The sequence below is a fragment of the Cellulomonas triticagri genome (genome assembly GCF_003696205.1).
Lineage (GTDB): Bacteria > Actinomycetota > Actinomycetes > Actinomycetales > Cellulomonadaceae > Cellulomonas > Cellulomonas triticagri.
On the sequence record NZ_RFFI01000002.1, the window covers coordinates 1 to 112,047 of the forward strand.

Below are 112,047 nucleotides of genomic sequence, written 5' to 3' on the forward strand. Positions count from 1 at the left end.
CGCGGGGTCGCCGCCGGCGAGCGCGTGGGTGATCGCGGCGGCGGGGTCGCGGCGCCGCAGGTGCTCGGCGGTGACCCGGTGGGCGCGCTGGGCGGCGGCGGGGTCGCGGCGCTGCAGCAGGGTGCGGGCGTGCGCGGCCACGAGGGAGTGCCACCGGTAGACGGGCAGGCCGCCCTGTCCACCCTGTCCACCCGCGCGGGTCAGGAACACGCCCCGGTCGGCGCACTGCTCCAGCGCCGCGGAGCCGCCCGGCACCAGGGCCTCCGCCAGGTCGGCGTCGAGCGCGTCGGCGGTGCTCGCGAGCAGCACGAACGACGCGAGGTCGGGGGGCAGCGTGCCGATGACCTCCTCCACGAGGTAGCCGGTGATCGGGACGTCGGTGCCCGCCAGCGGCTGCACGGTCGCGAGGTCGCGGTCGAGCAGACCGGCGGCGACGGCGAGCCGCACGGCGACGGGCCAGCCCTGGGTCAGGTCCCACAGCGTGGCGACACCGGCCGCGTCGGCGGCCGTGCCGTTGAGCCGGGCGAACGCGGCGACCTCGTCGCGCGTGAACGCGAGCGCCCCCGCCCGCAGCTCGCCGAGGTCGCCGCTGATCCGCATCCGGTTCACCGGGAGCGTGGTGTCGTGCCGCCCGGCGACGACGACGCGCGGCATCGCGGGGTAGCGCAGCAGGGGAGCGAGGACGGTGCGCGCGGTCGCGGACGACAGGGTGTGCACGTCGTCCAGCACGACGGTGAGGTCCGCGCCCGCCGCCTCGACGTCGGCGAGCAGCGCGTCGACCCGGCGGCTGGTCGCGGCGTCGGCAGCGGCGGTCCACCGGGCGGTGAGGGTGCCGGGGCGGGCGCGCTCGACGGCGTCGGCGAGCACGCGGGCCAGCCGCCCGGGGTCGTCGTCCAGGCCGTCGACCGACACCCACGCGACCGGCGTGGTCCGGTGGGACACCCACGAGGCCAGCAGGCAGCTCTTGCCGAACCCCGCGGGTGCGGCGACGAGCACGGTCCGGTGCGCCGCCAGCGCGTCGTCCAGGGCGCCCAGCAGCCGCGGGCGCTCCAGGTGCCCCGCCGGTGCCACCGGCGGGCTGATCTTGCCGGCCGGCGTCGTCGCGGACCGGGCCGTCGGACGTCCCCCCACGTCCACCACGCCCCTCTGCTCGAGGACGGGACCACCGTAGCGGGACGGGTCGCGGCCCGTCGCCCCGGCGGCGCGGTCCCCCCCCCGTCCCGCGCCGCCGGGGCCAGCGTCCCGGGGCCCGGCGCGCGGGCGCCTCATCCGTCGCGGATGATCGTCGGGCGCTCAGGTGGCGTCCTGCACCACGCGCAGCTCGGTGATCTCGAGCCGCAGGTCGGTCAGCAGCGCGACGACCCCGGCGAGCCCGGCGGCGTCGGGGACCTGGCAGGACAGCATCGCCCCGTCCCCGGTGGGGGCCGCGACGATGTCCGCGTACTCCCGCAGGGCGGCGTAGTCGCTCAGCGGTCCGCGCACGCGGATGTGGTAGAGCATCGCCCCTCCCGGCGGTCGTGCCGGCTGGTGCGTCCACCGTCGTGCCGGGGCCGGTCCGCGGCATCACCCCGCGGGGGTGATGCCCGGCACCGCCGCCCCGGCGAGGCTCGGGGGCCAGGAGGTGCGCGGTGGGCGAGGCGATCGGGCAGTCGCTGCCGGTGGCGGTGGGCGTGCTGCTCAGCCCCATGCCGGTGGTCGCGGTGGTGCTGATGCTGGTGACCCCGCGCGCCCGCGCGGACGCGACGGCGTTCCTGGCCGGGTGGGTCCTCGGCATCGCGGCGTTGGGGACCGTGGTCGTGCTCGTGGCGGGCGCCGCGGCGGGGTCGGGGGAGCCGCCGACCTGGGTCGCCGTGCTGAAGATCGTCCTGGGCGTGCTGGCGCTGCTGGTCGCCGTCGCGCAGTGGCGCGGGCGCCCTCGGGGGGACGCCGAGCCGCCCGTGCCGGGGTGGATGCGCGCGGTCGACGGGTTCACCCCGGTGCGCGCCTTCGGCCTGGCCGTGCTGCTCGGCGCCGTGAACCCCAAGAACCTGCTGCTGGTGGCCTCCGGCGCGGTGGCCATCGCGACCGCGACCGACGAGACCGGCGCGCGGGCGGTGGCGCTCGCGGTGTTCGTGGTCGTCGCGTCGGTCGGGGTCGCCGCGCCGCTCGTCGTCTACCTGACCGCCGGTGCGCGCGCCGCCGCCGTCCTGGGGGGCCTGCGGACCTGGCTGGTCCGGGAGAACGCCGTCGTCGTGGCGACGCTGATGCTGGTCATCGGCACCAAGCTCCTCGGGGACGGGATCGGCGCGCTCTGACTCAGGCGTGCAGCGAGAACTCGGTGGGGAAGCGCGGGTCGGTGATCGCGGGGCGGTCCAGGGAGAACAGGTCGATGTCGTGGGTGGTCGTCCCCGCGGTGAGCAGGTCCGCGAGGACGCTGCCGAGCAGGCTCGCGAACTTCCCGGCGTGCCCGGCCCCGTTCGCGACCGCGACGTGCGGGTGCCCCGGGACGGTGTCGAGGACGAACTCCCGGTCGGCCGGCATGTCGTAGACGCACGTGCGGGCGACGAGCGGCGCCCCGGCGGCGTCGGGCAGGTGCTCGGCGAGGAACCGCAGCGAGCGGGCGGTCTCCTCCGGGTCGGGCTGGTGGGTGCGCCCGTCGACGGTGACGAACCGTCCGCGCATGTCCCGGGCGATCTTCACGGCGGCCTCGCCGTAGACCGGGAACCCGTAGTGCACGTCCGCGCCGTGGTAGACCCAGATCGGGAACCGGTCCGGGGTGAACGAGGGCAGGTGCCGCGCCGCGACGTAGTCCACCTGCTCCTCGGACAGCGTGAGCCGGAAGTCCAGGCCGAGGTCCCCCATGAGCTCGGGCAGCCAGGACGCGGTGGCGACGACGAGCGCCCCGGCCTCGACGTCGCCCCCGGTGGTGCGGACCGTGACCGACGAGTCGCGGACGTCGAGCCCGGTGACGCGGGTGCGGGTGCGCAGCTCGACCCCGGCAGCCAGGGCGAGCGCGGTGTGGGCGGACACGGACCGGCGGATGTCGATGATCCCGGCGTCGGCCTGGAACAGCGCGGCCGTCCCGTCGGGGACGCGCCACTGCGGATACCGGGCACGCAGGTCGTCGGTCGTGAGGTCCTGGTAGGTGTGCCCGGCGGCGTCCATCGCGGCGCGGAACACGTCCAGGCGGGCGTCGCCGCCGTGCTCCGGCGGGGCGAGGTCGAGGCCGCCGGTGCGGGTGTACACCGGCAGGCCGGAGGCGCGCTCGACCTGCTCCCACGCCTCGAACATGGCGTCGGTGAGGCGCGCGTACTCCGCGCGGTGGTACGACCGCCGGATGATGCGCGAGTGGTCGCCCGACGACCCGAGGGCGTGGCCGAGGTCGTGCTGCTCCAGCAGCAGGACGCGCTCGGCGCCGCGCCGGGTCAGCCAGTACGAGGCGGCCGAGCCGATGGCGCCGGCGCCGATGACGACGTGCGAGTACGTGCCGGACACAGTGACCTCCTGGGGGTGCGACGGGGCCGCGACCCCCGCGGGCCCAGTGTCGCGGACCGGCGCCAGGTGCGGGGAGCGCGTCTCGCGGACCGGCCGGGCGTTGCGCGCGGGCTCGACCGTGCTCAGTCGTCCAGGAGCGCCCGCACCCGCTCGGTGTCGGCGTCCGTCCACCCGTCGGGCGGGGCGACGGCGACCCAGCCGTCCAGGGTGAGCCCGTCGTAGTTGTGCCCGTGCCCGTCGGGGACGCCCTTGGAGTTCACCAGGTCGAACGTCAGCTGCCAGAACGTGACGACCGGGTACCAGGTCATCGTGAGCCCGCCCTCGCCGGCGGGGTTGCCCTGCAACCAGTCCGGCTCGCTGAACAGCAGGTCCGGGCCCCACCACACGATCGGGTCGGAGGCGTGCTGCAGGTACAGCACCCGCGGCTCCTCCCAGGCGGTCGGCGGCTCGGCGATCTGCTCGGTGTCACCCGCGAACCGGACCAGCAGCCCGCTCGCGTACACCGGGGCGAGCGACGTGGTGCCGGGGTCGCGGCGGTCGACCAGGGCGTGCCAGATCGGGTTGGAGTTGGGCGGGCCGACCCACAGCACCCCGTCGGTGCGGGCACGGATGTCGGCGAGCGAGTCGTACGCGGTCTCGGAGCCGTAGGACCCCAGGCTCTCCCCGTACGCGAGCACCTGCGGGCGGTCCGCCTCGGGCATCTGCGCGACGCGGGCCTCCACGGCGGCGGCGAGCGCCTGCGCCTCGTCGGCGGCGCGGGACCGGTCGACGAGGAACGACAGCCAGCTCGGCAGGTACGAGTACTGCGTCGCGACCGCCGCGGTGTCCCCGGCGTGCAGCAGCTCGAGCGACGCCACCGCCGACCCGTTCACCCAGCCGCTGCCGGTCGTGGTGGCGATCAGCAGCACCGCGCGGTCGAACCCGCCCGCGCGCTCCAGGTCCGCCACGGCCAGCGCCGCGCGCTCCTCGGCGGTCGGTGCGGAGTCCAGGCCCGCGTACACCCGCACCGGCTCCGTGACCGTCCCGGTGCGGGACGCCGCCGACAGCACGTCGGGGCCGGGCCCCTCGCTGACGAACCGCCGGCCCTCGCGCCCGAGCGTGTCCCACGGCACGAGCGAGTCGGGGGAGCCGGAGCGCTCGGGGGCGGTCGGCTGCACGACCCCGGCGTGGTCGCGGGTGTTCGCCGACGCGAACGCGGTGTCCGCCCAGGACAGCGCCCGCGACAGCAGCACGTCGTTGACCAGCACCACGACGAGCACCGCCACCAGGCCCGCGGCGACGCCGCTCGCGAGGATCCGCGGGAACCGCAGGCGCCGCCGCAGCACCCGCTCCACCCGCAGGCTCGTCCACCGCAGCCCGCGCACCGCGAACACCAGCGCCGCCGCGACGACCAGCAGCAGCGGGCCCGTGCGCAGCCAGTCCCCGGTGGACGGCCCCGGCATGCCCATGGCCTCGGACATCTCCCGCTGCCAGCGGGAGCCGTGCACGAGCATGACCACCAGCAGCGCCACCGCCGCCGCGCCCAGCAGGCTGCCCAGCAGCGGCCGCAGCCACGCGCGCACCCGCGGCGGCACCCGGTGGGTCGCCCAGGCGAGCAGGCGCCGCCACGCGGGGACGTGGCGCAGCGCCCAGGCGAGCAGCACGCCGATCCCGTACCCGAGGGCGCCGGAGATGCCCGACACCCCGGCCTGGAAGAACCAGTCCCGGGGCAGCAGCGAGGGCGTCATCGCCAGGGCGGCGAACACCGTGCCCAGGGCGATGCCGGGGGCGCTCGGCGGCCGGGGCCGACGCCGCCGGTGCGCGGCCGGTGCCTCGGGGGCGGGATCGGTGCCCGCGGCGTCGGTGCCTGCGGGCTCGAGGACGTCCGGGTGCGCCTCCGGGGTGGTCATCCGTGCCTCTTCCTGCCCGCCGGGCCCCGGCGCCCGGCGGTGTCCGGGGCGCCGTCGTCGGTCCGATGGATGGTGCCAGACCGCGGGGCGCATCTCATCTCGGTCGGGTGACGTGTCGTCCCGCCGTCCCGCCCGACACTGGCGGGACGGGCGATCCAGGGAGGGCACCATGCCGGACGGCAAGCCGAACATCCTCGTCATCTGGGGCGACGACATCGGCATCACCAACCTCAGCTGCTACAGCGACGGGCTCATGGGGTACCGCACGCCGCACATCGACCGGATCGCCGACGAGGGCATGCGGTTCACCGACTCCTACGGCGAGCAGAGCTGCACCGCCGGGCGCGCGTCGTTCATCACCGGCCAGTCGGTGTACCGCACGGGGATGAGCAAGGTCGGCGTCCCCGGGGCCGACGTCGGGCTGTCCGGCGAGGACCCGACGATCGCCGAGCTGCTCAAGCCGCTCGGGTACGCGACCGGGCAGTTCGGCAAGAACCACCTCGGCGACCGCAACCCCTACCTGCCGACGGTGCACGGCTTCGACGAGTTCTTCGGGAACCTCTACCACCTCAACGCGGAGGAGGACCCCGAGCAGGACGACTTCCCGGACGCCGAGGAGTTCCCGCGCCTGCACGCCGTCTACCAGCCGCGCGGCGTGCTGCACTGCTGGGCGACCGACGAGCACGACCCCACGGAGGACCCGAAGTACGGGGTGGTCGGCAAGCAGCGGATCGTGGACACCGGGCCGCTGAACCGCAAGCGGATGGAGACGGTCGACGACGAGACGACCGCCGCGGCGGTGGACTTCATCCGCCGGCAGGCGGGCGAGGGGACGCCGTTCTTCGTGTGGATGAACACCACCCACATGCACCTGCGCACCCACACCAAGCCGGAGAGCCGCGGGCAGGCGGGCCGCTGGCAGTCGGCGTACCACGACACGATGGTCGACCACGACGCCCACGTGGGCGTGCTGCTCGACGCCCTGGACGAGCTCGGCATCGCCGACGACACGATCGTGGTCTACAGCACCGACAACGGACCGCACGCCAACACCTGGCCCGACGGCGCGACCACGCCGTTCCGCAGCGAGAAGGACACCAACTGGGAGGGCGCGTTCCGGGTCCCGGAGGTGGTCCGGTGGCCCGGGCACATCCCCGCCGGGGTGGTGTCCAACGAGATCGTCCAGCACCACGACTGGTTGCCGACCTTCCTCGCGGCGGCGGGCGAGCCGGACGTCGTGGAGAAGCTGAAGGAGGGCCACCAGGCGGGCAGCAAGGCGTTCCGGGTGCACATCGACGGGTACGACCTGCTGCCCTACCTCACGGGCCAGGTCCCGTCGAGCCCCCGGCAGGGGCTCATCTACTTCTCCGACGACTGCGACGTGCTCGGCATCCGGTTCGACAACTGGAAGATCGTGTTCATGGAGCAGCGCGCCGCCGGCACCATGCGCATCTGGGGCGAGCCGTTCGTCCCGCTGCGGGTCCCCAAGCTGTTCAACCTGCGCACCGACCCGTTCGAGCGCGCCGACATCACGTCCAACACCTACTGGGACTGGTTCCTCGACCACGACTTCTTCGCGCTCTACGGCACCGCGATCACCACCGAGTTCCTGCAGACCTTCCGGGAGTTCCCGCCCCGCCACGAGCCCGCGACGTTCACCATCGACCAGGCGGTGGCGCGCCTGCACGCCGCGCTGGCCCGGGACTGACCGTGGCCGACGACCTGCCCGGGTGGCGGGACGGCCCCGCACGCCGCGCCGTGCTCGACTTCGTCGCCCGGACCACCGACCCGGGCGGCGCGGACCACGTCGAGCCCGCCGCCCGGGTCGCGGTGCTCGACAACGACGGCACCCTGTGGTGCGAGCGGCCCGTGCCGGTGCAGGTCGACTTCCTGCTGCGGCGGTTCGTCGAGATGGCGGAGGCCGACCCCGCGCTGCGGGACCGGCAGCCGTGGCTCGAGGCGCGCACCGGGGACCTCGCGTGGCTCGGCGACGCGATGGACCGCCACTACCGGGGGGACGACTCCGCCCTCCGGCTGCTCGTGCACGCCGTCACGACCGCCTTCGCAGACGTCGACGTGGACGCGTACGACGCCCGGGTGCGGGAGTTCTTCGCCACCGCCGAGCACCCGGTGCTGCGCCGGCCCTACCGGGAGTGCGTCTACGCCCCGATGATCGCCCTGCTCCGGTACCTGGAGGCGCACGGCTACGTCGTCTACCTCGCCACCGGCGGCGACCGGGACTTCGTGCGCCCCGTCGCGCAGGACCTGTACGGGGTGCCGCCGGAGCGGGTGATCGGCAGCGCGGTCGGCCTGGCGTACGTGCCCGGCGACGTCGACGGGGCGCCGGGGACGCTGCGCTACACCGCCGCCATGGAGTTCTTCGACGACGGGCCCGTCAAACCCGTGCGGATCTGGAGCCGCACGGGGCGCCGCCCCGTGGTGGCCGCGGGCAACGCGAACGGCGACGTCCCGATGCTCGGCTTCGCCGGGAGCGGGGACGGGCCCGCGCTGCGGCTGCTGCTGCGCCACGACGACGCCGAGCGCGAGTTCGCCACCGACGCGGGCGCTGAGCAGGCGCTCGCGGTCGCGGCGGACCGCGGCTGGACCGTCGTCAGCATGCGCGACGACTGGTCGACGGTGTTCGCGGGGGACGACCGGTGACCGCCACCGGGGTCCGTGCGCGGCCCGACCTCGCCCCGCTGCGGCCCGTGCCCGCGCAGGAGTTCCTCATGGGCTCCGCCGACCACGAGCCGGAGGAGGCGCCGCCGCACCGGGTGCGGGTCGGCGCGTTCGCCATCGAGGACGTCCCCGTCACCACTGCCGCCTTCGCGGCGTTCGTCCGGGACACCGGGTACGTCACCGTGGCCGAGCGCCCGCTCGACCCGGCCGACTACCCGGGTGCCCCGGCGGAGAACCTCGTGCCCGGGTCGCTCGTGTTCACCGGCACGCCCGGCCCGGTCGACCTGCGGCACCTCAGCCAGTGGTGGGCGTGGGTCCCGGGGGCGTGCTGGTCGCGCCCGCTCGGTCCCGGGTCGTCCACGGCCGGGCGGGAGCGGCACCCCGTGGTGCACGTCGCCGTCGAGGACGCCGAGGCGTACGCCGCGTGGGCCGGGCGCTCCCTGCCCACCGAGGCGGAGTGGGAGGCCGCCGCCCGGGGCGGCCTGCCCGGGCTGCCGTACACCTGGGGCCCGGCACCGGAAGCGCCGGGGGAGCGGCTGGCGAACTACTGGCACGGCGACTTCCCGTGGCGCGCGGACCCCGGCTACGGGTCGACGTCGCCCGTGGGCGCCTTCCCCGCGAACGCCTACGGCCTGCACGACATGGCCGGCAACGTCTGGGAGCTCACCGCGGACTGGTACGCCCCGCGGCACCCCGACGACGCCGAGCACGCGTGCTGCGTCCCCGTCGACCCGCGCGGCCCCGCACCGGAGGACAGCCTCGACCCGGCGCAGCCGCAGTTCCCCGTCCCGCGTCGGGTCGTCAAGGGCGGGTCGTTCCTGTGCGCGGACACCTACTGCCGTCGGTACCGGCCCGCCGCCCGCCGTCCCCAGGCCGTCGACACCGGCACCAGCCACGTCGGCTTCCGGTGCGTCGTCCGGCTCACGCTCCCGCTGGTGTGAGGTCCACCGCCGCGAGCCGCTCGTCCAGCCAGTCGAGCACGCGCTCGTCGGTCAGGGTCCGGGCGAGCGGCTGGCAGTGCCCGCCCGCGCCCTCCGCCGCCGTGAACGGCACCACCTCCGCGATCCCCGGGGCGGTCAGCGACGCCAGCCGCTCCGACTGGCCGGGCCAGAACTGCTCGCCCTCCGGCGAGGTGATCAGCAGCGGCGTGGTGATCTGCCCGGCGACGTCGCGCAGGTCGTACGCCCGCACCGCCCGCAGGGTCGCCGCGTAGCCCTCCGCGCCGTACGGCCGGGCGCGGAACCGCCACGTGCGCGCGGTGGCGGGGGACAGCCGCATGCCGAGCGCCATGTCCCGGTCGAACGCGTGGTCGTCGCCCTTGGCCAGCAGCGTCAGCAGGCTGTGCGGCACCTCGCGCTCCCAGGAGGTCGCGACCTCCACCACGCCCGGGTCCAGCACCGCCGCGGCGGGGCGGTGCTCCGACGCCAGTGCCCGGGCCACCCAGTAGCCGCCCTGGCTCATCCCGAACAGGACGACGCGCCGCGCGTCCACGCCCGGCTGCTCGAGCAGCGTGTCGAGCACCGGCGTCAGCACGCGCTCGAAGTCCGGCCGGAACGGGATGCCCTGCTCCAGCAGCACCGACTGCTGCCCCGGCCCGTCGAACGCGAGCGCGTGGTACCCGCGCTCCAGCGCCCCGTGCAGGATCCCGGACCACAGCGACGTCAGCGCCCCGTCGCTGCCGTTCACCGCGACCAGCGTCGGGCGCGGTCCCGGGCCGGGGGAGCGGAACAGGTACCCCGGCAAGGTCGTGCCCTCGTACGGCAGGTCCAGCCGCTCCACGTCCCGCCCGCTCGTCGCGACCCACCGGTCCCACGCGGCGCGGTGCGCCCGGAACGTCGGCAGCAGGTCCGCGTCCGACTCCAGCGCCGCCGCCGCGTCCACCGCGGCCGCGAGGTACGCCGCCGCCCGCAGGTACGCCCCGGCCGCGCTCACCCGGTGCCCGCGCACCGCCGACGCGTCCGCCCGCTCCGCCACGCGGGTGCCCAGGTCGCGCCACGCGGCGAACCAGCCCTCGTGGTCGTGGTCCTTCACCCCGCCGACGGCGGCGAGCACCTCCCCGACGTCCGCGGCGCCGCTGGGCGCCCGGCCGAGCACGGTGCGGACCGCCTGGTCGCGGTCGGGGACGGCGGAGAACGTCAGCGCGTGGTGTCCGGGCACGGTGGGTCCCTCCTCGTCGGCACGGGTGCCGCGGGCGCGGCCCCTGCTGCCACCGAAGCGGACGCCACCGTCCGCGGCCTCATCCGCGCCGGACGGTTCGGAGGGCTCAGCCCAGGTGCCGCGCGTAGCACCGGGACATCGGCAGCGCGTCGGCGTACGGGGCGTACGCGGGGATCGGCGTCCAGCCCACCGCGACGTACAGCGCCTCCGCCTCGGGCTGCCGGTCCCCGGTCTGCAGGATCATCCGTGTCGCCCCGCCCGCGCGCGCCAGCCGCTCCAGCTCGGCCATGACGGCGCGGCCGACGCCCCGGCCGCGGGCCGCCGCCGCGACGACGACGCGCTTGACCTCCCACTCGCCGCGCAGGTCGCGCAGGGCGGCGTGCCCGATCGGGGTGCCGTCCGCGTCCACGGCGAGCACCGTGTGCCGGATGGTGGCGGGGTCGACGGTCAGCGCCGCCACTCCGGCGGCCGACAGGCCGGGACCGTCGGCGTAGCGGGCGCCCATCTCCTCGTCCATCGCCGCGCGGAGCGCCGCCGCGCGCGGGTCGGTGTAGTCGACCGCCTGGAGCGTGAACGACGGGGACGGGACTGCGGGCATGCGGGCTCCTCGGACGACCGGCGGCGCCGGCGTTCGACGCGCGCCGGGCGGGAACGTAGCACGCGCCGGTGACGGTCACGCGAGCGGGTCGGCGCCGGCCGGTCAGCGCTGGCTGGTCCGCGCGGGGACGTCGGCGCCCGCGGCGGCCGCGGTCCGGCGGCAGGTCTCCTCCCACGGCGTGTGGTCGAGGCCGAACCGCGCCCGGGCTGCCGTGTCGTCCAGGACGTACGGGCGCGTGAACTGGTACGCCATCTGCCCGACCTCCCGCAGCCCCGGCGCGACGAGCCCGACCGTCCGCAGCGTCCGAGTCCCGAGCGCGCGCACGGAGACCGGTGGGCGGCCCGCGGCGGCGAGCACGTCCGCGAGGGCCTGGGCCTGGGTGCGCGCGGGGGCGCTGGGCACGTGCCAGGCGCGGCCGTGCGCCCCCGGGTCGTCCACGGCGGCGACCAGGGTGCGGGCGACGTCGAGCACGTCGGTGAAGGTGTGCGGCTGGTCGACCGCCCCGACCATACGCACGGGCCGGCCGCGCAGGGCGGCGGGCAGCACGCGGCTGACGTGACCCTGGCCGCCCCCGACGTAGTCGGAGCCGCGGACCTCGACCGCGCGCACCCGTCCGGCGCGGTGCGCGGCCAGCGCGTCGGCCCACAGCCGGGCGCGCAGCACCCCCTTGTGGTCGGTGGCGGCGTCGGGCAGGTCCTCGCGCATCGGGCCGTCGACGGGACCCAGGGGGTAGAGGTTCCCGACGACCGCGTACACGGCACCGGTGCGCTCGGCGGCGGTGAGCAGCGCGGCGGCCAGCGGCGGCCACACCCGCTCCCACTGCGTGTAGGCGCCGGGGTTCGCGGCGTTGACGAGGGTGACGGCCCCCTGCGCCGCCCGGGTCAGGGCGTCGGCGTCGCTGGCGTCGAGCGCCAGGTGCTCGGCGCCGGGCAGGTCGGTGCGGCGGCCGGAGCGGGTGGCGAGGGTGACCCGGTCGCCCCGGGCGAGCAGCAGGGCGGCGACGTGCCGGCCGGCGGGACCGGCGCCGACGACGAGGTGGTGCGCGGACATGGTGGCTCCTCCGGACGACGGACAGGCGGTGCGAGAGCAGTGCTCTCGCGATGATCCTGGACCCGGGTGCCCAGTTTGCGCAAGAGCAGTGCTCTCGGTTGTGGGCACCGCTCTCGTCGCGCAGGATGGCGGGATGAGCCCGCGCACCCCGACCGCCCGCGACCTGGCCCGCGAGACCGTCCGCGCCCGGATCCTCGACGCCGCCCGCGCCCGGCTCGCCCAGGACGGCGCCGCCGGGCTCAGCCTGCGGGCCGTCGCCCGCGACGTCGGCATGGTGTCGTCGGCCGTCTACCGGTACGTGCCCAGCCGCGACGACCTGCTGACCGCCCTGCTGGTCGAGTCCTACGACGCCCTCGGCGCGGTGGTCGAGGCCGCCGACGCCACCGCCGGGTCCGCACCGGTGGACCGCTGGACCGCCGCCTGCCGCGCCGTGCGGGACTGGTCGATCGCGCACCCCGCCGAGTTCGCGCTCCTCTACGGCACCCCCGTCCCCGGCTACCGGGCTCCGCGCGACACCGTCGGACCCGCCACCCGCGTGATCGGGGTGCTGCTCGGCATCGTCCTCGACGCCGTCGCCGCCGGTGCCGCGCCCGCTCCGCCGCCGCCGGCACCGCCCGGGCTGCCCGACGCGCTGGCCTCCGCGCTCGCGGTCGCGCAGGCCCGCGGTGGCGTCCCTGCGGCGGACCCCGACCAGGCCGCCGAGGTCGCCCTCCGCACGCTGATGGCGTGGACCACCCTGTTCGGGGCGGTGTCGTTCGAGCTGTTCGGGCACTACGACGGGTCCGTGGACGACCGCGCCGCCTACCTCGACCACGTCGCGCTGCGCCTCGCCGCCGACCTCGGTCTGCGCCCCTGAGTCCGCCCGGGTGCGCGATGCTGGGCACCCGCAGGTTGACCACGACGCAGGGAGCACCCGTGCCGCACCGCCCGACCCGCCCGACCCAGCCGGAGCCCGCGGATGGGTGGACGCCCGACCGGTACCGGGCCGCCATCACCGCCGAGCGCGCCCGGCTCGTCGCGGACCTGGAGGCGCTGCCCGCGCCGGCCTGGTCGGCGCCGACGCTGTGCGGCGCGTGGACCGTCGAGGACGTCGTCGCCCACCTCACCGCGGGGGCGAGCACCGGCCGGTGGGCCTGGCTGCGCAGCATCGTCGCCGCCGGGTTCGACGCCGACCGGCACAACGAGCGACGGCTCGCGGAGCACCGCGGCCCGACGCCCGCGGACACGCTCGCGCGCTTCCGGGCGGTCGTCGGGTCCCGGGTCGCGCCGACCGGGGACCACTGGGCCTGGCTGGGCGAGGTGGTCGTGCACGGCGCCGACGTCCGCGAGCCGCTGGGGCTGCCCGGCGCCGGTGACCCCGAGGTGGCGCGCGCGGTCGCGGTCGGCTTCGTCCGCCGGGACTTCGCCGTGCCGTCGCGCACCCGGGCGCGCGGCGTCCGCCTGGTGGCGACCGACAGCGCCTTCCGTGCGGGCGAGGGGCCGGAGGTCGAGGGCACCACGCTCGACCTGGTGCTCGCGCTCGCCGGGCGCCCGACGGCGGCGGCACGGCTCGGCGGCGCGGGCGCGGACACGCTGCGCGCCGCGGTGGCGGGTCGCGGGGCCTGAGACCGCCCCGAGCGGCGTCGGGGCTCGTCCGGCAGCCGGGCCGGTACCCGCGTCGCACCGGTCGGTGGTGACGGTCGGCCCGCGGGGGCGCCCTCGCGGTGCGGCGTCAGGCCGAGGGGTCGGCGTCCTCGACGGGCGGGGCCACCTCGGTGCCGTCCGGGCCGAGCGCCCCGACGAGCTCGACGTGGTCCACCTCGGGGTCGACGACGACCTGCCGCCCGGGTCCGGTCGCGGCGGTCTCGAACCGGATCGCCACCCGGCCGTCGTCCCGGGCCCGCACCACCCAGCCGCGGCCGTGCTCCGGGTGCGTCACGTCGAGGCCCGGCACCGCGTCGTCGTGCCGCAGTCGGCCGCGGCGGCGGCGCGCCACCGGGCGGACCTCGGCGGTGTCCTCGCCGTCCGGCGTGGTCGGGGCCGTCCACGGGGCGTCGGCCGCGGGGCCGTCGGGCGCGGCGTCCGCGCGACCCGCCCCCAGGGCCCCGGCGGGCAGGTCCAGCATCAGCTGCGCGTGCTCCGACAGCCCGTGGAACGACACCCCGAGCAGCCGCACCGGCTCGGTGAGGTCGACCAGGTCCAGCGCCCGTCCCGCGGCCTCCACCAGCGCGGCCGCGTCCGCCGTCGGGGACGGCAGCGTCACCGACCGGGACACGGTGCTGAACCCCGCGAACCGCACCTTCACCGTCACGGTCCGCGCCGCGCCGCCGTGCCGCTCCAGCCGCGCGAGGGCCTGCTCCGCGACGGCGGGGACCTGCGCCGCGACCTGCGCGCGGCCGTGCAGGTCGCTCTCGAACGTGTGCTCCGCGCCCGCCGACTTCCGCTCCCGGGTCTCGGCGACCGGCCGGTCGTCCCACCCGCGCGCGACGCGGAACAGCCCCGTCCCGGCGGCCTCGCCGAGCACCATCGTCAGCGTGTCCAGCGGCTGCGCGCGCAGGTCCGCGACGGTGCGCACGCCGATGCGCTCCAGCCGCTCCGCGGACACCGGGCCGACACCCCACAGCGACCGGACCCGCATCGGCAGCAGGAACGCGTCCTCCTCGGCGGGGTCCACGACGACGACCCCGGCGGGCTTCGCGGCGGCCGACGCGAGCTTCGCGACCAGCTTCGACCGGCCCATCCCGACCGACACCGGCACGCCCGCCAGGTCCACCGCGCGCTCGCGCAGCGCCCGCGCGACCCCCGGCCACCCGTCGGGCCCCGGGGTGAGCGCGCGCAGGTCGGCGAACGCCTCGTCGATGCTCAGCGGCTCCACCGCGTCGGTGACCTCGCGCAGGGCGGCCATGATCCGCGCGGAGAACGCCGAGTAGGCGTCGAACCGCGGCACCACCACCGTCGCCTGCGGGCACAGGCGCCGGGCGGTCGCCATCGACATCGCGGAGCGCACCCCCGCGGAGCGGGCCTCGTACGAGGCCGCGGCGACCACGCCGCGCGGCCCCGTCCCGCCCACCAGGACCGGCCGTCCGCGCAGCGACGGCCGCTGCGCCTGCTCGACCGAGGCGAAGAAGGCGTCCGCGTCCAGGTGCGCGATGCTCGGCTCGTCCCGCATCCGGGGGGCCCGCACCTCGCTGCTCACCGGGACACTCTGCACCACCCATCCGACACCGGCGCGCGGCCGAGCCTCCGTGCGCCGGCCGCCCTCAGCGGCGGGACGTGACGATCGGGAAGTCCGGGTCGGGCTCCTGGAGCACGGCCAGCAGCCGGGGGAGCGCGGTCGCGTCGCCGTCGGTGGTGATCCCGGCGGCGGCGAAGTCGTCGGGTCCGAGCGCACCCAGCACGACCTGGGTCAGCAGCGCCCGGGTGAGGTGCAGGGTCGCGTCCGCCGGGCGGTCCGCGGGGCCGCCGTGCACGAGGACGCCGTGGTGCAGGCTCAGCCGGGTCGCGCCCTCGGGGCCGAGGTCGAGGTCGATCTCGATGCGGTCGTCCCAGCAGCGCGGCGCGTCCACCCGGATGGCCAGGCTGTCGAGCAGCTGGTCGACGCTCAGCGCCGCCAGCAGGTCGGGTGAGGTCGTCTCGGTGGGCGTGCCGAACGGCCCCTGGCGCAGCTCGGTGGCCGCGCCGAGGTACGCCGAGCGCCACGTGCCGTTCTCCGCGCCGAACCCGAGCTGCTCGTGCGCGTCGGCCAGCAGCGCCCGGGCGCCCGCGTGGTCGGGCTCCGCCTGGACGACGTGGTCCAGCACCTCCGCCACCCAGCGCAGGTCGCCGTCGGCGAACGCCGCGCGGGCCCGCTCCACCACCGCGTCCGCACCGCCCATCCAGGCGACGTACCGGCGGCTCGACTCCGGGGCGGGCAGCGACCACAGGTGCGCCGGGTTGCCGTCGTACCAGCCCATGTACCGCTGGTAGACCGCCTTCACGTTGTGGCTGGTGGACCCGTAGTACCCGTGCGCGTGCCACGCCCGCTCCAGCGCGGGCGGCAGCGTGATCTCCTCGGCGATCTGCACGCCGGTCAGCCCGCGGTTCAGCAGGCGCAGCGTCTGGTCGTGCAGGTACGCGTACAGGTCGCGCTGCAGGCCGATGAACGCGAACGCCTCCTCGCGGCCCCACGTCGGCCAGTGGTGCGACGCGAACACCACGTCGGTGCGCTCGCCGAACAGCGTGATCGCCTCGGTCAGGTAGTGCGCCCACATCCGCGGGTCGCGCACCAGCGCACCGCGCAGGGTCAGCAGGTTGTGCATGGTGTGGGTCGCGTTCTCCGCCGCGCACAGCGCCCGGTGCTGGGGGAAGTAGACGTGCATCTCCGCCGGCGCCTCCGTCCCGGGCGCCATCTGCAGCTCCAGGTCGATGCCGTCGACCGTGTGCCGCTCGCCGGTGCGGGTCACGGTCAGGGTCGGGACGATCATCGACACGGTGCCGGTGGACGTCGCCTGCCCGAGACCCGCGCCGACGCCGCCCTCCGGGCCTCGTTCCAGGGGCGTGCCGTACATGTAGCCCGCGCGCCGCCCCATCGCCGTGCCGGCGTACACGTTCTCCGCGACCGCGTGCTCCACGAACCCCTCCGGGGCCAGCACCACCACCTCGCCCGCGTCCACCGCCTCCTGCGTCGTCACGCCCTTGGCGCCGCCGAAGTGGTCGACGTGGCTGTGCGTGTACAGCAGGCCCGTCACCGGGCGGTCGCCCCGGTGCGCGCGGTACAGCGCCAGCGCCGCCGCCGCGCACTCCGTGGAGATCAGCGGGTCGATGACCAGCACGCCCCGGTCGCCCTCCACGAACGTGATGTTCGACAGGTCCAGCCCGCGCACCTGGTAGATGCCGGGCACCACCTCGAACAGCCCGTGCCGCCGGACCAGGCCGCTCTGCCGCCACAGGCTCGGGTTCACCGACAGGGGAGCGGGCCCGGTCACGAAGTCGTACGACGCGGCATCCCACACCACCCGTCCGTCGGCGTCCCGCACCTGCGGCGGGTCGATCGTCCCGAGGAACCCGCGCTCGACGGCGGCGAGATCCGCCTCGTCCGCCAGCGGCAGGCCCGCCAGCAGGGCGGCGTGCTGGGCGGCGACGGCGGGGTGCACGGACGCGGACATGGCGGCCTCCTGGTCGGCGAGAGCCCCAGCGTCGCCGCCGACCCGGGGCGCTGCCATCACCTCGCGGGGGTGAGCGTGCGGTCAGCCGAGCAGCGCGTCCACGGCCTTCTGCACCTGGAGTACGCCGATCACCAGCAGCAGGGCGGCGTTCAGGACGCTGGTGTGGCCCGCGATCCACACGCGCGTGCGGGACAGGAACGGGTCGGCGCGCTCGCCCAGCACCAGCGTCGCCGCGACCGGCACCGCGATCGGCGCGACCCCCACGGCGGAGAACACCACGAGCACCGCGACCGACGTCGCCGTCCCCAGCCCCGCGAGCTGCACGTCCATCGCCGCGAGGAACGCGCACGACGCGTCCACGGGGTTCAGCACGAAGATCCCCACCCCGAGCGCCAGCGTCCGCGCCGGGTCGAACGTCGAGACCCGCTGCAACCAGCCGGGCAGCTGTGGGGCGGCCGCCGCCACCTCCCGCGGGCTCGTCGCCGCCGCCATCTCCCGCACCCGCTGCCGCCCGTGCTGGTAGACCCGCACCGCCCAGACCACCAGGCTCAGCCCGAGCACGAGCCGCACGACCGGCACCCACAGCGGCGGCTCGCGCTGCTGGTGCAGCTCCAGGAACTGCAGCAGCACCAGGCTGAGCACCAGCACCAGGACGAGCCCCAGCGCCCACCCGACCAGGAACGCCACCCCGTTGGTGCGCGCCCGCGGGGACAGCAGCACCGCCACCAGCGCCATGATCGCCAGCGGGCTCATCACGATGCCCAGCGCGAGCGGCACCAACGACCCGATCAGCGCGCCCATCACCGACCCCCGCGTCCGCCGCTCCCGCGTCCACCAGGCTCCCGCCGCACGGCGGGACTGGCGTCACCCCGGCCGGGTGATCAGCCCGCGGCGAGCGGCGACGCGAGACGCACCGACCGGTAGCCGCCCGTGCGGGTCGGCACCCACCGGCGCCAGTGCTTCGCCGACAGCCGGAACGGCAGGTGCTCCTGCACGTGCCGCGCACCCGGGACCAGGCGGTCGTCGGCGGGCAGGTTCAGCCACAGCGAGAGCGACGAGGCCGACGTCCCGACCGTCGCCCGCACCCCCGACGCGCCGAGCAGCCGCCCGTACCCGTCGACCGCGAACCCGCCGCAGTCCTCGGACGTCACCCCGGCGTACGGGGCACCCGTCGCGGGGACGAGCAGCCGGACCGGCACCGTGCAGGTCAGCGCGGCGAGCGGGTGGCCGTAGCGGGTACGGGCGTCCGGGCCCGCCCCCGCGACCAGGTCCAGCGCCCGCGGCACCGCGTCCGCGGCGACGCGCCAGGTGCTGACCGTGCGGGCACGCTCCCGGGGGCCGCCGAGCGCCGCACCCACCGTCTCGGCCAGGTCGGCGGACCCGTCGCCGTCCGCCGACACCACCAGCGACCACACCGGGTCCCGGTCGGCGACGGTGCACGCGTCCAGGAACGCACGCACCTGGGCGAGCGCGGCCTCCGGGCGCCGGGCACGCAGGCCGTGCGCGCCGCCCGAGGCGGCTGGCAGCCCGTCGTACGTGACGACCTCGGGCAGGGCGGGGGTCGCGGGCACGGGGGTCCTCTTGGCCGGGGTGACGGGGCTGCGCCGCAGCCTACGTGCGGCCGCGCCACCGCGGGTCCTGCGCCAGACTGGTCGCGCACCCGATTCAGCCCCTGGAGGTCCTCCGTGCCCACGACGCCCCTGCCTGCCGACGCCGTCGCCCTGCTGCGCCGCCCCAACCCCGCCGTCATGGCCACGCTGCGCGCCGACGGCTCGCCGGTGTCCGCCGCGACCTGGTACCTGTGGGAGGACGACGGCCGGGTGCTGCTCAACCTCGACGCCACCCGGGTCCGCCTCGGCCACCTGCGCCGCGACCCGCGCGTGACGCTCACGGTCCTCGACGGGGACGACTGGTACACCCACCTGACGCTGCTCGGCCGGGTGGTGGACCTCCACGCCGACCCCGACCTCGCCGACATCGACCGGCTGTCCCGGCACTACACCGGCCACGCCTACGGGGACCGGACGGGGGAGCGGTGGACGGCGCTGGTCGAGGTCGACCGCTGGACGGGGTGGGGCGCGCAGCGCGGCTGACGCCAGACTGGGCTGCCGGAGCCGGGAGAAGAGGAGCAGTGTGGACGTCGCCCTGGGGGTGCTCGGTCCGGTCACCGCCGCCGACGCCGACGGCCGGGCGCTGGACCTGCGCGGTCCCCGGCACCGGGCCGTGCTCGCCCGTCTGCTCGTCGCGCGCGGGCGGGTCGTCCCGCTGGCCGACCTCGTGGACGACCTCTGGGAGGACCCGCCGCCGCGCGCCGCCGGGGCCGTGCAGACGTTCGTCGGTGCGCTGCGACGCGGCCTCGAGCCCGACCGCGTCCCGCGCACCCCGCCCCGGCTGATCGTCACCACCGGCGGCGGGTACGCCGTGCGGACCGGACCGGGCGACGTCGTCGACGCGTGGTCGTTCGAGGCGGAGGTGGCCGGGGCGTCCAGGGCGACCCCCGACCGGGCGGTCCCCGCGCTCGCGGACGCGCTGGTCCGGTGGCGCGGGACCGCGCTGGCGGACCTGCCGGACGCCGCGTGGGTGCTCGCCGAGCGACGCCGGCTCGAGGCCCTGCGCGTCGTCGCGGTCGAGGACCTGGCGGCGGCCCGGCTCGCCACCGGCGCGGCCCGGCAGGCGATCGCGGACCTCGAGCACCACGTCGAGGTCCACCCGTGGCGCGAGTCGGGCTGGCGGCTGCTCGCCACCGCCCTGTACCGCGACGAGCGCGCCGCCGACGGGCTCGCCGTGCTGCGCCGGGCCCGGCACCTGCTCGCCGACGAGCTCGGGCTCGACCCCGGCCCCGAGCTCGCAGCCCTGGAACGCGACCTGCTGCTGCGTGCCCCGCAACCGGTGTCCGCTCCGGCGGCGGAGGTGTGGGGCGGCGTCGCCACCGCCTACCAGCGGGTCGCCGCGGCGCGTCCGTCCACCCGGCTGCGGTCGGCGATGCACCTGGTCGGTGAGCTCGCCGTGACCGGCGGGCAGGGACTGGAGGCATCGCGCGTCCACCGGATCGAGGCCATCGAGGCCGCCGAGGCCCTGGGTGACCCGGAGGTCGTCGCCGCCGTCGTCGGGGGGCTCGACGTCCCCGGCGTCTGGGCCCGGTCGGACGATCCGGCGCAGGCCGCGCAGGTGGTCGTCGCCGCGCGCCGGGCGCTCGGGCGCCTGCCCGCCGGGACCGACCGCCTGCGGGCCCGGCTCCTCGCCACGGTCGCCCTGGAGTCCCGCGGCACCGCTGACGCCGCCGCCGAGGCCGACGAGGCGGTGGCGATCGCCCGTGCCCTCGGGGACCCCCAGGTGCTCGCCCTCGCACTCACCGGCGCCGCCATGCAGTCCTTCGGGCGCGCGGGCCTCGCCGCCCGGCGATCCGACCTCGGCGCCGAGGTCGCCACGCTGTCCGCCCGGCACGGCCTCACCGACACCCGGATCGCGGGCGAGATCCTCGCGATGCAGGCGGCGGGCGCTCTCGGCCGGTTCGCCGACGGCGAGGAGCGGGCGCGCGCGCTCGACCGGCTCGGGGAGCGCGAGGACCGACCGGCCGTGAGCGCCTTCACCGCCTGGTTCCGTGCCGTGCGGCTCGACGTCGATGGTGGGACGCTCGACGCCGTGGACCGGGCCTACCGGCGCGCCGACGCCCTGCTGGCCGGCATGCCCGGCGTCCAGCACGGGGCGCTGGCCCTCGCGCTCCTGGCCGCGCGGCTCACCCGAGGGGTGCCCGTCACCGACGGACGCGTGCCCGGCGTGCCTGGGGAGGGTGACCCGCGGTGGGGGCCGTACCTGCCGTGGGTCCGCCCGCACCTGCTCCTGGCACGCGGCCGGACCGCCGCCGCGGAGTCGGCGTTGCGGGCCGCGCCGACACCGCCCGCCGACCACCTGCTCGAGGCGACGTGGTCGCTGCTCGCCGACGCCGCCCTCGCGCTCGACGACACGGACCGCGCCCGGCAGGCCCTCGCCGCGCTCGCACCCGCGTCCGGCGAGGTCGCGGGTGCGGGCAGCGGCATGCTCGCGCTGTGGCCCGTGGACGCGACCCTCGCCCGGCTGCGGGCCGCGACCGGCTGAGCCCGCGTCACAGGACCGTCGTCAGCACCCCGCCGTCCACCCGCACGGCAGCGCCGTTCACCGCCGACGACCGCGGGCTCGCGAGGAACGCGATCACGTCCGCGATCTCGCGCGGCTCGATGAACCGCTCCAGCAGCGAGGTCCGGTTCGCGCCGATGATCGCGCCCTTCACGTCGTCGACGGGCAGACCCTGGGCGGCGGCGAGCGACTCCACCGTCGCGGCGACGCCGTCGGAGTACGTCGGCCCGCCCAGGACGGAGGTCACCGTCACCGCCGTCCCGCGGGTGAGCTTCGCCAACCCGTTGGCCACCGCGAGCACCGCCGTCTTCGTCGTCCCGTAGTGGACCATGTCCGCCGGCACGTCCACGCCGGACTCGCTGCTGACGAACACCACCCGGCCCCGGCCGCGCTCCAGCATCCCCGGCAGCAGCCGCCGGGCGAGCTTCACACCGCTCAGCACGTTCACCTCGAAGTAGTGCCGCCAGTCCGCGTCGGAGATCTGCTCGAAGTCCTGCAACCCGAAGATGCCCACGCTGTTGACCAGGACGTCCACGGGCGCGGCCCGATCGTGCAGACGGTCGGCCAACCGGTCGACGTCGCCCGGGTCCGCGAAGTCCACGCGCTCGCCGGACACCGTCACCGCCGGGGCCAGCGCCCGCAGGGCTCCGACCGCTTCGGCCAGCCGCCCCTCGTCGCGGCCGCTGAGCACCACGTCGGCGCCCTCCACGGCCAGGGCGCGGGCGGTGGCGAAGCCGATGCCGCGGGTCGAGCCGCTGACGAAGGCGGTCGTGCCGGTGAGGTGCAGGTCCACGGGGTCCTCCTGGGGTCGCGCCCGGGGACCTCAGGCCCCCGGCGTCCGGGCCGCACCCTGGGCGGCGCGGCGTGCACCACCACCGTCGGGCAGCCCGATCAGCGGCCGATCAGCGGGCCTGCGTCGGGCGACCACCCCCACCACAGCCGCGCACGCCACCAGGGCGAGCAGGTCCCTCGCATCCGGGACGACCACGACGTCCACCGGCGCCCGCGCCCCGGACAGCAGGGCGTCGGCCGGGAACCGCAGCATCCCGACGACGGCGGCGTACGCCGCCCGCGCCCCGTCGACGACCTTGATCGCCGTGAACACCCCGGCCGTCAGGGCCGCCGCGACCACCGCCGACCGGACCGTGGGGGCGCGGCGGGTCAGCACCTCGCGCGCGGCCAGCAGCAGGAACGGGAAGAATGCGAGCCCGGCGACGTCCGAGAGCTTGCCCGTCACCCAGCCCGGGGCGGCGGCCTTCAGCACGTGGTCGTTCAGCAGCAGCACCGCCAGCCCGACCAGGGCGACGGGGTGCAGCACCAGGTCGCCGCGGACGCGGCGTGGTGGCGTGGTGGGCCCTGGTGGAGTCACGGGGTCGGGTCCTCCGTGTCCCAGACCAGCACCTCGGTCGGGGTCGTCCCGGCGAGGTCGCCGAGGTGCAGCGTCACCGGCGGTCGGATCTTCACGGGCAGCGTGAACACCACGTCCGCGGACGCGCCGTAGGCGCCCCAGCCGTCGGCGTCGGGCGCCCGCCCCGGGTTCGTGTGCGCGTCGACCGGTGCCCACGTGCCCCCGCGGCCGTCCCGCACCCGGAACGTGCTGAGCACGTCCTCAGGGATCGGTGTGAGGTCGTCCGGGGCGGCGCGCAGCGTGAGCCGGATCTCGGCGGTCGTGGCGTCTGCGTCGATGCAGCCGACGGGCCGCACGTACGCGTCCACGACCTCGGACCCGCCGACCGTGAACGCGGACGGCTCGACCTCGCGGGTGTCGCTGTCTTTCGTCGTCTGCTGGCCGTAGAGCTCGCTGACCTCCCCCTCGGCGGGCGGGTCGGGGCAGCGCTCCGGGGGCGGGGTCGTCGCCAGCGAGGCGCCGACGCCGACGACGGGGACGGCCGCCACGGCGGCGGCGCGCAGGCGGGTGCGCCAGGGGAGCGGGTGCGTCGACATGGCGGCACGGTAGGGCGCCGCGGGGTGCGCAGGTGCGGCCGTTGCGGTCCCGTGACCGGGTCGTCGCCGGACCGGTGCCGGGCCTCACCCGGTCGGCCCAGCCCGGTCACCCGTCCGGGTAGGGCGTCCCCGGAGACGCCACGAGGGGCGCCTCCCTGACGGGAGACGCCCCTCGCTGCGTGCTGATCGGGAGCAGCCGATCAGACGTCGTAGTAGAGCCTGATCCTGCGACGGCGCCGCGGCATCAGCGCCGGTCAGCTCGTCCCTGACCAGCCGGTTCATTCGAGGATCTGCGTCCGATGTGCACAGTACATGCGTCATCGCGACCCCTCCTGTGGCACGCGTTGTGGCAAATGGTCCCTCTGGTTGAATGTCATCACAAGGTCCCCACGGTCATCGTGTGAGCCTTGACGTCGAGCGTGGAGACCGCGATGACCAGTGCTATGCACCCGAGGTGCTGGTCGTCGCACGACCGCTTGTCGGGTGCGAGAGCCCGGGACGGCCGTCCGCCGCGCTGCCACGCCGTTCTCAGAGTCTGTCCGGCTCGCTGGCGTGACAAGCTCGAGCGGCGTCCCCGGCGCTGGTGGAAGTGTCCACGGCTCTGGTCGAGGCCACCCGATCCGGAGTCGTCGTCGTGGCCCCCGAGGTACTGGCCGCCGCTGGCGCGAACTCCGCCGCGCAGTCGCGCGCCGAGCGCCAGTGATGCCGTCCGCGCAGCCGCCGACATCGAAGCCTGGGAGAGCTGCAGGTCGAGTGCCGCGGCGCCTGGCCAGAGGGCTTCACCAACCTCGGTGCGGACGCCTTCCGTGGCCTGGTCACCGAGTGCGTCGACCTCCAGCGAGTGCGGGAGCGTCACCCAGAACGGGTGGTTGTCATCTGCGGCTTCAGCGTTCCGGCGGCGTGAGGTCAATCGCCAGTCGGCTTCTGGCCGTGCCGGCGTACCGGAGAAGGTCGTCCTGGCGCGGCTGGCCGATCACCAGCCGGTACGCACCGACGGCGCGGAGGAGCCGGTCGCGCTGCTGCTCTTCGCGGCTCAGCGGCATCGCCGCGATGTACCGCTCGATCTGCGCGCCGTCCGGAGCAGTGGCGACCCAGAACGGTTCGATGTCGCTGGCTCCTGGACGTCGAGCCTCGCGGGCGGCGGCGAACACCGCGGCCCAGGGGTCGTCGTGGTGGGCGAGCGCCGCGTCACGGTGGCAAGCGGCCACGTTCTTGCGTACGGCGTGGCCCTTGTACCGGTGCACGCGCCCTTCGCGCTGCTCGAGATCGACCGGGTTGCCGGGGAGGTTCCAGTGCACGACGGCGTGGGAGTAGGTGTGGAAGTCAAGCCCCTCCTGGCCGACCGACGTCGAGGAGAGCACGAACGGGCGGAACGGCGAGTTGTAGGCCATGCGGATCGTCGACTCGCGCGTGGCCGCCTTGTCGCTGGTCTCAGCCCGACCGAATCTGGCGGCGAAGTGGCTGCTCATGTGGCGGTCGACGAGTCGAATCTGTCCGTCGGACACGTGCACGTCGTCCACGGCGTTCGTCACGGTGCGGGTGGACAGTGCCTCGACCATCGCTTCGGCAATGGATCGGGACCGCGTGAGCGGCGCCGCGTCCACGAGTCCTTCCGACTCGAGCAGCAAGTGCGCGTACTCGTCCAGGACCGCCTGCAGACATCCGTCCAGCGCATGCTCGAGCACCGCCCGCCAGTACGACTCGTCGTCCTGCGCGCGGACGAGCGCGATGATCTCCGGCTTGTTGAACAGCGATCGCAGACCCTGTGCGACGTCGAACGCGTGACGTCGCAGTTCCGGCTCGGCCCACCGCTCGGGTCCTCCCGCCACGCGGCCGAGCGCTCGGAGCGCGCACGTGCCGGGGGCCGCGATGGCCATGGTCGTGAGGACGTCGACGAGATCGTCGGGGCGTCGGCCCAGTTCCAACGAGGTGACGGCCTGAGCGGTGCGCAGGTGCGCGATGAGTCGGGACTCGTGTTCGTCGTCTTGTTGGGACCAGCGCGACAAGGATTTCCGAACCGGCTTCTGCTCGTCGGGGGAGATCACCTCGTCCAGCAGGAACGGGGCTGCCCAGTACCAGCTCTGGTCCACGCGTTCGGACGTCGTGTCGCCCGTCGGTAGGTGGTCGACGAGGGCACTGACCCGTGATCGGACGGCGTCGGCGAGTCGGGCGCGGTTCAGCGGGATCTCGGCCGTGGCGCGAGCGACGTCGAGCGGGTCGCCCGCGCGCGCAAGTGTCAGGCTGGGGTACAGGAGGGCGAGTGTGGACATCCCGGCGACCCGGTCACCTGCCATCCGGAACTGGAGCGGCGGAGCCAGCGGCCTGTCGTCGTAGGTTCGGGCGAGTCCCGCGGCTTCGAGCGTGCGGCGTTCGGCCTCGTAGCTCATCACGACAGAGATCGCCTTGGGGACGACGGACCATGCGGAGAAGACCAGGCGCTTCGTGAACGACTGGAGGTCGGGCTGGGCGTATGCGCCGCCGAGGTCGTAGTACGGGAGGGACGGCGGCAGCCACGCGAGGCGCCATGTCTGCCGGTCGAGCACGTCGGCGCACAGCCCACGCATCTTTGCGTTGCCGGGGTCAACAGCGCGGTAGTGGTGGATGTCGTCCCAGTCCAGGAGTCCGGCGCCAGACCGCAGGGCGGTCGCGACGCCGGCATCCTGGCGTTCCGCGGCCGCGTGGAAGCGAGTCCTCACCTGGTAGGCTCCGCGCTCCATCAGGTTGAGCGGGTAGGGCGATGATCGCCAGTACTCGAACACGTCGTGGGTGTCGACAAGTCGTGCCACGTCGTCGAGGACCCGCCACGAACGCACGTCCTCCGGCGAGAGCATGAGGCCTGGCAGTGGCTTCTCGGTCAGCATGCCGTCTCGGTCCGGGGTCGACGCGAGGCGTTCGGTGCGGCACATCACACGACGCAGCTCGCGCTGGACGCGGTCGCGCGCTGCCACGGCGAGCCCGTCGTCGCCGCCTGAGACGAGAGACTCGCGCATCGTGCGCAGTGACTTCTCGACGACCTGGGCGCGGTCGCCACCGGCGAGGAAGCGGGTCGTCCTGACGAAGTCGCTGTAGTGATCATCCCCGGCGGGCTCGTCGGGGAGCGTGTACATCTTGTACGGCGTCGCCGAGAGCAGCAGCACTCTGGCGGACGGGTGGTCGAGGATCGCGTTCGCGAGCCGGGACCCTTCGTCGTCGGCCCCGTCGACGACGTTCTTGAAGCGCTGGAACTCGTCGAGGATGATGAGGTCCGGCTCCAGGTGGTCGACGGCCGCCCGTGCGACGAGTCCGCGGAGGGTTCCGATGAGCCTGTACCGGCGGTCGCTCAGGCAAGACTTCGGCTTGCCACGCAGGTAGTTGAAGTCCTGCACGCACTCGTCGATCTCGAGGCGCAACGGCTGTCCGCCAGGACCGGTCGTGCAGTCGATCGCCGCGCCGAAGGCCTGGCACAGCGCATCGTCGAGCGACGATCGGTCGAACCAGGCGAGGGCGGCCTCGAAGTTCTCTCGGTTCATGCCTCCCTCGAAGAAGCGCTTCCACCTCGTGGCGCGGACCGCATCCGCCCCCCATGCTTCGGCGAGCATCCAGTAGAGGAGCACCCGCTCCTCGTACTTGCCGCCCGAGTAGCCGACGTTGAACGAGGTGCCCGGGGTGAAGGAGACGAAGTTGACCCGCCCGTGCCGCAGATCGCGGATCGCTTTGGGCAGGAGTGTCAGCCGGTCGGCGTGCTTGAGCTCGGTGCCGCCGACGACGTTCAGCCGACTGAGGTTCTGGCGAGCGATCTGGCTGTTCGAGCAGATGTAGACGATGTCGATCCGCTCTTCCGACTCCCAGAGATGCTCGACGGTCCGGGCGATCACGCCCTTGGCGACCATCGTCTTGCCGAGGCCCACCTCGTCCGCGACGAGGAAGCGTTTGACCCCGTCCTTGTCTGTCCACAGGCGTTCGAACGCGTAGTCGACCGTCCGTCGCTGGAAGTCCTTGAGGCTGGCGAGCGTGCGCTCGACGTCGGGTCGCTTCATGGCCGGGCTTCCCGGTGGACCTGCCACACGACGTCCCACAGTGCGTCGAACCCGTCGGGCACGAGGGAGGCACCGTCCAGCGAGTTCCGCAGATCCTCCATCAGGCTCGCCACCCTGGCGAGCGCATCCTCGTCGCGGCCGACGGCTCGGACCATCGGCTCGAACAGCGCGGCCCGGGCGCTGAAGCCTGCGTCGGCGGAGGCGAACCGCTCGCCCGCCGCGCCGGACGCCTGGGCGAAGTGCGAGTCGTAGGCCGGATCGCCCAGCAGAAAGAGGAGGTAGCGCAGCACGTCGTCCTTGCTGCTGAGCACGTCGAGAACGGCGTCGAGTCGTCGGGAATCGACGTCGCCGTCGAGGACCGCCTTCAGGACGCAGCGGCGGGTGACGCGAGCGGGGCGCTCGCCGGCGGTCGTCTCGACGACGACGAAGGCCGTGACGTGCTTCGGAGCGACTGTCCACGCCAGCTCGGCCGTGAGGGGCTGCGCGTGGGTCTCGGACACCGACGCCAGCCAGACACGGGTCGAGCCTGGCGGCTGTGCCGGGACGGGCAGCGAGAGGACCGCCTCCGCCCGGTCGTCGTCGAGGGCTCGGATGCGGAGGACGGGCGCGTGCGCAGCGAGGTCGCGGTGGAAGCGCTCGAGCACGTACGACGTCTCGATGGCCGGGTCGGGAACACTGTCCTGCGACGAGGCGCAGTGTGGGGCGAGCAGGTTCACGAGACCGGGCACCTCCGCGGAACCGTCCAGCACGGCCGCCACACCGCAGGTCGAGGTGGGGCCCGTGAGCACCGCGTCGAACTCGACGTTGCCGTCCCAGGCCGTGCTGGTGAGGTTGGCGCTGCCGGTCACGGTCGTCGACGTCCGGTCGTCCAGGTCGAGGATGAAGGTCTTCGCGTGCAGCCCGTCGCTCTCGTTCTGGAACTCTGTCGGCGCGCTCTCGCCCGCCGGCGTGGCGTCGTGATCGGTCTCGGCCGTGCGCTGCAGGACGTTGACGTCCCAGCCTTCCAGTGCGTGTGCGCCGACGAGGTCGAGCGACTCGGCGCGTGACACCAGCGTGCGGGCCGTGCTCATCCGAGCCAGTGAGTCCAAGCGGCCGCGCGTGAGGAACGGGCTGATCGCGAGCATGCGCCGAGCACGTGTGGGGAACGGCCAGGCGTCGCCGCCGAGCCCGACGGGAAGCAGTTCCCCTCCGGTGAACGGGCTCGGTGGAGCGAGCCGGACGCTCGCGAGCGTGGCAGCAAGGTCGTCGACGTCGCTGGTTCGCCGAGCCGAGACTGCTTGGGTCGTAAGCGAGGGAAGCCACCGGATGAAGTCCGCTGCGGGCGCGGCGTCGATCAGCCCGTCGGATGCCTCGTCGAGCACGAGCGCCGTGTCCCACGACCGGTCGAGGGTCATGTTGCGGCTCAGCACGACAACGCGGTGCGTATGGCTACCCGTAGCGTCGACGAATCGCAGTGCCCAGATCTTGGGGTGGAAGATGCCGTCCTCGCGTGGCGCGGTGACTTCGTGGACCGCGTCCTCGACGAACGTCAGGATGCTGCGATAGGCCGATGGCACGTGGATGCCGCCCGCTTGGCAGAAGACAGTCGTGTGCTCCGCGTGGCGCCGGACGGCCTCGAGGAGCCGGATGGGGTCGACGCGCTCTGCGCCACCGTCCGTCTGATCGGACACGGCGAACGAGAGCGGTGCGAGCAGGAGCGCGGTGAGGTCGAGCGCATACGTCGTGCCGACGACGACGTCGACCTTGTGGCCGGGTGGCGGTCGCAGTGCGTCCGTGAGCAGGACCCGCGACTCGGGCGTGAGCGTCATGCGGTCACCCGCGCCGCGTACAGGTCCCGGAGGTGCCGACGCGCGATCGACCACGTGAAGTCGAGGCGTCCCGTGCCGCTGGCGCCCGACCACCGATCGAGCGCCGCCTGGTTCGCGAGCCGAGCGCGGCTGCCCTTGATCTGGCGTTCGCGCATGGCAACCAGCGATGCGGCGTCGCTTCGCCTTTCGACGACTGCGTCAACGGAGGCGATGGTGATCCAGGAGTCGACGAACGCGCGGGTGGGCGGCCGGATCCCGGCGCTGTACCTCGCGATCGTCGCCCACCAGGCGGCCCGGTCCCAGCCGTCCAGCGCGCCGGATTCGTCCACTTCGACCCGCCACGCGACGAGCTCGGCCTCGTAGTGGTCGACGAGCTCGTCGTTCGCACGCATGCGCGCCAGCAGCAGGTTGTACAGCAGCGCGGCGCCGTGGATCGCCGTGTGGAAGCGCCGTGCGTGGTCGACCGTCTCTGCGAGCCGCGCCGGAGCATCGCTCAGGCCCGGCAGCTCCCACACCAGGTCACTGAGCGTGACCGGCTGGTGCAGGATGAGCCAGGCGAGCATCGAGCCGTCGGTCTCTCGGGCGATCACGTGGGAGAGGTACTCCTCCTCGGCGGCGCTCAGCGCGAAGGTCGCCTTGGTGAGCAGGTCGCCGGGGGCCGCGGGGAGGTGCGGGTCGAGGCCGGACCGGGGGCGGCGTTCTTGCGCTTCTGGGTCGTCTGCGGTGGCGGTCCGACGCGCCAGGCGATGTGCGTCGTGCCGGCGTCGGAAGTAGCCGTCAGCGGACAGGTCGGCCTCCTTGATGCCCCAGGCGCCGAGGGCGGACCAGTACGTGGCGCTCGGCAGCCGCTTGAGTCTGTCCCGGGCGCGGCTGCCGATCACGCCGACCTGTTCGCCCCCCGCGAGCAGGCTGCCGATGAGCTTGTACTCGAGCATGCGGAACTCGGTGCCCATCTCTGCGGGGCTCTGCTTGTGCGCCGCGTGCTGCATCAGCCACGGGACGAAAAGCACGTAGCGCAGGCGGGTGTGCAACGTCGAGGTACCGGGGAAGAGGGCGCCGGAGAGGGCGTCGCGGATCGCGCCGATGCCGAGCTCGTCCACCGTGCCCTCGTCCTTGAAGAGGTCGACGATCTCCAGCATGCGGCGGCGCTGGCTCGCGTCGGCGTCGAGCCACCCGAATGACGACGTCATGCGTGGGCGGCAACGTCGCGGGCGGCCAGGAAGTCCTCGGACGCGGCGAGTCGGGTGACCTGCGTCGCCAGGTCGTGCACCTGGTCGAGCAGGACAGCAGGGTCGGCGTCGAGGTCGAGTGCGTGCTGGTGGATCTCGACGCCCGCGCCGACGACGCGGTGCCGGGCCTCCGGCTCGTTGCCCTTGGCGTAGACGAGGTGCCCGCGAAGCATGCCGCGTACCGTGCAGTACGCGAGCATCTGGTACAGGTCGGCGTTGGGGTAGCCGCTCGGCTTCTCGGCCTTGTACTTCGCGTCGACGACGGCCGTCGGCGTCGTCGATCCCGGGCCGTACCAGACGAGGTCAGGCTTCATCGGCACGGTCGACGCCTCGTCGAGATGCCACCGGTCCTGCACACGCACGCGTCCGCCGCCGGCCACCAGCGCCGCGCCGAGGGCCTCGGTGAGGAAGTCCTCGAAGAGCTTCGCCATGTCGAGCATGAACCCGTCGATGCGCACCGTCCCGGCGGCTTGCTCGACGGAGCTGCCGCGCAGGACGAGTTCGCTGAGCCCGAGCGCGACGTGGTACCTCGCATTGAGGCGCGAGCGCGTCCACGTCGGCAGCACCCACCCGCGCGGGAGCGGGGTCACGTCGGCGAGCTCGCGGGAGAGGCGTCGCAGCGTCCGACGAGTGTCGTCCGGCACGCGCTCGAGCCGCAGGAGGCGGTCGGTGGCAGCGCGAAGGATCTGGTTCTCGGGGATGTCGACGTCGTACTCGTCGAACCGGATCTCGAGCGGCAGTGCCATCCCGTGGCGTCGGGTGACCTGGTCGGTCGTGCGGATGCGGCCGCGCAGGACGGGAGAGGCCAGCTCCTCGACGCGGTACCCCTGGAGGAGACCGTGGGAGGTCGCCTTCGCGGCCTGGCGGGCGAACGCGGAGGCGATCACGGTGAGCAGGTCGGTGTCCTCTTCGACGTCCACTTCCTCGTCGCGCCAGAACGAACCATCGCGGGCGTAGCCGACGAGGAACATGAGCCGTCGGATGTCGACCTTGGGTCGGATCGTCAGGTCGACGCCTGCGACGCGGGCGACACCGACCCTCGTGCGGGGGCCGATGATCCACCAGCCGGGCTGGACGGACGGCACGGCGGTGACGAGATCGCTCGAGCGCAGAGCGAGACCGGTCCGGTCGTCGAGGGCGACCTCGACGGGCGCTCCGTTCTCGACGAGCTCGATCGTCGTCATGGCGTGAGGTCGCCCGTCGGGGCGTCGATGTCGGCGGCGTCGTCCGCCGTGGCTGTCGCTGGAGTCTGCTGCGCGAGCCGGGTGCGGATCGCGCGGAGCGAGTACCGCGCGAGGACGTCGATGCCCTCGCCGTAGTGGTGCTCCTCCAGCAGGGGCAGGATCGACGTCTCCCATGCGGTCTCCAGCCCGCCGTCGCGGTACACGTCGGCGCGCATGAAGTACGACGGGCCGATGCGGAAGTCCTCGTCCTGGATGAGAGCGTTGAGATGGTCGAGCACGTCGGCAGTGGTGCCGGGCAAGTCGCGCTCGGCCAACCAGCGGCGCAGCATGCTCCGGGTCGGCTCGACGCTCGGGTGCAGCGCCTTGAACGCGAACCTTCGTCGCATCGCGGCGTCGACGAGCGCGATCGACCGGTCAGCGGTGTTCATCGTGCCGATGATGAACACGTTCGACGGCATCGTGAACCCGGCCTCGTCACCGGTGCTGTAGAGCAGGTCGATCGCCCGGTCGCGGTACTCGAGCAGGAAGTACAGCTCACCGAACACCTTGGCGAGGTTGGCGCGGTTGATCTCGTCGACGATCAGCACGTACGGCGTCGACGGGTTCTCGCGCGCGGCGTCGACGAGGCGGCGGAAGGGGCCAGGGGTGAGCGCGAACCCGACGGCCGCCGACCCGTCCTTCGGCGCGACAGGCCGGTAGCCCTCGAAGAAGTCCTCGTACGAGTACGCAGGGTGGAACTGGACGAGCTTGACCGCCGACTCGTCGGTCAGGTGCTGGGCGATCGCCTGTGCCAGGTAGGTCTTACCGGTGCCGGGCGGGCCGTAGAACACGATCTGGCGGCGGTCGCGCAGGAGGTCGACGCAGGACTGGACCCAGGCGCGGTCGACGAGGAGCACGTCGGCCAGCTCGTCGGTGGCGTCACGCAGGACGAGTGCGACGGGCGCGGCCTTCGCGGCCTTCTTCGCCTCGGCGGCGTCGGGCGCGACGAGAGCCGCGAGGGCGGCGAGCTCGCTGGTGAGGTCGACGACCGTGTGCTGGCTGGACAGCTTCGGCTTGAGGCCCGCAGGCAGATCCGTGAGGTCGACGGGCCGGGCGGGGTTGCGCCACTGCACCGTGCGGCGCAGGTTCGAGCGGTCGTCCGACGATTGCACCGAGGCGACCTCGCCGGTGATGTCGCCGATGTGGAAGCTGCCGCCGTCGTTGGCGATGACGAGGTCACCGACCTGGATGCGGTTGACGAACAGGTCGAGCTCGGTGACCTTCTCGTTGCGGGTGTTGTACGACTTCTGGGCGTAGTCCTCCTCGACGACGGCGACGATCTCGGTTCGGCCGAGAGGGAGCGTGAGCGCGCGAATCTGGCTGGCGGCGACCGACACCGACCCCCGCGCGATCCACGTCGGCACGAGGTTCTTCCCGTTGACGTTGTTGCCGCGCACGAGCCAGGCGCGGCGCGTGGCGGGTTCCGTGGACTCTGAGAGCAGCTCCCGCAGGTCGTAGCTGGTCAGCCGTGCGGACTGGCTGGCGCGGCCCGCGTCGTCGAACTCGAGGCCCTCAGCGACGAGCAGCTCGCGCGGGTCGTCGCTGCGGTGCGGGTCGCTCCAGCGGAAGCCGTCCGACACTGTGCCGTCCGACGTCAGCACACGGAACACGGCCGGGTGGTCGGTCTCCGACATCCACGTGCCGACGTTCTGGTTCGCGAGCCCGGTGAGCTGGGCGAGGTCGCCGTACGACGTCCACAGACCCGGCTCGAGCAGGTCGAGCGCCGTGCGCAGGGTGTCGAACTTCGTATCAGCCGCTTGGCTCGCTCGGGTCTGTCGACGCGCACGCTGTCGAGCGCCGTGTTGACGGTTGAGTGCAGTCATCAGTTCCGCGTCCGACGAAGCACGGGCAAGTGCGTCCCGTCCGGCGTCGGTCAGTGCCCACCCGCCGGTCCTCTCGATCCACCCGATTGCACGGGCATGGGAGATCTCAAAGCGGACCCCCGTCTCGAATCGACGGATGCCGCTGTCATTGGCGCTCAACTCGAACTCAGTCAGCGGCAACGTCTCGGACAGGGTCTGGATGGCCGAGGCGGACTGGAGGGGATACGGAGCGTCGCGCAGGATACGGAGCATTGTGCCGACGAGCAGCGGACGTCGGATGGCATCACGGGCGGGTGCTTCGGACATGAGGCGGCCTCCGTCAGTGGTCGTGGCGCGCGCCGTGGCCGGCGGGCGGGTCGAGGGGGCTGACATACACCGTTCCGGCGGCCGCGGCGGCCTTCATCGCGTCGTAGGTCTCGAGGATGAGGCGCTTGGTGCGGAACTCGCCATGGTCGCGTTCGTCGTACTTGCGCACGACGAAGAACGAGTCCATGACGTACTCCACCTCACCGCGGTCGAGTTCGTAGAGCAGGAACATTGCAGCATCGAGCTCGGCGCGGAGCTGCTCGCGACGAGCGACATCCCAGCGGAACGGTGCACCCTCCACACCGTTCTCTCGTGCGTAGCCAATGAGATGGCGTGAGGTGTAGTTGAGCTCCACGACGCGCGCGCCGAGCCACGACCGAAGTTCTCCGCCGATCACTCCGGCCAGCGATCCGGCGAACGTGCTCGGCGCCGGCACGGCGAGCTGCGTGACGACGCCATACGTCATGTGGGTGCCACTGAGCTTCTGGCGCGCGACGTAGTCGTGGATGTACGTGCTGGTCACGGCCTGCCACGTCGTGGCATCTGACGGATCCGCCAGGAACGCAACTGGGAAGACGTGACCGACGGCGGAGCGGGGCAGGACGCTCGGGACGAAGGTGCGGGCGTCGCTGGAGCGGGCGATGTCGCGCCAGCCGAGGAACCAGTCGCGGTCCCAGCGGTCGGCGATGGCGGTCTCGACGTCCTTTTCGGCGACCCAGTAGCGGGCGAGGGGTTCGAGGTCGGGGTCGTCGTGCTGCTCGTCGGTGAGGCGGGGGAGGGTGCCCATGTTGAGCTGTGCCTCGGTCGCGTGGGCGTACGTCGAGTAGCGGTGGTCGTAGTGCGAGAGCATCTTCGCCTCGTACAGCGGCAGCCAGCGCTGTGCGCCGAGCGTCCACGCCCACCCGTCGGGCTCGGCGCCGCGCTCGAGCAGGTCGTCGGCCGTCTCGAACAGGCCGGAGTCGTTGGACATGTGGAAGAGAGTGCCGAATCGCAGGCCCCAGGGGTTCTCGCCTGTGGAGTCGTTCACTAAGACGGGAAATCGTCGGTAGATACCGAGCGTGATCTCGGCGTCTCGGCGAGAGCGGAACATCGGCAGCGTCCCCGTGTTTGGATTCAGTGCGAGAATCTCGGACGGTTCGAGTCCGAATCGGGTGGTCACCGCATCCGCGACGTGACGGGTCAGGAACGAAAGTCGTGCCTGTGTGACGCGCGTGCCGCCAGTCAGGCACGAAACCGAGAACCGAAAAGCGTGGTGGACGTTCTCGAAGATCTTCGCCTCGTTCTCGAAGTCGTAGAACGCAGTGAGGCGTCCGGTTGAGACGGTGTCGGAGAAGAAGGCGGAGGTCGTCGCGTCGGTCGCAAGACCGGTCGGCGTGACGATCCCCATCCGGCCCGCATGGGCGATCGACGAGCGGAACAACTCGGCGAAGACGCTGTAGGTGTTGACGTCGCCGACGCCGCACAGCGGGTAGCGCCCGGACTTGCGCAGGTAGTGGCTCATGCCCTCCGCGCCGCGGCTGGCGGCACCCCACTCGTCGGCTAGGCCTGGGTTGCTCGCCGTCAGCGCTGCGATCGCCTTCTTGCGGGCGGACGCGTTGGCGGCCCCGGCGATCTCGGCGTCGCGCTGGGCGAAGAACTCCTGCTCCTGCAGCTTGATGCGTTCCCACGGCGGGTTGCCGACCATGGCGGTGAAGCCGCCGGTCCAGCCGTGCTCCCCGATCGGGGCGGTGGTGTCGAAGACGTCGGGGAACTCGAGGTGCCAGTGGAAGAACTGGTACTGGGCGGCGAGGCGCTGGACGGCACGGACGAGGGCGTCGGGCGCGGTGCCGGCGTGCAGGGAGTCCAGCACGCCGGTGGTGATTGCGGTGGCGCCCGGGGTCTTGGTCTGGACGAAGGCGGCGCACCAGGCGTCGGCGTGCAGGCGCTCCCGGTTCAGCTCGGGGGAGGCCTGGTACTGCGCGTAGGCGAGTTGCGCGGCGTGGACCTCGCGTAGGCGTGGGGCGCCGGTGGCGGGTGCGACGGCTTTCGACAGACGCCCGCGCAGGTCGATGGTGGACTCGCCGACGTCGACCAGGTCGAACAGCGACCCGGTATCGCTGGTGGTCTCGCGTTCGGCCTTATTGCGCTTCTTCAGAGCCGTGGTGAAGGGCTTGTCGTCGCCGGCGAGGGCCGTGAACGCGGCGTCGGGAATGCCGCCGGCAAGCAGGGCTGGGGTGGTGCCGAGCAGGGCGTTGCCGACCTTGATGTGCGCGTCGAGGAACGACAGCGGGCGACCGGCTTGCATGGACTCCAACCACAGGGAGACCTTGGCGAGCTCGGCGGCCAGCGGGTTGAGGTCGACGCCGTAGATGCACGAGCCGACCACGTCGTAGAGCGCGTCCTGCAGGTGGGTGGGAGTGGGGTCGGTCTCGCCGGACCGGACGATCGCGAGGCGTTCGGCGATGCGGCGGGCGGCGGCGACCAGGAAGTGCCCGGACCCGCACGCGGGGTCGCACACGCTCATCGCGAGCAGGGCGGCCTGCGGGTCGGCGGCGCGCTCGGCCTCGTCGAGCAGCGGGGTCAGGGTCTCGTCGAGCACCAGGTCGATCAGAGAGGACGGGGTGTAGTACGAGCCGGTGGTCTTGCGGTCGTTGCCGGCCAGGTTCTCCAGGGTGAACCGCTGCTCGGTGCGGTGGTAGCGCGGCACGAGCTCGAGCAGCGACTCGTAGATCGAGCCGAGCTCCTCGGCACCGAGGTTCTTGTAGTCGACGGTGCGCAGCGGTTGGCCCTTGGGCCGGACCGTCGACAGGTGCCGGATCGCGGACAGCAGCGCGTCGTTGGGCAGGTCGGCGTCGGTGAACAGCTCGGCGCCGTCGTCGTCGAACAGGCCGCCCAGACCGGGAAGCGCGAGCTCGGGGCAGCCGTCATCCTGCCCGAGGCGGCTGATCAGCAGCCGCTGCGCCTGCCACAGGTCGCCGTGCCGGGTGCCGCGGCGCTTGAGCGCGAGACGCCGCAGCCGGGCGGTCGAGAAGTAGTCCCGGTAGCGGGCCAGCGCCGTCGGGTCGGCGTCGTCGGGGTGCAGGGCCTGGCGGTCCTCCGCGACGAACAGGAACAGCATCCGGTAGACCAGTCGCAGCAGCGCCTGGTGGTAGTCGGCCAGGTGCAGCGACTCGTCCTCCATGCGCTCCCGCAGCGACGGCGTCGCACGCAGGAACCCGGTACCCAGGTCCGTGATCGCGGCCTGCACGCCGTCGGACAGCAGCGACAACGCACGTGCGCCGGTCGCGATCGCAGTCGCGCGCCACCGCTCGAGCCAGCACTCGGACGGGCCGCCGCCGTCGGGGAGGACCTCGACACGGGACTGGTGCAGCAGGAGGAACAGCACGACGAAGTCGGCGAACAGCTCGCCGGAGAAGATCGCTTCCAGGTCGAACTCGACGAACGACTGCGCCGAGAAGGAGGTCGAGTCGCGCAGCACGCGCACGACCCGGCCGTTCGACACGACCGCCCACAGGTGCTGGTCGGACCGGTTGAGCAGCTCCTGCACCATCGCGTGCGGGGCGCGCTCGGCGGCGCCCGGCACACCCTTGGTGCGGCGATCGAGGTCGACGCCCCACCCCAGCAGGTGGATCGGGAGGGCGCCCCACTGGTGCGACACCGGGAACGCCTTGCCCGACGCGGTGATCCCACCGACCGGCGTCGCCTGGAGCCGCCCGTAGCCGAGCTCGCGGAACAGCACCTGCAACCAGCGCTCACGTGTCACTCCGACGGCAGGGTCGCCCTCGGGCAGCCGCGACAGCGCGTCCTGGAACGACGGCCACACACCGACGAGGTACGCCCACGCCCGGTTCGCGGCCTCGCGCGGGGTCTCACCCGCGGCCAGGTGGTAGTCCCGGCCGGAGAACCCGCCGAGCTCGCCGTCACCGGCAGCGACGCGCGCGAGCAGATCGGCGGGCAGCAACGCCCCGACGGACCGCACCGCGGTCAAGTCCCCGGCCATCAACGGCTCCCCACCACGGGCAGGTACAGGTACACGCCGAGGACGTCCACCGGCGTCTGGGCGCGCACGCGCAGCCCCTGGCGGGTCGCCCCTGCGCCCGCCCGCACGCGGCGATGGCTCTCCAGCAGCCGGTCGGCACGCTCGCCCGCTCGGGAGTCGAGCAGCGGTCCGAGGGCGCTCACACGCTCGAGAGCAGCGGCGATGTGATCGCGCGCCTGATCGGCCGGCACGTTCGCGTCCGCCTGCGCCGCGAGCAGCGACGTGACCTCGTCCGTCGGCAACAGGTCCGGTGCGTCGGGCTGGCCGCGGAACGCGACGACCTCGCAGTCCTCGGCGATGAGGGTCCGCGGCCCGTCGGCCGCAGGGAGGTCCAGGTGGAACCGGTAGCGCAGCAGCAGGGCCGTGGTACGGGCGGCGACGTGGCGGGTGCGGACGACCCCCGCCCGCCGCGCCGGAGCCCTGTGGAGCGTGGTGGCGGAGTCGAGGGCGGTGTCGAGCACGTACCGGGCGACGGCCTCGACGCTCGGGTCGGTCCGCACGAGCAAGGCGTGCCGCCGTGGCACGGGCATCTGGCGGTGGAACGGCAGAGGGTTGACGAAGCCCAGTGGCAGGGCGTCGCGCAGCCCGGGCGTCAGCGTGTCGGTGATGGCCTCGAACCCGTCGCCGGTCGACGTCACGGACGCGCCGAGCGCCCGCAAGGACTCCTCGACGAACGGCTCGATCTGCCCGTGCGCGCCGAGCGCGGAACGCACCTCGGCGACTTCCAGCGCGACGTCGTCGGGGTGGATCGCGCCCTGCGCGTACTTGGTGCGCGACGCCCGCTCGGTCTCGGCGACCGAGCGCCACTCGACCTCGAGGCGCCGGTCGGCCTCCTTGAGGCCCAGGTCGAGCTCGAGCTGCTCGTGGTCCACGCCGCGCAGCAGCAGCCCCTCCAAGAGCGCCTCGAGCAGCGAGTCGGACTCGCTCGGGACGGGCACGGACACGCCCGTCGCCTTGCTGATCGCCTGGTGGCGGCGGATCAGCACATCCAGCACGAGGCCGTCGATGCTGTTGTCCTTGCCGTAGATCGTCACCGCCCGCACGGTCGGTGCCGTCTGGCCGAAGCGGTCGACGCGTCCCTCGCGCTGCTCGTGACGGGTCGGGTTCCACGCCAGGTCGTAGTGCACGACCGCCTGGAACGCGTCCTGCAGGTTGACCCCCTCGGACAGGCAGTCGGTCGCGACGAGCACGTGCCGGGCGTCCGTGGCGGTCAGCGCTCGGATCCGCTCCTGCCGCTCGGCCGGCGGCAGCGTGCCGGTGACGACAGCGACCTCGGCTGTCTTCTTCAGCTCGTCGGCGAGGTGCTTGCCGACGTACTCCGCCGTGTCGATGAACCGGCAGAACACGATCGGGTCGAACCCGTCGGCGAGAAGCCCCTTGACCTCCTTGACGAGAGTCGACAGCTTCGCGTCCGCGGCGGGGCCGAGCAGGGACTCGGCCGTCTGGGCCAGCGCGCGCAACCGGGATCGCTCGGACGGGGTCGTGGTCTCGGCGTCCTCCGTGAGGGCGCCGGGGGTGACGTCCGCCGCCTCGACTGCCTCGTCGTCCGCAGTGTCCAGCACGCTCGCGCGGCCGAGCGCGTCGGCCTCGGCGAGGTCGGCCGCCTCGGCCGCAGCCGCGCGCATCCGCAGCGTCGCGGCGGCCGCCGCCGGAGACGACGCGAGCGTGCGCAGGAGCGCGAGCACGGACCACCAGCGCACTCGCTGGCGCACCGTGCCGTCACCCGCGTCGCGGACCTGCTCGCGCGCGTAGTCGAGCACCTTGGTGAACAGGGCTCGGTACTCGGGCTTGAGCGCGTACGCGACCTCGCGCAGCTCGCGGTCCGACGGGAACTGCGTGTCCTCGTCGAGGTAGCGGCGGATGTCGCCGCGGCGTCGCTGCACGAAGTGCCGGGCCAACCGCTCCCGTCCGTGCGGCCGGTCGAGGTCGATCGTCGCGAGCTCGGGGTCGAGCAGCCCGACGAGGGAGCGGAAGCCCTCGTCCTTGCCGGAGTGCGGCGTCGCGGTGACCAGGATGAGGTGTCGCTTCGGGTCACGGGCGAGGTCCTCGAGGAGCTCGTGCCGGCGGTGCCGCTGGCGTCCGCCGCCGACCGTGTCCGAGACGGCGGTGTGCGCCTCGTCGACGATCACCAGGTCCGGGCAGTGGTTGAGGAACTCGGCGCGGTGTCGGTCCGACTTGATGAAGTCGGTGGACACGACCACGTGCGGGTACCGGTCGAACAGCGACTCGTTCATCATCAGATCGCGCTCCAGGCGGCGAACCGTGGACGTCAGCACGAGCTCCGCCTGGATGTGGAACTTGCTCGCCAGCTCGGCCTGCCACTGCTCGGCGAGCGCCGGGCTGCACAGGACAGCGAGGCGCTTGGCATCTCCTTGGGCGAGCAGCTCGGCGGCGATCAGCCCGGCCTCGACCGTCTTGCCGATGCCGACGTCGTCCGCAACGAGCATCCGCACCGTGTCCTGCCGCAGCGCCATCAGCAGCGGGACGAGCTGGTACGCCCGAGGCTCGACGGCGATTCCGGCGAGCGACCGGAACGGCCCGGCCGACGACCGGAAGCCGAGCTGAAGCGCGGTGCGTAGCAGGCCGGCACTGGTCGCGTCGCCGAGGTCGTCGGGACTCGGCAGCGGATAAGTCGCGTCTTCGACCGGCTCGAGCGCCGTGTGCAGGCCGGCCACGTCGTCGTTCCCGCCGCCGAGAGGCCGTAGCAGCAGGAACTCCGGCCGGCTGTCGGGCAGCACGACCCACTCGCGTCCGCGGGCGCGCACCAGGGAACCGGGCGCATAGGTGGCTGTCGTCATCGGTGGTGCTCCAGATCAGCTACGGGCGGTGCCGAACACGGACGGGTAGCGGGCGACGACCGCCTCCCAGGCGTCGTCGTGGCGGACGCGGATGACCATCCACCCCAGGTCCTCCAGGCGCTCCTGGGAATCGTGGTCGCGCGTGCGCTGGGTGTCGTCGTCGTGCACCGGGCCGTCGACGAACACGGCGACCGGCCCGGTCGCGAGATCGAAAACCAGGTCGGGACGGGCGTGCGCCTCCTCGACCGGAGACTGCGCGCGGTCGGGCAGGCGGTAGCCGTGCTCGTCGAGCCAGGTGACGAACATGCGCTCCAGGCCCGAGTCCGCGAGCGACGACAGCGAGTCGCGCTGCTCCGAGCGACTGCGTCCGCCTGCACCTGTGCGCACGTCGGCGCCGGCCAGCTCGAGCAGGAGATCGCGCACCACGTGCCGGTTGATGAACGCGTGCTCGTGCTGGTTGCCGTACGCCAGCAGGCACTCGTAGCAGGCGAGCTCGCACCGCTCGGCGCCGGGCGCCGCGTTCGGCGAGTGCCCCAGGTCGGCTCCTGAGTCAGGGTCGAAGTGTGCGATCTCGAGGGCCTTGCGCGCCACGCTCGCCAGCGCCCCACGCTCGCTGACGAGGCGGCGGAGTGCTCCGGCGCCCCCTTCGGCTGCCTCGGTCAGGAGCATGCGGCCGCGGCCGTCGAGGTCGGGCAGCCGCTGCGACTCGAGCTCGGAGTCCTCGAGCTGGAACACCGCCTCCGCACCGCGCTCGAGCGCGTAGCGCAGCGTCGTCGCCGCCGAGTCGTCGAGCGGCCGAGTCAGACGCAGCAGCAGGATGTTGCGGCGGTCCTCGACGTACGGGATGACCTTCAGCACCTTCTTCGCGTCCTCGAACGAGAGCAACGCCTCTGCGTCGACGGTCGCGTCCTCGGCGTCCTTCTTCTGCGCCCAGCGGCCCGTCGTCACGTCGAGGAAGAAGCCGCGGTCGTTCGGGTCCTTGCGGCGGCGGCGCCCGACGTTCGCGACGCGGATCGTCGCGCTGTCGCCGTACGTCAACGTCGCCGTCGTCTGCCCGTCGCCGATCGCGTCGGCGTCGACCCGACCGGGCCGGTCGCCGTGGTCGTGGAACCGGTACGACACCTCCAGCTCGAAGCCCGCGCGACGACGCTCCTCCTCGTCGGAGCTGATCCGCTCACGACGTCGCGTGAAGACGGTCTGCAGCCGCAGCAGGTTGTACGTCTTGAGTCCGAGCTGGGCGCCGCACGAGTCGCAGACGTCGGCGCCCTCGCCGCTCGGGTGGTGGTAGCCGCAGGCCTCGCAGCGCCGCGCCTCCTCGGTGTCCGCCACGCCTGCCTGCTCGGAGGAGCGCGGGAGCTGCACCCGCTCCACCTCGTACCTGGCGCCTTCGTGGTAGATCAGCGACCCCGGACCGAACTCGCTGATCGCCAGGAACCTCGGACGCTGCAGGTAGTCCCCGTCCCGCTTGCCCCGGCCGCCGGGGATGTACGCGGCGAGCGGCAGGCGGGGGAACGAGTACCCGGGAAGGAAGCCCTCGGAGGCGAAGTAGCGGTAGGAGTAGAAGTCGGTCTGACCGTGCTCCGAGTCCTCGTTGCGCAGCAGCGCGAGCTGGTTCTTCGACTCCCATGCCCGGCGCGACGCGGCTTCTTTCTCGAACCGGGGTGCGCGAGGGTCGACCGCCAGCTTCGACTGCGCGTGGTACTCCGAGAGGGCCGTGCGGTACAGCAGGCGCCACCGCTCCAGTGCGTGGTCGAACGCGGTCGGCGCCGAACGCACCTGGTCGGCGACCCAGCCGTCGTACCACCAGATCACCTGGTCGACGGCGTCCCACGCGCCGCGCAGCTCCTCGATGACCGCCCCGGCACGGACCACCGCGCGGCGCTGCACCTCGGGCTCGGTCAGCGCGCGCCAGACCTCGGGGATCACGTCGAGCGTCGGCTGCTCACCCGAGGCATCCACGATGTCGGTGATCCGCGACTTCAACGACTGGCCCGTCTCCGAGAGCCAGACGGCGTGCACGTGCGACCGCACGAGGTCCTCGTTCGCGAGGTCGAGCCGCGGCGCGGCCACGGACCCCGCGACCATGTCCCGCGAGTTGCGGAAGTAGTAGGTGTCGTGGGCGTTGCCCGTCGCGCAGTAGGTCACGACGAGAGCCGGCTGGCCGCTGCGGCCCGCGCGGCCTGACCGCTGCGCGTAGTTGGCCGGGGTCGGCGGCACGTTGCGCAGCCCGACGGCGTTGAGGCTCGCGATGTCGACGCCGAGCTCCATCGTCGGCGAGCAGAACAACAGCGGCAGCCGCCCGTCGCGGAAATCGTGCTCGCGCACCTCGCGCTGAGGTCCGGGCACCTGGGCGGTGTGCTCCATCGCGTGCAGGCCACGCAGCCCTTCGGCGACCTCCCGGTACAGGTCGGCGAAGAACGGGTTGACCCGGATGACCGCCTCGCTGTCGGTGCTCTTGCGCAGCGGGTCCTCCGCGCCCTTCAGCCCGTCGCCCGCCCGCCAGCGGATCGCTGAAGCCTTGAGCCGGTACCCCGGCACGCCCTCGACCGGGTCGGCCTCCGCCAGCAGTCCGCCCTCGTCGCAGAGCACACGGAACATGTCCCGTATCACGAGCTCCGCGTCGTCGGTGCTGATGTCGCGTCCGAGCGCTGCGTCCCGGCGCAGGTACCTGCCGAACGCGGAGCGCCCCGAGACGAACAGGTCGTTCCAGCCCTTCCTCTTCGTCGTCCCACGCGGGTACACGACACCCGCCGCCGCGACCTTCTCGTCGTCGGGCAGCGCCCACTGACCGGTGAGGTGCTGGCGCGAGTCGCGCTGGATCTGCTCGAAGCCAAGCTGTGTCAGGCAGTCCACGTCCACCGCGAGCACTCGCCGCATCTCGTGCAGCAGGATGCTGCACAGCTCCTCACGCAGCGCCGCGGGGGCATCGCGCAGCTGGGGGTGCGTGCCCTCCCAGATCTCCTGGGTCGCGGCGATCTCGGGCAGGTCGACGTAGGAGACCTTCAGCAGCCCCGTCTGCTCGAGGTTGGGCATCGTGATGCGCCAGCCGCGCTGGAGGTCGGCATAGACGCGGTACTCGATCACCGCGCGCAGCGCCCGCAGCGCCGACTCCTTCGCCGAGAACCGGACCTCCGGGTTCGCAGCGAAGTCGGCCATCTCCAGCCGCAGCGCGTCTGCCACCCGCTGCGCCACGACCTCGTGCGTCAGCCCCTCGGGCGCGTCCGCCAACGCACGGTACAACGCACCGCGCAGCTGGGAGATCTGCACGAAGTCGTTGAAGTGCCCCGCTTGCAGCGAGGCGTCCTGCCGGTTGTCCACGAACGTCAGCAGCTTGCGCGCGTCCGCCGCCAGATCGGACGGGCCGAGCTGCTTCAGCGACCGCACGACGCTCGCGGCGACGACCGTGACCGCCGAGGATCGCCCCTCCCGGTCCAGAGTCGCGAGCTTGGCGTAGTCGTTGCCACGCACCTGCTCGTAGGAGACCCGGCAGCGCATGCAGAACGCGAACGGAGTCGACACGAACCACGCACGCAGGCCGGCGCCCGGCGCCGTGACCGTACCGTCCGGGGCGATCCACACCTCCGTGGGAAGGTACTTTGCCTTGGTCTCGAGGACGACCGTCGCCCCGGACTGATCGGACTCGAGCCAGTGGTCGGGGAGACGGTTCTCCAGCACAGGGTCCGCGGGCCACGGCAGGTCCTCGGAGACGTACAGGTAGCCCGTGACGGCGTCACCGCCCGAGGCGTCGGCGTCTTGACGAGGGACGAACGACTCACGCCCGCTGCTCGTCTTCGCGACGACTAGGTACTCCTGTCCGCACTCGCGGCAGAACCCGAGCGGCAGCAGCGCCTTGCTCGCGTCGCCAGGGACTCGGAGCTGGTAGGTGCTCGTGATGTAGCGGGTGCCCTCGGGCTCCAGCGAGACGTACACCGTGTCGCCCTTGGACAGGAACTGGTGCAGCCGGAAGGCGAAGAGCGGTCGGCCGGTCACCGGGTGGCGTGCGTTCGACCCGACGAGCAGGACGGCACGGATGGCCTCGGACGCCAGCTCCTCATCGACTCCGGTTCGCTCCGCCAGGAGCGTCGCTGCAGCGCTGACCGTCGTGGGCTTACGGCGGACGAGGCGTCCGCTCTGGGTCTCACTGTCGAGGCCGAACGTCGTCTCCACCCAGCACGCCAACGGGTTGCGGGCGAGCTCGGCATACGTGAGACCGGCAAGCGCCTGCGGGGCACGGACCGAACTCGTGAGCGCCGGTCCGTCGACGAGATCGTGCGCCGTCGCCCTGGTGAGCGACTCCCCGATCACGCGCTCGGGTGTCACCTCGGACCCGAACAGGCGCGTCGCGACGTCGGCCACCGTCGCCTGCTGGTCGGCGACCGACCCGCCGGACGCCATGGTCGCGGACGTGCCGATCACCTGCAGCGACCGCGACGCGCACGTGTCACGCAGACGTCGCACCAGGAGGGCCACATCGGCGCCCTGCCGCCCGCGGTACGTGTGCAGCTCGTCCAGCACGAGGAAGCGCAGATCACGCGCGGCGCGGATCAGATGCAGACGTTCGTCCGGACGCGTCAGGACGAGCTCCAGCATGACGTAGTTCGTCAGCAAGATGTCCGGCGGGTTCGCGAGAATCTCCCGGCGGCGCTCGTCGGACTCCTGTCCGGTGTATCGGGCGAACGTCACTGGCTCCTGGCCAGCCGGGTAGCCGTACTTCAGGAACTTCTCGAGCTCCAGCGTCTGAGAGTTCGCCAGCGCGTTCATCGGGTACACGACGATCGCCTTGACCCCGGGGACCCGCGAGCCACCTGCGGCCTCTTGCTCACGGAGCACTGCGTCGACGATCGGCACGATGTACGCGAGCGACTTGCCCGAGCCCGTGCCGGTCGTCAGCGCGTACGACTTGCCGCTGCGCGCGGCCTCGATGGCATCTCGCTGGTGGCGATGCAGCGTCAGCGTGGACGTACCGGCGTCGTCCGCGTGCTTCTTCACGCGGAAGATGCGCTCGTTCTCGGGGTGGAGCAGTCCCTCGGCGACGAGGTCGCTGACGGCGCCCCCGGTCTCGAAGCTCGGGTTGAGGCTCAGCCACGGATCCGGCCACTGCGCGCCGCCGTCGAGCAGGTCAACCACGTGCGCGGAGACTCGTGGGTCGCGAACCTCGATGGTCCCAGATGTGAACCCGCGGTAGTCAGCGATCAATCGGTCGCGGATGGCGAACACGTCCACGCCGTTGTGACCCCCTCGATTCGATGCCTCTTTCCCTCGAGTGTGCCATCGGCCGGAACGGATAGACGGCAGACGCGCACGTCACGGAAGAAATACACACGACTGCCTCTTCTTCGGTCTCGCTGATGGTCGCGCCGACGCGGGCGGGAGCGAGCGGAGGTGAGCAGGGCACCGCCGCCCTTGGGCGCGCCCAGCTGCCCGCCTCATGATGGGCCGCCTCGGAGTTCCGATGAGCTCCCCAAGTAGGCCGAGTCCGCGCTGTCGCAGCCAGCGCCGGGGTACGAGCTTCCGCAGTTCGTACCCCGGCGCCTGTCAGGACCGTGCGGTCAGATCGATCATCGGCAGCGAGAGCGTGGCAACGGCGTCGCGTTGCTTGGCCGCGGGCCGGCGGTCGTACTGAGCGGTCGTGCTCGGCCGCTTGTGCCCGACGACCCGAGCCAACAGCGTGACATCCACCGTCTCGAGGAGGTTGGAGATGAGGAACCGACGCATGTCGTGCGGCGTGACCCGCCCGAGACCGGCCTGCCGGGCGCGCTCAGTGAGGACCTTCCACATCTGGTGGTCGCTCAACGCGCCGCGGTCGAACAGGGGCCGCGACCGGGACAGCGGGACGAAAAGCGGGCCGGGCTCCGGCCCGCGCGCCGTGATCCACCGGGTGAGCGCGTCGACTGCGGTCGGGTGTAGGTAGGCGTCCCGAGGCCGACCGCCCTTGGTGTGACCGAGCCAGAGCCGCGCATCGGACAGGTGCGCGTCTTGCAGGCGGACACCGCCGATCTCCAGGCGCCGCGCTCCGCAGCCGGCCATGGTCAACACCAGGGCGGCGTCCCGGATCCGGGTGAGCTCCGTGCCCGGCCCCTGGAGGCACGCTCGCACGATCCGCACGACATCGTCGGGGGTCAGGAAGGTCCCCGCCGGTTCACGCACCTTGCCGACCCCGCGGGTATCGAACGACCGGGCGTGCCGGTACTCCTCGTAGGTGAGCAGACCGACGCGTTCGCAGCACTCCAGCATCACCCGCAGGGCCGAGGCGTCCCGAACAGCGGTATTCCGGGAGTAGCTCCGCTCGGCGGTGCCCCAGACCTCCTCGGTGAGCGCCTCGTCGGCTAGGAGTTCCCACGCAAAGGTGCGCGCGTCTTGGCGGCCGCCGGTGAACGTCTGAGCCACTCGGTCGAGCGCCCCGCGCATGGTGCGGCGGCTTTCGGGGTTGTGCCGGTATCGCGCCTCGAACCGGGCCAGCGCCGCAGCTCGGAGCGCTGCGGTCTCGTTCTCCTCTGGGGTGACCACGTGCAGGCCGTGCCGGTCGCTCATGGCGTGCACGCCTTGACGGCGGCTTCGGTGCCGTCCTCCGGCGGCACGATCGTCGGCTCAGGGCCGAGCAGCGGCACGGCCGGTAGCGCCAGCGAGGCCACTGCAGTGCGCTTGAGTTCGTCACCGCGCACGTCGTACAGCATGGTGCTGTCGAGCTTGCGGTGGTTCAAGAGCTTGGACACCAGCGCCGGATCGAACCGGCCGAGCAGGTCGCTAGCAAAGGTGCGCCGGAAGTCGTGCACGCCGAACGGTGCGACCTCCGCCTCCACCCTCCGGCGGTGCACCATGTCGCGGACCGTGGAGACGTTCAACGGGGTGAGGTCGTGGCGGTTCAATGCGGAGAACAGCGCGCCGGGCTGAGGTCCCCGATGGGCAAGCCACAGCTGCAGGTACTCCTCCGCCTGCGGGTGCAGGAAGATCACGTGAGGTCGACCGTTCTTCGTCTCCCGCAACAGCAGGCTGTGCTGCGCCGGGTCGAAGTCGGCGATCTTCGTGCGCACCAACTCGCAGCCTCTTATCCCGGAGGTGCGGAACAACGCGATGATCGCGGCGTCCCGCGCCGCTGCCCGCTGATCCCGGTTCGAGGCGCAGGCGCGAAGCAGCGCCGCGATCTCGTCCGAGCTGAGCCGACGGCGGCGGGTCGAGTCCTGGTCGACCGCGAGTGTGTACAGCGTCTCCTTCAGCAGGTCGAGCCTCCGGGCGGAGATCAAGCCGCGCTTGTAGCACTCGTCCAGCACGCGCCGGAGCGCGCAGACCTTGTCGTTGCGCGTGCCCTGGACCTCGTACCGCCGGTAGACCGCTCGACGGAAGTCCGCTGCCCCGTCGAGGTCCACCTGGTGCCAGGGAAATGCCTGCAAGTGCTCGAGGGTCACGGCCTGACGATCGACACCGGTGAGCATCGCGTACACCACACGGAGTTCGAGGAGGAAGTTCGTGCGTGACTTACCCTCCTTGGAGCGGAGCAGCGCCCGGTCGACCGGACGGTGCCCAATCGGCAGCGCCAGGTGGGCCCCTCGGTCCGGGTGTGCCCAGTCCTGCGGGCGACCGCCGGCGGTCTCCGCCGCGGTGGTCCGGTGCCGGGCGCGGGCGTCCTTGGCGCGGGTGAGGAAGTCGGCGAGCGGGTCCGTGGCCGGGTCGGTCCCGGCTCGCGGCGTGTCGCCGTGGGCGGTGGGGTGCCCGGGTGCGGGCGGGCCCGCGGGGTGCATGGCGTTCACTGTAGGTGCCCTCCGGCCGGGCCGAGCCCGGCGAGTTCGAAGGGAACGGGAATAGCTCTTCCCGTGCCCTTCACGGCTCACCTTGAGCCGCCACGCGGCACCGTCCGCGCGCTCAGAGCAGCCGCAAGGGTCTCGACGTCCCAGGTCCGCGCGCCGACGGGGACGTTCGCGATGCGCTTCGGCATCGCGTCTCGTCCTCCCGCAGGCGTGGCGTCAGCCACCGGGGAGTTCGCTCGCACCCCGGAAGGGCGCTTCTGGCCGATCGCTTCCGATCGGCTCGGGGACGATCCGCTCGGCCGGGGATCGAGGTCAGTCGTGATTGGGCGACCTGTGATCGCCGATCCGGGTCGAGTGATCGCCGATCGCTGATCATGGGCACTCGGTGATCGAGGATCGCTCAGCACGGATCTGCGATCACGATGCGCTCTCGGCGGTTCGGGGTGATGAGTCTGAACGCCCGCGGATCGTAGTGGGGAATCCATGCGATCGAGCGGCGGCGGACTGCAGGCGGACAACGCCGGGCAGCACGGATCCCCCGCCCACGTCAGCGATGGAAGTACTCGGCGCGGCCCCGGACGTCACGCGACTTTCGCGAGCCGGAGTTTGCTGGTCGTGGGATTGACGCGCCAGGGGGTGGGTGCAGCCAACTGATCTTCGTCATACGGCGAAGGTCACATCGCCGTGCGGCGAAGTCCACCGTGCCAGGAACCGCCTGATCACCAGGATGTGGCGCAGCCGCTTCTTGGGTCTGCCCCCCCTGTCCGTCGCCGTGCTGGATGTGCACGGTGGTCCGTGCCGTGTCTCCACGGTCCCGTGCGGTGACTGCGCCCCTCGTGGTTCCCGTGACGGTTCGCACGGTGATCAGGTCCACGCGAGAGGGGAGCAAGTTGATGTTGGCGTCGGAGGATCGGGCTCGTGTCCGTCATCGGCAGCACGAGTTCGTGATGGTGAGCTCGCAGTTCTTGAGCGATCTGAGCAGATCGGACGCGACGCCGTCGGAGCTGTCGCTCCTATTTTACCTGTTGGCGCGGATCCGCTTGGGTTCGAACGTCGTGCCGCACTTCGCGGGCGTGGAGGCCGCCGAGGCGACCGGGCTGCACCCCTCGTCGGTGTCCACCGCCTTGACACGGCTGACGAAGCGGCAGGTCGTGCGTCGGACCAGATCCCTCGGGCACCCGGCGATCGTGATCAACCCGCATCTGGCTTCGCGCGCCGATCAGAAGACGCGCGAGGAGCTCTGCCGATCCTCGCGAATGCCTGTCAAGGCGATCACCCGTTTGAATGATGCCGGCGATCGCCGTTGACCGGGCCGCGCTCGGGAGCTCGTCTCCGGGGGCGCACGGCTCAGCGCCTGGTCGCGAGGCTGGCGGCTTCTCGAAGGACTCCGCCGGCACTCGGGCTGCATTTGGCGAGACCGGCGAGTGCGGCCTCACGGGTCGAGGTGTCCCTCGCCCGGCGGATACTGGCCGCGAGCTCGGGGCGTCCTGCATCGGCCAGCAGCACCCGTAGGCGCTCGCGGGCCGATGCAGGCTCATCGACGGCGCCCGCCGCAAGATGGCGCGCGTCGATGACACCGCGGGTGATGGCCGAGGAAAGCAGGCTCATCGCTTGGTGAGGTGGCACGTCGATGACGTCTGTCCAGGCGTCCAGCACCTCCAGTGCTGCGACCTCGATCGCCGAGAGACCGTGCTGCCGGCGTGCGAGCCGGCCCCGGCGTCCGGCGAGTCGGATGGTCGCAAAGTCGCGCGGGCGAGGCCCAGCCACTGCGTAGGTCTCCACCGCGGGGATCTGCGTCGAGAGGCCGAGCACGTTCGCTGCCAGCAGGACTGACGGGCCGACGCCCTTGCGGCCGGCGATCCTGGTGACGATCTGCTCGTTGCTCGGCCGGGTCATGCCCCATTGCTGCTGTCGACCGCGGTAATACAAGCCCCGGCGCACCGCGACCAGCTCGTTCCGGCGGACCAGCCGCTGCAGCTCACGCGCGACGGCGGTTCGGGGCTCGCCACGGAACTCGTCGATGGTGACAAACGCGTCACGCTGCCCGCGGACTCGCTCACGCACGGTGCGCGCAGTACTCATGTCGCCCTCTCGCCGAGGTCAGCTCCAGCAAGATCGCCGCGGCGTCCGACCCGGTAAGTCGGCGGCGGGAACGGGCGCGGACGCTCCTCGGCGGGTGTCGACCTTGTCCGAGGTCGGTCAGTCGGGCATGGGCTCGCCTTCGGCGGTGCTTCGTCGCTCGCCTTCCTCGCCGGCGGCGAACTGGGCACGAAGTGCTGCGGCGTCCTCGCGAGTGATCCTGCAGATCGAGGTCACGACGCGCTGCCAGCGCCACTCCTCGTCCGGCCACGTCGGGTGCGGGTCGAAGGTGTAGCGGGGCCGACACCCGACTCGGACGATGTCAGGCTCCGGGACGCCCGAGCCGAGGTCCCACGAGCTCACCTCGAGCAGGTGGCTCCACTGACCGTCGAAAGGGAAGCGCCCTGAGCCGACGCCGCGGACCCGGACCACGGCGACACGGTCCAGGTCCAGGAGGTAGTACGTGGAACCGGCCGAACCGATCCGCCACATCCCCTCGCTCGCGCCCACGCGGAGCACCGTGACGGTGCTTCGTGCTTCCGGCTCGATCGGGTTCATACCACCCAGCCTCGCACCGGCCCCCGACACGCCACGCACGACGCCAGGCACCCGCTGCGGGTTCGTCGCCGCCCCCGCGTTTCCGGAGCGCTTGCGGGGAGCTTCGCGGCAAGGCCCCACCCGCCCAAGAGCTGGTGCGACGGAGGAACGCGGTTCCGGCCGGGGTCTAGCGCTCCCTCCGGAGCCGCGGGGCCCAAATGCGACTTGCGCGGCGCGGCGCTCCGTAGGCCCGCGCGGCCAGCTCGGTCTCGATCTCCTCGCGGAGCGCCGCGAACTTGGCGGCCTGCTCGGGCGTGAGCGTGCGCTGGGGGAGTCGCACAGGACGGAACTCGATGGGCATGATCGCTCCTGCTGGACTTGCCTCCGTGACGTCGTCCTCGAAGGCCGCGTGGACATCGGCGCCCACGACCGTCTTGTCGGCGACGATAGCGCCCCGCAGCGCATGCGGACGATCGCTGGCCGCACCGGCTTGTCGGTGCGCGGCGATAGCGTGCGACTGCACCGACGACGCCAGGGGAGCGCTGATGAACCAGATGGACGAGACGTTCGACCCGATCGGCCCCCACTTCCTGTCCTACCGGCAGCAGGACGGCACACAGGTCACAGACGAGATCATGTGGCGGCTACGAGCGGCCGGCGTGCTGGTGTGGCGGGATGCTGCCGACCTCTCGCCCGGTGACACCGAGACACGGCTCGAGGAAGCGCTGGCCGACGGCCTCGCCGGCGGGATCCTCGTGATCACGGAGGACGTCGCCAACTCCCGGATCGTGCGCGAGCTCGAGGCACCTCGGCTGATCGAGCTGGCAGCCCACAGCTCGTTCGGGCTCGCGATCGCGAACGACGTCGTGGCGTGGGGCGAGCCGGACTACGGTGCACCGGACCGGCTGCTGGGCCGAGACGACGGGAAGCTGGCGGGGTTCGTCCAGGACTCGGTCGCGAGCCCGGACGGCATGCGTCAGCTCGTCGAACGGGTGCGGCGCCTCCGCGTGCGGAATCTCCGGGAGCGGGTGGCTGCCTGCGACGGCTGGTTGCGGTTGAGCGTCCAGACGAGGAACTCCGGCGCCAGCGTGGACCGGACGGGTGCCGCGCTCGACCTGCGAGTCAGGCCAGCCCGGTCCGGCCGTCTCCCCGACGCCACAGGCCTGCGGTACTTCGCGGACAGCGCCCCCGGGATCGCGGATGCGGTGATCGATGCAGGGGCGTCCAAGGTCCGGTTGAGCGGGGGTGCGCACCTCAGCGTCGCGCTCGCACTCGGTGTCCTGCTGCCGACGACGCGGATCGGACGGATCGAGGTTCTCGACCAGTACGACCAGACCTGGTCCGCGGGTGCACCTGCCTTCGGCGCTGAACCGGACCTGCTGCACGTCGCCGAGGAGCACATCACGGGGGCGGACGATGCGCGGGCGGTCGCCGTCTACCTCGATTTGATGCCGATGCCCAACGACGGAGCCTGGCTGGCCTTGCTGGACCAGGTGCCGACACCGTTCGCCGCCGCTGTGCACGTGCGCCCTGCCGCCGATGGCATGCTCGACCCCGGCCGAGGAGCCGCACTTGCAGGAACGGCCGCGGCGGTGGTGCGCGAGCTGACCTACCGGCACGCTGGCGCGGAGGCGCACATCGTCTACCGCGGACCGTTCGGGTTGGCGCCGCTCATCGGCAGGCTGCTGAACACCGTCCGGGGGGTGCTGTACGAGTGGGACGACACCGGGGAGTCCGCCCGCTACGTGCCCACCTTGCGTACGTCCCCGGCCGACCAGAGCCGCCCCGTCGAGACTCTCCTGCACGACTAGGGACGTTCGAGACGTGCGGCCGCCCGTTCGCTCGTGTCCTGCGCTTCGAGCTCCAGCGCTCCGGCCTCGATGTCGGTAAGCAGGAGCCCGACGTCGTGGATCCTGACCCGGCGGCGGCTGCGCGCGCGCCCGGGCCGCGACACGACCACGGCGGCGAACCGGGCGTACGTCGGGCCGGGCCTCGCACCGGTGTACGGCAGCACCAGCAGAGCGACGTGGTCGGTTGTGTCCCCAGCGGACCGCGTGAGGCTATCGAGGTCGAGCATGCTGGGTGGCGCGTCCCGCGGATGCGTGTGCCAGTCGCCGACAAACCCGACCACGGGCGGCGCATCCGCCCGCAGGCCATCCAACGCCGCCTTCGCGCGCGCCTGATCGAGCTCGTAGGTGACGTGCGTGCTCGCGGGGTCGGCGACGAGCAGCGCCCGCGTCACGACGATCGTCTCGCCACTGCGGAACCCTGCCAGGATGCCACCGGTCTCTCGTGGCAGTGCCGCCTCTCCCGCGCGGTGCATGGCGGCGAGCGCCTCGGCGGCGATCACGATGCTCGGTCCATTCATTGTGACGGTCGCGGGTGCAGACGACGCTCCTCGCCAGCTGTGTGCGGGATGGACAGCAGTTCGTCGATCGCGTGCCTAGCCGCGACGGCTGCTGCCTCCCAGACCGCTGCCGGGGGAGTGGTGCTCACCGGGCTGCTGCAGCCCGCTTCGTACACCCCGGGCGCCGTCGGCGGCAGGTCTGGCTCCGGCAGCGCGCCCGTGCCGGGAGCCGGCCAGTGATCGACCCGGACGGCGACGCCATCGGCCAGGACCGCGACGCTCACCGCACGGCCCGCGCCGGCGCTGGCCGCCGCCGCGAGCAGGGTCGACGCCGTCGCGTCCGCGGTCGCATCGACGACCAGATCCACGGACTCCAGCAGGGTGCGGGCATCCGCGAGCGTCGTGACCGTGTCCTCGCGTGCATCGATCCGGCAGCCGGTTCCTGGCCTGGTGCGCATCAGCACGCTCTTCACGGCCGCGACCTTCGCTCGACCGACGTGCTCGTGGCCCGCCAGGTGACGTATCACGTTCCCCGGCAGCAACCGATCGGGGTCGACCAGCTCGAGGTGGCCGACCCCCGAGCGGTGCAGCAGGTCGGCGACGGCCGAGCCCACCGCACCGACACCGAGCACCGAGACCGACAGGGACCCGAGCTCGGCGTGCCGGGGGTGCGACCGGCGCTGCAGCGAGGCGCGATCCAGCGGTGCCGTCACGTGCGCGCGAAGCGCGACGCCGTCCCCCTGGGGTCGCGCTTCGAGCGCGAGCGCCCCCACGCTCTCACCCCGCCGGTACCGCAGGACGAGCTCGCGGATCCCGCCGTGCACGGAGGAGACCAGCTTCTCGGCATCGGGGCCGGCCGAGGCCACCAGGGACGACCAGTCGCGGATCGGGGACGTCAGCTCACCGAGATCCAGGACCAGGGCGCTCGAGCGCGGCCACGGAAGTAGGCGCCCACGCTTGCCGCGGCGCGGGCGAGCGGGCTCGCCCACGATGCGACAGCCGTAGCGTGCCGGACGGAGCTGAACGACCCGGCCTGCTACCGGCGCGAGGTCGCCGAACAGCACGGTCAGCCCGGAGCCGCGGAAGTACCGGTCCATGTCCAGGGCGGGTTCGTCATCCGGCCAGCCGTCGAGGTCCTGGTCGAGCCACGCCTCGATCTGCTCGAACAGTGTGCCGGGGTCGGCCCAGGGCAGCCGGGTGGGGTCGCCGCGCTCGAAGAGGCACAGGTGGCCCTTGCGTTCCCGGTGCCAGGACCATGACGCCTCGTGATACTCCTCGATTTCCTGGCCGGCCCACACGTTCGCGGCGGCGCGCGTGAGCGGCTTGACGACCGGCACCGTGAACGGGAAGTCCGGGGGCAGCGCGATGTCGAGCACGGTGACAGCACCACCGCGGTGCGTTAGCACGCCGCGCCAGGTGTCCTTCAGGTGGCCCTGCCGCTCGAACGCGCGTCGCGCCAGCGCGTCGGCGAGGACCTCCCGCGCCTGCACCCCGGCCAGACGCAGCTGCTCCGCGGGTGCCGAAGACGAGCTCATCCGAATCGGCGGGTGCCGCCGGCGACCTGGGAATCACCCGCGCGCACCTCAGTGAACATCTTGCGGGTCCCGTTGAGGTTGCAGTCGTCCGGCATCGGGAAGACGTAGTCCTGCTCACCCTGATCATCGACCGCCTTGCCCAGGATGTCGCGGAACGTCTTCGCGGCGGAGCACTTGTCGTCGTCATCGGCGTCGAGCGCCTCCTGCGCGCGCTCGCCGGCCTCGACGAACGAGTTAGCCAGCGCCTGCTTGTCGGCGTCCTCACCACGGACGTACAGCTTCTCGCCCTGCAGCGTCGGGTCGTCGAGGCCCCAGCCCAGCACGAACGCGTTGTACAGCTGCTGACCCGTCTCGCGGAGCGCCGAGACGTACACCTCGGGCAGTGTGCCGTGCACGACCGCACCGGAGGAGAACGCGGCGACGGCGGCCATCTCGACGGTGAGGCCGCCCGGCTTCTTCTTGCCGTGCAGCGAGCGGCGGGTCTGCCGGAGCAGCTTCACGACGGGCACGTACAGCTTGTCGTACTCGTCGTTGAGCTGGGTCTTGAGGGCGGTGAGGCGCTCGGGATTGGTCGCCTGCCACCCGTCCTCGCCGCGCTTCGGGAGCTGCCAGACCTCCTCGCCGTACGGGCTGGTCCAGGGCCGAGCCGGGACGGCGTCGACGTACAGGCCGTCGAGGTCGGGGAACGAGATCTGGATGCTGCGCGCCTGCCGCTTCATCCGTTCGGAGCCGAACGCGGCCTTCAGCACCCGCTCGAACTCCTTGAGCAGCGTCGCCGGGTCGACGTCGTCGGGCAGATCGGGCAGCCGACCGAACAGGTCCACGTCCTTCATCCGGCGGATGGACACGTCGCGCTTGTAGCTGCCGATCAGGATCGGCGAGAAGCCCCAGGCGGCGATGACCGGGTCGGCCGCCAGGACGTCGCGTACCTCCTGGTGTGCCACAGGGGCGTTGGCCTTGTCTGCCTCGGTGGGTTCGATGTTGCTGCGAGCTTCGGAGAACTGCGTGAACAGCAGCGGCATGTCGGTTCCCTTGATCGCGTCCTGGACCTGTGAGGGGACTGTAGAGCCTGCCGCCGACACCGCCGGGCCCTCGGGTGCTCTCGGGTCGACCGGCTGGGGTTGTCGCACGGGCTGTGCGACGACCCCGCGGATGTGTCCTGAGCGTTCCGGTGGTGCGCATCCCGGGTGCACCGGCCGGCCCGAAGATGTCCACGGGACCCCAACTGCGTCTGAGGTCGGTGCCAGGCTCGTGGCTCGTGGCTCGTGGACGGGGCCTGGGCTGCTCGGGCCGCACCACGCGGCGCTGGCTCCGCGCGTGGGGTCGGTTCGAGGCGCGGCGGCGCAGCACACACGTCGCGGGCCGTGGGAGCCCGGTACGAGAGGAGGCCACCCGTGCGGATCATTGCCAGGGTAGACGGTGCGGAGCCGTCCGATCTCGATGTCGTGCGCGCCGCCCTGCAACTGCTCGACGAGCGGTCGGAGGCGCGGTCCGTGCTCGCTGACGTGGTCGACGCTCTGGCCCGCGGTGCGGGCGTCATGCTGATCTCCGGCGCAGCGACCGGGCGCGTCGAACGACCGCGATGAGGCGCGCCGACCTCCGGTCTGCCCTCACGCGGTCGCCGAGGTCACGAGCGGAGCTCCTCGCGGCCGGCGCCAACCTCGTACGCTGACGGCTCGCGCGATCAGGTCCCGGCTGTGCACGACACTCTCGTGTACGACCGGCAGATTCTTGACGTGAAGATGCCAGCCTGCCGTCGAGGAGCGGTGCGTCCGAGAGTGCGGCGGGCACGTCGTCGTCGGCTGGGTGGAGAGACGGCGCGATGCGCCCCTCCCTGCGGGCCTCAGGAGTGCGGTGCGTGCCTGCGGCCCGCCACCCTGACCGAGTGCGCGGGCGTTCTCGGTCCGTCTGTGCGCCGGCCTGTGGAGCGCACGCCGGCGTGCCGCGATGGCACAGCACCGGTGTCGTGGACGGCCACCGCGACCATCTCCCAGGGCGCCTGCGCCGCGGGGCCGTCGGCACCGTGCACGGCGTTGGTGGCCGCACCCCAGTGTTCGCTGCCGGAGCGGTAGTACCGGGAGCTGAGCACCTCCAGGCTGGCCCAGCCTCCGATCGCCATCAGCTGGGCCGGGGTGAGCCGCAACCAGTCGATCATGTCCCGAGCGAACCGGTGCCGCAGCGAGTGCCACGGGTGTTGCATCTGGGTCACCCTGATGTCCCTAGTCGCGCCGTTGCGGAGCTTGCGCCGCTCGGTGACCATCTCGAACCTCCATCCAGCGGCCTTCTGGGCCCTGATCAGGAGCTCGTTGAGGTTGGACGACCACCACATGCCGCCCTCGGGCGCGGGGAACAGCAGCGCTTCCGGGTTGGTGCCGGCCGCCTGCTCGGCCCGCGCGGCGCGGACCCGGTCCAGAAGCATCTGCTCGAGGCCGATGCCGCTTCGGTTGATCGGCGGCACCGGCACCCGGCGGCGCTTGCCGGTCTTGGGTCGCGCTCGCCGGGTGCGGCCGGCGGACCACTGCCAGTCGACCCGAACGACGAGGTGGCCCTCGCGCTCGACGATGTCATCGGCGCGCAGCTGGAACTGTTCGCCGACGCGAAGTCCGGTGGCGGCTGCGAAGTGCACAGCGAGCGCACCCCAACGCATCCGCAGTTGCAGCTCGTCGGCGAACGCGCGTACCGCCTCGTGCTGCGGGCAGTCCTCCGGCCCCACGTAGTCCTCAGCCTGCCCGACCAGGGGCGCGGTCCGGTGCCGCGACGGTCGTGCCTCCGGCTGCGGGAACCGGGGCTCGAGTAGGGGAGCGTGCTGCGAGGGGAGCAGAGCCGCCTGGGTGTCGGTCAGCGCTCCTTGCCGGCACGCCCAGTTCAGGAAGCCGCGCACGTGCCGGGTCATCTGCCCGACCATCCCGGGTGTCCCGCAGGCCGTGCGCATCCGGTCGACCACGGCGCGGTCCAGCGCGTGCGCTGGCAGGGTCGCGACCTCGCCGACGGCCCGGGTGAGGTCCTGGGTGACGGTCGTGTGGTGGGTGTCCGTCCAGCTCGTCCCGAGCGGCCGCCCGTGCTTGTCGCACTTGCGTCCGAGCGGGGTGCTGACGTACTCGGCGACCAGGTCTCCGAGGGTGCGGGACTTCGGGTCGACACGACCGGACTGCTCGGCGTCCAGCTCCTGGGCCCGGTTCCAGGCCATCTGGGGAGACCGGCCCCCGGACCGGTCTCGCCGAACACCCTGGTCGTCGACAACAGTGATCCGGTAGGTAGGCCGCGAGGCCGTGGGCTCGTACAGGGTGACCCGACCGCTGGTGCCGACCGGGAGGCCGGCGCCCCGGGCGGTCACGACGCCACCGCCTGCGCGGCGCGCAGCGCGGCGATCGCGGCCAGGGCGTCGTGGTCGGTCTCGGCGTACCGCGGGAGGTCGGGCCCGGCGGCCGCGGTGGCGGGTGCCGGCTCGCCCGTGGTGGCCGCCCGTCGGGGTGCCACGGGCGCCGGGGTCGCCTGCTCCGGGGTGGCCGTGGCGGCGGCGTCGACGAAGTCGAGCACACGCTCCCGGCGCCAGTACTGCCGCGCCGTGCGGGCCTCCGAGAGCCGGGACGCGGCCGGGAAGTCCGGGCGTGCGATCAGCGAGCGGGCGGCTCGGATCCCGACCCGGAACGCCAGGGCGACGTGCTCGACCGTCCAGATCGGGTCGGCCAGGTCGACCGGGGGCAGGGGCGTGGTGCGCGTGTGCATGCCGGGCACGGTTGGGAGCCGCGGCATCGCGGCAATCGCCGCACGCGGTTGTGGCAGAGAAAGTGGCAGCCCCGCCACCACGAGGGTGACGGGGCTGCCGTTCGTGCAGGTCAGGCGCTCAAGGGAGCAGCCTCGAACCCTGACGCTTACACGTCGTAGTAGAGCTCGAACTCGTGCGGGTGCGGGCGCAGCCGGATCGGGTCGACCTCCGCGGACCGCTTGTAGTCGATCCAGGTCTGGATGAGGTCCGGGGTGAACACGTTGCCGGCGGTCAGCCAGTCGTGGTCGGCCTCGAGGTTGTCGAGCACCTCGGACAGCGAGCCCGGGACCTGCGCGATGGCGGCGTGCTCCTCGGGGGGCAGCTCGTACAGGTCCTTGTCGACCGGCTCCGGCGGCTCGATGCGGTTCTGGATGCCGTCGAGGCCCGCCATCAGCATGGCCGCGAAGGCCAGGTACGGGTTGGACGACGGGTCCGGCACGCGGAACTCGATGCGCTTGGCCTTCGGGTTCGAGCCGGTCACGGGCACGCGGATGCACGCGGAGCGGTTGCGGGCCGAGTAGACCAGGTTGACCGGGGCCTCGAAGCCGGGGACCAGGCGGTGGTAGGAGTTCACCGTCGGGTTGGTGAACGCCAGCAGCGACGGCGCGTGCTTGAGCAGGCCGCCGATGTACCAGCGGGCCAGGTCGGACAGGCCGCCGTAGCCCTTCTCGTCGAAGAACAGCGGCTTGCCGTCCTTCCACAGGGACTGGTGGACGTGCATGCCCGAGCCGTTGTCGCCGAACAGCGGCTTCGGCATGAAGGTCGCGGTGCGGCCGTCGGCGTGCGCGACGTTCTTCACGACGTACTTGAACAGCTGCACCTTGTCCGCGGACTTGGCGAGCGTGTCGAAGCGGTAGTTGATCTCGGCCTGGCCGGCGGTGCCGACCTCGTGGTGGGCGCGCTCGACCTCGAGGCCGAGGGCGTCCAGCTGCAGCGAGATCTTGTCGCGCAGGTCGGCGAAGTGGTCGACCGGCGGGACGGGGAAGTAGCCGCCCTTGTAGGGCGTCTTGTGGCCGAGGTTGCCACCCTCCTCGACGCGGCCCGTGTTCCAGGCGGCCTCGATGGAGTCGATGGAGTAGAACGACGAGTTCTGCTTCGTCTCGAAGCGCACGTCGTCGAAGATGTAGAACTCGGCCTCGGGGGCGAAGAACGCCGTGTCCGCGATGCCGGTCGAGCGCAGGTACGCCTCGGCCTTGGCGGCGACCTGGCGGGGGTCGCGGCTGTAGGGCTCGTCGGTGTACGGGTCGACGATGTGGAAGTTCAGCACGAGGGTCTTCTCGGCACGGAACGGGTCCACGAACGCCGTCGTGACGTCCGGCAGCAGCTTCATGTCGGACTCGTTGATGGCCTGGAAGCCGCGGATCGAGGACCCGTCGAACATCTGGCCCTCGACGAAGAAGTTCTCGTCCACGGACGCGGCGGGCACGTTGAAGTGCTGCATCACGCCGGGCAGGTCGCAGAACCGGACGTCGACGAACTTGACGTCCTCGCTCTTGATGAAGGCCAGGACTTCCGCTGGCGTGGTGAACATCCGCTGCTCCTCGGGTCGACATGCCCTTGCCGGGCTCCGACGAGGCTAGGGGCGCGCAGTTTCCCTCGGGTGTACCGATTGTTTCCGGCACGTTACGTCACCCCCCGTTCATGTTGCGTGGACGTGTCCTGCTCACGGGTTGAGACGCGCGCGGCGCTCCGGGCACGGGGGCGCGCCGGATACCGTGGACGCATGGTCGATCGCGAGGACGTGGGGTCGTGGCTCGAGGGCCCGCCCGTCGGTGGCACCGGTGCCGACCGGGGGGCCCGGCTCGGGCTGCCCGCTGAGGGACGCGGCTCGCTGGCCCCGCTGTCGCGGCGGCTGCTCGCGCTGCTCGTGGACTGGTTCGTGTGCAGCGTCATCGCGTACGCGTTCTTCCCGCCGTCCGCCCAGGCCGGGGCGACGCTGGCGATCTTCGCCGTCGAGAACTTGCTCCTGGTCGGGACCATCGGCACGACGCTGGGGCACCGGCTGCTCGGGCTGCGGGTGCGCCGGGTCGCGCCGCCGCGCCTCGTCGCGCGCCCGGGCGGCCCCGCGCCGGACGCCGGACCCGACGTCCCGCCGAACCTCTTCCTCGGCCTCGTGCGCACGGTCCTGCTCTGCCTGGTGATCCCCGCGGTGGTCTGGGACGCGGACGGCCGCGGCCTGCACGACCGCACGGCCAGCACGGCGATCGTCCGCCGCTGACGCCCGGGCTGCTGACGCAGTCTGCCCGAGCCGCCCCGCGCCGCCTCGTTCCTTGCCGCTCCGCGGTCGCCGAGAGGACGTTCCGCGCCTGCGCCGCACCCCTCACCCAGAGCCGAGAACCGTACGCCCGGCGCCCGGCGCCCGGCGCCCGGCGCTGCGATCGAGGCGCCCTGGACGCCCGCCTGGTCCTCGCCGCGCACGACGCAGGCCCGCACCCCCGGCGTGGGGGTGCGGGCCTGCGTCGTGCGTGCGGGGGCGGGTCGCTCAGCGGCCGCGCATGCCCTTGCGGTCCGGGCGGACGCGCATCGGGTCGACGCCCTTCGGCACCGGGAGCTTGACCGCGCCGAGGGCCTGGAGCCGCTTGACGACCTCGCCGACCTCCGCCTTGGTGAGCTGCGGCTTGAGCCGCTGCACCTTGCGGGCGATCTGGGGGAGCGGGATCTGCCCCTCCTCGCGCCCGACCTCGAGCAGCGTGATCGGCACGCCCTGCAGGACGCGGGCGGTGCGCTTGCGCTCGGCCTCGAGCAGCTTGCCGATGCGGTGCTCGGGGCCCTCGCCGATCAGCACGATGCCGGGCCGGCCGACGCCGCGGAACACCATGTCCTGCGTGCGGGGGCCGACGGCGACGGGCTCCTGCGCGAACGTCCAGCCGCGGCGGATGGTGCCGAGCGCGGACAGGGCGGCGCCGGGCTGGCCCTCGATGCGGGAGTACGCGGCGCGCTCGGCGCGGCGGGTCAGCGTGAACATGCCGCCGAGCATCGCGAACGGGATGCTCACGAGCAGCCACCACCACCAGCTGAGGAAGAACAGCCCCAGCAGCTGGCCCAGCACGATGATGCCGAAGAACACCGCGAGGATCAGCCAGGTGACCGCCGGGTCCTGCTGGCGGGTCATCTGGTACGCCTGCCAGACCTGGTGGTACCAGCGGGTCTTCTTCACCTTCGGGGGCTTCGGCGCCCCGGTGGCGTTCTTCTCACGGGCCATGACGTCGGAGTCTACCGGCGACCCGCGGTGGACCGGACTCGGACGGACTCGGACGGCCTCGGACGGCCGGGACCTCGGTCCCTGGTGCGTCCCGTCGGCCCGGGGTGAGCCTGAGGGGACGACCGCGCGCACCGGAGCCGCGGCGCACGCGGGGGAGGCGACCATGCGGGTCCTGGTGACGACGGCGTCCCGGCACGGCGGGACGCGGGAGATCGGCGACGCGGTCGCGGAGGTGGTCGCCGCCGCGGGTCACGACGTGGCGCGGGTCGACCCGGACGACGTCGAGCACGTCGACGGCTACGACGCGGTCGTCCTCGGCTCGGCGGTGTACGCGGGCCGGCTGGCGGTGGCGCTGCGCGACCTGGTGGACCGGCAGACCGAGCAGCTCGCCGCGCGCCCGGTGTACCTGTTCTGGTCGGGCCCGGTCGGGGTCCCGCCGCTGCCGGCGTCGGAGCCGGACGACGTGCGGACGGTCGCGGAGCGCGTCGGTGCCCGGGACGTGGCGGTGTTCTCCGGGCGGCTGCGACGCGAGGAGCTCGGGCTCGCGGAGCGCGCGCTGGTCGCGATGATCCACGCCGAGGAGGGGGACTTCCGGGACTTCGAGGAGGTCGAGGAGTGGGCCGGGCGGGTCGCGCGCGACCTCTCGCGCCCCGCGCCGTCGCGCACCTGAGCGCGGCCGGCACGTCAGGGCGTCGGCGTGCTCTTCCTCGCGACGACGAGCAGCAGCGCCTTGAGCTGCTCGACCTGCTCGGCGGTGAGCCCGTCGGTGACCATCGCCTCGGCGGCCTCCGGGTCGGACGCGGCGAGCACGGCGGTGCGCCCGGCGTCGGTGGCGGCGATGACCTGCTTGCGCCGGTCCGTGGCGTGGGCCGTCCGGGTGACGTAGCCGGAGCGCTCGAGGCGGGCGAGGACCCGGCTCATCGTCTGCTCGGTGATCTCGCACAGCGCCGCGAGCTCGGCCTGGGTGCTGGGTCCGCGCAGGAGGATGACCAGCACGGGCTGGCTCGCGTGGTTGAGGTCCCAGGCGGCGAGGTGGCCGTTCCAGTCCCGCTCGACACGTCGGGACGCGGCGGACAGCAGCCGCCCGACGGGCCAGCCGCCGGGCTCGCGCGCCGCCATGGACTCCCACCGCGGGTGCGGCGAGGTGCCGCCCTGGTCCGCGTGCAGATCCACCGTGCGTCCTCCCTGTCGACGTGTGCCCAGGGCACATGTTGCCGGAACGGCGGCCGTCCCGCATAGTGCTCAGCATGCTGAGCAACGGGGTGCGGGGGATCGGCCGAGGGCTGGTCGTGCTGGTGGTGCTGGCCGGGTGGCTGGCGGTCGGGGCGTTCGGGGGGATGGCGCAGGGGCAGCTGTCCCAGGTGCAGACCAACGACGCGGCGGCGTTCCTGCCGTCGTCGGCGGAGTCGACGCGCGCCGCCGAGCTGTCCGCCGCGTTCACCGAGAACGAGGCGCTGCCGGTCCTCGTGGTGCTCGAGGCCGAGGGCGGCGGTGCGCTGGATGCGACCGCGCTGGCCGACGTGCAGCCCGTGGTCGCCGGTCTGGTCGACGTGCCGCTGCCGGGCGCGGACCCCGCCGCGGGAGACCCGGCGACGCTCGGTGACGTCCTCGCCGCCGACCCCGTCGTCGTGCCGTCCGAGGACGGCGAGGCGCTGCTCGTCCCGCTGTCCGTGGACGCCGAGGCCGCCGACGCCTCCCTCGCGGACGACGAGAGCGTCATCGGCGCGGTCGTGCAGGCCGTGCGCGACAGCCTCGCCGAGGACCTGGGCGCCACCGCCGACAGCGCGGGCGACGCCGGGCTGCGCGCCTGGGTGACCGGTCCCGGCGGGTTCGTCGCGGACCTCAGCAACGCGTTCGGCGGGATCGACGGCGTCCTGCTGCTCGTCGCGCTCGGTGCGGTGCTCGTGATCCTCGTGCTGGTCTACCGGTCGCCGTTCCTGCCGTTCGCGGTGATCCTCACCGCCGTGTTCGCCCTGTGCGCCGCCGCGCTCGTCGTCTACCACCTGGCGGACGCCGGCACCCTGACGCTGAACGGCCAGGCCCAGGGCATCCTCGCGATCCTGGTGGTCGGCGCGTCCGTGGACTACGCCCTCCTCGTCGTCGCCCGGTACCGCGAGGAGCTGCGGAGCACCGAGTCGCCCGCCGCCGCGATGCGCCGCGCCCTGCGCCGCAGCCTGGAGCCGATCACCGCCAGCGCGGGCACCGTCGTCGCCGGTCTGCTCTGCCTGCTGCTGTCCGACCTCGCGTCGAACCGCAGCCTGGGTCCCGTCGGGGCCATCGGCATCGCCGCCGCGTACCTCGCCGCGTTCACCCTGCTGCCGCTCCTGCTGCTGGTGGCGGGGAAGCGGTCCCGGTTCCTGTTCTGGCCGCGCGTCCCGCACGCCGAGCACGGCGCGCACAGCGCGGACGTCGTGGGCGAGCCGGTGGCGGGCGCCCGGGTAGCGCCCGCCGGCCGGCGGCACGGCGCCCACGCCGATCCGGAGTCCGCGGCCGACCCGCTGCCGGCCGCGGGGATCTGGGGTCGCCTCGCCCGCTGGGTGGGTCGCCGCGACCGGGTCGTGTGGATCGGCACCGCCGCCGTGCTGCTGGTCGCCGCCGCGTTCGTCCCGACGTTCCAGGCGTCTGGCACCAGCCAGGCGGACGTGTTCCTCACCGACGTCGACGCCGTCGCGGGGGAGTCGGTGCTCGCCGACCACTTCCCGGCCGGGACCGTCCAGCCCGCGACCGTCATCGTGGACGAGGCCGACGCCGACGCGGTCGTGGCCGCCGCGCAGGACGTGGACGGGGTCGTCTCCGCGGCGCCGTACACCGGCGCGCAGGCCGGGGCTCCCTCGGGCGCTGCGGGCGGCGCGGGTGCCGGGGGTGACGCGGACGCCGCGCCGCCCTCCGACCCCGTCGTCGTGGACGGCCGCGTGCGGGTCGACGTCGCGACCGAGGCCGCGGCCGACACCACCGAGGGCGTCGCGACCGTCGAGCGGCTGCGCGAGGCCGTGCACGAGGCCGTCCCCGGTGCGCTGGTCGGCGGTGCCGCCGCCGAGACCCTGGACGCGCAGGACGCCGGGGAGCGGGACCTGCGGGTCATCGTCCCGGTCGTGCTCGTGGTGATCCTGCTGATCCTCATGGTGCTGCTGCGCTCGGTGCTCGCCGCGGTGCTGCTCATGCTCGCCAACGTGCTGTCGTTCGCGGCGGCGCTCGGGGTGTCCGCGCTGGTGTTCGAGCACGTGCTCGACTACCCGGGCGCCGACCCGGCCGTGCCGCTGTACGCGTTCACGTTCCTCATCGCGCTGGGGGTCGACTACTCGATCTTCCTGATGTCCCGCGTCCGGGAGGAGAGCCTGCGGCTCGGCACCCGGACGGGCGTGCTGCGCGGTCTGGCCGTGACCGGTGGCGTCATCACCTCGGCGGGCGTGGTGCTCGCGGTGACGTTCGCGGCGCTCGGCGTCATCCCGCTGCTGTTCCTCGCGCAGCTCGCGTTCATCGTGGCCTTCGGTGTCCTGCTCGACACCCTGGTCGTGCGATCGCTGCTCGTGCCCGCCCTGGTGCACGACATCGGCGACCGCGCCTGGTGGCCGGGCCGGCTCGCGCGGGGCACCGGCGCGCGGGAGGTGGCGCCGCGCGCCTAGGGTGACGGCCATGACGGAGGCGCTGCGGGTGGGACTGGTCGGCTACGGCTCGGCGGGGCGGGGCATCCACGCCCGGCTGCTCCGGGAGGTCGGGGCCGAGGTCGTGCGGGTCGTCACCCGCAACCCCGCCCGGGCGACCGCCGCGGGCCGGGACTGGCCGGGCGTGGCGGTGGACGCGGACGTCGCGTCGCTGCTCGCGCACGCCGCGGACCTCGACGTGGTCGTCATCGCCAGCCCGACCGGCGACCACGTCGAGCACGTCACGCAGGCGCTCGCCTCCGGCCTGCACGTCGTCGTCGACAAGCCGCTCGCCACGACCGCCGACGAGGCCGCCGACCTCACCCGGCTCGGGGAGCAGGCCGGTGGGCGGCTCACGGTGTTCCAGAACCGCCGGTGGGACCCCGAGCAGCTCACCCTGCGCACCCTGCTCGACGCGGGCTCGCTCGGCCGGGTGCACCGGTTCGAGCGCCGCTGGGAGCGCTGGCGGCCCGTCCCGCAGGACCGGTGGAAGGAGAACGACACCCGCGCGGGCGGCCTGCTGCTCGACCTCGGCGCGCACCTCGTGGACTCCGCCGTCCAGCTGTTCGGGCCGGTCGTGCGGGTGCACGCCGAGATCAGGTCGATCACGACGCCCGCGCCGGACGACGTCTTCCTCGCGCTCGCCCACGCACCGCGTCCCGACGGCAGCCAGGTGCTCAGCCACCTGGGCGCCGGCGGGCTCGTCGGCGCGCCCGGCCCGCGCACCCGCGTGCTCGGCGACCGAGGCGCCTACCTGGTGACCAGCTTCGAGGGCGAGGCGAGCCCGTTCGCGACCCTGGACGAGGGCGACGACACCCACGAGGGCTGGCTGGTGCACGGGGACGAGCGCGTCGCCGTGCCCCGCACGCCCGGCGGGCACCCGGACTTCTACCGCGCCGTGGACGCGTGGGTCCGCGCGGGCGGGCCCGTCCCCGTGGACCCGGCGGACGCCGTCGTCACGGCCCGCGTCCTCGACGCCGCCCGCGTCTCCGCCGCCGAGCAGCGCACCGTCACGCTCTGACCCGGCGCCTCAGGACGCGGGCAGGACGAACGCCGCCGCGGCCTGCGCCGTGGGGTGCCGGTGCGTGAACCCGCTCGCGCGGAGCACCGCGGGCTCGGCGCGCAGGGAGCCGAGGATCTCGTCGGAGAACTGCCCCAGCGCCAGCCGCATCGCGAACGCCGGCACCGGGAGCACCGCGGGCCGGTGCAGCCGCTCGGCGAGCGCGCGCACCAGGTCGAGCTGCCGGGCGGGCTCGGCGGTGAGGTTCACGGGGCCGCTCACCGGGGCGTCGAGCAGGTGCAGGATCGCCCGGACCTCGTCCTCCAGCGTGATCCAGCTCCAGAACTGCCGCCCGTCGCCCAGCGGACCACCCAGCCCGAGCCGGATCAGCGGCAGCAGCCGGCCCAGCGCCCCGCCGGAGGGCGCGAGCACGATCCCGGTGCGCAGGAACGCCACCCGCACGTCCGGGTGCTCGACCGCCGGGGCCGCCGCCCCCTCCCAGGCGCGGACGACACCCGCGAGGTAGGAGTCCCCGTACGGGTCGTCCTCCGTGACGGGCGTGTCGCCCCGGTAGCCGTACGCGCCGGTCGCGGAGCCCTGCAGCAGCACCCGCGGCGGGGCGTCCAGCCCGGCGACGGTCCGCGCCAGCAGCCCGGTGGTGCGGGTGCGGGACTCCAGGACGACGCGCTTGCGGGCGTCCGTGAGCCGCTTGTCGCCGACCCCGGCGCCTGCGAGGTTGATCACCGCGTCCGCCCCGTCCAGGTGCGCCGGGTCCAGCACGCCGGTCGCCGGGTCCCAGGTGCGCTCCTCCGGGCCCTGCGTCGGACGCCGGACCAGGCGCCGCAGCTCGTGGCCCTCCGCGCGCAGGCGCTGCGCGAGCGCCGTCCCGATCAACCCGCTCGACCCCGCCAGCACCACGATCATGCCGCCGACCCTACGTGCGCCGCCGCTCTCCGGCCCGCCGGAGGCTCGTCCGGCGTCGTCGCCTGGTGACGCGGAACCTGGTGTCCAGCGGACCCGGTGACGTCACGCTCCGTGCCTCGTCGGCTCAGCCTCCACCGGGCAGGACGAAGCGTCCGACGAGGAACCAGGCGAGGCCGACCGGGACCGCCACCGCCAGGCGGTACCGCAGGGGCCAGAGCCGGTAGCTCGACATGCAGGCCGGGCCGACGAGCGCGAAGGCCGATCCGGCCCACAACAGGGTGCCGAGGGCCTGATCTGGCGGTGCGCCAGCGATGCTGACCCCGTGGGCGCCGCCGAGTGCCACCCAACCCATGACGGCCAGCGGAAGGACGGGCACCCACCCCAGGACGGTCACCACCGCCGCCATGCCCCACCGCCACCACCAGGAGTCGAACATCCCGTCCGGCCCGTCCTCGCTGCCGCTGCCGTGGTCGGGGGCACCTGAGGCGTTCATCCGAGCGGCACCGGGGTCGCGGGTCCGCCGCCCAACCCCGGCTGCATCGGACCGAGCACCACGGTGAAGAGCTCTTCCTCGGAACCGAGTTCCAGAGCATCCTCGTCGTCGGTGACGACCAGGGTGACGTCGTAGCTGCCGCCCGGTGGGGAGTTGTGGGTGACGACCGGGTGGGTGGCGGTCGTCCCGTCACCGAAGTCCCACGCGACGTCACCCGCCAGACCCGCTCGGTCGCGCGACCCCACGTGGACCACGCCGAACTCGCTGCCTGCGCCCGGCGCCGCCGAGCCGGGGCTCGCAGCAGCCCCTGCGGCGACACCCGACGTCGCCACCACGAACGAGATCACTGCTGCGGCCGTCGACGCCGATCTGATCCCACGCATGTCCATCCCCTCGACGTGAACGTGAGGAGCGCCTCGGCTGCGGGCCCTGCGGAGGGCTGACGTCCTGACATGTGTCGTGGCGACGCTCGCAGCACTCCTCGCCACTCACACAGGGACCAAGGTCTCGCCGTGAGTGGCCATGGGCGTGCGGGCGATCAGGTCAGGCCTCACCCCAACCACGTCCGTCCACCGGGCCGCAGCGTTCGCGTCCACGAGGGGGGCAGTCCGCGGATCCCACCCGGGCTCGGTATCCGCCGTCCTAGGGTGGCGGCCATGCAGGCCGACGACGTCCGCCCCCCCGCCGCTCGCCGTCGTCGCCGCCGACGCGGGGGTGTCGGTGCCGACGGTGTCGAAGGTGCTGAACTCGCGCCCCGACGTCGCCCCGACCACCCGGGAGCGCGTGTCGGCGGCGCTGGCGCGGCACGGGTACGCGGTGCGCCCCTCGGGCGGGCGCCGGACGGGGTTCGTGGACCTGCGGGTGCACGACCTGGACAGCGCGTGGGCCGAGGGCGTCGTGCGTGGTGCGGCGCGGGCTGCCCGGCGGCTGGGTGCGGACCTGGTGGTGACCGTGGACCCGCACGCGGACGCGGCGTCGGCGGGGTCGTGGGTGCGGCACGCGCTGGCCCGGGGGACCGACGCCCTGGTGGGGGTGGTGGGGGTCCCGGACCCGGCGGCGCGGGTGGCGGCCGCCCAGGCGGGCGTGCCGCTGGTCGTGGTCGACCCGCGGGTGCCGGGAGACGCGGACCTGCGGGTGGTGGGGGCGACGAACTTCCGGGGCGGGCTCGACGCGACGGCGCACCTGCTGGGTCTCGGGCACCGGCGGGTCGCGACGATCACGGGTCCGCAGGACCAGGACAACGCGGTGGCGCGGCTCGCGGGGTACCGGACGGCGCTGATCCAGGCGGGGCTGCCGGCGGACGACGACCTCGTGCGCGGGGGCGCGTTCGGGGTCGAGGCGGGGTTCCGGGCGGCGGAGGTGCTGCTGGGGCTGGACGACCCGCCGACGGCGGTGTTCGCGGCGAGCGACGACACGGCGATCGGGGTGCTGCGCGCGGCGCGGGAGCACGGGGTGCGGGTGCCGCAGGACCTGTCGGTGGTGGGGTTCGACGACCTGCCGGTGGCGGCGTGGCTGGACCCGGCGCTGACGACCGTCCGGCAACCGCTGACGGAGATGGGCGACGCGGCGGTGGTGCTGGCGCACCGGGCGCGGGCGGGGGAGCCGGTGGGCCGGCACCTGGAGCTCGCGACGACGCTGGTCGAGCGCGCGTCGACGGCGCCCCCGCCGCGGGGTGGGGGGTGACCCACCCCGCGGCGGCGTCGATCAGCGGTGGCCCGCGACGACCAGGGTGATCCGGTCGGACGTCACCGTCCGGCCCGCGTCGTTCGTGGTGCTGGCCGTGACGTGGTGCGCGCCCTTGCGGGTGACCGGCGGGACGTCGCACGCCCACGCGCCGTCCGCGTCGACGTCGGCGGTGCACCAGGTGGCGCCGTCGCGGCCGGTGACGGTGAGGTGCGCGCCGGGCTCACCGGTCCCGGCGAGGCCCTCGATCCGCGAGACCGGCCGCTTCGGGGCGGGCTCGGTGATCGCCGGGACGACCGGCTCGGCGGCCGACGAGAACACCTCGGCGGCGAGGACGGGACGCAGGTTCTGCTCCATCTCGTCGTCGACGACGTACTCCCGCAGCGCGCCGTCGTCCAGGTAGTTGCCGAGCGCGGCGACTATCATCGCCTGGTCCAGCGACAGGTACCGCTCGGCGACCGTGCCGGACCGGACGGCCACGGCGTCGTAGAACCCGCCCGGGCCGTACGCGTCGAAGTCCGCGGCGATGCGCTGCAGGTTCTCCACGACGCCGCGCGGGTCGTACTCCAGGCCCAGGAAGGCCGCGTGCGGGGTGACGACCCCGTCGCCGAACTCCGGGTCCGGGTTGGTGCCCTCGCGGCAGCCCGCGAAGCCCGCGTCGACGTCGGTCGTGCCGTCGGACAGGTAGCCGTCCGAGCGCATGCCCAGGGAGTCCACGCCGTACTCGGCGTACCCGCCCGCCGGGTTGCTGGCGGGGGAGAAGCCCCAGTAGCCGTAGCCGGCCTCGTCCAGGCCGTGCCGCTTCTGGGCCTCGACGACCAGCGGGTGGTTCGCGCCCCACGACCGCGGGGCCCACTCGGACTCCGGCACCAGCATGTCGGGCATCAGCGCCTCGAACATCGAGCCGCCCCACCCGGGCACGAGCGCCATCTCGTCGTACTGGTAGACGCCCTCGTAGACGGGGACGCCGTCGTACGTGCGGGTCACGCCGCTCGGGCGCTGCTCCTGCCACGACCAGTCGCACGTGGACGGGAACGTCCGGTACGTGCCCCAGTACGCCTCGGCGGGGATCTCGCCGTCGGTGATGCCGAGGTACAGGGCGATGCGGGTCTCGGAGACCGTCGTGTCGTAGTGGTGGCAGGTGTAGTAGACCTGCTCGCCCCCGGTGTAGTTGCCCGGCACCGAGCACCCGGACGGCTCGGTGTCCCAGAACCCGCCGCGGATCAGCCCGACGCCGAGGTCGGGCCGGCCCTCCGGGTTGTAGTAGATGCCGAAGTGCATCCCGTCGTAGAGCCCGCGCGCCTGCTCGGCGAGCGACGGCTCCGCCTCCGCGACGACCCGCAGCGCGGCGGCGAGCCAGCCGTTGTCGACGCTGCTGAGGAAGTGCTCCACCGGGGCCCCGTCGTCCGGCCAGGTGTCGACGCGGTCGCCCGTCGCCGGGTCGTACCAGTTGTAGTACATGCCGCTGGCGTCGTGGCGGTCCATCCGCTCCAGGGTGCCGAGCGTCGTCGCCAGGCGCTCGCGGGCGGTGTCGTCGTCGACGAGCCCGGCGTCCCGGGCCACGACCGTCGACCAGAGGTACCCGCCGATGTTGGTCGGGGAGGTGTACGCCGACGCGGTCTCCGGGTCGAGGGAGCCCTCGATGTTGTCGGCCACCAGACCGGTGCCGGGGTCGGTCATGGCGTCCAGCGACGTGTACGTGTCGGCCAGCCAGGTCCGGAGCAGGTCCGGATCGACATGACCGCCCCCGTGCCCACCGCCGTGCCCGCCCCCGCCCGCGGGGAGGGCGGCGGGTGCAGCCGGGGAGGCGACGGCCGCACCCGGCAGCAGCGCCGCCCCGGTCGCGGCGAGCACCCCCGCCAGGCCGACGGCGACCACCCGCCGGTGGGGCCGCCGCGGTCGGGGGTCGGTCTGGTCGCGCCAGGGTCGGGCGCTGTCGGCTTCTCGCATCGGGTCACGTCCTCGTGGTCCGGGGGCGCCGAAATTTCGACACCCGTTGTCGAAAGAGCCGGAGCACCGTAGTCGCGACCGGTGAGCCCCGCAACGCCGGAGCCCCGGCGACCACGAGGGTCACCGGGGCTCCGGGGTGCTGCGGGGCGAGCGGTCAGAGGCCGACCTCGGCCTCGAACGCGCCCTCCTCGATCCGCTGCTTGACGGTCATGAGGTACCGCGAGGCGTCCGCGCCGTCCACCAGGCGGTGGTCGTACGACAGGGCCAGGTAGCACATCGACCGGATCGCGATGACCTCGGCGCCGTCGGCGTCCTTGATCACGACCGGCTTCTTGACGATCGCGCCGGTGCCCAGGATGGCGGAGGTGCCACCGGGGACGATCGGCGTGTCGAACAGCGCGCCGCCGGAGCCCGTGTTGGTCACCGTGAAGGTCGCACCGGACAGCTCGTCCGGGGTGACCTTGTTGGCGCGGGTGCGGCCCGCGAGGTCGGCGATCTTGCGGCCGATCCCGGCGAGGTTGAGGTCACCGGCGTCGCGGATGACGGGCACGACCAGGCCGCGCTCGGTGTCCACGGCGATGCCGATGTTCTCCGTGCCGTGGTAGGTGATCTCCTTGCCCTCGAGCACCCCGTTGATCTTCGGGTGCACCTTGAGCGCCTCCACCGCGGCCTGCACGAAGAACGGCAGGAACGTGAGGTTGACGCCCTCGCGGGCCTTGAAGGAGTCCTTCGCCTTCGCGCGCACACGGGCGACGCGCGTGACGTCGACCTCGACCACGGAGGTCAGCTGCGCCTGGCTGTGCAGGGCCTCGACCATGCGCTCGGCGATGACCTGGCGCAGGCGGCTGGCCTTCTCGGTCGTGCCGCGCAGCGGCGACGGCTCCACCGGCTTGGCGGGCGCCGACGCGGCCGGGGCGGCAGCGGCGGACGGAGCCGGGGCGGCGGACTTCGCGGCCTGCTCCGCCTTGGCGGCCGCCTCGAGGACGTCCTCCTTGCGGATACGGCCGCCGACGCCGGTGCCGGTCAGGGTCGCGGTGTCCACGCCCTTCTCGGCGGCGAGCTTGCGGACCAGCGGCGTGAGGTACGAGCCGGAGGCCTTCGGCTGCTCGGCCGGGGCGGACTGCGCCGGGGCGGACTGCTGCTGCACCGGGGCGGGCACGGGCGCGGGCGTCGCCGCCGGAGCGGACTCGGCCTTCGGCTGCTCCGCCTTCGGCTCCTCCGCCTTCGGCTGCTCGGCCTTCGGCTGCTCCGCCGGGGCGGACGCGGCCGGGGCCGAGCCCGAGCCGATCACGGCGAGGGGCGCGCCGACCTCGGCGGTCTCGTCCTCCTGCACCAGGATCTCCTGGAGCGTGCCGGCGAACGGCGACGGGACCTCGGTGTCGACCTTGTCGGTCGAGATCTCGAGCAGGGGCTCGTCGACCTCGACGCTGTCGCCCACGGCCTTCAGCCAGCGGGTGACGGTGCCCTCGGTGACGGACTCGCCGAGCGCCGGCAGGGTGACCTGCTGGCCGTCGCCGGAACCGGACTCCTGCGCCGCGGGCGCGGGGGTCTCGGTGGCGGACGAGGCGGACTCGACCTCGGGGGCCGGGTCGCCGTAGCCCTCGCCCTGCGTGGTGGCGCCGGTCTGCTGTTCGGAGCCGGACTCCTCCTGCGCCGGGGCGTCGTCGGACGCGTCCGAGCCGGAGCCGTCGCCGATGACGGCGAGGACGGCGCCGACCTCGGCGGTCTCGTCCTCCTGCACCAGGATCTGCTCCAGCGTGCCGGCGAACGGCGACGGGACCTCGGTGTCGACCTTGTCGGTCGAGATCTCGAGCAGGGGCTCGTCGACCTCGACGCGGTCACCCACGTTCTTGAGCCAGCGGGTGACGGTTCCCTCGGTGACGGACTCGCCGAGGGCGGGAAGCTGCACGTTGTCGGACATGACCGCTCGTGTCTCCTTCAAGTTCCAGGTGGGTCAGTTGTGGGCGTGCAGCGGCTTGCCGGCGAGCGCCAGGTGCGCCTCGCCGAGAGCCTCGTTCTGCGTGGGGTGGGCGTGCACGAGCGCCGCGACGTCCTCGGGGTACGCCTCCCAGTTGACGATGAGCTGGCCCTCGCCGATGAGCTCGCCGACGCGCGCGCCGATCATGTGGACGCCGACGACCGGGCCGTCCTTCTGGCGCACGAGCTTGATGAAGCCGGTGGTCGCGAGGATCTGGCTCTTGCCGTTGCCGCCGAGGTTGTACTCCAGGGTCTCGATCGCGTCGGCCCCGTGCACCTCCTTGGCCTTGGCCTCGGTCAGGCCGACGGAGGCGACCTCCGGGTCGGAGTACGTCACGCGGGGGATGCCCGACTCGACGATCGGCGCGGGGTTCAGGCCCGCGATCTCCTCGGCGACGAAGATGCCCTGGGCGAAGCCGCGGTGCGCGAGCTGCAGGCCGGGGACGATGTCGCCGACGGCGTAGATGTTGCCGACGCCGGTGTGCAGGCGCTCGTTCGTGATGACGAAGCCGCGGTCCAGGGTCAGGCCCTGCTCCTCGTAGCCCAGGCCGGACGTCGACGGGCCACGGCCCACGGCGACGAGCAGCAGGTCGGCGTCGAAGGTCTTGCCGTCCTCGAGCGTGACGTGCACGCCGTCGTCGTTCTGGGTCACGCCGGAGAACCGCACGCCGAGGTTGAAGTTGATGCCGCGCTTGCGGAACGCGCGCTCGAACGCCTTGGACAGCGCCTCGTCCTCGTTGGGGACCAGGTGGGGGAGCGCCTCGATGATCGTGACGTCCGCGCCGAACGACTTCCAGACGGAGGCGAACTCCGAGCCGATGACGCCGCCGCCGAGGATGATCGCGGACTTCGGGACCCAGTCGAGCTTGAGCGCCTGGTCGGACGTGATGACCCGGCCGCCGATCTCGAGGCCCGGCAGGGTGCGGGCGTACGAGCCGGTGCCCAGCACGACGTGCTTGCCGGTGACGCGCTCGCCGTTGACCTCGACGGTGTCGGCGGCGACGAGCTTGCCGTAGCCCTCGATGACGGTGATCTTGCGGGACTTGATGAGGCCCTGCAGACCCTTGTACAGGCGGCCGATCACCGAGTCCTTGTACTCGTTGACGCCGTTCATGTCGATGCCCGTGAGCTCGGTGTGCACACCGAAGTGGGCGCCGTCGCGGGCGTTGTCGGCCAGCTCGGCGGCGTGCAGCAGCGCCTTGGTGGGGATGCAGCCCTTGTGCAGGCAGGTCCCGCCGACCTTGTCGGCCTCGATGAGGGCGACGCTCAGGCCGAGCTGGGCACCGCGGAGCGCAGCCGCGTAGCCGCCACTCCCTCCGCCCAGGACGACGATGTCGAAAGCGGATCCGGTCGTGTCGGACACGTGAGAACTCCTCCGGCGCAGACATAGGGGAACGCGGTTGTTCCTGGCCCATCTTGTCATCTCGTCCTGGGCCGGACGACCCAGACCAGGGGCTCCGTCGTGTGATTCTGGGAACAGTCATCCCATGTCTGGTGGGTGGTGGCACGCCGGCGGCACACCAGCCGCCGGTGCTGCGCACGGGTGAATCCCAGCCCGCGCCCAGGCGGCGCCGTTACGCTCCCGTCCATGGGTCTGTTCTCCCGTCGCCGCCGTGGCACCGCCGCACCCGGAGCCTCCGAGGCCCCGCCGACCGGTCGCGCCGCCCGCGAGGAGACCCTCGCGCACCTCCGCGAGTTCGCGACCAGCAGGGTCGGCGTCGAGGCGTACCTCGAGCCGCAGACCAACGTCACGCAGACCACGCTCATGCTCATCGCCACCGACGGGGAGTGGACCCGGCGCCGCGTCCCCGACCCCAAGGCCGGGTACGAGCTGGCGCGCACGCTCGGGCTGCCGGTCTACGACGTGCAGCGCACCGGGTACCCGCAGCGGATGCGGGACTGGAACAGTCGGCAGCGCATCGAGCGGCAGCGCGCCCAGCGGGAGCGCGCCGCGCGCCGCTCGGCCGACCCGCGCTGACCTCCGCCGGCACCCACAGCCGCTCCCACCCGCCGGCACGGGCGGGCACCCGCCCCGGACGCACGGACGCCCCGGTCCCCACCTCCGCGGAGAGGGGGACCGGGGCGTCCGTGCGTCGCGTGGTCAGCGGGTCGCGCGCTCCTCGATGAGGGCGAGCATCGTCCGCACACCCACGCCGGTACCGCCGACGGGCGTGTACCCGAACGCCGACTTCTCGTTGTACGCCGGGCCCGCGATGTCGAGGTGCGCCCACGGCGTCGTCCCGACGAACTCCTGCAGGAACAGCCCGGCGGTGAGCATCCCGCCGAACCGGTCGCCGATGTTCGCGATGTCCGCGACCTTGGACTTCAGCCCGGCCTTGAGGTCGGCAGGCAGCGGCATCGGCCAGAACGCCTCGCCCGCGGCCTCGGCGGCGTCGACGACCTCGGTGCGCGCGCCGTCGGTGCCCATGACCGCGGAGACGCGCGGGCCGAGCGCGACCAGCTGCGCGCCGGTCAGCGTGGCGATGTCGAGCACCAGGTCGGGCTTCTCCTCGACGGCGGCGACGAGGCCGTCCGCCATGACGAGGCGGCCCTCGGCGTCGGTGTTGAGCACCTCGACGGTCTTGCCGCCGCGGATGGTCAGCACGTCGGAGGGGCGCTGCGCGGTGCCGGACGGCATGTTCTCGGCGAGGCAGAGCCAGCCGGTGACGGCGACGGGCAGCTCGAGCCGGGCGGCGGCGAGCACGGTGTGCAGCACCGCGGCGGCGCCGGCCATGTCGGACTTCATGGCGTCCATGCCCGCGGCGGGCTTGATGGAGATGCCGCCGGTGTCGAACGTGATGCCCTTGCCGACGAGCGCGACCTTCGCGGCCGGGCGCGACGGCGTGTAGGCGACCTTCACCAGGCGCGGCGGGCGGGACGAGCCCTGGCCGACGCCGAGGATGCCGCCGTAGCCGCCCGCGGCGAGCGCCTTCTCGTCCAGCACGGTGAGCTTGACCTTGGCGCCGGTCTCCTTGACCGCCGCCTTGGCGGCGTCGGCGAACGCGGCGGGGAACAGGTCGTTCGGCGCGGCGTTCACGAGGTCGCGGACCCCGTGCACGGCGGCGGCGAGCACCTCGGCGCGGGCGAGCGCCTTCGCGGCGGCCTTGTCGCGGGCGCGCGGCGTGAGCACGGCGACCTGCGCGACGGCGGCGTCCGCGTCACCGGTGCGGTAGCGGGTGTACGCGTACGCGCCGAGCAGCGCGCCCTCGACGACGGCGGTGACCTGCTCCAGGTCCTCGGCGGGCAGCGCGACGGCGACGGACGCCGTGCCGGCGAGCTCGCGCAGCGCGGCACCGGTGGCGCGGCGCAGGGTCTCGACGTCGGGGGTGCTGCGCTCCTCGAGCGAGCCGAGGCCGGTCAGGACGACGGCCTTCGCGGCGAGCTTGCCGGAGGCGGGCAGGCGCCGGACCTCGTCGGCGGCACCGGTGATGCCGAGCACGCCGGCGAGGTCGGTGACCTGCTGCACGGTCTCGGCGGGGAGCCAGTCCGCGCCGACGACGCGGGGGCCGTCCGGGCTGCTCGCGACCGCGACGACGAGGGCGTCGGCGGTCTGGCGGGTGGGGTTCGCGGAGGTCAGCGTCACTCGGGTCACCGTCCGACTCTATCGGTGCGACGGGTACCGTGGGGCCCCGTGACCCCGCCCCTGCTGTACGCCGTCGCCCTGGCGGCGCTCGCGCTGGCCTGCTGGTCGGGCTGGTTCGCCGTCCGCGACCGCGCGGTCGTGCTGCGCCAGCTGTGGGGCGCGGCCGTGGTCGAGGGGCTGATGGTCGTCCAGGCGGTCGTCGCGGGGGTGCAGCACCTCACGGGCGCCGAGCCCGCCGAGCCGGCGGTGTTCTGGGGGTACGTCGTGACGCAGCTCGTGCTGCTCCCGGCGGCGGCGCTGTGGGCGTTCGCCGAGCGGACCCGGTGGTCGTCGGTGGTCATGGTCGTCGCGGCGGTGGCCGTGGCGTTCCTGCAGCTGCGCCTCGACCAGACCTGGGCGGCGGCGTGAGCGCCCCGGTCGCCCCCGAGGCGCCCCGCAGCACCGCCTCCGGGCCCGGGCGGGTGCTGGTGGCGGTCTACGGCGTGTTCGCGCTGGCCGCGACGGCGCGCGCCGGGTTCCAGATCGCGCAGAAGTTCGACGAGGCGCCCCTGGCCTACCTGCTGTCCGCGGTCGCGGGACTGGTCTACGTGCTCGCGACCCTGGCCCTCGCCAAGGACTGGCGCGGCGTCGCGTGGGTGGCCGTCGGCGTCGAGCTCGTGGGCGTGCTGGGCGTCGGCCTGCTGTCCGTGCTGGACGCCGAGGACCTGCCGGACGCGACCGTGTGGTCCGGGTTCGGCGAGGGCTACGGGTACGTGCCGCTGGTGCTGCCGTTCCTCGGGCTCGCGTGGCTGTGGAGCACCAGGTCCCGGCCGGGACGGTCGTCCGACCAGTAGGTTGGGTGCCGTGTACGGCCTCCTCTTCCGCCAGATGTTCTCCCGCATGGACCCCGAGCGCGCGCACCACGGCGCGTTCCTCGCGATCCGCGTCGCGTCCCGGGTCCCCGTCGTCAGCGACGTGATCCGCTCGGTCCTCGCGACCCCGCCGCAGGGCGCCGTCCGGGTGCTGGGGCGCACGTTCCCGTCGCCGTTCGGCGTCGCCGCGGGCTTCGACAAGAACGCCGTGGGCGTCCCCGGCCTGACGATGCTCGGCTTCGGCTACGTCGAGGTCGGCACCGTGACGGCGTGGCCGCAGCCCGGCAACGAGGCGCCGCGGCTGTGGCGGGTGCTCGACCGGCGGGGGCTGCGCAACCGGATGGGCTTCAACAACGAGGGCTCGGTGGCCGTCGCGAAGCGCCTGCGCGCGCTGCGCTCGACGCCGCGCGGCCGGGCGCTCGTGGTCGGCGTGAACATCGGCAAGACCAAGGTGACGGCCCCCGAGGACGCCCCGGACGACTACGCCACGAGCGCCGGGCACCTCGCGCCGTACGCGGACTACCTGGTGGTCAACGTCTCCTCGCCCAACACCCCGGGCCTGCGGGACCTGCAGTCGGTGGACGCCCTGCGTCCGATCCTGCAGGCTGCGCGCACCGCCGCCGACGAGTCCGCCTCCGCGGCGGGTCGCCCCCGGGTGCCGCTGCTGGTCAAGATCGCCCCGGACCTCGCCGACGCCGACGTGGACGCCGTGGCGGACCTCGTCGCCGAGCTCGGCCTGGACGGCGTCGTCGCCGTGAACACCACCATCGCGCACGACCTCGGCGAGGGCGGGCTGTCCGGCCCGCCGCTGCTGGAGCGCGGGCTGGTCGTCGTGGCCCGGCTGCGGCACCGCCTCGGCAGCGGACCGGTGATCATCGGCGTCGGTGGCATCACCACGCCCGCCGACGCGCGGGCCTACCTCGCGGCGGGCGCCGACCTGATCCAGGGGTACACCGGGTTCATCTACGAGGGCCCGTTCTGGGCGTCCCGCATCGGCCGGGCGCTCGCCCGCGACGCCGTCGCCCGCGCAGGCCGGGGTGCGGCGTGAGCACGCTGCGGCCCTCCTGGGCCTGGGAGATGGCGGGCGCCGGGGGCGCCGTGCTGGACCGCCCGGTGTCGCCGGTGTTCACCGCGCGCACCGACGCGGAGGAGTGGCTGGGGATGCAGTGGCGCGCCCTGCGCGACCAGGGGGTGCGCACGGTCGTGCTGCGCCACGAGGGCGCCCTGGTGCCGCCGGTGCACGACCTCACGGTCGTCCCGGAGCAGATGACGGTCCGTCCCCGGGACTGAGGACCGCAGGGCCGTCCGGGGTCGCGCGGACGCGGTCGACACCGGACGGTCGGTCAGGGACTGCCCCCTGGCGCGCACCGTCGCGCGAAATGCCGAAACTTTCGATAGCGGAAGGCTGACGCGAGGCGCCGTCGTGCGCCCCGGGGCGCGTGCTGAACTCGCCCTTGACGCCCGAACCGCGCTCCCCGTACGTTCCGAGGGACGAACGCCGAGTGCTTGCTCAGCCGCAACTTTCGAGTGTCGATCATTCGGGACCCCACGACGAAGTGGACCGGACATGAGCGATGCTGCACGTGCGGACGGTGCCCACCGGCACCGCCGCGTCTACACCCCCCGCGGCCGGATCGGGATCGGCCGGGCGGTCGGCTTCGGCCTCACCGACCTGCTGGGCGGCGGGGGCCTGGCCGTCCTCGGCGCCTGGATGCTGTTCTTCTTCACCACCTACGGCGGGCTGACCGCGCTGCAGGGCGCGTCGATCCTCGCGATCGCGAAGTTCGTCGACGCCGTGGTGAGCCTCGCGATCGGCAACATCACCGACGAGTTCTTCCGCACCCGACTCGGTCAGCGGTTCGGGCGGCGCCACTTCTTCATGCTCATCGGCGCCCCGCTGTCGGCGACGTTCGCCCTGCTGTGGATCGCGGGGATGGGCTACTGGTACTACCTCGCGGTGTACCTCGCCTTCGAGGTCGTCCTCGCGATGGTGCTGATCCCGTGGGAGACGCTGCCCAACGAGATGACGACCAACTACGACGAGCGGACGAAGATGTCCACCGCCCGCCTCGTCGTCTCCGGCTCCGCGACGTTCCTCGCCACCGCGATCCCCACGCTGCTGTTCCGGACCATGGGCGAGGACTCCGCCGCGCCGTTCCTGGTCAACGGGCTGATCTTCACCGCCATCTTCATCGCGGCGATCCTCATCAGCTGGGGCACCACCTGGGAGACCTACCTCGCCCCGCCTGCACCGGGGTCCGAGCGCGCGCGGATCGACCTGCGCACCGTCGTGCGCGAGTACACCTCCACGCTCCGCATCTCGACGTTCCGCAAGCAGCTGTCCATCTACCTGCTCTCGTTCACCGCGATGGACATGTGGAGCGCCGTCTTCGTGTACTACGTCGTCTTCGTGCTGCGCCTGGACGCGGCGGCCGCGGCGGGGATCCAGTCGCTGAGCTTCATCGCCATCGGCGTCACGGTCGTCGCCGGGTGGCTGATCACGAAGATCAGCCCGCGCTCGCTGTGGGCCGTCGCGTTCTCGCTGGTGCTGCTGTCGGCCCTGGGCTGGTACCTCGTGTCCGCCCTGTCCCCGGCGCACCCGCTGCCCTGGCTCACGCTGCTCGGGGTCGTCTACCAGGTCGGTCGGGCGGTGTTCGTCTTCGTGCCCTGGAACGTCTTCCCGTTCGTCCCCGACGTCGACGAGATGGTCACCGGCCGCAAGCGTGCCGGGGTGTTCGCGGCGGTGATGACGTTCGTCCGCAAGTCCACCGTCGCCCTGGCGACGCTCATCATCGGGGCGCTGCTGGACGCCTCCGGCTTCGTCGACGGTGCGCGCGTCCAGCCGGAGAGCGCGCAGTCGATGATCACGCTGCTGCTGTCCGCCGGGGTCGCGGTGCTCGTCCTGGCCGCGCTCGCGGTCGCGGTGACGTTCCGCCTGGACCGGCACAACCACGCCGTGCTGGCCGCCGAGGTCGCCCGCCTCAGGGCCGGCGGCGACCCGGCCGAGGCGACGCCCGAGGTGCGGGCGGTCGTCCGGCGGCTGTCCGGCGTGCGCTACGAGGACATCCGCGCGTGGGACCGCACCCCGCCCGCGACCGCCGAGACCGTGGCCGCCGAGGCCCGTGACTGAGAGGACGACCATGCGATCGACGACGACCCTCACCGACGTGGTGGACGCGGGCGAGCACCTCGAGCTCGTGACCGACGGGGCGCGGTTCCGCCTCTACGCGCTCGGCGGCGGCGTGCTGCGCATCCGCGCCACCTTCGAGCCGGAGTTCGCCCCCGACCTGTCCTACGCCCTCGTCCGCACCGCCTGGGACGACGCGGCCGACGACGTGCTCGGCGACGAGCGGCAGCGGGTGCAGGCCCTGCCGCTCGTGCCCGTCGCCGGGGCGCCGGCCCCGACCTTCGTGGCCGACGGCCTCACCGTCACCGTCGACCCCGACCCGTTCGCGATCACCGTGCGCGACGGCGACGGCACCGTGCTGCACCGCGACCTGCCCGGCCGGTCGTGGGTCCGCGACGCCAACGGCCGCGCGGCGCACTACGCGCTGCTCGACGCCGACGACCGGTTCTACGGCTTCGGCGAGAAGACCGGCGGGCTCGACAAGCGCGGGCGCCGGATGCGGATGCACAACGTCGACACCATGGGCTACGACGCGCGGACCAGCGACCCGCTCTACAAGATGATCCCGTTCTACGTGCACCACGACCCCCGTCGGGGCGTCGCGCACGGGATGTTCTACGACAGCGCCTGGGACGGCGAGTTCGACGTCGACTGCGAGCGCTCCAACTACTGGCCCGCCTCCAGCCACTTCCGTTCGGACGGCGGCGACCTGGACCTGTTCGTGATCGCCGGGCCGACGATCGCCGACGTCGTGCACCGCTACACCGACCTCACGGGCAAGACCGCGCTGCCGCCGCTGGCCTCGCTCGGGTACCTCGGCTCCACGATGTACTACACCGAGCTCGACGAGGGCAGCGACGAGGCGATCCTCGACTTCGTCGACACGTGCGCCGCGCACGACATCCCGTGCGACGGGTTCTTCGCGTCCTCCGGGTACACCAGCGGGCCGGACAACAAGCGGTATGTGTTCCGCTGGAACGCCGACCGGTTCCCCGACCCGGGCGGGTTCGTCGACCGCCTGGCCGAGCGGGGCGCGGCGCTGGTCCCGAACGTCAAGCCCGCGCTGCTCACCACGCACCCGCTGACGGCGACGTTCGAGGCCGCCGGGGCATTCGTCCGCGACGCCGACGGGCAGCGGCCCCAGGTGAACCGGTTCTGGGGCGGACCGGCCCACTTCGTCGACTTCACCAGCCCCGCCGCCCGGGCGGTGTGGTCCGAGCACCTCACCACGTCGCTGCTGGACCTCGGCGTGCGCAGCATCTGGAACGACAACAACGAGTACGAGGTCGACGAGGACGCCGTCGTGTGCGCCGAGGGCCTGGAGCGGCCGATCGGCTCCCTGCGCCCCGTCATGGCGAACCTCATGTCCAAGGTCGCCCGCGACGCCATCAGCGCGCGGCACCCCGGGACCCGCCCCTACGTGATGTGCCGCGCCGGGTACGCGGGCATCCAGCGGTACGCGCAGACCTGGGCCGGGGACAACTCGACCAGCTGGGCGAGCCTCCGCCACAACATCGCCACCGTCCTCGGCATGGGCCTGTCCGGCGTCGCGAACAACGGCACCGACATCGGTGGCTTCTCCGGTCCCGCCCCCGACCCCGAGCTGTTCGTCCGGTGGGTGCAGCACGGCGTGTTCCAGCCCCGGTTCGCCATCCACTCCTGCAACGACGACAACACCGTCACCGAGCCGTGGATGTACCCGAGCGTCACCCACCACGTGCGCGACGCGATCCGGCTGCGCTACCGGCTCGTGCCGTACCTGTACTCGCTGCTCGCCGAGGCCGCGGCCCTCGGGTCCCCGGTGCTGCGGCCGCTGGTCTACGAGTTCCCCGGCGACCCGCGCGTCGCCGACGAGTCCTTCGACGTGCTGCTCGGCCCGTCGCTGCTGGTGTCCACGGTGCTCGAGCCCGGCGAGACCGACCACGCCGTCTACCTCCCGGCGGGGACCCGCTGGCTCTGCCTGACCACCGGCACCTACCACGACGGCGGGCAGACCGTCTCCGTCCCCGTCGACCTCGGCACGATCCCGATGTTCCTGCGCGCCGGCGGGATCATCCCGACCGCGCCGGGCCTCACCAACCTGCACACCCAGACCATCCGCGACCTGCACGTTCTCGTCGAGCCGTCGCAGGAGTCGTCGTTCGTGCTCTACGAGGACGACGGCCGCACCGACGCCCACCGCGACGGGGTCTGGCGGCGGACCACGATCTCGGTGCGGCGGACACCGACCGGCGTCGCGGTCGGGTTCGCGGGCGCGGGGGAGCACCCCTCGCCGGTCGAGCGCCTCACGCTCGAGATCGCGTGCCCCGCGCACAGCCCCGTGCGGGTCGAGGTCGACGGCCAGGTGCTGCCGCGGCACCTGCGCGCGGAGCAGGTCGAGGGCGCCGGGTGGTACTTCGACCACGACCGGCGCCGCGCCGTCCTCCACCACCCCGCCGGTGCGGACCTGCGGTTCGACGTCGACCTCGGGGTGCAGGACCTCGTGGGGATCTAGACGAGCGCCGCCACGGGCGGGGCCGCGACGCCGAGCGGGTCCGGCTGGCGCCCCGGGGCAGGGAGACCCGGGGCGCCGAGCGCGGCCCAGGCCAGCGCCAGGCCGTCGACGGCCCGGGCCAGGTCAGCCGGCTCGGCCGTGAACGGCAGCCGCAGCCGGTCCTCCATCCCGCCGTCGACGCCGAACGTCGGTCCGGGCGCGACCCGCACGCCGTGCGCGAGCGCGAGCGCGGACAGCGCGGACGACACCGACGCGCCGAGGTCCACCCAGAGCGACTGCCCGCCCGCGGGCACCGTGAACCGCCAGGTCGGCAGCCGCTCGCCGAGCAGCGCGACCAGGGTGTCGCGCCCCGTGCGCAGCCGGGCCCGCCGCTCGTCCAGCGGGGACGCGCCCGTGCGCAGCAGCGCGGCGGCGACGAGCTGGTCCAGCACGGCGGTCCCCAGGTCGCCGCTGCGCCGGGCGAGCGCGAGCCGGGTCACCAGATCCGCCGGGCCGCGCAGCCAGCCGACCCGCAGGCCGCCCCAGTGGCTCTTGGACATCGACCCGATGCTCACCACCCGCGTCCCGGTGCCGTCCCCGGCGAACGGCTCGGGCTCCGGGCCGTCGAGCGTGAGGTCCGTCAGCACCTCGTCCCCGGCGACGAGGGTGCCGGTGCGTCGGGCCAGCACCCGGACGCGCTCGCGCGCCGCCGCGTCCAGGGTGGCCCCGGTCGGGTTGTGGTGGTCGGGGATCAGGTAGACCACGCGCGGCGCGACCTGCCGCACCGTGGACTCCAGCAGGTCGACGTCGAGCCCCGCGGCGCCGGTCGGCACCGGGACCGGGCGGGCGCCGACCGCCCGCGCGGCGTCCATCGCGTGCGGGTAGGTCGGCTGCTCGACGACGACCCGGTCGCCCGGTCCGGCGTGCGTCGCCATCAGCAGGGCGATCGCGTGCTGCGCACCGCTGGTGACCAGCACCTGGTCGGGGGTGGTCGGGGTGCCGCGGGCGGTATAGCGGTCCGCGACGGCCTCGCGCAGCACGTCCAGGCCGAGCGGGGCGTACCCGTGCCCGGCGGCGTACCGGGGCAGGTCGACAACCGCGCCCGCGGTGGCCTCGGCGAGCGCGGTCGGGGCGGGGCACGCGGCGATCGTGAGGTCCACGACGCCGTCGGCGGCGAGCGGGTGGTGCACGGGCAGCGCGGGCAGCACCCGCTCACGGGTGCGACGGGTGCTGCGCTCGCGGTCGGCGGGTGCGGGGGAGAGCGGGGCGGGCGCGGTGCCCGGCAGCGCCGTGACCGTCCCCGAGCCCTGCCGGCTCACCAGGTACCCCTCGTCACGCAGCAGGCCGTACGCTCCCGTGGTCGTCGTGCGGGAGACCCCCAGCGCGGCGGCGAGCTCGCGCTCACCCGGGACCCGGGTGGACAGCGGCAGCGCTCCGGCGAGCACGGCCCGGCGCACGGCGTCGGCCAGCGCGGCGTAGGCCGGGCCGGGGCGGCGCCACCGGCCGAGGGCGGCGACGAGCGCGGCGGCGCCGATGCGGCGGTCGGACACGAGGAGCGACGACATGAGGCCACTCTTGCGCAAGTGGCTATCGAAAGGAAGGCCACTCGTGTCCGAGGATGAGGCCATGACCGCCGAGACCGAGGCCGATCAGGCCACCCGCTCCACGCCGACCCGACGCAGCACCCCGACCGCCCACGCAGCGCGCCGCGGCACCCAGCTCGTCGTCGGGCTGGTCCTCTACGCCCTCTCGGTCGCCCTGCTGGTCCACTCCGGGCTCGGGAACATGCCGTGGGACGTGCTGAGCCAGGGCGTGTCCCGGCAGATCGGCTGGAGCCTCGGCACCGTCACGGTGGTGATCAGCGTCCTGGTGCTGCTGTGCTGGTGGCCGCTGCGGCAGCGACCCGGCATCGGCACCGTCGCCAACGTCGTCGTGATCGGCGTCCTCATCGACCCGTTCCTCGCGCTGCTGGACCAGCTGCCCGACCCGCTGCCGCTCGCGGCGCGCATCGGCGTGGTCGTGGTCGGCATCGGCCTGAACGGCGTCGCCGGTGCCCTCTACATCGGCGCCCGCCTCGGCCCGGGGCCGCGCGACGGTCTGATGACCGGCGTCGTCGGCCGCACCGGCTGGCCCGTCGCGCCCGTCCGGATCGCCATCGAGGTGACGGTCGTGGCCGTCGGCTGGCTGCTCGGCGGGACGCTCGGGTTCGCGACCCTGGCTTACGCGCTCGGCATCGGCCCGATCCTGCACGTGCTGCTGCCGCGGTTCACGGTGCCGGTGCCCCCGGCGGTCGCCGCGGCCGAGCCCGTCGAGCCCGGCGAGGGCCGCTGAACGACGACGCAGGACCGGCCACCCCCGACGGGGTGGCCGGCCCTGGTGCCGTGCGGACGCGGGATCAGCGCGTCGCGGGGGAGTTCTTCGCCGTCTCCGCCGGGTCCGTGATGACCGCGTCGCCGAGGATCTCGTCGATGCGGGTCAGCAGCTCCGCCGGGATCTCCACGCCGGACGCCTTGACGTTCTCCGTCACCTGCTCGGGGCGGGACGCGCCGATGATCGCCGCGGCGACGTTCTGGTTCTGCAGGACCCACGCGACCGCGAGCTGCGCGAGCGACAGCCCGAGCTCCTGCGCGACCGGCGTGAGGTCCTGCACCCGCTGCAGCACGTTGGGCTGGTCCAGGAAGCGCTTGATGGTGTTCGCGCCGCCCTTCTCGTCCGTCGCGCGCGAACCGGCGGGGAGCTGGGCACCCGGCTTGTACTTGCCGGTGAGCACGCCCTGGGCGACCGGGGACCAGACGATCTGCGAGACGCCCAGCTCCTGCGACGCCGGGACGACCTCGCCCTCGATGACGCGCCACAGCGCCGAGTACTGCGGCTGGTTCGAGACGAGCTGGAAGCCCAGGTCCTTCGCGAGCGCGTGACCCGCGCGGATCTGGTCCGCGGTCCACTCGCTCACGCCGATGTACAGCGCCTTGCCGGAGCGGACGACGTCGGCGAACGCCTGCATCGTCTCCTCGAGCGGCGTCGCGTGGTCGTAGCGGTGCGCCTGGTACAGGTCGACGTAGTCGGTCTGCAGCCGCTGCAGGGAGCCGTCGATCGACTCCATGATGTGCTTGCGGGACAGGCCGGTGTCGTTCGGGCCCTTGGGGCCGGTCGGCCAGTAGACCTTCGTGAAGATCTCGAGGGACTGCCGGCGCTCGCCCTTGAGGGCCTCGCCGAGCACCTCCTCGGCGACGGTGTTCGCGTAGACGTCGGCGGTGTCGAACGAGCTGATGCCCGCGTCGAGCGCGGCCCGCACGCACGCGGTCGCGGCGTCGTTCTCGACCTGCGAGCCGTGCGTGAGCCAGTTGCCGTAGGTGATCTCGGAGATCTTGAGGCCGGAGCGGCCCAGGTGGCGGTAGTTGACCATGGCATCGAGCCTACGTCGCGGCACGGGTGAGGGCAGGTCGCGACGGTCCCCAGCGGGCGGTGGGCGAGCGACGTCGCCGGGGCAGGTCCTCGTGAGAAAGGCGGCACGGCAGCGCGCACCCCCGGCGGTCGGGCTCCTGCGGGTGGGCGACCGAGCGGCTTGGCTCGTCTGGATGGGGCTGGGCGACGCTTCCGACGGGACGTCGTCGGTCCATGTCCGAGCGAGATCGATACCGACCGCGATGTCCTTCCACTCAAGTGGTGAGTGGTGCGGCGCGCTCCGGTAGGTGGTGCGGGGGCTCTAGCGTCCTGGGGTCTGAGGCACTCGGCCGAGCGAAGGAGAGCTGGCGATGTGCGGAGTGCGAGTTCGCGGCGGCGTGTCCGTCGATCTCCGAGCCTGTGCCTCGAGCCCTTCGCCATCGACCTCCCGGTGAGGTCACAGGTTCCGCCGCCGCTCCTGCGCGATGGTCGCTATCTCGCCTGGATGGTCGGCGACACGGCTGCGGCCTTCGGTACCGGCCTGGGCTACTTCGCGACTCCGTTGGTCGCGGTCCTGGTCACGGGGTCGGCCACCGAGGCGGGGATCGTCGCCGCTGCGGCCGCCGTCGGCGGGGTGGTCGGGTTGCTTCCTGGTGGGGTTCTCGCCGACCGGTTCGATCGCAGGGCGTTGCGCGCGTGGTCGGCACTGCTCGGGGTGTCGCTCAGCGGGACGATCGGAGTCCTGCTGGTCCTCGGGGTGCTGACTGGCTCCTGGCTCGCCGTCCTCGGCTTCGCGCTGCAGCTGCGCGGCAGCCTGCTCGGGCCAGCGTCCGACGCGATCCTGCGGTCGGTCGTCGGCAAGGAGCGCATGTCGCGCGCCGTCGTGGCGAACCAGGCGCGGGACTCTGCCGTCTCGCTCGTGTCAGGACCGGTGGGCGGGCTGCTCTATGCGATCGCCCCCGCGGTTCCGTTCGTCGGCCAGGCGCTCACGTCCGTCGCGCTCTGGGTGAGCAACCGGCGCCTCGCTCCGGACCGGCCGAGCAGGGACGGTGCAACCGCGGGGGCTGCGGCCGACTTCGTGGCCGGCCTGCGGTTCGTCGGGGGCAGCACGCTGCTCCGGTCCGGTGTCGTGGCGTTCGCGCTGCTGAACCTGGCGACGAACGGCGTGGTCATGACTCTGGTGCTGGACCTGCAGCTCGGTGGCGCGAGCCCGCAGCAGATCAGCGTGGTCACTCTCGCCGTGGGTGCCGGGGCCCTCGTCGGCGCGCTCGGAGCGAACCCGGTGATCGCACGGGTCCCCTCGGGCCGGATCCTGACATGGGGGTTGGTGCTGATCGCGGTGAGCATGATCGGGGTGTCGGCCGCCCCCTCGTTCCCGGTCGCCATCGCCGTGTTCGCGGTGGCGCTGCTCGCCGGCCCTGCGGTCAACGCGACCGTCGGCGGCCTGATGATGTACGTCATCCCGGAGCACATGCTGGGCCGGGTCATGAGCGTGCTGTTCTTCTGCACGGGTCTGCTGACGCCGCTCGCCCCGGCGATCGCGGGGCGAGGGCTGGACGTGCTGGGATACCGCGGTACGTTGGCCGCGTTCGTCGGGGTCGCGACCGTCGCTGCCGCTGTGGCTGTCCTCTCCCGTCCGCTGCGCCGGTTGCCCTCGGCGCGTCACTGGGACGACGTCGCTCTCTGAAGCACGGGCACGAGGCCGAGGTGTTCCCGGACACGGTGGCGCACTGGTGGAGGACGATGCCGGACGATGTGAGACGTGCCTACTCGAGGCGCGCTTCCGAGTACGTCGCTCTCCTGGGAGCGGTGGCGGACATGGACCCGCTCGATGCCTCGCTGATCACCCGATGGGGCACGGGCGTGGTCGGGCCGATCCTTGACGCGGGTTGCGGCCCGGGGCACTGGACGGACCACCTGCGCGAGCAGGGCTGCGAGGTCAGGGGCATCGACCTGGTTCCGGAATTCATAGCCCGCGCGCGCGAGCGCTTTCCGCACGCATCCTTCGACGAGGGCGATCTTCTGGCCTCGTCGTTCCGGGACTCCAGCTTCGGAGGAGTCCTCGCCTGGTACTCGCTGATCCACATGCAGCCCGGCACACGCCGGAGCGCCCTCGAGGAGATCGCCAGGATCCTCAGACCGTCAGGTGCCCTGCTCGTCGGGGCGTTCCTGGGAGTGCAGGATGCTGCACTCGACCACGCGGTCTCCCCGGCCCTCCTCTGCTCGGAGCAGGGGCTGGCCAGTCAGCTGGAGTCGGCGGGCTTCCAGGTGGACGCCATCCACACCCGTTCGCCCGACGGTCGTCGTCCGCACCTGGCGGTGCTCGCGCACCTCCTCTGAGTCGACGGTGTCGGCCCGCACGCGGGCGGTCGCGGTGTCGTTCCCGAGCCAGCTGCCGTACATGATGTCGGAGATCGGGAGGCGACGGCACCGAGCCCACGTCGGGAGCGAGGGCGTCCGTCGCGGGGCTGGGGCGCCACTCAACTCGCCGGGTGGGTACCGGCGGCCACCACTCACGCGGCGGGGGTGCGCCACCCAGTCGCGCAGGTCGAGCGGGCGGGAGCGCACCGAGGCCCCGCGGGGCTGTGAACATGGCCGCGGCGCCACCGTCGGGACGTGCGCCCCCGGGGCTCCAGCGCACCCGGTGCTCTGGTGGGACGAGGCGGAGTTCGGTGTCGGTGCGAGCGGTCCGGGTGCTGTCGGTGGTGGTCGCGCTCAGCCTGGGCGTGTCCGGCGCGGGAGCCGGGTTCGCGGTCCCGCCGCAGGGGCCGTCCGCCGTCGTCCCGTCACCGCTCGGGCAGGGCACCCCGGACGGCGACGAGGCCCCGGCCGGCGAGCCGCCGCCGGCCGACCTCGGTGCCGGTGGCACGGGACCGGCGCGCGTGGGCCAGTGGCTCACCCCTCCCGAGGTCCGGGTGTACCCGTCCGGTGGGTCGAGTGCGGACGCGGTGCCGGCGACGATGGGCCGCGAGCGTCTCGACTGCATGCAGTTCGTCAGCACCTTCCGCCTGAACTCGGTGTTCGGTGGCCAGGCGTACGTGCACAAGTGGGACGCCGAGCGCCTCGTCTGGGCGGACACAGGGGTCTTGGTCCCGAGGATCACGAACGGCTGGGACCGCACCACGCCGATCGTCGCCGACCTGTGCGGCCCGTCGAGACCGGTGCTCCTGGCCTCGGACGGAGGGGTCTACCGGTTCGTGTCGAACACCGGATCGGGCGCGGGGAGCTGGGCGGAGTCGCGGACCGTGGAGGTCAGGGTCCGGGCCGTCGAGCCGTGGTTCGAGGAGCAGCCGCGCGACGCGGTCGTCGCGGCGGGCGAGGCGGCGACCTTCACCGCGACCGCGACGGTGGGCTGGGTGGGCAACCAGGGCATACCCCACACCCGGGCCGAGCTGAACGTGCGCACGGAGATCTCGCGCGACGGCGGCCGCACGTGGCAGGACGTGGACCGGACCTCCTCGACGCAGACGACGGCGGAGCACACGACCGCTCTGGTCGCGCGCCCGGAGGACGACGGCGCGCTGATCCGGTTCGCCGCCACCCGGGAACGTCCGGACGACCCGCACTTCGCCCCGGCGACGGGGTACTCGGACCAGGTCCGCCTCACGGTGCGCTCCGCGCCGGTGATCACGCAGGCGCCCCAGAGCCAGCACGTCGCGGTCGGGGAGCCCGCGACGTTCGCCGCGGCCGCCACCGGCTACCCGGCGCCGAGCGTGCGCTGGCAGTACTCCGCCGACGGGGGGACCGTCTGGCGCCACGTGTCCGCCGACGCCGCCCCGGAGGGTCAGCAGGACCTGGTCCTCGACCCCACGACCTCCGAGATGGACGGCTGGCGGATCCGCGTCGGGTTCAGCAACGACGCGGGCGAGGTCTGGTCGTCGCCGGCGGACCTCCGGGTCGAGAGCCCGCCGGTGGTGCTGGAGGACCCCGTGGACCAGGAGGTGCTCGTCGGTGGGAGCGCGCGGTTCACGGCGCGGTACGCCACCGACCGGACGAACGGCCAGCAGCGGCTCTGGGAGCGGTCGACGGACGGCGGCACGACCTGGGACCAGGTCGGCTCGCCCCGCTGGTGCCAGACCGAGTCGTGCGTCGTGTCGTGGGACGTCGAGGCCGACGACCTGACCCACGACGGCGACCTCTACCGGCTGGTCGTCACGTACCTCGCCGGGCAGCGGCGGGTGGAGTCCGCCCCCGCGCGGCTCACCGTCCTCGACACCGTCCTGCCGCGGGTGACGGGACAGCCCCGCGACGCGCGGGTCGAGGCCGGCGAGGACGCCACCTTCACGGTCACGGTCACGGGGCGCCCTGACCCGGGGGTCCAGTGGCTCACCTCCGCCGACGGCGAGCGGTGGTCGGAGGTCCCTGGTGCCACCGGGACCACGCTGACGGTCACCGCGGCCGGCCCGGACCTGCACGGGCACCGGTACCGCGCCCGGGCGCGCAACGTGGCGGGCGAGGCGCTGTCCGAGGTCGCGACCCTGGCGGTGGAGACGGCGCCGACGATCGTCGAGGGCCCGGTGGACCAGGAGGTCCTCGTCGGCGGGAGCGCGCGGTTCAGCGCCCGCTACGCGACCGACGGGACCAGCGGCCAGCGTCGGCTGTGGGAACGCTCGGCCGACGGCGGTGCCACGTGGGAGCAGGTCGGCCAGGCCGGGTGGTGCCAGAGCGCGTCCTGCCCGGTGACCCTCGACGTCGTCGCCGACGACCTCGATCAGGACGGCGACCTGTACCGGTTGCGCGTGACCTACCTCGGGGCCACCCGCGACGTCGCGTCCGCCCCGGCCCGCCTCACCGTCCTGCCGCAGGTCGCGCCGGAGTTCGTGGAGCACCCGTCGACCGCGCACGTGCTCGTCGGCCAGGACGCCGAGCTCCGCGCGCTCGCGACCGGGAGCCCCGAGCCCGACGTGCAGTGGTACGTCGCCCCTGCGCACCCCGAGGCCGAGGAGGACACCCCCGACGTCGAGGACGAGGACTGGCAGCCCGTGCCCGGGGCGACGGGTCCGGTGCTGAGCACGGGCGCCGTCGACCTCGCGATGCAGGGGCAGCGCTACCGTGCCCGCGCGACCAGCACGGCGGGGGAGGCCTGGTCCGACGCGGCGACCCTGGTCGTCGAGACCGTGCCCGAGATCCTCACCCCGCCGCAGGACACGACGGTCCTGGACGGGGATCCGGCCACCTTCTCGGCTCGCTACCGCACGACCGGCCTGCCCAGCCAGATCCGGACCTGGTGGCGCTCGTCGGACGGCGGTGACACCTGGCGCCGGGAGGGCGACGAGCGCTTCTGCCGACCCGACGCGGTGTGCGAGCCCCGGCTGGTGATCGACGAGACCACCCCGTCCATGGACGGCGACCTGATCAGGCTCTCGGTCACGTACCTCGGCGGGCGCGAGCGCGTCGACTCCGCACCCGCACGCCTCACCGTGCAGCCTCTCGCCGTGCCCGAGGTCAGGCTGCAGCCGCAGGACGTGGTGGCCCACGGCGGGCTGCCGGTGCGGTTCGAGGCCGCCGCGACCGGGCGTCCCGAGCCGTCGGTCCAGTGGTGGGTGTCGACCGACGACGGCGCGACGTGGGCCGAGGTCCCGGGGGCGACCGAGCCCACGCTGGTCCTGGAGTCCGCCGACCCGAGCCTGCGGGGCAACCAGTACAAGGCCCGGTTCAGCAACCGGGCGGGGAAGGACGACACGCGCGCCGCGCGCGTCGTCGACGTCCTGCCCCTGCGATCGGCGCACGTGCTGATCCGTCCCCGTGTCGTGGTCGTGGACGAGCTGCCGGCACGGGCGAGCGGGCGCGTGCGGGGCTGAGGTCGCGCCCCGGTCACCGGACCGCTCGGCCCGCCCCGGGGCGGTCCTGCGCGCAGCCGGCCGCGCGCCGGGCTGGGAGACCCGTGACCCACCGCTCGGTGGCGCGGCCAGGGATCAGGCGCCGACCGACCGCGAGCCTCGACCCGGGTCACCCCGCCTGCGTCGGGCCGGGGACGTTCCTCGCCCCCGGGGACCGGGAGAGCGCGGCCGCGGTGGCGAACTCCTGGTCCACCTGCGCGTCCGGGCGGTGGGTGCGGCGGCTGACGACGACGGCGAGCAGCGTGGCGACGACGAAGCCGGGCAGGAGCTCGTACAGGCCGGTGTCGAGCAGGCTCCACACGATCACCGTGACGCTCCCGCCCGCCAGCGCGGCGAGGGACCCCGCGGTGGTCAGCCGTCGCCAGAACAGGGACAGGAGCACCACCGGGCCGAACGAGGCACCGAACCCGGCCCAGGCGAAGCCGACGAGGCCCAGGATGCTCCCGTTCGGGGTCACGGCGAGCAGCGCGGCGATCAGCGCGATCACGAGGACTCCCGCGCGGCCGAGCAGGAGCAGCCGCCGCGGGGCGGGCGGCGTCCGGGACACGGCCCGGTACAGGTCCTCCACGAGCGCGGAGGAGCACACGACGAGCTGGCTGGAGATCGTGCTCATGATCGCGGCGAGCACGGCCGCGAGGACCAGACCGGAGACCAGCGGGTGCATCAGGACCTGCGACAGGTGCAGCACCACGGTCTCGGGGTCGGCGAGGTCGATCCCGGTGCTGTGCACGTAGGCCGCGCCGACCAGGCCGCACGCGACCGCGCCGAGGAGGGACAGCACCATCCAGGTCATGCCGATCCGCCGTGCCGACCGCGCTGAGGACGGGGCCTGCATCGCCATGAAGCGCACGATGATGTGCGGCTGCCCGAAGTAGCCGAGGCCCCACGCGAGCGCGGAGACGACGGCGAGGGCGGTGGCGCCGGCGGCGGCACCGGCGGGGACGAGCGCGAGCCCGTCCGGCAGCCCGTCCCGCAGCGCCTCCAGCGTGGCCGCCGGACCGCCGAGCTCCGCGACGGCGAGCGCGGGGACGACCAGCAGCGCGGTCATCATCATCAGCCCCTGCACGACGTCGGTCAGCGACGCCCCGAGGAAGCCGCCGACCAGGGTGTAGGCGAGCGTCACGGCGGCGACCAGGAGCATGCCGGTGAGGTACGACGACCCGAACGACGCCTGGAAGAAGACCCCGCCCGCGACCATCCCGGCGGAGATGTAGAAGGTGAAGAACACCAGGATCACGAGCCCGGACGTGAGGCGCAGCGCGTGCGACGTGTCCCGGAACCGGTTCTCCAGGAAGCTCGGGATGGTGATCGCGTCTCCCGAGACCTCGGTGTACGCGCGCAGCCGTGGGGCGACGAGGCGCCAGTTCAGGTAGGCGCCGATCGTGAGGCCGATCGCGATCCACGCCTCGACGAGGCCGGCGAGGAAGATCGCGCCCGGGAGCCCCATCATCAGCCACCCCGACATGTCGGACGCTCCCGCGCTGAGCGCGGCCGTCCACGGCCGCAACCGCCGCCCCGCGAGGAGGTAGTCCTCGTGGCTGCGGTTGCGCCGGGACGCGTACACGCCGATGGCGACCATGACGGCGAAGTACACCGCGACGGCGGTGAGCTGGTAGGTGCGCTCGGACATCGTGCCTCCGGTGGCTCGTGCTCGTGTCGCGACCGGTGGCACGCGGGCGACCGCCCCGCGCCGTCGCGGGAGGTGCAGCACGACCGGACCGGTCGGGTCTCCCACCGTGACGGGCCCCGGGACGGCAGGTCAACCCCAGTTCCTCGGCCCCCACCTGCGGTTCCGGCGTCCCCGCCCGCAGGTCGTCCGGGAGCCCGTGCGATCCCTCGGTGCAAAACCGTCGACCCGGTCAGTTTCCCACGGCGCGGCACGTGAGGAATCCCCTCGATGCCGTGCGGTGGCTGTGGTCGTGCTGGAAACGTCGCGTCCCGGGAAACCCCCGCCGTCCACCGGCCGCAAGCCGCCAGAGCCGACCGGGGCTGTTGGACGTCATCAGCAGAAAGGCTTCCTGACATGGAACTGAGCAAGAACCAGAAGACCGTCGGAGCGCTCGGGATCGGTGTGGTCCTGGTCGCGGGCCTCGTCGGCACCGGCGCGGTCACGACGCTGACGAGCGTGCTCTCGGGCAACCAGTTCGACGCGACGATCTCCCGCACGACCCCGCCGACCGGTGCGCTGGTCGAGGTGAGCGGTGCGCCCCTGACGCACACCTTCGACGTCACAAAGTTCAACGACTCGGTCGAGGGCACCTGGACGATCGAGAACAAGGGCACGGTGGACGCGCCGTACGACGGCACCCTGGCTCCGCACGGCGAGGTCTCGGCCTCGCTCGCGCAGAACCTCACGGTCGAGTACTCCGACGGCACCACCTGGTACAAGGCCGGCACGCTGGACGCGCCCCTGTCCTACGCCGCCGCGACCGGCAGGCCCTCGCCCTCGCTCGCCGTGGGTGCCACGCAGTCCGTCCCGGTGCGGATCACGCTCGACGACCCGACCCTCCTGCAGGGCGAGGACGGCGCCAACCTCAGGGTCAGCGCGAACTTCACCGTGACCTACACCGACACGACGGGCGCGTGACCCGCGGGCTCGGCCGGCGCCCGGTGCCGGGCGTCGGCCGAGCCCCGCAGGTCGCGGCCTGCCGGCGGCCGCACCGGGCAGCCGCAGAAGGGACATCCGCATGCGTTACCTCAGGCAGACGATCGCGGCGGTCGCCCGCGCGGTCGGCGCCGCCCTGGTCGTCGTCCTCGCCGCGCCTCTGCTGTGGACCCTCGCGACCGGTGACCATGTCCTGGTCGTCACCGGCAGGTCCATGACCCCGACGTACCAGGTCGGCGACGTCCTCCTCGTGCGGTCGCCCGCGGGCGACGAGCTGTCCCGCGTCGGGCAGATCGTGGTGGCGACGCTCCCCGGGTCCACCACCGACGACGCGCGCACCTACGTGCACCGCGTGGTCGAGACGACTCCCGAGGGGGCGTTCCTCCAGGGGGACGCCAACGCGGTCGCCGACCCCCGGCCCGTGACCGCCGAGCAGGTCGTGGGCGTCCCGCGCCTGCACCTCGGCCCCGCGGCCTCCCGCGCCTACCTCGCCACCCAGACCCTCGCGGGCCGCCTCGTCCTCGGGGCCACGGCAGCGCTGCTGCTGCTCGGGGTGCCCGCGCTCCTGCGGACAGGCCGGCGGACGCGCGACCTCGGGCGTGCGCGCGCGGGTGGCGCCAGGACCAGGGGCGGCCTCCGGGCGCCCGCGACCCCGGCGACGCAGGCCGCGCCGGGTGCGGAGACCGGGCACACCGATCCACCGACCGCCGCGCACGCGGGGAGGACCCGATCATGAGGCTCCTGGTCAGGCTCGTGCTCGCCGTCGGCGCGAGCGCGCTGGCGTCGGGGCTGCTCCTCAGCCCCGCCGACGGCGCGCCGCCCGCGGTGCGCTCTGCCCACCCGACGGTGCTGGTCGACGCCGCCGCGGCTCCGACGACGCCCATCACCGTGACCTCGCACCCGGCCGGCACCGCCTTCCAGTCCGGGTGGACCCGGAGCATCTCCGGTCGGGGGGACCCGGGCGCGCAGGTGGAGGCGGTCGACCCGCAGACCGGAGACCGGCTCGGTGGTGGCCCCGTCGACGCGAACGGCCGGTGGTCCTTCTGGATCGTCCTGCAGCGCGTCGGCACCGACGTGGTGCGCCTGTCGTACCCGGGTGTCCCCGGCTCGGAGGTCGTGCCCGACTGGACGGTCACCGCAGTCAGCGATCCCGTCATCTCCTTCACGCCGTCGAAGGTCGTGGGCGCCGACGCCCAGCCGGTCCAGATCCAGGCAGCCCTTCCCCTTGCCGAGTACCGCGAGAGCGACACCTACCGGGTCGAGGTGGACGGCGCCTTCGCGATGTCGTTCGGGCAGGGCAGCACCTACCAAGCCGTCCCGTCGAACGACGGCACGACGAGCTTCTCGCGCAGGACCTTGTCGCTCCAGCCCGGTGCCGTCCTGTCGATCTACCGCGCGATGGGGGCGGCATCGACAGGGGGGAGCCGATCGGGAATGGTGCTGGTCTCCTCGGTGACCCTCGGGCAGGCCGCTCCCGTCGAGGTGACCGGCCCTGCGGCCGGCGCGACGGTGCTCCAGGGCTGGCAGCGGAACTTCACCGGAACGGGCGAGCCGGGTGAGCGGGTGCGGGCTGTGCTCGACGGGAGCTCGACGCCGGTGACGACGACCGTCGGCCCCGACGGCCGGTGGTCGCTCTGGATGCCGCTCCTCGTCGCCGGGACCAGCGTCGTGTCGTTCAGCTACCCGGACCTGCCCGGCGGCGGTGCGGTGACCCGGACGGTCGAGGTCGCCGCGACGAGTGCGCCGACCCTGACGCTCAGCCCGAGTGCGTCGATCTCGAGCCCGCGGCTGGCCGAGGTGCGGGTGACGCTGCCGTCGAGCGAGTTCGCCCGGACGGATCGGCTGGTCGCCACCGTGGACGGGCGGGTGCTCTTCGAGGCCGCCGCCGGCGAGGTCCTCGACGCGTCGACGCGCACGACGGGCGCCAGCACGACGGTGTTCCGGGCGCACGAGTTCCGCGGAGGAGAGCGGGTCGAGCTGCTCCGCGTGCCCGGGGCGCTCGGCAGCGGGACCGGCAACCCGGTCGTGGTGGCCACCGAGACCTTCGAGCACGTCACCCCCGAGGTGACGGTGTCCTCGCCCGCGACCGGCACCTGGCACGTCGACCGGAGTCCCCTGCGCGTCAGCGGGACCGCGACGGCAGGGTTCGGCGATCTCGAGTACCGCGCGGTCGGAGCCGACGCCGTCCGGGGCCAGGTGGCCGTCGACGCGAGCGGCCGCTGGGCGGTCGACCTCGACCTGCCCGCGGGGACCCGGACCGTCGAGTTCTGGTTCGCGGAGGCGCCCGAGGTGGTGGGCGCCGTCGAGGTCCACGTCGTCCGGATCGGGTCCGCCTCGGTCGAGGTCGTCCCCCAGGCCGTCAAGGTCGACACCGTCGCGCAGGTGCGCGCGCTCGCCGACGCCGGCGCGTCAGGTTCATCCACCGAGGGGAAGGGGTAGGGCATGGTCGCCAACCGACGCCGGAGGTCGGTCGCGAGGACGTCCCGTGCGCTCGCGGTCGTCCTCGGTGCCGCGGTGCTGGCGTCCGGCGGGACCTCGGCGGCCGTGTCCGCGTCGTCGGCGGAGGATACCGTCGTCGTCCTCGGCGCCCCGCTCGTCCACGACTTCACGCCGGCGGTGACGGGTGAGTCCGTCGAGGGCATGTGGACGATCCGGCACTCGGGGGCGGGTACGGCGAGCCTCGACGGGACGCTCGTCGCCGACGCGCCGGGCGGTTCGCTCGCGCACGCGCTGGGCGTGGAGTACGGGAGGCTCGACGCCTCCGGGGTCGTCCGCTGGAACCCCGCGGGAACACTCGCGCGGCCGACGTCGCTGGTGGACGCGTACGGGGAGCGCGGGCTCGTCCTCCAGGGGGACGCGGCGCTGCGGGTCCCCGTGCGGGTGACGCTGCTGGATGCCGCGGCCCTGGACGGGTCGCCCGGGGACGTGCTGCGGGTCTCGGCCGACTTCGTCGTCGGCTACACCCCGGGCACGTCCTCCGGCGAGCAGGGCGCGGGAGTCCTCGCGGACGGTGCCGGCGGGCGTGCGCCGGGCGAGCGGGCCGGAGCCGGGAGCCTGGCGCTGACCGGCTTCGGTGCGGTGTGGCTGCTGCCCTGCTGCGCGGTCGTGCTCCTGGTCGGCCGTGCGCTGCGGCGGCGCGCGAGGAGCTCGGGGCCGGGCGGGGGCGACGAGGCGGCCCCCCTGCCGTGAGGCAGGCCGGGCGGGGGACGGACACGAGGTCGTGCGGTGCGACGGGCGCGGCGTGGAGGTCGGTGGTCGTCCCCGCAGCCAGCACGGTCCCCGGGCGCGTCGGGCGCGGCACGCCTCCCGGGGCCGGTGCCGCCGGTGCGCGCCGTCGCCACCGCCGCGTGGACGACCTCGGTGCGGGGGAGGGGGTTCCCTCCACGGACAACCTGGCCGCACCGGGGTGGTGCCACGGTGGGGTGCCCGTGCCCGGGGGTGACGGGCAGGGGCAGGGAGGAGGGGTCGTGGTGAGGCTGGTGCCGCCGACGACCAGGTCAGTCGCGTGAGGTCGACGATCCGCGTGAGCCTGGTCGAGGACGAGCTGATGTTCCGGCGGATGCTCGAGCAGCTGCTGCACGGCCGGCCCGGGCTGTCGCTGGCGCACAGCGTCGGCGGGGCCCAGGAGGCCGCTCTGGTGATCACGCCCGGTTCGACCGACGTGGTGGTGGTCGACGTGGCGCTCGAGGACGGGGACGGGGTCGCGCTCGCCGCCCGGCTGCAGCGCAGCGACCCCGACCTGGGCGTGCTGCTGCTGTCCGCGCAGGACTCCCTGTCCGCGTTCATGCTCGCGCAGGACGCCGCGCCCAAGCCGTGGAGCTACCTGTCCAAGCGGTCGAGCTTCGCGATCACGACGCTGGTCCGGGCGATCACGGCCGCCGACCGGGGGGAGCAGGTGATCGACCCCTACCTGGTGGGGCGCTCGGCGGCGCGGTCCGACTCCCAGGTGTCGCGGTTGACGCCGGCGCAGTTCCGCGTCCTGTCGCTGGTGGCCCAGGGGCTGACCAACGAGGCCATCGCGGAGGAGCTCGGGGTGGTCGTCCGGTCGGTGGAGAACCACCTGCTCGTCATCTACCGGGTCCTGGGCCTGGTCGTCGACGGCCGCAACCGCCGGGTGCTCGCCACGCTGGCGTTCCTGCGCCAGACCAGCCGGGTCGCGGGGCGGTGACCCCGCGGGGCAGCCCGGAGCAGGAGCGGGGTCGCGTCGTCGTGGTGGTGGCCCTGGTGAACGCGGTCCTGTTCGGCGGCATCCAGTTCGCGCAGTGGTTCGGCTGGGGCGGGACGGTCGTCCTGGCGGCACGGGGCCTGAGCGCGGACCAGGTCGCGGCGGGGACGCTCCTGGTCCTCGTCGTCGACCTCGGGTGCGTCATCGGCACGGTGCTCGTCGCCGTGGCCGCGCGCGTCGGCACGCTGTCCTGGGGCCGGCGCTGCGGTGTGGTCCTGGCCGTCGCCGCGGTGGCCGCGGGGGTGCGGGCGGCGGTGCTCGGCAGGCTCGCCGCGAGGGTCGGGGCGCTCGACGACATCGTCGACTGGGCCGCGACCGCGGTCGGGTACGGCGTGGTCGTGACGAGCGCGCTCCTGTTCGCCGACCTCGTCGCGGCCGAGGCCGCGCAGTCCCGCGCCCGGCTGGACGAGGAGCTCCGCGCCGCGCGGCTCGCGGACGAGGAGATCGTGCACCGGCGCGTCGTCGCGGACCGGCTGCACGGCCGGGTGCAGAACCGGCTGGTGATGCTCGCCGCGGAGCTCGACGCCGTGGCCGCCGACCTCGCGGTGGAGGACCCGGGGCGTGCGGCGCGGCTGCGCCGGGCCGCCGAGCGGGTCGACGACATCAGCGAGCAGGACGTCCGGGCGCTGAGCCACGAGCTGTTCCCGGTCGCGGTCGACGTGTCGGTGGTCCGGGCGGTGCTCGCGCTGCTGGACCGGCTCCCGACGTCCACGACCGGTGCGCTCGAGCTCGGTGCGGGATACCAGCAGGGCACCGACCCGCAGGTGCACGACCCGTTCGCCGTCCGGGACCGGCTCGTCGTCATCGACACGATCGAGGAGGGGGTCACGAACGCCGTCAAGCACGGCCGGGCCCGCCACATCGCGGTCCGCCTCGACCTGGTGCGCGGCGCGGCGGGCACGCGGCTGGAGGGTGAGGTGCGGGACGACGGCCGCGGGCTCCGGGGGCGGGGCCTGGGTCTGCGCGGCCTCGAGCGGCACCGTGCGCGGTTGGAGGCACGGGGCGGGACACTGCGCCTGCGGGACGACCCGGGCGGCTCCGGGAGCGTGCTCCGGTTCACGCTGCCGGTCTCCGGCAGCCCGAAGCCGGCCCGGCTCGTGACTCGCGGGGGCGAGCCGCGGGCGTCGGTCCCGTGACCCGGAGAACCCGACGGACTGAGGGATCGGCACCGGCCAGGTCTCCTCCCGACGGGACACCGGAGGTGCCGTCCGGGCCGGGGCCGCCTGACGCCGCCCTCGCTGCACCACGGGCGACGGGCCGGTACCACCTCGGCCCGTGTCCGCACCTGCCGGCGTGCCGGTCAGCCAGGTGCCGGGTCAGGGCCGTCGCCGCACCGCACGACCGCGTGGGCGCCGGGGCGCGGACGCCGGGCCGCTCCGTCGCCTGGACCTGCTGCTTCCGGGATGCGGAGACGTTCCGGGTCGTCAGGACTCCGACCGCCCGACCTGGCGCAGCCCGGGGGACAGGCCGGCGACCACCGTGACCGCGGCGACCGCGCACAGGCCGCCGATCGCGAGCGCCGGCGCCGCTCCGCACCAGCTCGCGACCACGCCCGCCCGCAGGTTCCCGATCTGCGGGCCGCCCATCTGGACGACGTTCTCGAGCGCACTCACCCGGCCGCGCAACGCGTCGGGGGTGCTGTTCTGGACGAGCGTCTGGCCCAGCGTGACCGCCACGGCGTCGGCCACGCCTCCCGTCGCGAGGAGCACGCACGCCCAGGCCGGTGAGCCGGCGAGAGCGAGGGCAGCGGTCGCCGCCCCCCAGGTGACGGCCGCACCGACCAGCCACCGTCCCTGTGCGACGACCCGACTGAGGGCTCCGGAGAAGACGGTCCCGACGGTGCCGCCCACCGCGATGCTGGCCGTCAGCGCACCGAGGGTGGCAGGCGCCCCACCGAAGCGATCGGCGTTGAGCGCCGGGAGCAGCGCCACCGGTGCACCGAGCAGGGTCATCGAGGCGTCGAGCAGCAGGACCCGACCGATGGTCGGGCGGGCGCGGACCAGCGCGCGCACGTCGCGCGGCAGCCGCTGGGCCGCAGTCGGGTCGACCGCGCGGTCCGGTGCTGGCGCGCGGGGGAGGGCGGCGACGGACACGAACGACACGACGCCGGTCGTGAGCTGGAGCGCGAAGCACACCGCGAGGCCCGCTTCGGCGGCGAGCCCGCCGAGCGCGGGCCCCAGCATGAGCCCGGCGTTCCCCGCGAACAGGTACAGTGCGACAGCGCCCGGCATCTGGTCGGCGGGCAGGAGCATCCGAAGGTAGGTCTGGCGGACGGGTGCGGCGAACGAGCCCACCACGGACTGCACGGCTACCAGTCCGTAGATCACGGCGAGCCGGTCGTTGCCGAGCATCGACTGGGCGAGGAGTCCGCCGCTGACCAGGGTCTGGGCGGCGGTCGCGGCCATGCCGAGCCGCCGACGGTCCAGACGGTCCGCGAGCGAGCCTGCGACGAACGAGGTCGCGAACATCGGGACGGCGACGAACGCGCCGACCGCTCCGACGGCGAGCGAGCTCCCGGTGAGCCAGAAGGCCTGCAGCCCGACGGCGAACACGCCGACCTGGTTGCCCACCGAGCCGACGAGGGATCCGAGCCACAGGGTGCGGAACGCCCGGTGACGCAGCGGACGGCGGTCGACGACCGAGCGCTGCAGCATCCGCCGCCAGGGTGCGACGGTCACGCGTCGAGCGCCTGGTGGTCCTGCACGACCGAGGCCAGCCGGTGCATCGACGCGGTCACCTCGGCGGTGTCCCGACCCACGACCACGTACACGATGGCACCGTGCCCGACCGGGATGGCAGGTGTGGCCGGCAGGACCCCGGTCCCGGTGCGGGAGCTGTAGCCCAGCCCCGCCTCGCCGACGCGCCGGAGGAACCACGCGGTGTCCACCACCGCCCAGTCGGCGGGCGACGACATCTGGGCGACCACCCGGGAGGCGCCGCCGTCTGCCTGCGCCCGTTCCCGGATGACCGCGTGCAGGTGGCTCGATCCCGTGGACTGCGCGTTCACCTCGGTGACGAAGACCTCTCCGCCGCGGTTGACGACGGTGTCCACGCTCAGGAAGCCGCGGTGTCCCAGCGTCCGGTAGAGCTCGGCGAGGCGGTGCCCCTCGGTCCGCACGCGCTCTTCGACACCGGCGGGGAGGTCCGGAGCGGGGATCTCCTCGCGCACGAGCACCCCGGCTTCGAAGAAGAGCTCGCCCGTCGCAGCGTGCTCGGCCGCGTGGTCAGTGACCAGGAACTCCGCGTAGACGGACCGGGGGTCGTCCACGAGCCGCTCGACGACCACCGGGAAGCGTCCGTCGGCGCTCGCCCAGGCCCAGCGTTCCTCCCAGAAGTCCGCGACCGAGGTGTCGTCCACCTGGAACCGCGCAGCATGCCCGGTCCCGGCCGCACCGGGTGCGTCGCTGGTGGTGACGACCAGGTTCCCGGCTCCCGCGCCGGCGTGGGCCTTCTTGACCATGAGCGTGCCGTACGTGTGCAGCAGACGCGTCGTCAGCTCCACGGCGTCGCCGGGTGACCTGCAGACCCCGCCCGCCGCCGTCGGGACTCCGGCCGCGGCCGCGAGTACCCGGAACGTCCCCATGCTGTTCAGCACCTCGACGGCGTTCTGGGAGTAGACGGCCGCACCACCCAGCACGTTCGACAGCCCGAGGCGTCGAGCGAACTCAGCGACGTACGGTGACGGCCACTGGCTGTGCACCGACTCGACGGGTCCCAGCGTCCGGGCCACGCAGTCGACGACGTCGTCGCTGATCAAGGCGTGGTGGTCGAACATGCGGCGTCCGTGGCGGCCTTCGGGGAGCACGTGGATCGCCAGTGTCGACGGGTCGGTCCCGGTCACGGCGATGACTTCGCGCAGGAAGTCCGTGTCCGGCTCCCGCATGAGGACCACCGTGTCGCCGTCCCGGGCGAACCAGAGCATCCGCTCGGCCCAGGGGCCCACGTCGTGCTTGCGCAGGATGGAGTCGTCGAGGTCGTTGGCGACGAGGAGCCTCACCGGTAGTCCTCGCATCCGCCGTCGCGGACGGTGTCCAGCGTGAAGCAGTGGAAACCGCCGCCGAACAGGCGACGATGCCGGTGCTGCACGGGTACGACGGTGAACCCGTTGTGTTCCAGGAGGCCGATCACGCCGGGGCACTCGGCGTTGACGAGGACGGTCTCCTCGTCGACGGACAGGACGTTCAGGTCGATGTACGGGCTCGTCAGCACGAGGTCGCCGTCGTCGTACCGGGGGAACGCCGACGGATCCGGCTCGGGTGGCACGAGGTAGGTCCACGACCGGAAGACCTCCGGCATCAGGTCACGGACACCCGGGTGGCGTGCCAGGAACACTCCCGGCCGCAGCGCGAGGACCATCGAGTCGATGTGGTTGTCGCTCATCCGGTGCACGCGGTGCACCCGGAACCGTCCCGCCAGGTGGCGCTCGAGCCAGACAGCCGCCCGCTCGTGGTTGGTGTTCGCGATGTTGATCACGAGGTCCTGCCCCAGTCGGAGGCACTGCGCACCGTCGAGCATCATCTCGAAGCCCACGTCGAGCGACGACGTCACAGGGTCGAGCACGGGTTCGGTCGGTCCGCCCAGGCTCGTCGAGGAGTCGCGTGCGTAGGACAGGTCGAACGAGGCGTCGGTGAGCAGCGGCCGCGGCATCGTCGTCCAAGTGGCGCCCGCGTCGAAGAACTCGGCGAAGTGCGCGGCGAGGAGGCGGGTCTCGAGGTACCGCGAGCGGATCGCGGGCGGGGTCTCGATGATCTCGTCGCCCAGGATCAGGGTGTTGTCGCGGATGTTCAGGGCCGGAGTCGGGGCGGCCTGCCACGACATCCCGGCGATCGGCGCCTGGTCGGGCGGGAGCGTCATCGGCCGGCGCACCTGGACGCCGAGCGAGGCCAGCACACCCGCCAGCATCTCCACGTCCTCGACCAGCTCGTCGACGTAGCGTCGCTTGATCTCCCACGACCGCGCGTCGCGGCCGGGGCGAGCGGCCGCGAGCCGCGGGTAGGCCCATTCGGAGCGGAAGAGGTGGTCGTGGAAGAACACGTCGAACGAGAGCTCGCGCTCGTGGCTCGTGTAGTTCCGGGCGGAACCGACCACGACGTCGCGGAGCGGGGACCAGTCGTCGTAGCTGTGCAGTGTCAGCACGAGGCACTCTCCGGGGAAGCGGGGTGGGACGGTGTGGACACGCGGACCGGCAGGTGGGCGGTCGCGCGCAGCGTCGCGCTGTCCAGGAAGCGGGCTTCGCCGGTCAGCGAGAGCCGTGGCGCCAGGTCCAGGAGGACCTCCGTGTAGACCTCGATCCACGACAGGGCGAGCGCGGATCCGAGGCACACGTGCGGTCCCCACGCGAAGGCGAGGTGCGGGTTGTGGCGCCGCCCGAGGTCGATCGTCCCCGGGTCGGCGAAGACGCGAGGATCGCGGTTGGCCGCGGCGAGCAGGGTGATGACCACGTCGCCCGCGGCGATGGGGTTCCCCCGCAGCGTGGTGTCCACCGCCGCGTACCGGGACGTCGCCTGCGCGGGACTGAGGAAGCGCAGCAGCTCGTGCGCGGCCCGGGACCGGGCTTCGGACCCGTCGAGAGCACGGAAGGCGTCGAGCACTTCCGGGCGCCGTACCGCGAGAGCCGTCAGGGCGCCGGTCATGGCGTAGGTGGTGCTGAACCCCGCGTTGTACACACCCGCGAGGGAGCTGATCAGCTGGAGTTCCTCCTCCCGCGCCAGGGTGTCGCCGTCGAGGGCCGCTGCGATCATCGCTGCGGGCTCCCCGTCTCGGACCCAGTCCGCCACCACGCGTCGCAGCTCCGCTCCGGCGGCGACGCCGTCCGCGAGTCGTTCCGGATCGAGCCCGCTGTCCATGGCTCGTGTGAGTGCCGTGAACAGCGGAAGGTACCCGGCTGCGGTGTAGTGGTCGACGCCGAGCGTGGTGTTGATGATCTTCATCGCGGCCGGGGCAGCGATCTCCGCCATGACGTCGAACGGCGGACCTCCGCCACGCCCGAGAAGCGCGCGGCGCGCGGCGCGTCCCGCCTCCTCGCAGATGCGGTCGAGGTCCTGCGCGTGGAGCGCGCGCATGATCGAGCGGCGCAACCGAGCCTGATCCGGGGGGTCCTGGACCTGGATGTTGTCGAGATCCGCGCCGATCTCGCCCCCGACGCGGCGGGGATCGCGGGCGAAGCGGGTGTGATCGCGCAGGACCTCCTGGCACTCGGCGTGCTGGGACACGAGCCACGCACCCAGCGCCGGGTGCCAGGTCACGGGCGCGGTCTCACGGATCCGGTCGAACTGCGGGTAGGGGTCGTGGAGGGCGGCGGGCGTCAGGGGATCGAACAGGGCGGGGGCTGCCACGTGGGGTCCTCTCGGTCGTGGGGCGGGGAGGGACGGGAGCTCGCGGCCCCCGTCCCCGTGCACCGTCAGACGATGTGGTTGTAGGTCATGTCACCTCTCCCTCCTGCTCGTGGTCGGCGTCCCGCTCGCCGGTGCGGGCGGTGCGAGGGGCGGGAATGACCCGGTCCGCGCTGTGCGGTTGAGGGCCGGGCTCCCGCTCGTACCAGTCGCCGATCTGGCACGGCGTTCTCAGACGGCGGGCGGAGTGGATCTGCATCGCCGCGGCTTCCTTCCGGTAGATCACGGTCGACGGGAGCTCTCGCACGGTCGGCCGTCGGGCACCGGTGCCTGCGGAGGGTCGACGCGCCTGTGGCCCTGTCTCGCACCGTCGAGAGCGTGCGGCGACGCTAGGTCGGGTCGGGCGACCAGGGCAATGACCCCCAGGGGGTTCCCGGCGCGCCACTGGTGGATTCCCACCACCGCGTGCGCCTCGCACGCCGGAGGTTCGCGCGAGCCCGCGCCGGTGCCGTCGGCGGGCGTCGCAGCCGCAGGAGAGACGCTCCGGCTCGACAGTCCGTCCTCGGCCTCGTCGCCCCCCTCAGGTGGGCGCCAGGGCTGCGCGGGCGTCCGCAGGTGCCGGGGTGCACCTCGCGCCGTCGACCGCGCGAGGAACACCGGGCTGGGTAGGTGCAGGATCGACACTCCCGCCCCTCGGCCGTTCGCCGGGAAACCGGCACGCGCGTCGCCGCGGAGTACTCAAGGGCGTCCATGTCGGTACTCACGTGCTGTGAGCGTCCCTAGCGTCAACGCGTGGTCAAGACACCAACAATCAACACGTCCTCGCTGCTCAGGGCAGTCTCCTTCGCCTGCGCCGTCACCCTCACCGCCGGGGCGGCTGTCGTCGCGTCCCCGACCCCGGCTGCTGCGAGCAGCCCCTCCGTCTGCGCCAGCCACCCGGGCTACCTGTGGACGCTGCACTGCGCGAGCCCCCGATCCGGGGTCTACTCGCCCGACAGGTGGCAGTGGACGTCCGCGAGCGTGGCGGTCGACGGCCGCGGCTCCGGGCTCACCGCCGACGTCTCCTACGTCATCGACGACATGCAGTACTACTGGGGACTCAAGTGGTACCGGAACAAGTACCGCGCCGACACGACGGCCACGATCACGATCGAGGGCGCGAACGGCACCGTCCACGACAAGAAGACCTTCAAGGTGACGAGCAACGGCAGCGCGGTCACGCTCGGCGGGAAGATGAACATCCCGGGCGGGACGTTCCGGGTCGTGGTCGAGAGCCACGTCCGCGGGATGTGGTGGGGGTACCCGAACGGACGCCACAAGGGCTACCCGGGCGAGACCGACGTCTCCGAGAAGCGGACGGTCATCGTCCACAACCCGCTGCGCGACCCGTGATGCCCGCGGCCGAGTAGGACGACGCCGGCCGGGGCCCGCGCACCGGGCCCGTCGCGGCGGGCAGCCGAGCGGGCGTGCACGGGTCGGCCCTCGAGCAGTCGCGTGCGCGGCCCCGCCACGGACGTCCTGTCCGGTGGGGTCGCGCACCGTCCGTCGCCGCAGCCGCGCGGGTGCCGCGGACACGCTGAGCGCGCAGACCCGCGCACCCGCACGCAACCAGGAGGACCGTGCGGAGCCGGACCGTGCGGAACCAGGAGGATCCGGGAGCCAGGAGGATCCGCGGGCGCGGCCCCGGTGGTCAGCCCCGGATCACTCCGGGTAGTCGCCGTGCTTGACCTGCGGCTTCGGCAGCCGCGCCCGGCGGATCTGGAACACCCGGGTCACGGAGTACATCATCAGCCCGCGCTGGATGGCGTCGTCGCCGAACTTCGCGATGAGCTTCTTGCGCAGCCGCCGCCACATGATGGTCACGTCGACGACCATCGCGATGACGAAGACGTACAGCAGCACCAGCCCGAGGAACGCGAGCTCGGGGCTGACGCCGGTGAGCAGCATGTTGAGCAGCAGCATGACGATCGCCACCGGGAGGAACAGCTCGCCGAGGCTCCACCGGGCGTCGACGTACTGCCGGACGTAGCGCCGCACGGGGCCCTTGTCCTTGGCGGGGAGGTACCGCTCGTCGCCGGTCTGCATGGCGACGTACTGGCGGTCGCGCTCGGCGCGCTGCGAGGCGCGGGCCTCCTTGGCGGCGGCCTTGCGGTCGGTGGGCACCAGCGGCCGGCGGTTGGCGGCCTCGGCCACCTTCCGCTTCGGGGTCGCGCGGCCCTTGCCGCCCGGGGCCTCGACGACGCCGACGACCTCGGGGGTCACGGGCGTCTGCGACGTGCTGCTGTCCTTGCTGCGTCCGAACACCCCTCCAGGGTAGTCGAGTAGCGTGGCGATCCGTGACAGAGCCCACGACCTCCCCGTCCCCGTCCCCGTCCGCTGCGCCGTCCGTCGAGGACCTGCGCGCCCGAGTCGCCGCCGCGTTCGCCGGCGTCCGCGCCGACCTGGAGGCCCTGGTCCGGGTGCCGTCGGTGTCCAACGCGGACTTCGACCAGGCGCACGTCGCCACCAGCGCCGAGCACGTCGCCCGCCTGCTGGGCGAGGCCGGGCTGCCCGAGGTGCAGATCCTCTCGGTCGAGCGTCCCGACGGCACGCCCGGCGCCCCCGCGGTGGTGGCGCGGCGTCCGGCCCCCGCCGGTGCCCCGACGGTGCTGCTGTACGCGCACCACGACGTGCAGCCGCCCGGTGACCGCGCGGACTGGGACACCGACCCGTTCGAGCCGACCGAGCGGGACGGCCGCCTGTACGGGCGCGGCTCGGCGGACGACAAGGCGGGCGTGGTCGCGCACCTGGGTGCGCTGCGGGTGCTCGGCGACGAGCTCGGCGTCGGCGTCACGGTCTTCGTGGAGGGCGAGGAGGAGGTCGGGTCCCCGTCGTTCACCCGGTTCCTGCACACGCACGCCGACCTGCTGCGCGCGGACGTCATCGTCGTGGCGGACTCGTCCAACTGGAAGGTCGGCGTCCCCGGCCTGACCACGTCGCTGCGCGGCCTGGTGGACCTGGACGTCGAGGTCGCGGTGCTGGACCACGCCGTCCACTCCGGCATGTTTGGCGGCCCGGTGCTGGACGCGGTGACGCTGCTGTCCCGGCTGATCGCGACGCTGCACGACGACGCGGGTGACGTCGCCGTCGCCGGTCTGGTGACCGCGCCGGACCCGGCGGTCGACTACGACGAGGCGGCGTTCCGCGCGGACGCGAGCGTGCTGGACGGCGTGACGCTCGCCGGGACGGGCCCGCTGACGGCGCGGCTGTGGACCCGGCCGACCATCGCCGTGATCGGCCTGGACGCCCCGCGGGTCGCGACCGCGTCCAACACCATCGCCCCGAAGGCCACCGCGAAGCTCTCGATGCGGATCGCCCCGGGGCAGGACCCGGCCGCGGCGCTGGCGGCGCTGCGCGCGCACCTGGAGGGCCACGCGCCGTTCGGCGCCCGCGTGACCGTCCGGGACGGCGAGCTCGGCAAGCCGTTCCAGGCGCCCGCCGACTCGGACGCGATGCGGGCCGCCCGCGCCGCGTTCGCGGACGCGTGGGGGACCGAGCCGGTCGACATCGGCATCGGCGGGTCCATCCCGTTCATCGCGGACCTGCTGGAGGTCTACCCGGACGCGGCGATCCTGGTCACCGGCGTCGAGGACCCGGACTCCCGCGCCCACGGCGCGAACGAGTCGGTGCACCTGGGTGAGCTCGAGAAGGTCGTCCTCGCGGAGGCCCTGCTCCTGGCCCGCCTCGCCTGAGCCCGAACGCCCGCCGAGTGCGGAGAACCTGCGCCGCGATCCGGACATCCCGGACCGGCTTCTCCGCACTCGGCGCGGAGTCTCGCCGGGCTCAGACCGGCGGGGCCGGGTCGTACTGGATCTGGCGGCGGACGTCGCGCGCGGCCTCGCGGGAGTCGAGGCGGGCGACCAGGTGCAGGGCCATGTCGATCCCGGCGGACACCCCGGCGGAGGTCACCACGTCGCCGTCGTCCACGAACCGCGCCTCGGTGTCGACCAGGACGCTCGGGTCGAGCGCGGCGAGCTCGTCCACGGCCGCCCAGTGCGTGGTGGCGGGCCGCCCGGCGAGCAGCCCGGCGGCGGCGTAGACCAGCGCCCCGGTGCACACCGACGTCATGAGCGCGGTGGTGCGCCGGGTCGCGCGGACCCAGGCCAGGTGCTCGGGGTCGTGCGCGAGCGGCCGGGTGCCGCGCCCGCCGGGGTGCACGAGCACGTGCAGCGGCCCGACCTCGTCGCGCGAGGTGTCGGGCAGCAGCCGCAGGCCCTTCGCGCAGCGCACGCCGGCGCCGTCGCGGGAGAACGTCACGACCTCCGGCCGCAGCGCGGACGTCCCGGCCCAGGCGGTCAGCACGTCGAACGGCCCGACGACGTCGAGCTCCTCCGCGTCGTCGAACACGACGATCCCCACCCGCAGCGGGTGCCCGGTGCTCACGTGCGACCTCCCTGTCGGGCGCCCCGGATCAGTGCCCGGGCAGCGCCAGCATCTGGTCGAGCGCGACCCGCGCCCAGTGCGCGTCGTCGGCGTCGACCACGATCCGGTTGACCATCCGCCCGTCGCGCAGCGACTCCATGGCCCACACCAGGTGGGGGAGGTCGATGCGGTTCATGGTCGAGCAGAAGCAGACCGTCGAGTCGAGGTACGAGATCTGCTTGTCCGGGTGCGCCTTCGCGAGACGGCGGACCAGGTTGAGCTCGGTGCCGATCACCCAGGAGGAGCCCGCGGGGGCGGCGTCGAGCGCCTTGATGATGTACTCCGTCGAGCCGACCATGTCGGCGCCGGTGACGACCTCGTGCTTGCACTCGGGGTGCACCAGCACGGTGACGTCGGGGACGGCCGCGCGGACGTCGAGGAGGTTCTGCGCGGAGAACCGGCCGTGCACCGAGCAGTGCCCGCGCCACAGGATCATCCGCGCGTCGCGCAGCTGCTGCGTCGTGAGGCCGCCGTTCGGCTTGCGGGGGTCGAACACCACGCACGCGTCGAGCGGGATGCCGAGCTCGAGCACCGCGGTGTTGCGACCGAGGTGCTGGTCCGGCATGAACAGCACCTTGCCGGTGCCCTCGACGCCGCCGACCTTGTCGAACGCCCAGCGCAGCGCGACGTGCGCGTTGGAGGACGTGCAGACGGTGCCGCCGTGCCGCCCGGTGAACGCCTTGATGGCGGCCGTCGAGTTCATGTAGGTCACCGGGACGGTGTCCTCGGCGATGCCGGCCTCGACCAGCACGTCCCACGCGTCCTCGACCTGGTCGATCGCGGCCATGTCCGCCATGGAGCACCCGGCGGCCAGGTCCGGGAGCACGACCTGCTGGTCGTCGGACGTGAGGATGTCCGCGGACTCGGCCATGAAGTGCACGCCGCAGAACAGGATGAACTCCGCCTCGGGGCGCGCGGCGGCCTCCCGGGCGAGCTTGAACGAGTCGCCCGTGACGTCGGCGAAGTCGATGACCTCGTCGCGCTGGTAGTGGTGGCCGAGCACGAACGCGCGGTCGCCGAGGTCGGCGCGGGCGGCCCGCGCGCGCTCGACGAGATCCGGGTCGGAGGCGGCGGGCAGGCCGCCGACGCACTCGACGCCGCGTTCGGACGCGAGGTCGACGCCCTGACCGAGGAGCAGCAGGGCGGAGGCGGCGGGCTCCGTGAACGTGGCCGAGGGGGCGAGCAGACTCACGCCCGCGATCATCCCACAGCCCGCGGACCTGCTCACCGGGACCGGGACCCGCCGCGGCCCGGCGCGCGGGTGAGGATCGCGGTCGTGCACGTCCTCGTCGCCCCCGGCCGGTTCGACACGCGCCCCGACGACGTCCCGGCGGCGCTCGCCGGGCAGCGCCCGGTCGGCTCAGGCGGGCCCACCGTGCGGCCGGGCAGCGACCCGTGGCCCGCGCTGACCGCCCACGAGGCCGTCGCGGCGATCACCGCGGGCTGGCGTGCCGCCGCGCCGGGCGACGCCCTCGTCCCGCTCCCGCTGTCCGACGGCGGGCCGGGCCTGGTGGACGCCGTGCGCGCGGCCCGCGGCGGCGACCTGCTGTCCGTGACGACGACCGACGCGCACGGCGCGGTCGTGCCGGGCGCCGTGGTCGTCGTGACGGAGCCCTCGGGGTCGCGCACGGCGTACGTGGACGGGGCCCTCGCCCTGGGTGCGGCGGAGCCGGGATCGACCCCTGCGGGGGGCACGTCGTCGGCCGGTCTCGGCACGCTCGTGGCTGCCGCGCTGGACACCGGTGCGGGTCGGGTCGTCGTCGGGCTCGGCGGGCGCCGCACGGTGGCGCACGACGGTGGAGCCGGTCTGCTCGCCGCGCTGGGGGCCGCACCCGGGACGGCGGCCGGTGGCCTCGACGCCGCGGCGGGGCTGACGGCCGCCGACCTCGGCGCGCTGGTCGACCTGCGCACCGCGCTCGCCGGTCGCGACCTGGTGGCCCTGCACGCGCACGACCTGCCGCTGCTCGGGCTCGGCGGCGTGTCCGCGGACCTCGCCGAGGCCGGGCGCACCGACGCCGCGGGGGCCCAGGAGGTCGAGCGCG

Annotated in this window: 87 protein-coding genes; 36 read left to right on the plus strand and 51 right to left on the minus strand. The window is 73.6% G+C overall.

Annotated features, from left to right (window positions below; genetic code table 11):
• Together EBM89_RS00490 and EBM89_RS00495 are read right to left on the minus strand one after the other, a co-directional pair.
• Window positions 1–1,140: winged helix-turn-helix domain-containing protein (locus EBM89_RS00490; RefSeq protein ID WP_500778881.1), on the minus strand; the 1,140-nt coding region annotated here is incomplete at its 3' end.
• 153 nt (window positions 1,141–1,293) lie between these two features.
• Window positions 1,294–1,500 carry a DUF8691 family protein gene (locus EBM89_RS00495; RefSeq protein ID WP_122147505.1) on the minus strand — a complete coding sequence of 69 codons (207 nt, stop codon included), beginning with the start codon at window positions 1,498–1,500 and terminating at the stop codon, window positions 1,294–1,296.
• 128 nt (window positions 1,501–1,628) lie between these two features.
• Here EBM89_RS00495 and EBM89_RS00500 point away from each other — a divergent pair, with 128 nt between their 5' ends.
• On the plus strand, window positions 1,629–2,294 hold the full coding sequence (locus tag EBM89_RS00500; protein ID WP_122147506.1) for a GAP family protein: 666 nt from the start codon (window positions 1,629–1,631) through the stop codon (window positions 2,292–2,294).
• A 1-nt stretch (window position 2,295) separates the two neighbouring features.
• Here EBM89_RS00500 and solA read toward each other — a convergent pair whose 3' ends face one another.
• Window positions 2,296–3,474 (minus strand): N-methyl-L-tryptophan oxidase, encoded by a 1,179-nt coding sequence (solA, locus tag EBM89_RS00505; protein WP_158609422.1) that lies wholly within the window; start codon window positions 3,472–3,474, stop codon window positions 2,296–2,298.
• Between the two features lie 122 nt (window positions 3,475–3,596).
• Window positions 3,597–5,363 (minus strand): alpha/beta hydrolase, encoded by a 1,767-nt coding sequence (locus EBM89_RS00510; RefSeq protein WP_158609423.1) that lies wholly within the window; start codon window positions 5,361–5,363, stop codon window positions 3,597–3,599.
• A 169-nt stretch (window positions 5,364–5,532) separates the two neighbouring features.
• On the opposite strand from EBM89_RS00510, the gene EBM89_RS00515 reads away from it, so the two are divergent.
• The 3 genes from EBM89_RS00515 to EBM89_RS00525 are packed head-to-tail and all read left to right on the plus strand — an operon-like array spanning window position 5,533 to window position 8,983.
• Window positions 5,533–7,071, plus strand: coding sequence for an arylsulfatase (locus EBM89_RS00515; RefSeq protein WP_122147581.1), 1,539 nt, complete (start codon window positions 5,533–5,535; stop codon window positions 7,069–7,071).
• 2 nt (window positions 7,072–7,073) lie between these two features.
• A complete protein-coding gene (locus tag EBM89_RS00520) occupies window positions 7,074–8,024 on the plus strand; it encodes an HAD family hydrolase (protein WP_122147509.1) in 951 nt (316 codons plus the stop codon).
• Window positions 8,021–8,983, plus strand: coding sequence for a formylglycine-generating enzyme family protein (locus EBM89_RS00525; RefSeq protein ID WP_439647152.1), 963 nt, complete (start codon window positions 8,021–8,023; stop codon window positions 8,981–8,983). The genes EBM89_RS00520 and EBM89_RS00525 overlap by 4 nt, the downstream gene beginning before the upstream one ends.
• Here the strand turns inward: EBM89_RS00525 and EBM89_RS00530 are convergent.
• The 3 genes from EBM89_RS00530 to EBM89_RS00540 form a co-directional block, all read right to left on the minus strand.
• Entirely contained in the window at window positions 8,964–10,199 is a 1,236-nt protein-coding gene (locus EBM89_RS00530) for an alpha/beta hydrolase family protein (RefSeq protein ID WP_122147510.1), read from the minus strand. The genes EBM89_RS00525 and EBM89_RS00530 overlap by 20 nt on opposite strands.
• Before the next feature lie 106 nt (window positions 10,200–10,305).
• On the minus strand, window positions 10,306–10,797 hold the full coding sequence (locus EBM89_RS00535; protein WP_122147511.1) for a GNAT family N-acetyltransferase: 492 nt from the start codon (window positions 10,795–10,797) through the stop codon (window positions 10,306–10,308).
• Between the two features lie 102 nt (window positions 10,798–10,899).
• Window positions 10,900–11,847, minus strand: a complete 948-nt coding sequence (locus EBM89_RS00540) for an NAD-dependent epimerase/dehydratase family protein (RefSeq protein WP_122147512.1) — start codon at window positions 11,845–11,847, stop codon at window positions 10,900–10,902.
• Window positions 11,848–11,980: 133 nt separating this feature from the next.
• Between EBM89_RS00540 and EBM89_RS00545 the strand changes: the two genes are divergently transcribed.
• The gene (locus tag EBM89_RS00545) at window positions 11,981–12,703 is read left to right on the plus strand and encodes a TetR/AcrR family transcriptional regulator (RefSeq protein WP_122147513.1); all 723 of its coding nucleotides are present in this window, start codon (window positions 11,981–11,983) and stop codon (window positions 12,701–12,703) included.
• A gap of 59 nt (window positions 12,704–12,762) precedes the next feature.
• The gene (locus EBM89_RS00550; protein ID WP_233571444.1) at window positions 12,763–13,452 is read left to right on the plus strand and encodes a maleylpyruvate isomerase family mycothiol-dependent enzyme; all 690 of its coding nucleotides are present in this window, start codon (window positions 12,763–12,765) and stop codon (window positions 13,450–13,452) included.
• Window positions 13,453–13,558: 106 nt separating this feature from the next.
• Here the strand turns inward: EBM89_RS00550 and EBM89_RS00555 are convergent, their stop codons facing one another.
• The 4 genes from EBM89_RS00555 to EBM89_RS00570 form a co-directional block, all read right to left on the minus strand.
• On the minus strand, window positions 13,559–15,022 hold the full coding sequence (locus EBM89_RS00555) for a DNA polymerase IV (RefSeq protein WP_147463401.1): 1,464 nt from the start codon (window positions 15,020–15,022) through the stop codon (window positions 13,559–13,561).
• Window positions 15,023–15,086: 64 nt separating this feature from the next.
• The gene (locus EBM89_RS00560) at window positions 15,087–17,027 is read right to left on the minus strand and encodes an alkyl/aryl-sulfatase (RefSeq protein WP_233571445.1); all 1,941 of its coding nucleotides are present in this window, start codon (window positions 17,025–17,027) and stop codon (window positions 15,087–15,089) included.
• 24 nt (window positions 17,028–17,051) lie between these two features.
• A complete protein-coding gene (locus EBM89_RS00565; RefSeq protein ID WP_122147517.1) occupies window positions 17,052–17,771 on the minus strand; it encodes a GAP family protein in 720 nt (239 codons plus the stop codon).
• Window positions 17,772–17,851: 80 nt separating this feature from the next.
• Window positions 17,852–18,541: a hypothetical protein gene (locus tag EBM89_RS00570; RefSeq protein ID WP_122147518.1), complete on the minus strand. Its 690-nt coding sequence runs from the start codon at window positions 18,539–18,541 to the stop codon at window positions 17,852–17,854.
• 114 nt (window positions 18,542–18,655) lie between these two features.
• On the opposite strand from EBM89_RS00570, the gene EBM89_RS00575 reads away from it, so the two are divergent.
• Both EBM89_RS00575 and EBM89_RS22395 read left to right on the plus strand, forming a co-directional pair.
• Complete coding sequence (locus EBM89_RS00575) at window positions 18,656–19,063, plus strand: PPOX class F420-dependent oxidoreductase (protein ID WP_122147519.1); 408 nt, start codon at window positions 18,656–18,658, stop codon at window positions 19,061–19,063.
• 40 nt (window positions 19,064–19,103) lie between these two features.
• Window positions 19,104–21,065, plus strand: coding sequence for an AfsR/SARP family transcriptional regulator (locus tag EBM89_RS22395; protein WP_122147520.1), 1,962 nt, complete (start codon window positions 19,104–19,106; stop codon window positions 21,063–21,065).
• 7 nt (window positions 21,066–21,072) lie between these two features.
• Here the strand turns inward: EBM89_RS22395 and EBM89_RS00585 are convergent, their stop codons facing one another.
• The 13 genes from EBM89_RS00585 to EBM89_RS00650 all read right to left on the minus strand — a co-directional run bounded on the left by EBM89_RS00585 (window position 21,073) and on the right by EBM89_RS00650 (window position 47,984).
• Entirely contained in the window at window positions 21,073–21,876 is an 804-nt protein-coding gene (locus EBM89_RS00585) for an SDR family NAD(P)-dependent oxidoreductase (protein ID WP_122147521.1), read from the minus strand.
• 30 nt (window positions 21,877–21,906) lie between these two features.
• Window positions 21,907–22,452, minus strand: a complete 546-nt coding sequence (locus EBM89_RS00590) for a hypothetical protein (protein ID WP_147463402.1) — start codon at window positions 22,450–22,452, stop codon at window positions 21,907–21,909.
• Window positions 22,449–23,027, minus strand: a complete 579-nt coding sequence (locus tag EBM89_RS00595) for a hypothetical protein (RefSeq protein ID WP_122147523.1) — start codon at window positions 23,025–23,027, stop codon at window positions 22,449–22,451. Before EBM89_RS00595 ends, EBM89_RS00590 begins: the two co-directional genes overlap by 4 nt.
• An 884-nt stretch (window positions 23,028–23,911) precedes the next feature.
• Entirely contained in the window at window positions 23,912–27,043 is a 3,132-nt protein-coding gene (locus EBM89_RS00605; RefSeq protein ID WP_122147525.1) for a helicase-related protein, read from the minus strand.
• Entirely contained in the window at window positions 27,040–28,851 is a 1,812-nt protein-coding gene (locus EBM89_RS00610) for a phospholipase D family protein (protein WP_122147526.1), read from the minus strand. The genes EBM89_RS00605 and EBM89_RS00610 overlap by 4 nt, the downstream gene beginning before the upstream one ends.
• Window positions 28,848–30,041, minus strand: coding sequence for a DUF6361 family protein (locus tag EBM89_RS00615; RefSeq protein ID WP_122147527.1), 1,194 nt, complete (start codon window positions 30,039–30,041; stop codon window positions 28,848–28,850). The genes EBM89_RS00610 and EBM89_RS00615 overlap by 4 nt, the downstream gene beginning before the upstream one ends.
• Window positions 30,038–31,264, minus strand: coding sequence for an McrC family protein (locus EBM89_RS00620; protein WP_122147528.1), 1,227 nt, complete (start codon window positions 31,262–31,264; stop codon window positions 30,038–30,040). The genes EBM89_RS00615 and EBM89_RS00620 overlap by 4 nt, the downstream gene beginning before the upstream one ends.
• Window positions 31,261–33,432 (minus strand): AAA family ATPase, encoded by a 2,172-nt coding sequence (locus tag EBM89_RS00625; protein ID WP_158609424.1) that lies wholly within the window; start codon window positions 33,430–33,432, stop codon window positions 31,261–31,263. Before EBM89_RS00625 ends, EBM89_RS00620 begins: the two co-directional genes overlap by 4 nt.
• Window positions 33,433–33,445: 13 nt before the next feature.
• Window positions 33,446–37,411 (minus strand): Eco57I restriction-modification methylase domain-containing protein, encoded by a 3,966-nt coding sequence (locus EBM89_RS00630; protein ID WP_122147530.1) that lies wholly within the window; start codon window positions 37,409–37,411, stop codon window positions 33,446–33,448.
• On the minus strand, window positions 37,411–40,248 hold the full coding sequence (locus EBM89_RS00635; RefSeq protein ID WP_122147531.1) for a DUF8741 domain-containing protein: 2,838 nt from the start codon (window positions 40,246–40,248) through the stop codon (window positions 37,411–37,413). The genes EBM89_RS00630 and EBM89_RS00635 overlap by 1 nt, the downstream gene beginning before the upstream one ends.
• A gap of 15 nt (window positions 40,249–40,263) precedes the next feature.
• On the minus strand, window positions 40,264–45,375 hold the full coding sequence (locus tag EBM89_RS00640) for a DEAD/DEAH box helicase (RefSeq protein ID WP_233571446.1): 5,112 nt from the start codon (window positions 45,373–45,375) through the stop codon (window positions 40,264–40,266).
• A gap of 408 nt (window positions 45,376–45,783) precedes the next feature.
• Window positions 45,784–46,779 (minus strand): tyrosine-type recombinase/integrase, encoded by a 996-nt coding sequence (locus EBM89_RS00645; protein ID WP_147463403.1) that lies wholly within the window; start codon window positions 46,777–46,779, stop codon window positions 45,784–45,786.
• Window positions 46,776–47,984, minus strand: coding sequence for a tyrosine-type recombinase/integrase (locus tag EBM89_RS00650; protein WP_147463404.1), 1,209 nt, complete (start codon window positions 47,982–47,984; stop codon window positions 46,776–46,778). Before EBM89_RS00650 ends, EBM89_RS00645 begins: the two co-directional genes overlap by 4 nt.
• Window positions 47,985–48,940: 956 nt before the next feature.
• Here EBM89_RS00650 and EBM89_RS00655 point away from each other — a divergent pair.
• Entirely contained in the window at window positions 48,941–49,297 is a 357-nt protein-coding gene (locus tag EBM89_RS00655) for a MarR family transcriptional regulator (protein WP_147463405.1), read from the plus strand.
• 40 nt (window positions 49,298–49,337) lie between these two features.
• Here EBM89_RS00655 and EBM89_RS00660 read toward each other — a convergent pair whose 3' ends face one another.
• A complete protein-coding gene (locus tag EBM89_RS00660) occupies window positions 49,338–50,054 on the minus strand; it encodes a DUF6088 family protein (RefSeq protein WP_199731918.1) in 717 nt (238 codons plus the stop codon).
• A 135-nt stretch (window positions 50,055–50,189) separates the two neighbouring features.
• Window positions 50,190–50,627: a hypothetical protein gene (locus EBM89_RS00665; RefSeq protein ID WP_147463406.1), complete on the minus strand. Its 438-nt coding sequence runs from the start codon at window positions 50,625–50,627 to the stop codon at window positions 50,190–50,192.
• A gap of 524 nt (window positions 50,628–51,151) precedes the next feature.
• Here EBM89_RS00665 and EBM89_RS00670 point away from each other — a divergent pair.
• Window positions 51,152–52,417 (plus strand): SAVED domain-containing protein, encoded by a 1,266-nt coding sequence (locus EBM89_RS00670; protein WP_158609425.1) that lies wholly within the window; start codon window positions 51,152–51,154, stop codon window positions 52,415–52,417.
• On the opposite strand, the gene EBM89_RS00675 is transcribed toward EBM89_RS00670, so the two are convergent.
• The 3 genes from EBM89_RS00675 to EBM89_RS00685 are packed head-to-tail and all read right to left on the minus strand — an operon-like array spanning window position 52,414 to window position 55,510.
• A complete protein-coding gene (locus EBM89_RS00675; protein ID WP_158609426.1) occupies window positions 52,414–52,956 on the minus strand; it encodes a M67 family metallopeptidase in 543 nt (180 codons plus the stop codon). The genes EBM89_RS00670 and EBM89_RS00675 overlap by 4 nt on opposite strands.
• 14 nt (window positions 52,957–52,970) lie before the next feature.
• Entirely contained in the window at window positions 52,971–54,488 is a 1,518-nt protein-coding gene (locus EBM89_RS00680) for a ThiF family adenylyltransferase (protein ID WP_122147540.1), read from the minus strand.
• Window positions 54,485–55,510 carry an SMODS domain-containing nucleotidyltransferase gene (locus EBM89_RS00685; protein ID WP_158609427.1) on the minus strand — a complete coding sequence of 342 codons (1,026 nt, stop codon included), beginning with the start codon at window positions 55,508–55,510 and terminating at the stop codon, window positions 54,485–54,487. The genes EBM89_RS00680 and EBM89_RS00685 overlap by 4 nt, the downstream gene beginning before the upstream one ends.
• Window positions 55,511–55,882: 372 nt before the next feature.
• Here EBM89_RS00685 and EBM89_RS00690 point away from each other — a divergent pair, with 372 nt between their 5' ends.
• Entirely contained in the window at window positions 55,883–56,074 is a 192-nt protein-coding gene (locus tag EBM89_RS00690) for a hypothetical protein (protein ID WP_122147541.1), read from the plus strand.
• Between the two features lie 257 nt (window positions 56,075–56,331).
• On the opposite strand, the gene EBM89_RS00695 is transcribed toward EBM89_RS00690, so the two are convergent.
• From EBM89_RS00695 to glnA, 3 genes are all read right to left on the minus strand, one after another.
• Window positions 56,332–57,675 (minus strand): tyrosine-type recombinase/integrase, encoded by a 1,344-nt coding sequence (locus EBM89_RS00695; RefSeq protein ID WP_147463407.1) that lies wholly within the window; start codon window positions 57,673–57,675, stop codon window positions 56,332–56,334.
• Between the two features lie 143 nt (window positions 57,676–57,818).
• Window positions 57,819–58,214 carry a hypothetical protein gene (locus EBM89_RS00700; protein ID WP_122147543.1) on the minus strand — a complete coding sequence of 132 codons (396 nt, stop codon included), beginning with the start codon at window positions 58,212–58,214 and terminating at the stop codon, window positions 57,819–57,821.
• A gap of 146 nt (window positions 58,215–58,360) precedes the next feature.
• Entirely contained in the window at window positions 58,361–59,785 is a 1,425-nt protein-coding gene (gene glnA / locus EBM89_RS00705; RefSeq protein ID WP_122147544.1) for a type I glutamate--ammonia ligase, read from the minus strand.
• A gap of 192 nt (window positions 59,786–59,977) precedes the next feature.
• Between glnA and EBM89_RS00710 the strand changes: the two genes are divergently transcribed.
• A complete protein-coding gene (locus EBM89_RS00710) occupies window positions 59,978–60,472 on the plus strand; it encodes an RDD family protein (protein WP_122147545.1) in 495 nt (164 codons plus the stop codon).
• Between the two features lie 264 nt (window positions 60,473–60,736).
• On the opposite strand, the gene EBM89_RS00715 is transcribed toward EBM89_RS00710, so the two are convergent.
• Window positions 60,737–61,456 carry a DUF4191 domain-containing protein gene (locus tag EBM89_RS00715; protein ID WP_122147546.1) on the minus strand — a complete coding sequence of 240 codons (720 nt, stop codon included), beginning with the start codon at window positions 61,454–61,456 and terminating at the stop codon, window positions 60,737–60,739.
• A gap of 163 nt (window positions 61,457–61,619) precedes the next feature.
• Here EBM89_RS00715 and EBM89_RS00720 point away from each other — a divergent pair, with 163 nt between their 5' ends.
• Entirely contained in the window at window positions 61,620–62,126 is a 507-nt protein-coding gene (locus tag EBM89_RS00720; protein WP_122147547.1) for a flavodoxin domain-containing protein, read from the plus strand.
• 14 nt (window positions 62,127–62,140) lie between these two features.
• Here the strand turns inward: EBM89_RS00720 and EBM89_RS00725 are convergent, their stop codons facing one another.
• Window positions 62,141–62,629: a MarR family winged helix-turn-helix transcriptional regulator gene (locus EBM89_RS00725; RefSeq protein WP_233571447.1), complete on the minus strand. Its 489-nt coding sequence runs from the start codon at window positions 62,627–62,629 to the stop codon at window positions 62,141–62,143.
• A 74-nt stretch (window positions 62,630–62,703) separates the two neighbouring features.
• Between EBM89_RS00725 and EBM89_RS00730 the strand changes: the two genes are divergently transcribed.
• Both EBM89_RS00730 and EBM89_RS00735 read left to right on the plus strand, forming a co-directional pair.
• Entirely contained in the window at window positions 62,704–65,079 is a 2,376-nt protein-coding gene (locus EBM89_RS00730; protein ID WP_122147584.1) for an MMPL family transporter, read from the plus strand.
• 10 nt (window positions 65,080–65,089) lie between these two features.
• Complete coding sequence (locus tag EBM89_RS00735) at window positions 65,090–66,118, plus strand: Gfo/Idh/MocA family oxidoreductase (protein WP_122147585.1); 1,029 nt, start codon at window positions 65,090–65,092, stop codon at window positions 66,116–66,118.
• Between the two features lie 9 nt (window positions 66,119–66,127).
• On the opposite strand, the gene EBM89_RS00740 is transcribed toward EBM89_RS00735, so the two are convergent.
• From EBM89_RS00740 to EBM89_RS00750, 3 genes are all read right to left on the minus strand, one after another.
• Window positions 66,128–67,021 carry a TIGR01777 family oxidoreductase gene (locus tag EBM89_RS00740; protein WP_122147548.1) on the minus strand — a complete coding sequence of 298 codons (894 nt, stop codon included), beginning with the start codon at window positions 67,019–67,021 and terminating at the stop codon, window positions 66,128–66,130.
• A 124-nt stretch (window positions 67,022–67,145) separates the two neighbouring features.
• A complete protein-coding gene (locus EBM89_RS00745; protein ID WP_147463408.1) occupies window positions 67,146–67,514 on the minus strand; it encodes a hypothetical protein in 369 nt (122 codons plus the stop codon).
• Window positions 67,511–67,897: a PKD domain-containing protein gene (locus EBM89_RS00750; RefSeq protein WP_199731920.1), complete on the minus strand. Its 387-nt coding sequence runs from the start codon at window positions 67,895–67,897 to the stop codon at window positions 67,511–67,513. Before EBM89_RS00750 ends, EBM89_RS00745 begins: the two co-directional genes overlap by 4 nt.
• Before the next feature lie 139 nt (window positions 67,898–68,036).
• On the opposite strand from EBM89_RS00750, the gene EBM89_RS00755 reads away from it, so the two are divergent.
• On the plus strand, window positions 68,037–69,197 hold the full coding sequence (locus tag EBM89_RS00755) for a LacI family DNA-binding transcriptional regulator (RefSeq protein ID WP_122147551.1): 1,161 nt from the start codon (window positions 68,037–68,039) through the stop codon (window positions 69,195–69,197).
• A gap of 21 nt (window positions 69,198–69,218) precedes the next feature.
• Here EBM89_RS00755 and EBM89_RS00760 read toward each other — a convergent pair whose 3' ends face one another.
• The 3 genes from EBM89_RS00760 to lpdA all read right to left on the minus strand — a co-directional run bounded on the left by EBM89_RS00760 (window position 69,219) and on the right by lpdA (window position 74,487).
• The gene (locus tag EBM89_RS00760; protein WP_158609428.1) at window positions 69,219–71,147 is read right to left on the minus strand and encodes a glucoamylase family protein; all 1,929 of its coding nucleotides are present in this window, start codon (window positions 71,145–71,147) and stop codon (window positions 69,219–69,221) included.
• A gap of 154 nt (window positions 71,148–71,301) precedes the next feature.
• On the minus strand, window positions 71,302–73,068 hold the full coding sequence (sucB, locus tag EBM89_RS00765; protein WP_122147552.1) for a 2-oxoglutarate dehydrogenase, E2 component, dihydrolipoamide succinyltransferase: 1,767 nt from the start codon (window positions 73,066–73,068) through the stop codon (window positions 71,302–71,304).
• A gap of 33 nt (window positions 73,069–73,101) precedes the next feature.
• A complete protein-coding gene (lpdA, locus tag EBM89_RS00770; RefSeq protein ID WP_122147553.1) occupies window positions 73,102–74,487 on the minus strand; it encodes a dihydrolipoyl dehydrogenase in 1,386 nt (461 codons plus the stop codon).
• 225 nt (window positions 74,488–74,712) lie between these two features.
• Between lpdA and EBM89_RS00775 the strand changes: the two genes are divergently transcribed.
• Window positions 74,713–75,102 (plus strand): oxidoreductase, encoded by a 390-nt coding sequence (locus EBM89_RS00775; protein ID WP_122147554.1) that lies wholly within the window; start codon window positions 74,713–74,715, stop codon window positions 75,100–75,102.
• A gap of 123 nt (window positions 75,103–75,225) precedes the next feature.
• Here the strand turns inward: EBM89_RS00775 and EBM89_RS00780 are convergent, their stop codons facing one another.
• Entirely contained in the window at window positions 75,226–76,716 is a 1,491-nt protein-coding gene (locus tag EBM89_RS00780) for a leucyl aminopeptidase (protein ID WP_122147555.1), read from the minus strand.
• A gap of 39 nt (window positions 76,717–76,755) precedes the next feature.
• On the opposite strand from EBM89_RS00780, the gene EBM89_RS00785 reads away from it, so the two are divergent.
• The 6 genes from EBM89_RS00785 to EBM89_RS00810 all read left to right on the plus strand — a co-directional run bounded on the left by EBM89_RS00785 (window position 76,756) and on the right by EBM89_RS00810 (window position 83,179).
• Window positions 76,756–77,115: a hypothetical protein gene (locus tag EBM89_RS00785; RefSeq protein ID WP_122147556.1), complete on the plus strand. Its 360-nt coding sequence runs from the start codon at window positions 76,756–76,758 to the stop codon at window positions 77,113–77,115.
• Window positions 77,112–77,540, plus strand: coding sequence for a hypothetical protein (locus EBM89_RS00790; protein WP_122147557.1), 429 nt, complete (start codon window positions 77,112–77,114; stop codon window positions 77,538–77,540). Before EBM89_RS00785 ends, EBM89_RS00790 begins: the two co-directional genes overlap by 4 nt.
• Before the next feature lie 10 nt (window positions 77,541–77,550).
• Window positions 77,551–78,606 carry a quinone-dependent dihydroorotate dehydrogenase gene (locus EBM89_RS00795; protein WP_122147587.1) on the plus strand — a complete coding sequence of 352 codons (1,056 nt, stop codon included), beginning with the start codon at window positions 77,551–77,553 and terminating at the stop codon, window positions 78,604–78,606.
• Window positions 78,603–78,848, plus strand: coding sequence for a hypothetical protein (locus tag EBM89_RS00800; RefSeq protein ID WP_233571449.1), 246 nt, complete (start codon window positions 78,603–78,605; stop codon window positions 78,846–78,848). Before EBM89_RS00795 ends, EBM89_RS00800 begins: the two co-directional genes overlap by 4 nt.
• A 277-nt stretch (window positions 78,849–79,125) precedes the next feature.
• On the plus strand, window positions 79,126–80,688 hold the full coding sequence (locus EBM89_RS00805; protein ID WP_122147558.1) for an MFS transporter: 1,563 nt from the start codon (window positions 79,126–79,128) through the stop codon (window positions 80,686–80,688).
• A gap of 10 nt (window positions 80,689–80,698) precedes the next feature.
• Window positions 80,699–83,179 carry a glycoside hydrolase family 31 protein gene (locus EBM89_RS00810; RefSeq protein ID WP_122147559.1) on the plus strand — a complete coding sequence of 827 codons (2,481 nt, stop codon included), beginning with the start codon at window positions 80,699–80,701 and terminating at the stop codon, window positions 83,177–83,179.
• Here EBM89_RS00810 and yczR read toward each other — a convergent pair.
• On the minus strand, window positions 83,176–84,723 hold the full coding sequence (yczR, locus tag EBM89_RS00815; RefSeq protein WP_122147560.1) for a MocR-like transcription factor YczR: 1,548 nt from the start codon (window positions 84,721–84,723) through the stop codon (window positions 83,176–83,178). The genes EBM89_RS00810 and yczR overlap by 4 nt on opposite strands.
• 61 nt (window positions 84,724–84,784) lie before the next feature.
• Here yczR and yczE point away from each other — a divergent pair, with 61 nt between their 5' ends.
• Window positions 84,785–85,489: a membrane protein YczE gene (yczE, locus tag EBM89_RS00820; protein ID WP_233571450.1), complete on the plus strand. Its 705-nt coding sequence runs from the start codon at window positions 84,785–84,787 to the stop codon at window positions 85,487–85,489.
• Window positions 85,490–85,553: 64 nt separating this feature from the next.
• On the opposite strand, the gene EBM89_RS00825 is transcribed toward yczE, so the two are convergent.
• Window positions 85,554–86,564 carry an aldo/keto reductase family protein gene (locus EBM89_RS00825; RefSeq protein ID WP_122147562.1) on the minus strand — a complete coding sequence of 337 codons (1,011 nt, stop codon included), beginning with the start codon at window positions 86,562–86,564 and terminating at the stop codon, window positions 85,554–85,556.
• A gap of 267 nt (window positions 86,565–86,831) precedes the next feature.
• Here EBM89_RS00825 and EBM89_RS00830 point away from each other — a divergent pair, with 267 nt between their 5' ends.
• From EBM89_RS00830 to EBM89_RS00840, 3 genes are all read left to right on the plus strand, one after another.
• Entirely contained in the window at window positions 86,832–88,229 is a 1,398-nt protein-coding gene (locus tag EBM89_RS00830) for an MFS transporter (protein ID WP_147463409.1), read from the plus strand.
• 131 nt (window positions 88,230–88,360) lie between these two features.
• Window positions 88,361–88,882, plus strand: coding sequence for a class I SAM-dependent methyltransferase (locus tag EBM89_RS00835; RefSeq protein ID WP_233571453.1), 522 nt, complete (start codon window positions 88,361–88,363; stop codon window positions 88,880–88,882).
• Between the two features lie 332 nt (window positions 88,883–89,214).
• Complete coding sequence (locus tag EBM89_RS00840) at window positions 89,215–92,343, plus strand: immunoglobulin domain-containing protein (RefSeq protein ID WP_122147565.1); 3,129 nt, start codon at window positions 89,215–89,217, stop codon at window positions 92,341–92,343.
• 148 nt (window positions 92,344–92,491) lie between these two features.
• Here EBM89_RS00840 and putP read toward each other — a convergent pair whose 3' ends face one another.
• Window positions 92,492–94,012, minus strand: a complete 1,521-nt coding sequence (putP, locus tag EBM89_RS00845; RefSeq protein ID WP_122147566.1) for a sodium/proline symporter PutP — start codon at window positions 94,010–94,012, stop codon at window positions 92,492–92,494.
• Between the two features lie 393 nt (window positions 94,013–94,405).
• On the opposite strand from putP, the gene EBM89_RS00850 reads away from it, so the two are divergent.
• The 6 genes from EBM89_RS00850 (at window position 94,406) to EBM89_RS00875 (ending at window position 100,348) form a co-directional block, all read left to right on the plus strand.
• Window positions 94,406–94,969, plus strand: a complete 564-nt coding sequence (locus EBM89_RS00850; RefSeq protein WP_122147567.1) for a hypothetical protein — start codon at window positions 94,406–94,408, stop codon at window positions 94,967–94,969.
• 100 nt (window positions 94,970–95,069) lie between these two features.
• Window positions 95,070–95,723, plus strand: coding sequence for a signal peptidase I (locus EBM89_RS00855; protein ID WP_122147568.1), 654 nt, complete (start codon window positions 95,070–95,072; stop codon window positions 95,721–95,723).
• Complete coding sequence (locus EBM89_RS00860) at window positions 95,720–97,426, plus strand: hypothetical protein (protein WP_122147569.1); 1,707 nt, start codon at window positions 95,720–95,722, stop codon at window positions 97,424–97,426. Before EBM89_RS00855 ends, EBM89_RS00860 begins: the two co-directional genes overlap by 4 nt.
• A gap of 3 nt (window positions 97,427–97,429) precedes the next feature.
• Entirely contained in the window at window positions 97,430–98,176 is a 747-nt protein-coding gene (locus tag EBM89_RS00865) for a hypothetical protein (protein WP_122147570.1), read from the plus strand.
• Window positions 98,177–98,492: 316 nt separating this feature from the next.
• On the plus strand, window positions 98,493–99,155 hold the full coding sequence (locus tag EBM89_RS00870) for a response regulator transcription factor (protein ID WP_122147571.1): 663 nt from the start codon (window positions 98,493–98,495) through the stop codon (window positions 99,153–99,155).
• Window positions 99,152–100,348: a sensor histidine kinase gene (locus EBM89_RS00875; protein WP_122147572.1), complete on the plus strand. Its 1,197-nt coding sequence runs from the start codon at window positions 99,152–99,154 to the stop codon at window positions 100,346–100,348. The genes EBM89_RS00870 and EBM89_RS00875 overlap by 4 nt, the downstream gene beginning before the upstream one ends.
• Before the next feature lie 288 nt (window positions 100,349–100,636).
• Here the strand turns inward: EBM89_RS00875 and EBM89_RS00880 are convergent, their stop codons facing one another.
• From EBM89_RS00880 to EBM89_RS00895, 4 genes are read right to left on the minus strand one after another with little or no spacing between them, the layout of a single operon-like run.
• On the minus strand, window positions 100,637–101,890 hold the full coding sequence (locus EBM89_RS00880; protein ID WP_122147573.1) for an MFS transporter: 1,254 nt from the start codon (window positions 101,888–101,890) through the stop codon (window positions 100,637–100,639).
• Entirely contained in the window at window positions 101,887–103,209 is a 1,323-nt protein-coding gene (locus EBM89_RS00885) for a preATP grasp domain-containing protein (RefSeq protein WP_122147574.1), read from the minus strand. The genes EBM89_RS00880 and EBM89_RS00885 overlap by 4 nt, the downstream gene beginning before the upstream one ends.
• Window positions 103,206–104,348, minus strand: coding sequence for a hypothetical protein (locus EBM89_RS00890; RefSeq protein WP_199731922.1), 1,143 nt, complete (start codon window positions 104,346–104,348; stop codon window positions 103,206–103,208). The genes EBM89_RS00885 and EBM89_RS00890 overlap by 4 nt, the downstream gene beginning before the upstream one ends.
• Window positions 104,342–105,547 carry a cytochrome P450 gene (locus EBM89_RS00895; protein ID WP_122147575.1) on the minus strand — a complete coding sequence of 402 codons (1,206 nt, stop codon included), beginning with the start codon at window positions 105,545–105,547 and terminating at the stop codon, window positions 104,342–104,344. The genes EBM89_RS00890 and EBM89_RS00895 overlap by 7 nt, the downstream gene beginning before the upstream one ends.
• 789 nt (window positions 105,548–106,336) lie before the next feature.
• On the opposite strand from EBM89_RS00895, the gene EBM89_RS20860 reads away from it, so the two are divergent.
• Window positions 106,337–106,936: a hypothetical protein gene (locus EBM89_RS20860; protein WP_147463411.1), complete on the plus strand. Its 600-nt coding sequence runs from the start codon at window positions 106,337–106,339 to the stop codon at window positions 106,934–106,936.
• A 309-nt stretch (window positions 106,937–107,245) separates the two neighbouring features.
• Here the strand turns inward: EBM89_RS20860 and EBM89_RS00910 are convergent, their stop codons facing one another.
• Window positions 107,246–107,848, minus strand: a complete 603-nt coding sequence (locus EBM89_RS00910; protein WP_233571451.1) for a DUF3043 domain-containing protein — start codon at window positions 107,846–107,848, stop codon at window positions 107,246–107,248.
• A 32-nt stretch (window positions 107,849–107,880) separates the two neighbouring features.
• Between EBM89_RS00910 and EBM89_RS00915 the strand changes: the two genes are divergently transcribed.
• Window positions 107,881–109,275, plus strand: a complete 1,395-nt coding sequence (locus tag EBM89_RS00915; protein WP_122147578.1) for a dipeptidase — start codon at window positions 107,881–107,883, stop codon at window positions 109,273–109,275.
• A gap of 91 nt (window positions 109,276–109,366) precedes the next feature.
• Here the strand turns inward: EBM89_RS00915 and EBM89_RS00920 are convergent, their stop codons facing one another.
• Window positions 109,367–109,966 carry a DJ-1/PfpI family protein gene (locus EBM89_RS00920; protein ID WP_122147579.1) on the minus strand — a complete coding sequence of 200 codons (600 nt, stop codon included), beginning with the start codon at window positions 109,964–109,966 and terminating at the stop codon, window positions 109,367–109,369.
• Window positions 109,967–109,994: 28 nt separating this feature from the next.
• Complete coding sequence (gene nadA / locus EBM89_RS00925; RefSeq protein ID WP_122147580.1) at window positions 109,995–111,209, minus strand: quinolinate synthase NadA; 1,215 nt, start codon at window positions 111,207–111,209, stop codon at window positions 109,995–109,997.
• A gap of 72 nt (window positions 111,210–111,281) precedes the next feature.
• On the opposite strand from nadA, the gene EBM89_RS00930 reads away from it, so the two are divergent.
• On the plus strand, window positions 111,282–112,047 hold a 766-nt coding region (locus EBM89_RS00930), incomplete at its 3' end, for a glycerate kinase (RefSeq protein ID WP_199731923.1).

What these genes read in the sequence shown, in the direction of transcription:
- EBM89_RS00495 (WP_122147505.1), bottom strand. Translation starts at nt 1,500, where the DNA reads ATGCTCTACCACATCCGCGTGCGCGGACCGCTGAGCGACTACGCCGCC.
- EBM89_RS00510 (WP_158609423.1), bottom strand. Translation starts at nt 5,363, where the DNA reads ATGACCACCCCGGAGGCGCACCCGGACGTCCTCGAGCCCGCAGGCACC.
- EBM89_RS00515 (WP_122147581.1), top strand. Translation starts at nt 5,533, where the DNA reads ATGCCGGACGGCAAGCCGAACATCCTCGTCATCTGGGGCGACGACATC.
- EBM89_RS00535 (WP_122147511.1), bottom strand. Translation starts at nt 10,797, where the DNA reads ATGCCCGCAGTCCCGTCCCCGTCGTTCACGCTCCAGGCGGTCGACTAC.
- EBM89_RS00540 (WP_122147512.1), bottom strand. Translation starts at nt 11,847, where the DNA reads ATGTCCGCGCACCACCTCGTCGTCGGCGCCGGTCCCGCCGGCCGGCAC.
- EBM89_RS00545 (WP_122147513.1), top strand. Translation starts at nt 11,981, where the DNA reads ATGAGCCCGCGCACCCCGACCGCCCGCGACCTGGCCCGCGAGACCGTC.
- EBM89_RS00560 (WP_233571445.1), bottom strand. Translation starts at nt 17,027, where the DNA reads ATGGCAGCGCCCCGGGTCGGCGGCGACGCTGGGGCTCTCGCCGACCAG.
- EBM89_RS00565 (WP_122147517.1), bottom strand. Translation starts at nt 17,771, where the DNA reads ATGGGCGCGCTGATCGGGTCGTTGGTGCCGCTCGCGCTGGGCATCGTG.
- EBM89_RS00595 (WP_122147523.1), bottom strand. Translation starts at nt 23,027, where the DNA reads ATGTCGACGCACCCGCTCCCCTGGCGCACCCGCCTGCGCGCCGCCGCC.
- EBM89_RS00605 (WP_122147525.1), bottom strand. Translation starts at nt 27,043, where the DNA reads ATGAAGCGACCCGACGTCGAGCGCACGCTCGCCAGCCTCAAGGACTTC.
- EBM89_RS00610 (WP_122147526.1), bottom strand. Translation starts at nt 28,851, where the DNA reads ATGACGCTCACGCCCGAGTCGCGGGTCCTGCTCACGGACGCACTGCGA.
- EBM89_RS00615 (WP_122147527.1), bottom strand. Translation starts at nt 30,041, where the DNA reads ATGACGTCGTCATTCGGGTGGCTCGACGCCGACGCGAGCCAGCGCCGC.
- EBM89_RS00620 (WP_122147528.1), bottom strand. Translation starts at nt 31,264, where the DNA reads ATGACGACGATCGAGCTCGTCGAGAACGGAGCGCCCGTCGAGGTCGCC.
- EBM89_RS00625 (WP_158609424.1), bottom strand. Translation starts at nt 33,432, where the DNA reads ATGTCCGAAGCACCCGCCCGTGATGCCATCCGACGTCCGCTGCTCGTC.
- EBM89_RS00630 (WP_122147530.1), bottom strand. Translation starts at nt 37,411, where the DNA reads ATGGCCGGGGACTTGACCGCGGTGCGGTCCGTCGGGGCGTTGCTGCCC.
- EBM89_RS00635 (WP_122147531.1), bottom strand. Translation starts at nt 40,248, where the DNA reads ATGACGACAGCCACCTATGCGCCCGGTTCCCTGGTGCGCGCCCGCGGA.
- EBM89_RS00645 (WP_147463403.1), bottom strand. Translation starts at nt 46,779, where the DNA reads ATGAGCGACCGGCACGGCCTGCACGTGGTCACCCCAGAGGAGAACGAG.
- EBM89_RS00650 (WP_147463404.1), bottom strand. Translation starts at nt 47,984, where the DNA reads ATGCACCCCGCGGGCCCGCCCGCACCCGGGCACCCCACCGCCCACGGC.
- EBM89_RS00665 (WP_147463406.1), bottom strand. Translation starts at nt 50,627, where the DNA reads ATGAACCCGATCGAGCCGGAAGCACGAAGCACCGTCACGGTGCTCCGC.
- EBM89_RS00670 (WP_158609425.1), top strand. Translation starts at nt 51,152, where the DNA reads ATGAACCAGATGGACGAGACGTTCGACCCGATCGGCCCCCACTTCCTG.
- EBM89_RS00680 (WP_122147540.1), bottom strand. Translation starts at nt 54,488, where the DNA reads ATGAGCTCGTCTTCGGCACCCGCGGAGCAGCTGCGTCTGGCCGGGGTG.
- EBM89_RS00685 (WP_158609427.1), bottom strand. Translation starts at nt 55,510, where the DNA reads ATGCCGCTGCTGTTCACGCAGTTCTCCGAAGCTCGCAGCAACATCGAA.
- EBM89_RS00695 (WP_147463407.1), bottom strand. Translation starts at nt 57,675, where the DNA reads ATGGCCTGGAACCGGGCCCAGGAGCTGGACGCCGAGCAGTCCGGTCGT.
- EBM89_RS00700 (WP_122147543.1), bottom strand. Translation starts at nt 58,214, where the DNA reads ATGCACACGCGCACCACGCCCCTGCCCCCGGTCGACCTGGCCGACCCG.
- glnA (WP_122147544.1), bottom strand. Translation starts at nt 59,785, where the DNA reads ATGTTCACCACGCCAGCGGAAGTCCTGGCCTTCATCAAGAGCGAGGAC.
- EBM89_RS00710 (WP_122147545.1), top strand. Translation starts at nt 59,978, where the DNA reads ATGGTCGATCGCGAGGACGTGGGGTCGTGGCTCGAGGGCCCGCCCGTC.
- EBM89_RS00715 (WP_122147546.1), bottom strand. Translation starts at nt 61,456, where the DNA reads ATGGCCCGTGAGAAGAACGCCACCGGGGCGCCGAAGCCCCCGAAGGTG.
- EBM89_RS00720 (WP_122147547.1), top strand. Translation starts at nt 61,620, where the DNA reads ATGCGGGTCCTGGTGACGACGGCGTCCCGGCACGGCGGGACGCGGGAG.
- EBM89_RS00730 (WP_122147584.1), top strand. Translation starts at nt 62,704, where the DNA reads ATGCTGAGCAACGGGGTGCGGGGGATCGGCCGAGGGCTGGTCGTGCTG.
- EBM89_RS00735 (WP_122147585.1), top strand. Translation starts at nt 65,090, where the DNA reads ATGACGGAGGCGCTGCGGGTGGGACTGGTCGGCTACGGCTCGGCGGGG.
- EBM89_RS00740 (WP_122147548.1), bottom strand. Translation starts at nt 67,021, where the DNA reads ATGATCGTGGTGCTGGCGGGGTCGAGCGGGTTGATCGGGACGGCGCTC.
- EBM89_RS00745 (WP_147463408.1), bottom strand. Translation starts at nt 67,514, where the DNA reads ATGAACGCCTCAGGTGCCCCCGACCACGGCAGCGGCAGCGAGGACGGG.
- EBM89_RS00750 (WP_199731920.1), bottom strand. Translation starts at nt 67,897, where the DNA reads ATGCGTGGGATCAGATCGGCGTCGACGGCCGCAGCAGTGATCTCGTTC.
- EBM89_RS00755 (WP_122147551.1), top strand. Translation starts at nt 68,037, where the DNA reads ATGGGCGTGCGGGCGATCAGGTCAGGCCTCACCCCAACCACGTCCGTC.
- EBM89_RS00760 (WP_158609428.1), bottom strand. Translation starts at nt 71,147, where the DNA reads ATGCGAGAAGCCGACAGCGCCCGACCCTGGCGCGACCAGACCGACCCC.
- sucB (WP_122147552.1), bottom strand. Translation starts at nt 73,068, where the DNA reads ATGTCCGACAACGTGCAGCTTCCCGCCCTCGGCGAGTCCGTCACCGAG.
- EBM89_RS00775 (WP_122147554.1), top strand. Translation starts at nt 74,713, where the DNA reads ATGGGTCTGTTCTCCCGTCGCCGCCGTGGCACCGCCGCACCCGGAGCC.
- EBM89_RS00805 (WP_122147558.1), top strand. Translation starts at nt 79,126, where the DNA reads ATGAGCGATGCTGCACGTGCGGACGGTGCCCACCGGCACCGCCGCGTC.
- EBM89_RS00810 (WP_122147559.1), top strand. Translation starts at nt 80,699, where the DNA reads ATGCGATCGACGACGACCCTCACCGACGTGGTGGACGCGGGCGAGCAC.
- yczR (WP_122147560.1), bottom strand. Translation starts at nt 84,723, where the DNA reads ATGTCGTCGCTCCTCGTGTCCGACCGCCGCATCGGCGCCGCCGCGCTC.
- yczE (WP_233571450.1), top strand. Translation starts at nt 84,785, where the DNA reads ATGACCGCCGAGACCGAGGCCGATCAGGCCACCCGCTCCACGCCGACC.
- EBM89_RS00825 (WP_122147562.1), bottom strand. Translation starts at nt 86,564, where the DNA reads ATGGTCAACTACCGCCACCTGGGCCGCTCCGGCCTCAAGATCTCCGAG.
- EBM89_RS00835 (WP_233571453.1), top strand. Translation starts at nt 88,361, where the DNA reads ATGGACCCGCTCGATGCCTCGCTGATCACCCGATGGGGCACGGGCGTG.
- putP (WP_122147566.1), bottom strand. Translation starts at nt 94,012, where the DNA reads ATGTCCGAGCGCACCTACCAGCTCACCGCCGTCGCGGTGTACTTCGCC.
- EBM89_RS00850 (WP_122147567.1), top strand. Translation starts at nt 94,406, where the DNA reads ATGGAACTGAGCAAGAACCAGAAGACCGTCGGAGCGCTCGGGATCGGT.
- EBM89_RS00855 (WP_122147568.1), top strand. Translation starts at nt 95,070, where the DNA reads ATGCGTTACCTCAGGCAGACGATCGCGGCGGTCGCCCGCGCGGTCGGC.
- EBM89_RS00860 (WP_122147569.1), top strand. Translation starts at nt 95,720, where the DNA reads ATGAGGCTCCTGGTCAGGCTCGTGCTCGCCGTCGGCGCGAGCGCGCTG.
- EBM89_RS00865 (WP_122147570.1), top strand. Translation starts at nt 97,430, where the DNA reads ATGGTCGCCAACCGACGCCGGAGGTCGGTCGCGAGGACGTCCCGTGCG.
- nadA (WP_122147580.1), bottom strand. Translation starts at nt 111,209, where the DNA reads ATGATCGCGGGCGTGAGTCTGCTCGCCCCCTCGGCCACGTTCACGGAG.